The sequence below is a fragment of the Nocardia brasiliensis genome, assembly GCF_011801125.1.
GTDB classification, from domain to species: Bacteria; Actinomycetota; Actinomycetes; order Mycobacteriales; family Mycobacteriaceae; genus Nocardia; species Nocardia brasiliensis_C.
On the sequence record NZ_CP046171.1, the window covers coordinates 1601283 to 1716625 of the forward strand.

Below are 115343 nucleotides of genomic sequence, written 5' to 3' on the forward strand. Positions count from 1 at the left end.
CGAGGGTGGTCGACAGCAACTCATCGATCGGCACGTCGGCCAGTGTGCGCCCGCCGGTTTCGGCGGTCACCACGCGCCCGAACGGTGCCAGGTCGGTGCCGGCGAGCAGGGTCTGCTGAAGTTGATCGCTCACAACGTTCCTCCGGAGATAAGCAGTGCTGATGCGGTGCGGTCATCGACCGGCTCGTCGATGACGAAGTGACTCGGCCTGCTGTTGCGCCACACCAGGCGCCCGCCCAATTCCTCTGCGCGCGCTCGCTTCACGAGCACGTGGCGAATACCGTCGTCGAGCACGACGCCGTGCCACGGGGTCAGCCAGCCGTCGACGGTGCGCAGCAGGTGGAAGCCGATCTTGCTGCCGTGGTGGTCCTGCGGATGAATGGACAGGCGCACGGCGGCGGGAAAGACCTCGCCGACCAGCCTGCTCCAGGCCTGGCTGCGCTGCACCACCTCGTAGGCGGTCTGCTTGGCCTGATTGCGCCTGCGGGTGGCGCTGAGCTCGGCGTGGAGCACCGCGTCGTCCTCGGTGACGAACCGGTGGATGCCGTTGAACATGCGCCGCGCGGCGGGGTCGGTGCGGACCGTCTCCCTGATCTCGGCGACGGACTCGGCGTACTCCGCGAGCAGCCGGGCCCTGCGCTCGTCCCACGACAGGTCGGGCATCGCGTCGCGCAGCCCGTACAGGCCGATCGCGCCGCCGCCGATGGACCGGATCATCCGCATCAGCTCATGCCCGTAGTCGTCGATGTGCTCGTCCGGGATGCCGAGGACATCGCTGAACACGTGCCCGTCCGAACAGATCGTCACTACCGCACCGGGCTCGTACACCGCCGAGACCTGTTCGCAGAATCCCTGCACCGATTCGAGGGCGATCTGCTCGCCCAGGTCGGGCAGCCGCCCGATAGTCTTGCGGCGGTTGCGCGATTTCGCCGGGAACGCCGGAATGACGAAGTGAATGGGCTTGTTCGCCGTGATGAACTGCCCGACCGTTTCCAGGTGCGGGGCAAAACAATCGGGGCACGGGTTCGTCGCGCAGGGATCGGCGGGCTCGGCGGTGCGGCGCCGGCGAAAGACAATACGCAGAATCCGTTCGGCGACAGCGTGGTCGGCGGGGGAGAGTGCGGTCTCGTGCAGCGCACCGGCGGCGGTAGTGGTGGTCATTTACCCTTCCTTTCCGGAAGTGGTCGCGGCGGCAGCGGGCACGCCGAGCGGCTCGCGCCATCGCCGCGGCAGTAAGTCGGCGGTCAGGATCGGCCACTGGGCCGGCTCAGCGGACAGGGTGGCCAGCTCGGCCAGTTGCAGACGGCTCCACGGCGAGATCCGCAGGGCCTCGGTGCGCACCAGCGCGCCGAACCCGGACCAGTCGATCCAGGCGAAGTCGTCCACCTCGGCCGGGTTCGGGATCGGGTCGCTGTCCACGAAAGCCACGAAGACTGGGCAGATTTCGTTCTCGACGATGCCGTCGTCCATGACCGCGCGGTAGCGGAAGTCCGGCAGTGCCATCCCCCAGCGTCGTGGGGTCAGGCCGAGCTCGTCGGAGAGCCTGCGCAGCATGGCGTCGGCCATCTTCTCGCCGGGCTGCGGGTGCCCGCAGCAGGAGTTCGTCCAGACGCCGGGCCAGGTGCGTTTGGTGGTGGCGCGTCGCGTGAGCAGGAAATGGCCCTGCGGTCCGAATACATAACAGGAGAATGCCAGGTGCAACGGCGTTCGGTGGTCGTGAATCGAGGCTTTATCCGCCGACCCGAGCGGAATACCGGATTCATCGACCAGTATTACAGATTCCATGAAAAACTCTCATATCATGATATCGACGGCATAATCTGCACGTCTGTGACCTCCCGGCACCGAAGATACCGCACCCCCTGAGTGCGCGCAATCACATACAACTAAAGCGGTACGGCGGGACGTGACAAATTATCGATGTGACATATTCTCGAGTCCGGAAAATGAAAGCTGACAAATTATTCGGCCCGCTCACGTGACGGATGTAACAAACCATCAGACCTGACAAACTATGTCGCGAATAATGGGGATTCGACGACTTCCTCGGGTGGTGAAACGGCCGATGAAGCATCGATGATGATGTCAAATGTCTAGTGCGCCAACGTCTTCCGGCGTATTCGGACATAATTCTCTGGGGCGACCGAGTGGCAGGTTACTGCTACGGAAGGAGCATTGCGATCGGTGTCGGTGTCTGTAGCATTCTGTCTGTTCACGACGAGGTTGCGTTGCGTTCGGCAAGTTGATCAGGTGGGCACGAAAGTCAGCGTGGCGTCGTCGGTCGCATCATTCGAGCGAAATCAGGAGAGTCGTGGCACAGGACCTCGAGTACGCGCATGTCGACCAGTCGACGCCACCCGACGGCGACTCCGTCGCCGTCGATCCGCGTCGTTGGATCACCTTCGCGATCGTGCTGGCGGCGGGCTTCATGGATTTGCTGGACGTCACGATCGTCAATGTCGCGGTGCCGAGTATCCAGTCCGATCTGAGTGCGCAGTATTCGCAGATCGAATGGATTGTCGCGGCGTATGTGCTCGCCTTCGCCGCGACGCTCATCACCGGTGGGCGGCTCGGTGACCTGTATGGGCGCAAGCGGATCTTCCTGCTCGGGATGGCGTGCTTCACCCTCGCCTCGGCGGCCTGCGGCCTGAGCTCCGGGCCGACCGCGCTGATCGTCGCGCGCTTCCTGCAGGGTGCGGCGGCCGGCCTCATGGTGCCGCAGATCCTTGCCATCCTGCGGATCACCTTTCCGGCCAAGGAGCGGGCGAAGGCGATCGCGGTGTACAGCGGCGTCTGCGGCTCGGCGACCGCGGTCGGACTCGCGCTCGGCGCGCTGCTGGTGGAATGGAATCTGTTCGACCTGAGCTGGCGGCCGATCTTCCTGGTGAACATCCCCTTCGGTGTCGCGACGGTGATCGCGGGCGTGCTGGTGATGAAGGAATCCCGCTCCGCGGCCGCGTCCAGGCTGGACCTGGTGGGCGTCGCACTGGTCGTCGCCGCGATCCTGCTGCTCACCTACCCGCTCACCGAGGGGCGCCGACTGGGTTGGCCCGCTTGGACTTTCGCCATGATCGCGGCATCGGTCGCGGTGTTGCTGGTGTTCATCGGGCACCAGCGCAGGCGCCGTGCCACCGTCGGATCACCGTTGATCGACCTCAGCCTGTTCCGGCTGCGGCCGTTCGCGCTCGGCCTGACCAGCTGGCTGCTGTTCTGGATCTGCTTCGGCGGATTCTTCCTGGTATGGACGCTGGTCATGCAGGTGGGCCTGGGTTGGTCGCCGATGCGGGCCGGACTCACCTCGCTGTTCTTCGCGGTGGCCACCGGAGTCGGCGCGGCCGCCTCCGCCGGTGTGCTCGCGCCGCGCTTCGGTCGCAAGGTGCTGATCGCCGGCGGCCTGGTCACCGGCATCGGACTCGGCCTCTACGGCTGGTTCGTCGCGCACTACGGCCCGGACACCACGCCGTGGCACATGATGACGCCGCTGCTGGTGATCGGTCTCGGCTTCGGCCTGGTGGTGGCGCCGACCATCGATCTCGTGCTGAGCCAGGTGCAGACCAAGGACGCGGGCGCGGCCTCCGGACTGCTCAACACCGGACAGCAACTCGGCATCGCGCTCGGTGTCGCGCTGGTCGGCATCGTGTTCTTCAACCAGCTGGACCACGATTCCGCGCGCGGCGTCGATCAGACGACGACCGCCCTGCGCGGCGAGCTCGCCGAGGCCGGTCTGCCCGCGCCCGCGCAGGAGCAGATTCTCGCGAATTTCCGTGCCTGCGTGCAGGATCGGTCCGCACAGGTGGACCCGTCCGAGGTGCCGCACAGCTGCCTGCCGGGTGAGCCGAGCAACGAGGCGGTATCGCGGGTGCTTGCCGACGCGGGGGCACAGGCCAACGCGGTCAACTTCGCGCACACCTTCCGCTACACCCTCGCCTACGGCATCGGCATCATGATCCTGATATCCCTGGGGTTCTTCGCCCTGCCACGCAGCGCCAAGCTCTGAGGGCACGGCGGCGAAATGCCGCCGCGATGCGAGCAAGGGGGCTCGAGATGTCGTTCGCGGGGCGCGGGACGCCGGTGTTGGCGCATCGCACCGACGAGCTCGCCGAACTGGCCGGGCTACTGGCCAATCGGCGGATCCGGCTGCTCGCGCTGACCGGCATGGCGGGTGTCGGGAAGAGCGTGCTGGCCAGGGCGGCGTTGCGGGCCAGTGTGTTTCACGAATACCCCGTGGTGGCAGTGGATCTCGCGGCGGCGGCCGACCGTGCCACCGCCCTCGCCGCGGTGCTCGAGCAGGTGCGCGACCCCGTGCCGCCCCGCGCGGGGGAGCCTGCCGGGCTGCTCAGGAGCATCGCGACCGCACTCGCCGCCGGTCCGACCATCGTGCTGCTGGATAATTGCGACCTGGTGGCGGAGTCGATATCGCGAGATATCGCGCAGCTGCTCGACCGGTGCCCGCGCCTGCGCATCGTGCTGACCTCCCGCTTGCCGCTCGGCCTGCGCAGCGAGTGCGTGCTGTGTGTGTCCGCCCTGCCGACCGGGGAACCGGCCGTGCACGGCGCGCTGGCGCCCGCGGCGCGGCTCTTGCTCGACAGCATCGGCGGCCACTACGGAGATACCAGGGTGTTCGTGGAAAAGGCCGTGCTGGATCAGATTTCGCGAGCCGTAGGGGGCGTGCCGCTGGCGCTCGAGCTGGCCGGGGCCACCATCGCGCGGGTCGGCGCGGCCGAGACGCTGCGCCGGATCGAGGCGGGCGAGGATCTGGTGTCGGGTCGGTGCGCGGGCGCCGCCGCGCGGCACCGATCGCTGTGCGCCGCCATCGACTGGGGTCTGACCGACGCGGACGCGCCGTCGCTCGAGCTGCTGCTGCGGCTGGCGCAGTGCGCGGCCGGTGTGGATCGCGGCGCGGTGCTCGTGCTCGGTGGCCTGGACGACGAGGCGACCACCGCCGCACTGGCCGAGCTGGTGAGCCGCAGCCTGCTGCACGGCAGGCTCGACCCGCAGGGCGGTGTCAGCTACGAACTCACTGCGACGGTGCGGATCTGGTGTCGCCACCGACTGGCCGCCGACCCCGAGCGCGCCGCCGGGCTGCGCGCCGAGCATCTGGATCGACTGTGCCGGCTGGCCGAATCCCTCGGGCGCGGTACCGATCCCGGCAGGCCCGTGCCCGCCGGCGCCGAAGTGCATGTCGAGGACTTCCTGCTGGCGATCAGCGAGCTGTGCGCCGCCGGTCGCGCCGACGATGCTCTGCGCATTGCGGCCGAGCTGCAAGACGTTTGGATTCGCTGCGGGCGTCTCGGCGCGGTGGAGCGACGCCTCGCGGCTGGTCTGGCAGGCGATCAACCGCGTGCGATCCGGTGGCGCGGTTCGCTGCTGCTGGGCCGATGGGCGTTGTCCGCGGGGCGGTTTCAGCGCGCGATCGCGTTGCTGAGCGAGGCGGCGGCGCTGCTGCGGCTCGACGGGCAGGCCGCCGACCCGGCCGCGACCGACGCGATCGAACTCGCCTTGACCGCACTCGCCCCGCTCGCGCCGGTAACGGCCGAGTGGACCGCGCTGCGGCACCGGATTCGGCGGATCGCGGCCCGCGACGGCGGGCTGGCCCTGCGTAATGCGTTGGCGAGCAACAGGCTCTGTACCGCCGACCACGCGCTGCTGATCTATCAGGAGGTGCTCGAGCATCCCCAGGTGCACGGTTATCCGCTCGAAGCGATCTGTGCCATCGAGGGTTCCGGCGCGGCCTACGCCCTGGCCGGTGCCGAGTACGCGACCGCGGCGGCGACCATGGTGCTGGCCGGTGCCGGTCTGCGTGCCGGCCTCGGCATACCGCCGCCGGACGCCGACGGCGCGCGCGTCGATTGGCCGGATCTGCTGGGGGAGCGGTTGTTCGAGGACACCGTGCGCCGGGCCGCCACGATGAGCCTGACGGCGGCGATCGACTACGCGCGATCGGTGCGCTCGGCGGCGGGCCCGCGTGGCGCCGGAGTGCTGAGCCTGTGTGGCGCCGGGGTGCTGGGCACGCTCACCCCGCGCCAGCGGGAGATCGCCGAACTGGTGGCGACCGGCAAGACCAACCGGATGATCGCGGCCGAGCTCGGGTTGTCGGAGTGGACGATCGTCAACCACCTGCGGCGGGTGATGGCCAAGCTCGGCTGTCCCTCGCGATTGCATATCGCGCTGCTGGTCCAGCGCGGCGGGAAGACCGCGCCGATCGTCGGTTCGGGCAGGCGGATTGGCGAGAATCCGTAATTAATTGGCGATCCATCCGGTTCCGCGATGCCCGGTTGTCGGCTAGCGTTCGCGGGTGATCAACGTCCAGCCCGTCAGAACCGTACTGACCTGGGCGTTTTCGTGTGTCCGGGCGCGGTGTCGGTGCCAGGTCCCAGCCTCGCGGGCGCCGATGTCAGATCTTTGTCAGGCCGGGAACCCGGAACCTCTAATGGTGCGGGGTGGCTATGTCAAATCTTTGTCAAATGCGAGAAGGGGAGCTTCGCAGATTATGTCACCTGTGTAGAGTAATGAGCGTCGGACGCCGCACTCGCAAGTTGGTCTAACAATTTCCGGGCTGTCTGGAATCTCCGCGGGTTCAAAGCAATATTGGGGAGCATTCGTATGTTCGAAGATTTCGAAGAGGCCGCTGAGCTGTGCAATGTTCTATTCTCTTCGTTTCCGCGTAAAGATCAACGTAGCCGAGCGGCGCAATATTTGAAAGGGCTGTTGGAGTCGCCCGGTCGTAAATCGGTGCGCAATATCGCGCGTTCGCTCGACGGTGCCGTCACCGATCAAAGTCTGCACCATTTCATCAGCGCGTCGAACTGGAATTGGGCACCGGTTCGCCTCGCGCTTGCCGAGTACCTGTTCGGCAGGCAGGAGATCGAGTCGCTGGTGGTGCACTCGATGGCGATCAAGAAGTCGGGCCAGCATTCGGTCGGGGTCGAGCGGCGCTTCCTGCCCACCGCGGGCCGGGTGGTGAATGTGCAACAGGCGACCGCGATCTGGGCGGTGTCGCCCGAACTCACCGCCCCGGTCGACTGGCGCCTGCATCTGCCCCGCGGCTGGCTCGACGACCAGCATCGGCGCTCGTCCGCGGCGATTCCGCCGGATCTGCTGCCCCAGCTGCGCGAGGATCTGATCGTCGAGCTGTGCCTGCGGCTGCGCCAGGACTGGCACCTGCCGGCGCGGCCGGTGGTGCTCGACGCCAGGGACCTCGATATCCGCGCGGTGGTGCCCCGGTTGCACGCGCACGGCATTCCGACGCTGTCGCGCATCGACCATGCCGCAAAATTGCACGTTGCCGATGAGATGCTGACCGGTCACCGCGGTGACTGCCTCATTCCGGCGGGCGACATCATGAAAGCCGCGAAGGGCAGCCGTCGCCGGATGCTGTTGCCCGCCAACGGTGAACTGCCCGGCAAAACGCGATCGCCGCGGGCTGCCGCGGTGACAGTCGGTTTCGCTCCCCGTGCGCGCAATTCCATCGGCGGGTCCGCGGCGGAACTGGCGCTGCTGGAAATCCCCGCGCAGCACGGCTCGTCCACCCGCACGCTGTGGCTGACGGATCTGCCGACGGACCGCGTCGGCGAGCTGATCCGGCTGGCCGCGGCGCTGCCCAGGGTAGAACGCGACAGCATCGAGGTCGCCGACAAGGCCGGTGTCCGAGACTATTCCGGGCGCAGCTACGGCGGCTGGCACCGGCACGTGACACTGGCCTCGGTGGCACACACGTTGCTGATGCGGCTGGCCGCCGATCAGGAGAAGCTGGTGCCGATGGAGGCGGCGGGGTGATCAGGGCAGCGGCGGGCACGCCGCGGTGAGGGCGGCGAAGGCCGCGGCCGCGGCCTGCCACTGCGCGCCGCCCGCGCGGGCGGGCGAGACGGACACGACCGTGCCGCGGCCCGCGCGCATGGTGGGATGCCTGCGCGCGACGGTCGACAGGCCTTGTCCTGGACCGGCTTCGACGCAGACGAGCCGCTCGTGCGCGCCGACCAGGGCATCGAGGGTGGGCCAGAACCGCACCGTCGCCACGGGATGGTGCGCCCAGTACGCCGGATCGGCGATCGTCGCCTGATCCAGCGGCCGGGTCGTGTAGCACGAGTAGACCGGGACGCGCGGTGTGCGCGGGGTGAGCGTGGCCAGATACGCGAGGCTGCCGGTGGCCGCGGGCTGCAGCATCGGGCTGTGGAACGCACTGAGCGACGGCACCGTTCGACAGGTCCGGCCCGCGGCGCGCAGGTCCGCCGATACCGCGGCCAGCGCGGTGTCGGGACCGGCCAGGATGGTCTGACGTGGCGCGTTGATCGCCGCGAGGGCCACATCGGCGGACAGGTATGGTTCCACCTCCTCGACGGTCGCGGCCACCGCGAGCATGCCGCCCGCGGGCGCGGCGGCGATCCGGCGTACCCGATCGAGCACCACACCCGTGGCCTCGGGCAGCGAGAGGATCTCCGCGAAGGTCGCCGCGGCCAGTTCGCCGATGCTGTGCCCGATGACGACGTCAGGGTCGAAGCCCCAATTGCGCACCATCCGCGCCATGGCGTAGTCGACGGCGAACAGTAGTGGCTGCGCCCGCGTCACGTGGTCGATCGGTACGGTGGGCGTTTCGGCGAGCCAATCCTCGCGCAGCGCAGCGCCTTCCGTGCCGAAGGCGGTGAAGACCTCGTCCATCGCCCTGGTGAACGTCGGTTCCTGTCGATAGAGCCCGGCGGCCATGCCCGGGTACTGCGAACCCTGGCCCGGAAACATCATCACCAGAGACGGGTTACCCATGGGAGTTCTCCTCGGCATCGGCCGACCACGGTGGGCGGCTGAGGATTTCGACGACCGCGCAGGACCAGCTGAATCCGGCACCGACACTGGCCAGCAGGCACAGCTCACCCGGGCCGACCGCGCCGGTGCCGACCAGGTGGTCGAGACCCGCGACGGGATCACCGGCGCCGAGGTGACCGATGGTCCGGCTCCACGACCAGGTGGTGCGGTCCGCGTCGATGCCGAACTGCGTCAGGAAGCCGGCCTTGATCCGGCGCCAGCCCATGTGCGGCAACGATATTCGCGCGATATCCGCGAGCTCGACGCCCGCCGCGTCGAGCGCGCCGTGCAGTGCGGCCTTTTGGCCCGCTGCCACCCGCGCGGCGCTGTACTGGCGGCCACGCGCTCCGACATACTCCCGCTTGTGCGCGTCCAGATCGACCGTGGGCGGCGCGGTGAGCGACGGTGCGCCGTACGAGTCGCCGCCGCGGTGCATCCCCTCCAGCTCGGGGTCCGAAACCGTGTGCAGTGCACGCAGGACGGCGAATCCGGAGCGCCGCGACACCAGCAGCGCCGTGCCGCCGTCGGCGTAGACGGTGCCGGGATCGCTGCGCCAGCGGTCGAACTCGGGTGGGTTCATCCGGTCGCCGCTGGTGATGAGCACGCAATCGCGGTCCGCCGATGCCGTCAGGTAGGCGCCCGCCAGCTCCAGCGCGGCCATGCCGCCGTTCGACACCTGCCGAATTTCCATTGCCGGACAGGTGTTTCCGACCGCGACCCGCTGAATGTAGGAGGCGGGCGACCAGAGGTGATGGCCCTGGAAATATAGGCTGGCGTGCAGGATGAGGTCGATTCGGTCGGGCCCGATGCCGGTCCGGTCGAGCACCGCGGTCGTGGCGTTGGCGGCCATCTCCGGACCGGATTCCTTCTCCGCCACCGTGACCGACGCCATGCCGGTCATGGCCGCCAGCTTCTCGTCGCAGTCGCCCGCCGCCACCGCCTGGTCGGTCGACACGGTCGGCGGTAGCCAGGTGGCGCAGCCCGCGATGTAGAGTTCGCCGGTCATGCGGGTCTCCGAGCGCTCATCGGGCGGTGCCTGCCACATCGAGTTCCCTGGCCAGCAGCGGCGGCAGGTGCTCGCTCACCAACTCGATATTGCGAGCCACCAGATCGTCGGGCATGCCGGCGATGTCGGCCCAGAAGATCAAGTGCCGCACCGGCAATCCCGCGATGCGCGCCTTGATCCGGGTCGCGGCTTGCTCGGGGGTCAGGATCTCCAGGTGTCCCCACGAGCCGTCCAGCGGGCGCACGCGTAGGTCGTCCGGACCGAGCAGCGGCGGGGCGGGGCGGTCGGTGCCCTCGACCGAGGAGCTGCGATAGGTGTTCTTCTGGTGTGCCAGATACGGCGTGACGCGGGCCCAGGCCGCCTCCGGGTCATCGGCCAGCAGAATCGGCACCAGGTCCGCGACACGGGCCGATTCCGGATCGTGGCCGCCCTCGACCAGGCCCACCTGATAGTGCGCGAACATCTCGTGCGAGATGTGCATCAGCCCGATGCCGAGCCGACCGGCCAGCCGCGCACCGCGCGGGCGGTAGAACCCGCCCCACAGCGGCACCGGCTGCTGCACCGGGCCCGGGGTGACCCCGCCGGTCTCCCACAGGTGGCGCACCTGTTCGATCGTCGCGCCGGTGCGGGCGAACCGCTTGCTGAAATCGGCGTCGAACAGCTGATATTCGGGGACGCGGTAGCCGGCGCCGAGGCCGAGCTCTAGTCGGCCGCCGCTGATCAGATCGACGACGGCGGCCTCCTCGGCCAGCTGTGCCGGCTTGCGCAGCGCGGGCAGCACGACGGCGGTGCCGATCCGGACGTTGCGGGTGCGCGCCGCCGCGGCGGCCGCGAAGGTCAGCGGCTGCGGCAGATAGCCGTCCTCGAACAGGTGGTGCTCGGTGAACCAGATGCCACCGGCACCGCGCCGATCGGCCTCTTCGCAGAACTCCAGTGTGCGCGCGTAGTGGTCGGCCCACGGCCGCTGCCACTGGCTGGGGTTGCGGAGATCGAAGACGAGTCCGACGTCCATGTGTGCTCCATTCTTCAGCTGTGCCACCGCATTTCACGCGAGCCGCGATGGCATCGTTGCTCCGGCTCAGCCGGTCGCTGTTTCGGTGCCGACCTGCTCGGCCGCGCAGACCTCGATGGTCCGGCGCAGTGCGGTCTGCAGTGACACGGTCGGCTGCCAGCCGGTGACCGCGCGGAAGGCCGTGGAGTCGATGGTGATGTGCACCAGATCGCCCGCCTCGGCATGGGTGGGCGGCGGCACCGAGACGACGGGCACCCGCTCCCCGGTGCGCTCGGCGACCAGGTCCGCGATCGTGGCGAACAGCTGCCCCAGCGGGATGCCGTGACCGGACCCGAGTACCCAGGCGCGCCCGGCCAATTCGGTGGTGTGCTCGGTCGCGGCCACCAGCGCCCTCGCGATGTCCTCGACATAGACGACGTCGCGCTTGACGGTGCCGTCGTGCCACATGGTCAGCGGGTCGCCGGCCAGCGCGCGCCGGATCATCATCGAGACGACGCCTTTGTCCCGCGCGGTCGCGCGCGGGCCACTGCCGAAGACCGTCGGCAGCCGGACCGAGACCGCCCGATGCGGTCCGGTCGCAAGCGAGTCGAGCAACAGTCGTTCCGCTCGGAGCTTCTGCCGGTCGTATTCGCCTGAGGGAGCGTCGATCTCGGTGCCGTCGATGATCGCGCCCGCGCCCTTGCCGACCTGTGAGACGGCGCCTGCGAAGACCACGCCGACCGGGTCGGTGCGCGGCTCGAGCGCCGCGACCAAGTCGGCGACGATGCCGACGTTGACCCGCTCGGCGGCGTCGTCGCCCTCGGCGATCCGCCAGGTCGACGGGCCGTCGTTGATGTAGGCGACGCAGTGCACGACGATGTCGGCGTCGGCGACCACGCGGGCCACCACGCCTGGCGCGGTGAGGTCGGCGGTGCACACCTCGACCGTGGCCCGCGCGTCCTGCGGAATCGGGGCCGGATGCCGGGCGACCACGCGCAGCCGGATCGGGCGCGCGGCGAGTTCACGCAGCACCGCCGAGCCGACGAAGCCGGTCGCGCCGAGCAGGGTGACCAGGGGAGGTGTCAGTGCCACAGCTTGGCCTCCAGCTCGAGGCAGGTCGCGTAGTCGGGCAGCAGGCCGCGTTCGCCCGCCTCCGCGAGAGTCAGGGCAGCTTGGTCTCTTTCGGATTGTTCGGGGCGCGGTATGCGGGGGATCGGCAGCCCGATCTCCGGGTCGAGTGGGGAGACGGCCAGCTCGTTGGCGGCCTCGTATCCCTCCGACATCACGTAGACCACGATCGAATCGTCTTCCTGCGCGAGGAAGGCGTGACCGACCCCCATCGGAATGAACAGCGCCTTTGCCGTAGCGCCCGCGCTGCCCAATTCCGTTTGCTCCCAACGCCCGAAGGTCGGTGAGCCGACGCGCAGGTCGACCAGGTAGTCGGTGACGCGACCGTACGGGACGTAGACGTACTTCGAGCGCCCCGGCGGGGTGGTCGTGTAGTGGATGCCGCGCAGCACCCCGCGGGCCGAGACGTTGTGGCTGATGTCGCGGACCGGGAACAGGCCGTGGCCGAGCGCCGAGTCGAACGCGTCGATCTGGAACGGACTGGTGAAAAGCCCACGGCTGTCCCGATATACCGGCACGGAGAACTCCACCGCGCCCGCGATGCCGAGCTTTCTGACCTCGACCGGGCTCATCGCGCACCCGCCTGCGCCGCGGTGATCGCGGCCGCGATCCGTTCGATGACTGTGCTGGGGGAAGGCATGTCGTGCATCTCCTGAGCTACCTCGGTGCAGGCGTCGTGCTGGGATTCGGAGTCGAGCAGCTTGCCGAGCGACTGTTCGATGCTGCTCGCGCCGATCTCACCGGCGTCGAGCCGCAGCGCAACGCCGCGGGTCGTGGCGATCTGGGCGTTGGTATCGCTGTCGGTGCCGCGATCCGGGAGGACCAGCTGGGGGACACCGGCATCCAGCGCCGCGTACATGCTGCCCGCCCCGCCGTGATGGACAACGGCCGCACAGGATTCCAGCACGGCGCGCAAGGGCAGCCACGGCACCGGGCGCACATACTCGGGCAACGGGCCGGGCAGGGTGGCATCGCCGGTCATCAGGATGATCTCGACGTCCAGGTCCGCGGCGCCCTTGATGATGTGGCGCAGCAGCGTGCCGTCCCCATAGGTCGCGGTCAGCGAGCCGAGGGTGACCGCGACCCGGCGGCGCCCGGTGCGCGGCGCACGCACCCAGGCAGGCAGTTCCCCGCCGCCGTTGTAGGGCAGGTAGCGCATGGCCTCGATGCGGTCCGCGTAGGTTTCCGTCGGCGCGGGTGTGCTGCGCTGGTGGATGGCCTCGAGCGAGGGTGGGCTGACGTCGATCTCGATATCGGCCTCGACGCATTCGGCGACGCCGAGATCGGTTGCGGCGCTGTGCAGATGGGCCAGCGCGGGGCCATAGGTGGGCCAGCGCGTGCCGAGGCCGTGCATGACGGCCGTCGTGCCCGTCGCGCGCGCCGCGACCAGACCGGCGACCGCCATGGGCGTGTACACCACGGCGTCGGCGGCCCATTCCCGGACGGCCTCGACCAGCCCGCCGAGCATGAGATTGCCGGTCTCGCCGAACGCCGCCGCGAACTGGGCGTGCAGCTGCGCCGGCGACAAGGTCTCGGTCATGTCGGTCTCGCCGATCCGGCGCACGATCTCCTCGTACGGCCGCGCCGATGCGCCGTCGTCCACGGCGACCGCGTGCAATCCGGCCGCCACCGCGGCGGGCAGCGCCGGACCGGTACAGGCCACCCGCACCTCGTGTCCGGCGGCGAGTGCCGCCCGCGCGAAGGGCACCAGCGGCAACAGATGTGATGTGCCGGGCAATGTCGTGAGCAGGAATCGCATCGCGATCGGTACCTTTCGGATATGTCGTGGGTCTGGCCTGCGGCTGTCGCGGCGGGTCCGACGAATGAGACCGCGGGCCGCATATTCGCCGGTGCGCGGAAAAACCTCGCGACGGCGCAGCGCGCGGCGGCGAGTCGGCGGTATCGAACTCAGCACCATAATCTCCAGCGCGCCACTGAAAGGGCAATACCGAGTTCTGCATATTTGTGTCAATTCTTGGTCAAATCCGAGCATGTGCCCGCCGGCCGGCGGGCGGAGCGAATTGACAGTTCGCTGACACTCCCTGTGCTCTACCGGATTTCGGCTATACGGAGTGGCGTCGAAAGTTTGACAATGTCCTGACCGATTCGAATCTTGATTATTGTCGGCGCCTTCAAGATCATGGAAGCCGGGGTCGAAATCGCTACCCGCCGCGTGGAGTAACGAATCCTCGCCAGTGCAGTCCGCAGTCCGCTCGCCGCGATCGGCGATTTTCTGGGATTGCGAGCGTCGAATCTAGTAGAAGGAGACAACTCCGATGCACAGCACATTGATTGTGGCGCGGATGGATCCCGGATCACATCGGCAGGTCGCGGACCTGTTCGCCGAATTCGATGGCACGGAGATGCCGCACCGCATGGGTACCCGTCGCAGGCAGCTGTTCTATTACCGCGGACTCTATTTCCACCTGCAGGATTTCGACGCCGCGGACGGCGGCGAGCGGATCGAGGAGGCCAAGACCGATCCGCGCTTCGTCGGCATCAGCGCCGACCTGAAGCCGTTCATCGAGGCCTACGACCCGCAGTGGCGCACCCCCTCCGACGCCATGGCCACCCGGTTCTACAGCTGGGCAGCCGAATCGTGAACGAGCGAAGAGTCGTCGTCACCGGCATGGAGGTGCTCGCACCCGGCGGCGTCGGTCGCGACGCGTTCTGGGATCTGCTGAGCGCGGGCCGCACGGCGACCCGGGGCATCACCTTCTTCGATCCGGCGCCGTTCCGGTCCAAGATCGCCGCGGAGGTCGACTTCGATCCCGAGGCCAACGGCCTCAGCCCGCAGCAGGTCCGGCGGATGGACCGGGCCGCGCAGTTCGTCGCCGTCGCGGCACGTGATGCGGTGTGCGACAGTGGGATCGACCTCAACCGCTATGACCCGTACCGGGTCGGTGTCACGATCGGCACCGCGGTCGGCGCGGCCACCAGCCTGGACTGGGAATACCGCGTGGTCAGCGATGCCGGCCGGCTGCATCTGGTCGACCACGAATACGCCGTGCCGCACCTGTACAACTGCCTGGTGCCGAGCTCGTTCGCCGCGGAGGTGGCCGAGCTGGTCGGGGCGCGCGGAGCTACCACGGTGATCTCGACCGGCTGCACCTCCGGCCTCGACTCGGTCGGCTACGCGGTGGATCTGATCCGCGAGGGCACCGCCGATGTCATGGTGGCGGGCGCCACCGACGCGCCGATCTCCCCGATCACCGTCGCCAGCTTCGACGCGATCAAGGCGACCTCGCCGCGCAACGACGAGCCTGGCACCGCTTCGCGTCCGTTCGACGGCACCCGCAACGGCTTCGTGCTCGGCGAGGGCGCCGCGGTGTTCGTGCTCGAGGAGCTCGAGTCGGCCAAGCGGCGCGGCGCGCGCATCTATGCCGAGATCGCGGGCTACGCGACCCGCAGCAACGCCTACCACATGACCGGACTGCGGCCCGACGGCGTCGAGATGGCCGAGGCCATCCGGGTCGCCATGCACGAGGCCGAGATGAACCCGGACGAGATCGACTACATCAACGCGCACGGCTCGGGCACCAAGCAGAACGACCGGCACGAGACCGCGGCCTTCAAGCGCAGCCTCGGGCAGCGGGCCTACGAGGTGCCGGTGAGCTCGATCAAATCGATGGTCGGGCATTCGCTCGGCGCGATCGGCTCGATCGAGATCGCCGCCTCGATTCTGGCGATGACGCACAACACCGTGCCGCCGACGGCGAACCTGCACACCCCGGACCCGGAGTGCGATCTGGACTATGTGCCGCTGACAGCGCGCGAGCACGTGACCGACGCGGTGCTGACCGTGGGTAGCGGGTTCGGCGGTTTCCAGAGCGCGATGGTGCTGGCCCGCGCCGAACGGAGCGCGGCATGACGCGGGCGGTGGTCACCGGATTCGGCGTCGCGGCACCGAACGGCCTTGGTGCGGAGCAGTATTGGGCCGCGACCGTGGCGGGTAAGTCGGGCATCGCCAGGGTGTCCCGGTTCGACCCGAGCGGATATCCGTCCCAGCTCGCCGGTGAGGTCCCCGGCTTCGAGGCCGCCGAGCATCTGCCGGGCAGGCTGCTGCCGCAGACGGATCGGATGACCCAGCTGGCCTTGGCCGCGACGGACTGGGCGTTCGCCGATGCCGGACTGACGCCGGACCGGTTGCCGGAATTCGACATGGGCGTGATCACCGCCAGCTCGGCCGGTGGGTTCGAGTTCGGTCAGCGCGAGCTGCGCAACCTCTGGCAGCGCGGCGGCCAGTACGTCAGCGCGTACCAGTCCTTCGCCTGGTTCTACGCCGTGAACAGCGGCCAGATCGCGATTCGCAACGGCATGAAGGGACCGGCCAGCGTGCTGGTCAGCGATCAGGCGGGCGGACTGGACGCCGTCGCCGCGGCCCGGCGCGCGATTCGCAAGGGCACCAGCACCATCGTGACGGGCGCGATCGACTCGTCGCTGTGCCCGTGGGGCTGGATCGGGCAGCAGGCGAGCGGGCGATTGAGCACCAGCGACGACCCGGCCGACGCCTACCTGCCCTTCGATGCCCGCGCGAACGGGCACGTGCCCGGCGAGGGCGGCGCGATCCTGCTCGTCGAGTCCGATGCGCACGCGCGGGCCCGCGGTGCCCGCGCCTACGGCGAGATCGCCGGCTACGCGGCGACTTTCGATCCGGCGGGGCCGGGCTTGCGCAAGGCGATCGAGGCGGCGCTGGCCGATGCCGGGCGGACACCGGCGGACATCGACGTGGTGTTCGCCGACGCGGCCGGCTTGCCGGAACTCGATCGCGATGAGGCGCGGGCGATTTCGGAAGTATTCGGGGCCGGCGCCGTGCCGGTCACCGCGCCGAAGACGATGACCGGCCGGTTGTACTCCGGTGCCGGGCCGCTCGATCTCGTCGCCGCGCTGCTGACCATGCGCCACGGCCTGATCCCACCGACGGTCAACATCGAGGCCGATCCCGAGGCGCGGATGGACCTGGTGCTCGGCCAGGCCCGCCCGGCCGAGGTGCGCACCGCGCTGGTCCTGGCGCGGGGCTACGGCGGATTCAACTCCGCGCTCGTGCTGAGCAACGAAAACTCATGAAGGAGAACAACAATGGCTGACGGATTCACACTCACCGACCTGGGCCGGATCATGCTCGAGGCCGCGGGCGACGACGGGGTCGACTTCACCGAGCCCGTGCTCGACGTGCTCTTCGACGACCTCGGTTACGACTCGCTCGCGCTGCTCGAGGCCAGCGGCCGGATCGAGCGCGAGTTCGACATCTCGCTGGACGAGGACACCCTGCTCGCCGCCACCACGCCGCGGGCACTGATCGGTGCCGTCAACGCGCGGCTCGCGAACGCGGCCTGAGGAGGAGCACAGATGTCGAAGATCGAAGCGCCCGTCGCCCTGGTGACCGGGGCGACCAGCGGTATCGGACTGGCCGTCGCCCGCCTGCTCGGCGGCTCGGGACACCGGGTGTTCATCGGCGCGCGCACCGAGGAGAACGTGATCGCCACGGTGAAACAGATGCGCTCGGAAGGACTTACGGTGGACGGCGCCGCGGTGGATGTGCGCTCCGACGCCGAGGTGCAGCAGTTCGTCCAGGCCGCTGTCGACGCGTTCGGGTCGATCGATGTGCTGGTGAACAACGCGGGCCGCAGCGGCGGCGGCGTCACCGCCGATCTCACCGCCGAACTCTGGAACGACGTCATCGAGACCAATCTGACCAGCGTATTCCGGCTGACCCGCGAGGTGCTCAACACCGGCGGCATGCGCACGAAGAACCGCGGCCGGATCGTCAACATCGCCTCCACCGCGGGCAAGCAGGGCGTGGTGCTCGGCGCGCCGTACTCGGCGTCGAAGCACGGCGTCGTCGGCTTCACCAAGGCGCTCGGTAATGAGCTGGCCCCCACCGGCATCACGGTCAACGCCGTGTGCCCCGGTTACGTGGAGACGCCTATGGCGGCGCGGGTCCGGCAGGGATACGCCGACGCCTACGGCAAGAGCGAGGCCGAGATCCTGGAGAAGTTCCAGGCCAAGATCCCACTCGGGCGCTACTCCACCCCGGAGGAGGTGGCCGGATTGGTCGGCTACCTGACCACCGACACGGCCGCATCCATCACGGCGCAAGCGTTGAACGTCTGCGGCGGACTTGGCAATTTCTGAGCTCGAGGAGTAGGTAATTCGATGACCACCAGCAGCACCATGCGCGAGGTCGAGCACGAGATCGAGATCGCCGCACCCGCCGACACGGTGTACGCGCTGATCGCCGATGTCGGCAGCTGGCCGCGCATCTTCGGTCCGACGATCTACGTCGAGCACCTGGAGCAGACCGAGGGCAGCGAGCGGATCCGGGTCTGGGCCACCGCCAACGGCACCGCGAAGAACTGGACCTCACGCCGCACGCTCGATCCGACGGCCCGGAAAATCACCTTCCAGCAAGAGGTTTCGGCGCCGCCGGTGGCCTTCATGAGCGGCGCGTGGCTGATCGAGGCGCGTTCGGCGAACTCCGCCCTGGTCCGGCTGCAACACACCTACCGCGCCGTGGACGATGATCCGGACGGTCTCGCCTGGATCGACGAGGCGGTCGACCGCAATTCGCGCAGTGAACTGGAGGGGCTGCGGGTCGAGCTCGAATTCGCTTATGCCGCGACGGAGGCCACCTTCTCCTTCGAGGACTCGGTGCAGATCGCCGGGTCGGCCACACGGGCATACGAATTCATCGATCAGGCACAGCTGTGGACCGAGCGGCTGCCGCACGTCGCCGCGGCGCGGCTGGAAGAACCCGCACCCGGCTTGCAGACACTCGAGATGGACACCAAGACGCGCGACGGCTCGGTGCACACCACGAAGTCCTATCGGGTCACCTGCCCGCACCACTCGATCGTCTACAAGCAGGTGACCCTGCCGGCGCTGATGTCGTTGCACACGGGGCGGTGGACCTTCGCCGAGAACGCCGACGGCGTGCTGGCGACCTCGCAGCACACCGTCACGATCAACACCGAGCGGATCGCCTCGATCCTCGGCGCGGACAAGACGCTAGAGGATGCCAAGGATTTCGTGCGGAACGCGTTGAGCACCAACAGCATGACCACTTTGCGGCACGCGAAGTCCTTCGCCGAGCGACGCGACTGACAGATGATCGAACAGACGCAGGTAGTCGTCGTCGGCGCGGGCCCGGTCGGGCTCATGCTGGCGGGTGAGTTGCGCCTCGGCGGCGTCGAGGTGGTGGTGCTGGAGGCGCGTGCGACGCCGTCGACGGAGTCGCGGGCCTCGACCCTGCACGCGCGGACGATGGAGATCTTCGACGCCCGCGGCCTGGTCGACGCGCTCGGCACCGTGCCGAACGAACCGCGCGGCCACTTCGGGGGCATCGCGCTCGATCTCACCATGCCGAGCCGGTTTCCCGGACAGTGGAAGGTACCGCAGACCAGAACCGTTGAGTTGTTGCATGATTGGGCCGTCGCGCTGGGGGCCGAGGTCCGGCGCGGCTGGTCGGTGTCGGCGGTGCGCGACGACGGTGCCTTCGTCGAGGTTCACGCGCGGACCACGGCCGGTACCCGAGTGCTGCGTGCGGACTTCGTCGTCGGCTGCGACGGCGCGGACAGCACGGTGCGCGCGTGTACCGGCATGGCGTTCGAGGGCAGGGCGGCGACCCGCGAACTGCTGCGCGCGGACGTGGCGGGACTGGCCGTCGAGGACCGGCGATTCCAGCGCTACGAGCACGGATTCGCCACGGCGGTCACGAATCCCGCCGGCATCACCCGGGTGATGGTGCATCGCTTCGGTACCGGTGGCGCCGAGCGGGTGGGCGAGCCGTCCTTCGATGCGGTCGTCGCGGCGTGGCAGCAGGTCACCGGTGAGGCGATCGGGCATGGAAAGCCGCTGTGGGTGAACGCCTTCGACGATGCGAGCAAACAGGTGCGGGCCTACCGCGCCGGGCGCGTGCTGTTCGCGGGCGATGCCGCGCATCAGCAGATGCCCAGCGGCGGTCAAGCGCTGAACCTAGGCCTGCAGGATGCCGTGAACCTGGGTTGGAAGCTGGCCCGCGCCATCGACGCGCGGGCCGAGCACCTGCTCGATACCTATCACGCCGAACGCAGTGCGGTCGGCGCGCGAATCTTGTCGAACATCCGGGTGCAAACCGAATTGTTGCTCGGCGGGCCGGAAGTCGAGTCGCTGCGGACCATGCTGCGGGACCTGATCGCGGCGGAGCCGGTGCGTGCGCACCTAGCCGGGATGGTCAGCGGATTGGACGTGCGCTATCCCGCGGAACCGGGGGAGCACCCCTGGCTCGGCCTCCGGCTGCCCGAAGTGCGGCTGCGCGAGCCCGCCGGGACGAGCGGCGCGGCACTGCGCACCGGGGCCGGCCTCGTGCTCGGCTTCGGCCCCGCACAGGTCGAGGCGCTGGCGAAGGTGGTGGCGCCCTGGTCCAAGCGGGTCGTCGTGGCCGAGGTCGCCGCCGGTGCCGAGATCGGCACCGAGGCGGTGCTGGTACGGCCGGACGGCTATGTGAGCTGGGCGGGTTCCGCGGACGCGGACCTCGACGGCCGGCTGCGCCACTGGTTCGGGCCGCCCGGTGCCGAGCACTGACCGCGCCGTGCAGACAAGGAGAGCGAACGTGGACACCGATGTGATCGTGGTCGGCGCGGGTCCGACCGGCCTGCTGCTAGCCGGCGAATTACGGCTGGCCGGTGCCGATGTCGTGGTGCTGGAACAACTGCCGGAACCGACAGGCCAGTCCCGCGGCCTCGGCTTCACCGCCCGCGCGATGGAGACCTTCGACCAGCGCGGCCTGCTCGCGGCCGTCGGCGGGCTGGAGCAGAGCCCGATGGGCCACTTCGGCGGCCTGCTGTTCGACTACACGGTGCTGGAGGACTGTCATTTCGGGGCGCGCGGGGTGCCGCAATCGCAGACCGAGGCGGCGCTGGAGCGGTGGGCGGGCGGGCTCGGCGCGGACATCCGGCGGGGCTGGACAGTGACCGGTCTGGATGACGACGGGACCGGCGTCGCGGTAACCGCGCGACTCTGCGGCGGTGAAAAGGTCTTGCGCGCAAGGTATCTCGTCGGCTGCGACGGCGGGCACAGCATCGTGCGCAAACTCGCCGGCTTCGAGTTTCCCGGCACGGCAGGCACTCTCGGCATGTATCTGGCCGACGTGGTCGGTTGCGACATCGCCCCGCGCCCGTTCGGCGAGCGCCTGCCCGGCGGGATGATCATGGCCATGCCGCTGGCGCCCGGCGTGGATCGGGTCGTGGTCTGCGAGCACGAGACACCGGTGGTGCAGCGCGGCACCGAGATCGGCTTCGCCGAGCTCGCCGCGGCGTGGGAACGCATCACGGGGCAGTCGATCGCCCACGGCCGCGCGGCGTGGGCCAGTTCGTTCTCCGACGCCACCCGGCAGGCGGCGGAATACCGCAGGGGCCGCGTGTTCTTGGCGGGCGACGCGGCACATATCCACCTCCCGGCGGGCGGTCAGGGGTTGAGCACCGGTGTTCAGGACGCGGCCAATCTCGGGTGGAAACTCGGCGCCGTGGTGCGCGGATCGGCCGGGCCGGAGCTGCTCGACACCTACCACGACGAACGTCATCCGGTCGGCGCCCGGCTGCTGGACAACACCCGGGTGCAAGGGATGCTCTATATCACCGGGGCCGAGGCGGATCCGCTGCGCGAGCTGTTCACGGAGCTGATCGCCTACGACGACACCAAGCGCTACCTCGCGGGCGCGGTGAGCGGGCTCGACATCCGATACGAGTCGAATCCTTCCGCACATCCGTTGCAGGGCAGGCGGATTCCGCCACGGCCGGTGCGCACGTCGAATGGCCCGACCACGACCACCGAACTGCTGCATCCGGCGCGCGGTGTGCTGCTGGACCTTGTCGGCGACAGCGCGTTGCAGGACGCCGCGGCACCGTGGCGGGACCGGGTCACCGCCGTCGGCGCCGAGCTGTCCGAGCGGCGCGGTCTCGAGGACGTGACCGCCGTGCTGATCCGCCCGGACGGCTACGTGGCGTGGGCGGCGGCCGAACAGCGGGATCGCACGGCGTTGACGGCGGCCCTGCGCCGCTGGTTCGGTCCGGCGGACGGGGTGGCCCGTGCCGGGGCCGCCACGGTCGGCGAGGCGCTGCGGTGACGACCACGGAACTAGCCCGTTCCAGCGGCGTGCGGCCGGTGCTGCTGGATGGCGGCGGGATCACGTTGTCCGCGCTACTCGCTCAGCCCTACGAAGCGCCGCGCGCGACGATCGTGGCGCTGCACGGGGCCGGGATGAGTGCGGGCTACTTCGACGGGCAGGCGACGGCCGAGGTATCGCTGCTCAGTCTCGGTGCGCGCCTCGGCTATACGGTGCTGGCGGTGGACCGGCCGGGCTACGGCCATTCGAGTGCGCAACTGCGCGAAGGACAATCGCAGGCGGCGCAGGCGCGCACCGTGCGGCATGCGCTCGCCGGATTCGCCGCCGAGAACGACCTCGGTGCCGGGATACTGCTGCTGGGACATTCTTTCGGCGGCATGCTCGCGCTGCGGCTGGCCGCCGTGGCATTCGGTACGGCCCGCCTGCTCGGCGTGGACATCTCCGGGTGCGGGCATCGATACGCGCGGCAGCTGTTTCAGCTCGGCGACGCGCGCAGGCGGTCGCTGCGTGGGTGGGGACCGCCGCGGTTGTACCCGCTTGCCACCTTTCGCGCCAGCGCGGCCATCGTCGCGCCGACGCCGGTCCTCGAGCTGGCCGAGGCGCCGCGTTGGCCCATGGTGTTCCCGCGCGTCGCGGCCAAGGTGGCGGTGCCGGTCCGGTGCACCTTCGCCGAACACGAGGGACTGTGGCGCCAGGACCCGAACACGGTGCGGGACATGGCCGCGCGCTTCACCGGTGCGCCGTGCGTGGCGGTGGAGCGGCAGGCGGGCGCCGGGCACAACATCAGCCTGAGTTGGGCCGCACGCGCCTATCACCTGCGGGTGCTCGGATTCCTCGAGGACTGTCTGCACGCCGACGACCGGCAGGCATCCGATCGTCCGATACCGCGCGTCGGGACCGAAGTATGAGGCCGCACAAGCAATCCCGGAGGAGTTGGCGGTGAAGGGGATAATTCTCGCAGGCGGCAGCGGCACCCGCTTGCAACCGGTCACCCGGGCGGTGTCGAAGCAGCTGCTGCCGGTCTACGACAAGCCGATGATCTACTACCCGCTCTCGGTGCTGATGCTGGCCGGTATCACCGATATCGAGATCATCGCAACGCCGGACGATCTGCCGCGGTTCCAGCGGTTGCTCGGTGACGGATCGGCGCTCGGGTTGTGCCTGACCTACGCCGAGCAGGACAAGCCGCGCGGGCTGGCCGACGCGTTCCTGGTCTCCGAGCGGCACATCGGCAACGAGCCGGTGGCCCTGGTGCTGGGAGACAACATCTTTCACGGGCCGGGCTTCGTCGAGGTCCTGCAGCAGAGCAGCCATGAGGTCGACGGATGCGTCCTGTTCGGCTATCCGGTGCTCGACCCGCAACGCTACGGGGTCGCTGAGGTGGATACCGCGGGCAACCTGCTCGATCTGGTGGAGAAGCCCGCCAGGCCGCAGTCGAACCTCGCCGTCACCGGGCTGTACTTCTATCACAACGACGTCGTCGCGATCGCCAAGGAGCTACAGCCCTCCGCGCGTGGCGAATTGGAGATCACCGATGTGAACCGGACCTTCCTGGCACAGGACCGGGCGCGGCTGGTGCGGCTCGGCCGCGGCTTCGTCTGGCTCGACGCGGGCACCCACGAGGCCCTGCTGGAGGCGGGGCAGTACGTGGAGATCATGGAGCGCCGCCAAGGCGTACGGATCGCCTGCATCGAGGAGATCGCCTTGCGCATGGGCTTCATCGACCAGGAGTCGTGCCACCGGCTCGGCCGCAAACTCGCGAAATCACCCTACGGCCGATACGTCATGGACATCGCGGCAGCCGTGTGAGCTGCCCCGGACCGACGACGTTCGTTCCGATCATTCGAATCACCAAGGGAGCATTCATGACCACCCGTGTATGGGACTACCTGCCCGAGTACGAGAAGGAACGGACCGACATCCTCGACGCGGTGCAGACCGTGTTCGGGTCGGGGCAGCTTATTCTCGGCGAGAGCGTGCGCGGCTTCGAGCGCGAATTCGCGGCCTACCACGGGCTCGCGCACTGCACCGGCGTCGACAACGGCACCAACGCACTGAAACTCGGCCTCGAGGCGCTCGGCGTCGGTCCCGGTGACGAGGTGATCACCGTCGCGAACACCGCGGCGCCCACCGTGGTGGCGATCGTCGGCGCGGGCGCGACACCGGTTTTCGTCGATGTGCGCGCCGATGACTTCCTCATGGACACCGATCAGGTGGCAGCGGCGATCACACCGCGTACCAAAGCGATTGTGCCCGTGCATCTTTACGGTCAGTGCGTCGACATGGCGCCGCTGCGGCGGCTGGCCGCCGAACACGGTCTGCAGATCCTGGAGGACTGTGCTCAGGCACACGGCGCACGCCACGGGGACCGCCTGGCGGGCACCATGTCGAACGCCGCGGCATTCTCCTTCTATCCGACCAAGGTGCTCGGCGCCTACGGGGACGGCGGCGCGGTGATCACCGCCGACGAGGTCGTGCAGCGAAATATGCGGCAGCTGCGCTACTACGGCATGGACAAGGTCTACTACGTGATGCGCACGCCGGGCCACAATTCCCGGCTCGACGAGGTGCAGGCGGAGATCCTGCGCCGCAAGCTCGGTCGGCTCGACGAATACATCGCGGGCCGCAATACCGTGGCGCGGCGCTACGAGCAAGGCCTCGGCGACCTGGCCGATTCGCACGGGTTGCTGCTGCCCGCGACGAATCCCGGCAATACCCATGTCTATTACGTGTACGTGGTGCGGCACCCGAAGCGCGACGCGATCATCGAGGCGATGCGCGAGCACGACATTCTGCTCAACATCAGCTACCCGTGGCCGGTGCACACGATGACCGGGTTCGAGCATCTCGGTTGGCGTGCAGGGTCGTTGCCGGTCACCGAGCGGCTGGCGGAGGAGATCTTCTCGCTGCCGATGTATCCGGCGTTGGGCGAGGCCGAGCAGGACCGTGTCATCGAGGTGTTGCGCACCGTCGTGGCGGGGCTGTGAGCGTGCGCTCCGTTCGGACCCGCTCCGACGAGGATCTGTCGGAGCGGCTCGCGCTCTCGGCCGCGGCCACCGAAGCCGGTGCGTGGCTGCGCACCGCGGACTTCCCGGGGTGGCTCGCGCAGCGGGCGGCGGCTAACCGATTCGAGGTGCGGCGCATCCCGTTTCTCGAGATGGATGCCTGGTCCTTCGCGCCGGACACCGGGAACATGCGCCACCGCACCGGAAAGTTCTTCAGCGTCGAGGGGCTCTCGGTGCAGGTGGACGAGGGGGCGGTGCGCGCGTGGCAGCAGCCGATCATCCTGCAACCCGAGGTCGGGATACTCGGCATCCTCGCCAAGGAATTCGACGGTGTGCTGCACTTTCTCATGCAGGCCAAGATGGAGCCGGGCAACCGCAATCTGCTCCAGCTCTCGCCGACGGTGCAGGCCACCCGCAGCAACTACACCGGCGTGCATCGGGGGAGCACCGTCCGATACCTGTCCTACTTCGCCGATCTCGGCGCGGGCCGGGTGCTCGCCGACGTACTGCAGTCCGAACACGGTGCCTGGTTCTATCGCAAGTCGAACCGGAACATGCTGGTGGAGACCACCGATGAGGTCGCGGTGCATCCGGACTTCTGCTGGCTGACCCTCGGCCAGATCGGTGCGCTGCTGCGGGCGGACAACGTGGTGAACATGGACTCGCGCACCGTCATCGCGACCTTTCCGATGCACGGAACCAGCGCTGTCGCACTGCGTTCGGATGCCGAGCTGCAATCGTGGTTCACCGTCGAGCGCGCCAGGCACGACGTGGAGATCTCGCTGATGCCGCTGGCCGAGGTCGCGGGATGGCACCGCGGTGAGTCCCACCTCGGTCGTGCCGACGACAGGTTCTTCCGGCTCATCGCGGTCGAGGTGGCGGCGGGCAGCAGGGAGGTCACCTCGTGGACCCAGCCGCTGTTCGAGCCGCACGGCCAGGGCATCGCCGCCTTCGTCTTCCGTCGGATCGACGGTCTGCCACATCTTTTGGTGCAGGCGAAAGTGGAGGCCGGGTTCCTCGACACCGTCGAGCTGGCGCCGACCGTGCAGTGCGTGCCAGCGAACTGGGACCAGCACCCGCCGTTCCTGGACGTGATCCGTGCCGCCAGTCCGGAGCAGATCCGTTATGACGTAGTGCATTCGGAGGAGGGCGGGCGGTTTCTCAACGCGGAGAGCCGCTACATGTTCGTCGAGGCCGATCTGCCGCTGGCGGTGCCGCGCAACTACTGCTGGGCCACCCCCGCGCAATTGAACTGGCTGGCCGGCCACGGTCACTATCTCAACGTGCAGGCCAGGACGTTGCTGTCGTGCCTCAATGCCGGGGCCGTTTCGCTGAATCAGGATTTCGCACACTATGGTTGACGTTTCAGAGCGCCTGCGGGCAGTCCTCGACCGCGCCGAGCTGGTCGAGCTCTTCGATCGCTACGTGCACCATCTCGACTTCGACCGGGACAACGACGCCTGGCTCGGCGACGTGTTCACAGAAGACGCCGAGCTCGTGTTCCCGCACGGCACCTTTCGCGGCATGGCCGAGCTGCGCGAGTTCCAGCGCATGGCCTACGCGAAGTACCCGCGCTCGCACCATCTCGGCGGCAATCATCGGGTGCTGCGCGACGGCGACACCGCGACCGTGACAGCACATCTCACCGCGGTGCACATCGGCGCGGCGGTGGGCCCGACCGGGCAGATGTCCTTCGGCGGGTTCGGCACGGCCGCCGCGGTGCGTACCGCGGCGGGCTGGCGGATGCGCCGCTTCACCTTCACCTCGGCGTGGACGCGCCCATAACGGTGCTACGCGTGCTGTGCGTCGTATCGGTGACCGATGAAGCGGAAGCCGATACCGCGCACGGTGACGATCCACTCGCTCGCACCGAGCTTCTTGCGGAGGCTGTTGATGTGGGTGTCCACCGTCCGGCTCGACAACGTGCCGTCCCAGATCTCCTCGGTGATCGTGCTGCGCTCGATCACCTTGCCCGGATTGGAGGCGAGCAGGTAGAGCAGGTCGAATTCCTTTCTCGTCGTCTTGACGAGATCTCCGGCCAATTCGACCCTTCTGGCGTCGGCGTCGACCGAGAGTGGACCGTGCCGGATCGAGGTCGCGGGCACCGGGGTGGGCGCCAGACATTCCTCGGGCACGAAGCGGCGCAATACGGCTTGGATCCGCGCGATCAATTCGCGGGCGCCGTATGGCTTCGTGATGTAGTCGTCGGCGCCGGAACGTAATCCGAGCACCCGATCCAGCACCGAGTCCCGCGCGGTCACAATGATGATCGGGACCGCGCTGGTGTCGCGGATGGCGCGGCAGACCTCGATGCCGTCCAGGTCGGACAGATCGACGTCGAGCAACACCAGATCGGCATTGTGGTAACACTCCAGCGCACTGCCCGCGGTGTCGACCGCGGTCACCGAGTAGCCGTGTCGGACGAGGCGCTCGGTCAGCGACCGACGTTCTGCCTCATTGCTTTCCACCAATAGGATGTGGTGGCTCGCCGACCGGTCGGCGTCGAAATTTTGTAGCTCCATATTCCCCCGATAGATCACAGCTCGTACTGCGGATTGCGGTGGGTGAGCGCATTACTCCGACGGGTGCGCCGTCGGGGCTGGGCTGCCCGGTCTTTCTGGAATTACTTCGGCGCGCGGACTTTTCCTTGCCGGGTGGCACACGTGGTGCCCCGTGACCGGAAAGTGATACGCGACAGCCGGGCTGCTCGACGCTGGGCAGCTGGGCTGAGGTAGACTGAAGACGGTCGAATTATGTTGTCGCAGTGCTGATTTGGATGTGCCCTCCATTCCACTCGATGCTGCCCGGAGATCCTATCAGATGGGATGATCCCAGGCCTCTTTATTGTCATGTGACACAACATATGTCGATTGCATCGCCCGATTCCCGCGGGCCGCGGATAGTAGATGACAAGCTAATGATCCAATCTTCGAACAATACGAACTAAACTTGTCGATTCGCGTATCACATAGTGGTGCCCACACTTTCGTGGTCACGATCTGATGAAGCCGCTGTGGTACTGTCGGGTTTGCCGTCGGAGGGCGACCTCCGGTCCGACGGACGCCCAGCTCAGGGCGTGTTTTAACGGTCGCCGTGCTCCAATGCGGGAAAGTTTGGGGGGTATTTCGACGTGCAGTCCGGTCAGCGGAAGTCGACACATGGCCCGATTACTCACCAGGGTGAACGAAGTGCCGCCGCGATGACGAGATGGTCTGTTGGACAACGAATCCTGATTGTCGATGGTAACCCGGCGGCGCGGGCCGAACTCGCGAAATACATGATCAGGCATGGCTATGCGGTTGCCGAGGCGGATTCCGGCCTCGCCGCCGTGGACGCGTGCACCGCGTACGACCTGGTTATCGTGAGTCTCGAACTGCCCGATATGGATGGGCTTTATGTATGCCGGAGTGTCGCTGAGTGCGGCGTACCGATAATCGTCACCGCGGAACGGAAGTCCGAGCTGGACTGCGTGCTCGCGCTGCAGGCCGGGGCGGACGACTATATCGCCAAGCCCTATCACTTCCGTGAACTCGCGGCCAGGGTCGAAGCGCTGATGTGGCGCAGGTCGGCCCGGGTCCGCCGGGCCGAGCCCGCGCTGGAGCACGGGCCGCTGCGCATCGACGCGCTGGCTCGCGAGGTCACCGTGTTCGGCCGCCGGATCGCGCTCACCCGCAAGGAGTTCGACCTGCTGGTACTGCTGGCGGAGAACAGCGGACGGGTGGTGCCCCGGGCCGAGATCATGCGCGCGGTGTGGGGCCACAACTGGTCGCGGCGCACCGCCGATACCCACGTCAGCAGCCTGCGCGCCAAGCTCGGCGCCAGTGAGTGGATCATCTCGGTCCGCGGTGTCGGCTTCAAACTCGTCAGTGACGCCTACCCCGCCACGCACCACCCGATGGTCGATACGGGCTGACGGTGCGCCGGCTCCCCTTGCCATCGGCGCGTGCTATTTCTGTCCGCGCTTGAAGACGTCGGTCAATCGTGGGACACCCTCGGTGGTCACCACGTCGACCGACGCGTTGACGTTGCGGTTCTCGATGACCTCGCGCAGCAGTGCGTCCGCGAGGTCGGCGCGTGCGGTGTAGCGGCCGGGGATGCCCGAGGGACCGATGGTGTAGTCGCTGATCCGGTCGGTGTCGAACAGTCCGGAGGCACGCACGATCGTCCAGTCCAGGCCGCTGTTCTTGACGATGTCCTCCATGCGGCCCATGTCGAAGTACGCCGTGCGGCCCAGGGTGAGCAGGATCGGCAGCAGGACCGTGCGGAAGAGGAAGGTCTCGCCCGGCGCTGCCTTGCCCGCGACGCAGACCGAGCTGACGCACACCAGCCGCCGGACGCCGTGTGTCGCCATGGCGGGCAAGATATTTCCCAGGCCTTCGGAGAAGATCGTCACCGGCTTCATCGTGTATTTCCCGCCGAGGATGGAGATCACCGCATCCTGGCCCGCTATCGCCTGCTTCACCGATTCGGCATCGAGCGCATCCACCTGGACCACCCGCAAATTCGGTGCGGTGAGCGGGAATTCGCCGGGGCGGCGCACCGCGGCGGTGACGGCATAACCTTTGTCGATTGCCTGCTGGATGACCTGTAATCCGGTCGGCCCGCTGGCCCCGAATACAACAAACCTCACCTTGCTTCTCCCACCAGCCGATACAGCTAATTGTCGGTTTTCTCGGTCGCGCCGTGCGGTCGTGTGTCCGCATATCCCGTGAGCAGCGGAATGACCAAAGCGTCGATCACCCGCTCGAAATACGCGCCCTCCATGGGTTCTTCCTTGTCGAGCAGGCGATAGAAGATCATCGCGGGCACGACGTCGGCGATGAGTTCGGTGTCGGCGCCCGGCGCGATTTCGCCGCGTTCGCGCGCCCGGTCCACAATGGCGGCATAGGCCGCGCGGCGGGGCTGCGAGATGACCCGCTCGACGGTTTCGCGCAATTGCTGATCGCGTTTGATCGCCGAGGCGATCGCGGACAGGATCGAATCCCGTTGGCTGCTCGGGTCCAGATACATGGCGCCGACGGCGATCAGGTCCGAACGCAGGCTGCCGGTATCCGGTAGCGGCTCGTCCCAGCTCAGCGCCTGGATCGCGTCGCGCACCAGTTCCGACTTGTCCTTCCAGCGTCGATACACCGTGGCTCGGCCCGCGCCCGCCCTGGCCGCGACGGCGTCCATGGTCAGCCGGTCGTAGCCGACCTCGGGCAGAATCTCGCTGACGGCGGCCAGCAGTGCGCGGTCGCGGTCCGGATCCCGTGGCCTGCCACCGGGTTTCGTCTTTGCCCCGCCGCTCTGTGGTGTCGACACACGGACAGCGTAGCGGTCGAGGAGATACGAAACAAGCGTGTTCTGTATCGCATCTCCATTTATGAAACGAGTGCGTATCGTTTCGTAATGAACCTCTCGGAAGGAATGGAATGAGCGCAGGTCAGGACGGTAAGGGCGGGTCGTTCGAGCTGAGCCGCCGCCGTTTGCTGGTGGTCGGCAGCGGGCTCGCGGTGGCGGCGTGCACGACCGACGGGTCTGGAACGCAGGCGGCCGCGGCCGACGATTCGAAGCTGCGCTCCGCGGTGCGCGGGCGGGTGCTGCTGCCCGGTGACGATGGTTTCGACCTGGCCCGCAAGCCGTGGAACCTGACGGTGGACCAGTCGGTGCGCGCCGTCGTCGAACTCGCCGATGCCGAGGACGCCACGGCGCTGGTGCGCTACGCCAAGGATGCGGGCGCCACGTTGGCGGTTCAGCCGAACGGGCACAATCCCTCGCCCGCGGTGAACGGAACGATCCTCGTACGTACCAAGCGCTTCGACGAGATCCTGGTCGATCCCGTCGCCCGCACCGCGCGGGTGGGGTCCGGCGTTTCCTGGGGGCAGGTGCAGGAGATCGCGAGCGCGCACGGGCTGACCGGCGTTGCGGGCAGCGCACCGGGCGTCGGCATCACCGGATACACCCTCGGCGGCGGATTGAGCTGGTTCGCACGCAAATTCGGCTGGGCCGCCGACAGCGTCACGGCGTTGGAGATCATCGATGCCGACGGTCGCGGCCGCCGGGTCACGGCCGCGTCGGAGCCGGATCTGTTCTGGGCCTTGCGCGGTGGTGGCGGCGACTACGCGCTGGTCACCACCATCGAGTTCACGCTGCACTCGATTCCCGGCCTGTACGGCGGCAAAGTGGTCTGGCCTGCCGAGCGGGCACCGCAGGTGATGGCCGCCTTCCGCGAGGTGACCGCGACGGCGCCGGAGGAACTGACGATCTGGTGGAGTCTGCTGCAATTCGACGGCGCCCCACCGATGGTCGGCATTGATGTCACCTATCTCGGCGACGAGGCGGCCGGTCAGGCACTGCTGCGCCCGTTCGACGGCATCGAGGGCAAGATGCGCGACACCCGCCGCGTGTTGCCGATCGCCGAATTGGGCACCATCACCGGCGAACCTGCCGAGCCGAGCCCGATCCGCTCGCGGATCGAACTGCTCGATGGGCTCACCGATGCCGACGTGGCAGGTCTGCTGGACAAGCCGATGGCGCCGGTGGCCGCGGTGCAGGTCCGCCATCTCGGTGGCCGCCTCGCCGGGCCGTCGGACACCCCGGCGGGCGCGGTCGCCAGTCCCTACTACATCGGCCTGATCGCACCCGAGGTCACGCCGGACATGGCCGCCGCCAACACGACTCGGATGGAGGAGTATCTCACCGCCCTGGGCGCCTCGCGCAGCCGCCGGACACCGCTGACCCTGCTGGGCCCCGGTCAGTCCGCTGCCGACGCCTTCACACCCGACACCCTGGCCCGGCTGCGCGGTATCAAGCGCAGCGTGGACCCACACGGCTTGTTCCGCAGCAACTTCCCGGTCCTCGACCCGAAGTCCGGCCGCTGAGCAACCGGCCGCACGTGGCCGCGGCCCCTCGGTCGCGGCCACGCCGGTACTGGAGAGAAGTGCCGAATTACCGTTCGAACAGGGGGATTACGCCATGTTGCGTGCTCTCGACAGCAATGATCGTGCCACGGCAGGGGTGGTGAGCTGGCCGGACGAGATCGATGACATCCTGGCCGGCGATCTGACCTGCGGTCTCGTCTACTCCACCCCGGCCGGTGGTGCGGTGGTGACCGCGGTCTCGCCCATCGGTCTGCGCGATCGGGCAACGGGGACAATCGGATTCACCACCTCGCTCGGCATGGGCCGGAAGCTGGATCGGATCGCGCGCGAGCCGAAGGTGGCCCTGGCCTACCACAGCCGCGCGCACGGTCTCGGCGATCCCGCGAACCGTCGTTACGTGCTGGTGCAGGGGACGGCCCGTTTCGATCCCGAGCCGGACCGCGGCGTGCTCGACGAGATCGGCGCCAAGTCCGCGCCGTTCATGGGTGAGCGACGGCGGGGCGTCTTCTGGGATCGCTGGCTCAGCGCCTATTACGACGATCGCGTGCTCGTGCAGGTCACCGTGACCCGCATCGTGTGCTGGCCCGATCTGCACGCCGCCGAGTCGCCGGTGGTCTACGGCGCGCCACTGCCGGTCCACCATGTGCCCCCGCAGGTCCGTCCGGCGAAGGGCATCGTGCCCAGGGGGGACGTGACGAAGTCCGCGAATCAGATTGCGCGACTGCCTTATCGGCTCCTCGGCTATCGCGACGACGACGGCTATCCGATGGTGCTTCCGGTGCAGGTGATCGGATCGAGCGATGCCGGTATCCGGTTGTTCACCCCGCGCGGCCTGCCGCCGGGCGGTCGGCGGGCAGGCCTGCTCGCCCACTCCTACCACCCGAAGCTGGTCGGCGTCGAGGTCGGGCAATACACCGGCTGGCTGGAGTCCGATGGCACCGAGGCGGGCTACGCGCCGCACACCCGCTCGGTCATCAAGACCCCGGCGAGCGACACGGTGATGATGCTGGTGTTCGGCTTCCTGGCCCGGCACCGGTTGAAAGCGCGCAGGCGAAGGCAGGCGTAACGGCTCGGCCGGTCCGCCGAACCGCCGTTTCCCGGGAATCCACGGCAGGTACGGCACCGTCACGGAGAATGGGGCAGATCGATGATCAGCGCCTGATCCGATGGGAGCCACCGCCATGCACGACGACCGTCGATTGATCGAAGATCGCCTCGGGCGAGTTCTCGGCGAACGGATCGTACCCGCGATCTACGGCGCGTCGGTGCCGATGCAGGTGTCGATCTGGGGCGCACCGGATGAACCGGTGCCGGTCGCCGATGGCCTTGCCGCGCCGCGCACCCCCACCGCCGCGGGCGCGGCCTGGGGCGCCCCGTGGGGCACCAGCTGGCTCACGGTCGAGGGCACGGTACCCGCCGCGTGGGCGGGCAAGACCGTGGAGGCGATCATCGACCTCGGCTTTGATCGGAACATGCCCGGCTTCCAGTGTGAAGGGCTGGTGTATCTGCCGGACGGATCACCGGTGAAGGGACTGCACCCGCGCAATCAATGGGTGCGGGTGGGGTCTCCGGCGGTGGGCGGCGAGCACGTGCTGCTGCATGTCGAGGCGGCGTCGAACCCGATCATTCCGTTCTTCGGGCCGACGCCGCTCGGCGACAAGTCGACCGCGGGCACCGAGCCGCAATACCGGCTCGGCCGAATGGATCTCGCGGTCTTTCACGACGAGGTCTGGCACCTGGTGCAGGACCTCGAGGTGCTCGGCGAACTGATGCACGAGATGCCGGAGGATCCCGCCCGCCGCTACGACATCGTGCGGGCGATCGAGCGCGCGCTCGACGCCATTGATCTGCAGGACGTGCCCGCCACCGCCGCCGCGGCGCGCGCGTGCCTGGCCGACGCGCTGGCCGCGCCCGCGGTACCGTCGGCACACCGGATTTCGGCGGTCGGGCACGCGCACATCGACTCGGCCTGGCTCTGGCCGCTGCGCGAGACCGTCCGCAAGGTGGCCCGCACCACCGCGAACATGACCGCGCTGCTGGCCGATGATCCCGAGTTCGTCTACGCGATGTCGCAAGCGGCACAGTACGACTTCGTCAAACAGCATCGCCCCGAGGTCTACGCGAAGGTGAAAGCGGCGGTGGCGCAGGGGCGTTTCGTGCCGACGGGCGGGATGTGGGTCGAGGCGGACACGAACATGCCGGGCTCCGAGGCGATGGCACGGCAATTCGTGCACGGCAAGCGGTTCTTCCTCGAGGAGTTCGGGATCGAGAACGAAGAAGCGTGGTTGCCGGACACGTTCGGCTTCGCCGCGGGGCTGCCCCAGATCATCAAGGCGGCGGGCTCCAAATGGCTGCTCACGCAGAAGATCTCCTGGAGCCAGATCAACAAGTTCCCGCATCACACCTTCCTGTGGGAGGGCATCGACGGCACCCGCGTCTTCACCCACTTCCCGCCGGTCGACACCTACAACTGCTCCATGCAGGGCCGTGAGATCGCCCATGCCGCAAGAAATTTCAAAGACAAGGGGCGTGCGTCGATGTCGCTCGCGCCGACCGGCTGGGGTGACGGCGGCGGCGGGACCACGCGGGAGATGATCGCCAAGGCCGCCCGGATGAAGGATCTCGAAGGCTCGCCGAAGGTGGTGTGGGACAAGCCCGTCGACTTCTTCGCGCGGGCGCAGGCGGAGTACGCGAACCCGCCGGTGTGGGTGGGGGAGCTGTACCTCGAACTGCACCGCGCCACCCTGACCAGCCAGGCCAAGACCAAACAGGGTAATCGGCGCAACGAGCACCTGCTGCGCGAAGCCGAGCTGTGGGCCGCGACGGCCGCGGTGCGCAAGGGCGCGCGGTACCCGTACGACGCGCTCGACCGGCTCTGGAAAACGGTGCTGCTGCACCAATTCCACGACATTCTGCCGGGCTCCTCGATCGCCTGGGTGCATCGGGAAGCCGAGCGTACGCACGCGGCGGTGACCGAGGAGCTGACCGCGCTCATCGAAAAGGCGCACCGGCTGCTCGGCGGCGAACAGCCGGGGCCGAATGTGTTCAACCCGGCGCCGCATGCCTGGCGCGGGGTGGCCGCGGGCGGTGCCGGACCCGAACAGTCGGGCCCGCCGTGCGCGGTGGACGAGCGCGCCGACGGCGGATTCGTGCTCGACAACGGTCTGCTGCGGGTGGAGATCGACGCACGCGGTCTCGTGGTGTCCGTGGTCGACCTCGCCAACCAACGCGAGACAGTGCCGCCCGGAGCGGCCGCGAATCTGCTGCAGCTGCACCCCGATCTGCCCAACTCATGGGACGCCTGGGATGTCGATCTGTTCTACCGTAACCGGGTCACTGACCTCACCGAGGCGGACTTCGTTGTGGCGGAAACTGATGCGCCGACCGGTGCCGTGGTGCGAGTCGGCCGGTCGTTCGGTTCGTCCAAGATCGAGCAGACGCTCACGCTGTGTGCGGGCGCGCGCAGCCTCGACATCGATACCAGGGTCGACTGGTACGAGACCGAGAAGTTCCTCAAACTCGCCTTCCCCCTGGACATCCACGCCGATCGCTACGCATCGGAGACCCAGTTCGGGCATCTGTACCGGCCGACGCACACGAATACCAGTTGGGAGTACGCGAAGTTCGAGGCCTGCAATCATCGCTTCGTCCACTTCGCCGAGCCTGGTTGGGGTGTCGGGCTGGTCAACGATGCCACCTACGGCCACGACGTGACCCGCACCGTCCGGCCGGACGGTGGCACGACGACAACGGTGCGGGCTTCGCTGCTGCGCGCCCCGCGCTTCCCCGATCCCGAGACCGATCACGGCACCCACGACTTCCGGCACGCGTTGCTGCCGGGCGCCTCGATCGGGGACGCGGTCGCTGCGGGCTATCGGATCAACCTCGCCCGTCCGACCGCGGGCGTCGCCGATCCGGTCGCACCCCTGTTCACCGTGGACAACGACGCGGTGGTGACCAGCGCGGTGAAACTCGCCGACGACGGCAGTGGCGATGTCGTGCTGCGCGTCTACGAGGCGCACGGCGGCCGGGCGACGGCCTTGGTGACTCCGGATTTCGAGACCGTGCGGCATCAGGTGTGCGATCTGCTGGAGCGGCCGCTGTCCGGTGAGGTTCCGGTGGTCGCGGAGTCCGGCGGAGTTCGGGTGCGGCTGCGCCCTTTTCAGCTCGTCACGCTCCGTTTCGCCCGTGCCGCCGGGTAGTGCGAGCCCGTTGCGGGTGGCCCCGCGCCGGGGTGTAGCGGCGCGGGGCCATCGTGGCTGCCGGTACACGCTCCGGCGCGTCCACGGTAACCCTAAATAAATTATTAGGGAAGCCGAACTCGCCGGGTGTCGACGAAACCCGAGGTGAAGCGACGGTTCCGCGCTCGGGGCCTTGTACTGTTCTCGTCGGCGTAGGGAACACCGGTGCGAATCCGGGGCTGTCCCGCAACTGTCACCGAGGAGCAAACCGCCAGTTCATGGCCACGACCTGCCCAGGTTGGAAGGCCGGCGGTGCGCGTCGAATCGGGAGCCAGGATACCTGCGCCGCGGCAAGGGACGAACACCACGAGGATGGCGATGCACAACTCCACATCGACCGCGCCCGCATTCGGGCGGCGGCGGTTATTGGCCGGCGCGACCGCGCTGGTCGCGTTCGGCGGCGCGTGGGCGCTGACCGGCTGCGGCACCGACGCGAACCCCGGCAACGCACCCGACGGGCCACCCCGGCCCGGCGGACGGTTGCGCACCGCGATCGCGGGCCGCTCGGCGACCGCGGACGTGCTCGACCCGCACCAGGCGGGCAGCTCGGCCGGTGGCGCGGTCTCGAAGAACGTGTGGGACAAGCTGGTCGCCTACAACAACGACCTCACCCTGCGCTATCGCTTGGCGGAGTCGTTGCAGCCCAACGCCGACGGCAGCGAGTGGCGGATCGTCCTGCGGCCCGGTGTGCTCTTCAGCGACGGAACCCCGCTCACCGCGCGGGACGTGCTGTGGAGCTTCGCGCGCATGCTGGACCCGGCGCGGAAGTCCTCCGGTGACCTCGCCATGGTCGACATGGCACGGACCCGCGCCGACGGCGATCTCGGCGTGGTGGTGGCGATGAAAACGCCGCTCGCGGACTTCGGTTCGGTGCTTGCCGGTTGGTACTGCTACATCGTCAAGGACGGCACGACCACCTTCGACGAGCACACCCTGCCGGTGGGCACCGGGCCCTTCGTGCTGGAGCGCTGGTCGCCGGGCGATCGAACGCTGTTGCGGCGCAACGAGCGGCACTGGGACGGTCCGGCGCTGCTGGACGAGGTGGAGATCATCCAGATCGCCGAGACCGAGGCCAGGGTGAACGCCTTCCTTTCCGATCAGGCCGATGTGGTGCACGAGATCTCGTACCTGCAGGCCAGCAATCTGTCCGGCGATCCGGATGTCTCGGTGATCGTGCCGCCCGCCGGGTTGATGGGCGCGTTCCAGATGCGCGTGGATCTCCCACCGTTCGACGACGTGCGAGTGCGGCAGGCGATGCGGTTGGCGGTGGACCGCCAGGCCATGGTCGACTCGGTGTACTACGGCTACGGCGAGGTCGGCAACGACGTGTACGGCAAGGGCGCGCCGTTCTATGCCGATTCGCTGCCGCAACGCACCTACGACCCGCAGCGGGCGCGCGAGCTGCTGCGTGCGGCAGGCCAGGAAAACCTCACGGTCGCACTGCAAACCGCCGACGGCATGCCGGGCATGCTCGAATCCGCGACCCTCTTCGCCGAGCAGGCCAAGGCGGCGGGTATCACGATCCGGCTCGAGTCCGTGCCGGCCGATACCTACTTCTCTCAGGTCAGCGGCAAGTTCCCGCTGACCCACATCGGTTGGTGGAACTACAGTCTCGACTATTTCTACGGCCAGACCATGACCAGCACCTCGCCGAGCAACGGCACCGGGTGGCAGCGGCCGGAATGGGACGCCAAGTTCGCGGCGGCGCGCGCGGCGATGGACCCGCGGCGCCGCCGTCAGCTCTACCTGGAACTGCAGCAATCCCTGTGGGACGAGGGCGGTTACATCCTGCACAGCTTCGCGAAACGACCCGACGCGGCGCGGACGTTCGTGGGCGGGGTGCGCAATGGTGTACCCGGCACGGACGATTGGGCGAACTACGCCACCACCTGGCTGGCTCGCTGACCATCGTGGTCCGCTATGTCGCACTCCGGGTCTGCGCGGGCATCGCCGTACTGCTCGGCGTGGCTCTGCTGGTGTTCGGGTTGTTCGAGACGCTGGATTCCGATGCCGCCACCGTCATCCTGTCCAGGGAGGGCGGCGGCGATCCGGCGCCTGCCCAAGTGGCCGCGCTGCGTGCGCAATTGGGCCTGGACCGGCCCGCGCCCCTTCGATTCGCGGAATGGGCGGGCGATTTCGCGCGCGGCGAGTTCGGCGATTCGCTGATCTCCGGACGTCCGGTGCGCGACGTGCTGTTCGGCAGGTTCGCCAACAGCGCGACGCTGGCGCTGATCACCGCGGCGCTGCTGGTGCCGCTGTCCATCGGGCTCGGCCTTGCGGCGGGCGCGCGGGCCGGTTCGCGGACCGACCGGGTGATCAGCGTCGCCGCGCTCACCGCGGAGTCGGTGCCCTCGTTCGTCTCCGGTGTGCTGCTGGTCGCGACCGTCTCGTTGACATTGCGTCTGCTGCCCGCGGTCTCGCTCCTGCCGACCGGAACCAGCGTGTGGGACCGGCCGGAGATCCTCGTGCTGCCGGTGACCTGTCTGCTGATCGGCTTGTCACCGCACCCGGTGCGGATGGTGCGCGCGCAGACCGCCGAGGTGATGGCGGGTGAGTACATTCTGACCGCGCGGCTCAACGGCGTCGGCGGCGCGCGGCTGTTCCTGCGCCACGTCGCGCCCAACGCGGTGTCGGCGTCGATCCATCCGCTGGCCGGGTCGGTGGTCGGATTGATCGGTGGCGTGGCGGTGGTCGAGACGCTGTTCGGCTATCCGGGCCTGTCCCAGGAACTGTTGCGCGCCATCTCCGCTCGTGACTTTCCGTTCGTCCAATCGACGGCCGTTCTGCTCGCGGCCTTCGGCATCGGGGTCTACCTGCTCGCCGATCTGCTCGCTTTGCTGGTGAGTCCGCTTGCGCGGCAACAGATCGTGGCGGACCGATGAGGCGGCGGCTGCGGACCCCGTGGACGGTGGCCGCCCTGCTCGTGCTGCTTGTGGCCCTGGCCGGACCGTTCTTCGCACCGTACGCGCCGACCACCGCGCACGGGCGCCCGTTCCAACCGCCGAGCGCGCGTCATCTGCTCGGCACCGATGTGGTCGGCCGGGACGTGCTCGCGCGCGTGCTGCACGGGGGACTGTCGCTGGTCGCGATCGCGGGGCTGGCCCTGTTCGTCGCCTACGTCATGGGCCTCGGGCTCGGCTTGCTCGCGGGGCTGCGCCGCGGTGCCGACCGGTGGATCATGCGGCCGGTCGACGCGATCGTCGTCGTGCCGTGGTTCCTGCTGCTCGCGGTGATCGCGACGGCGATCGGCGCGGGGCCCGCCGCGATCGTCGCCGCGACCACTCTGGCGTCGGTACCGTGGATCATCCGCATCGTGCGCACCGCCGTGCTCGAACTCGCGGGCACCGGCTATGTCGAGTCGGCGCGGGCCAGAGGCGAACCGCTGTGGCGGCTCGCGCTGGTCGAGGTGCTGCCGAATCTGCGTGCGGTGCTCCTGGCCGACGCGGGCGTGCGCCTGTCGGCGACCATCTCGATGGTCGCGGTGAGCGGCTTCCTCGGGCTCGGACTGCGTCCGCCCGCGCCGGACTGGGCGCTGATGATCACCGAGAACCGGCCGGGCTTCGGCCGCCAGCCGTTGGCGGTGCTCGCACCCGCGTTGCTGATCATGGTGCTCGTGGTGTCGATCAACCTGGTGGTCGATCGCGTGCTGGGCGCGCACCGGGCGGTGCGGGGCAAGTCGGTGTCGCCTGCGCGGACCGGTGCTTCCGGCGTGCTGGTGCAGCGGCTCACGGTCGTGGATCGGGCGGGTGCTCGAGTGCTGCACGATGTCTCGGTTCACCTGCGGGCCGGTCGCGGCGTCGCGGTCGTCGGCCCGTCCGGCGCGGGCAAGACGACGTTCGTCCGCGCGGTGCTCGGGGCGCTGCCCGCCGGTCTGTGCGCCGAGGGAACGATCGAAGTCGGTGCGGTACCGGGGGATCGGCGTACGGTCGGCTACGTACCGCAGGATCCGGCGGCCGGGCTCAATCCCTCGATGCGGATCGGCACCGCGATCGGTGAGATCGCGCGGCTGCATGAGGACGGCGGCGACAGTGTCGGGCGGGCGCTACGCCGGGTCGGATTACCGGAGGACCGCGGCTTCCGTCGCCGGTTCCCGCACCAGCTCTCGGGCGGCCAGCAGCAACGGGTGCTGCTGGCGATGGCGCTGCTCGGCGAGCCCGCACTGCTCGTGCTGGACGAGCCGACCACCGGGCTCGACGTGCGCACCCGCGACGAACTGGTGGCGACGCTGCGCCGGATCAAGCAGGACGGCACGACCACCCTGCTCGTGATCACCCATGAGATCTCGACCCTGGCCGAGCTGATCGACGACGTGCTCGAATTCGATCAGGGTCGAGTGCGTTCGTTCGCGCCGCTGCAAGACGAAATGCTCTCTTCCGCAACGAGTTCCAGGGCGACGAGAGTGAGCGGTGCGGTGCCGGCGGTGCTGCGGGTCGAGCGGCTGACGACCGGACACGGTCGGCGGCGACGCTTCCGCGCCGCCGCCACCGACCTGTCTTTCACGCTGCACCCTGGCGAATGTCTTGCCCTGACCGGCCGTTCGGGCGCGGGGAAGACCACGGTGGCCCGGGTGCTTGCGGGTCTGCATCCGCCGGTGCGCGGACTTCTCGAACTCGACGGCATGCCCCTGGCGCCCGACGTGGATCGGCGCACCGCCGAGCAGCGTCGCGCGATCCAGTTGATCTATCAGAATCCGGCGACGTCGCTGAATCCGAACTACCGTATCGGGTTCCAGATCGGCAGGCCGCTGCGGCTGCTGCGCGGGCTGTCGGCCGATGCCGCCGAGCGCGAGACGACCCGACTGCTGGAATCCGTTCGGCTCGAACCGAAGCTGGCCGCACGTCGTCCCGGCGAACTCTCCGGCGGGCAACAGCAACGGGTCGCCATCGCGCGCGCCCTCGCCGCCCACCCCAGAATCCTGATCTGCGACGAGATCACCTCGGCGCTGGACGCGGGCGCGCGCGCAACCGTGCTGGAGCTGCTCGACGAACTGCGCCGAGATGGCCTGTCCCTCCTCGTGATCAGTCACCAGTCCGAGGTGCTCGACCGTTTGGCCGACACCACCCTCGCACTGGCCGCCGCGGACCGGCCGCACGACGATCAGGCGAGCTGGTCCTTGTCCCTCGGGAGCCAGACCTGAAGATTCGCCGGATCGAACGGAATCGAGATGTGCTCGTGGGTGACCAGCCGCCTGCTCGACTCGCGGCGCAGGCAGTGATGGGGACGGACGGCCCGCAGTTCTTGCCTCGATCAGCGCGGTGAGCCGGGCCGAGACCGGGGCCGCGCGACAGTTGTCGATCACGGCTGGCGTCGCAGGTGGCAGGTACCACGGGGTGAGCTGGGGGCCGGGATTCGATACCGGAGAGGGATCTCGTCTTGTGGACCGCGCGGATAGATTGTCGCGGATTCGAGAGGGGACGCGATGCGGTCAACGATGGTGGCGGTGCTGGCACTGGCTCTGGTGGTCGGTGGGTGTGGAGGTAGCGCGGAAAGTACTGTGCTGCAACAGGATGTCGATGCGATCGTCGCCGTGGGCACCACCGGCGTGCAGGCCAGGGTGGTCGACACCGAGGCAAGCACCGATCGGTTCGCGGTGGGTGGTCGCGCGGATATCGATGTCACGGAACCGGTTTCGCCGGAGGGATATTTCCGGATCGGGAGCCTGACGAAGACGATGGTCGCGACCGTGGTGCTGATGCTGGTCGGCGAAGGACGTCTCGGGCTCGACGACCCGGTGCAGCGATGGCTGCCGGATATGTTGTACGGCAACGGTTACGACGGGAACCGGATCACCATCCGGCATCTGCTCCAGCACACCAGCGGCCTGCACGATGCCCCGCTGGACATGCGCACCGCCGAGGACTATCAACGCCTCCGCTATCAGGCGCGCACTCCGCAGCAGGCGGTGGCCGCCGCCCTGCGGCACGCACCCGATTTCGCCCCGGGCGATGGCTGGTCGTACTCCAACACCGGCTACGTCGTGCTGGGTCTGATCATCGAACAGGTGGCGCACCGCCCTTGGCATGCGGAGGTCGGCGCGCGGATTCTCGAACCCCTCGGGCTGCGTGCCACTCGGTGGCCGGGCGACGAGCCGACGCTGCCCGACCCACATGCCAAGGGCTACCAGCAATTCGAGGTGGACGGCCCGATGGTGGAGGTCACCGAACTGGTGGACGCCGACGCCTCCGGCGGTTACCTGTCGACCACTGCGGATGTCGGTACCTTCTATCGAAGCCTGTTGGGCGGCAAACTGTTACGACCTGAGCAGCTCGCGCAGATGCGCACCACGGTGCCGGTCGGGGGCGTCATAGCCGAAGCGTGGCCTGGCGTGCGTTACGGACTCGGTCTGTTCTCGGTTCCGCTGTCCTGCGGTGGTGTCTACTGGATGCACAACGGCGGCCAGACAGGCTATCTCACCAATGCCGGCGTCACCGAGATGGGTGCCCGCAGTGTCGTCGTCTCCCTCACCGGCCTCCTGGCCGCCGGTGACGAAGACATCACGCGCAGTGCGGGTTTCGCGCAGTTGCAGGCCGCCAACACGCTGACCGATCACGCACTCTGTGCGGGATGAGCCGGGAGTCGGCGGCCGCAACTGTCTGGACACTCAGCGGAAGTTCAAGATGAAGTCGAAGGTGCCCTCCTTGCCCGTCGGCACCGTGCGCACCGTCATCAGCAGGCGCCGGTCGAAGATGGAGTCGGTGTTGTTGCGCGGCTCACCGGGGAAGTAGAGCTGGGTGGTCAAGATGCGCTGGTTGGGCGCCTGTACCTTCACGTGGATGTGGCGGGTGCGGCCGGGGTAGAGGCCGGGCACGATGGTCGACAGGCTGAAATGGCCGTTCGCGTCGGTGAATTGGTGTCCGCGCCAGTTGAATCCAGAATTGTCGTAGGCGCCCGCGTTGTCGGCCTGCCAGAAGTCCAGCAGGGTCTGGGCCACCGGACGGCAGGAACGGGTGAACACGTAACCGCTGACCGTCAAGCGAGTGCCCGGTGCGCCGGGGAGCACCAGGTCGCTGCGCCTCGGCGAATTCGGTTTGAAGTAGGGGCCTTCGGTCTGCGCGATGGTGGCGGCATCCCCGTCGTGGCAGGCGGGGGTCGGCGCCAGGTCGTCCGGGACGGCCTGGACATTCGGGGCGGCGTTACCGCTGGTCGCCGTGGTCGCGGCGGTTACGGCCGCCGCGGCGGGTACCGCGAGCAGGCCCAGTTGCAGTAGGCGTTTGCGGGTGATCGCCTGGGGGATCTCGGCGTCGTCGTTCGAGTCGGGTCGAGTGGTCATGATCTGTCATCTCCTCGCGGGAACGGAGGGGCCGACGGGTGCGGCGGTCCTCCGGCGTCGCCGACGGCCTCGATCATGGCGCGCTTCGCCGACCCGGGCCGGGGGTGCGGGCGCATCGGCTGATGAGCGAAGACTTTGTCGGTGAATGTATTTCAAATTTGAACGCAAGAAAACGATAGGTCGGCGCCTGGGGAGCGAACAAGAAGTGCCGGGCGGGGGAGTCGCGACGGCCGTGATATAGATGCGGAAATGCTCTGTGCTGCAAGCATTTTCATCGGACGAGGGAGCCTGCGTTCGGTGCGTCCCCAGTGACCCCCAGTTGTCCTGGGGTCAGACGAGAAGCACCCGGCGTCCGCGGGTGTGTCCGGACTGGCTGTCCGCGTGTGCCGCCGCGGCGTCCGCGAGCGAATATGACTGGGCTACCGGGATATACAGCTTCTTGCGTGCGATCAGATCGACGGCAACCGCCAGCGCATCCGGCATGCTGCCGCCGACGCCGGCGAACCGGATGCCGAGCATCGGCGCCTCCAGGTCGGCTATGGTGACCACCTTGTCCGGGCTACCGGTCAGGTCCAGGAGCCCGCGCAGCACGCCCGTGCCGTTCAGGTCGAGCGCGGCGTCGACGCGGCCGAGTCGGCGTACCCGTTCGACCCAGCCGTCGCCGTAGGTGGTGGCAAGGGCGCCCAGGCCGCGCACGTAGTCCAGATTCGCCGCCCCGGCGGTGCCGATCACGGTGATGCCGCGCTCGCGGGCGATCTGCAGCACCGCGGAACCGACGCCGCCCGCCGCGCCGCTGACCAGTAGCGTCTGCCCGGCACGGACATCGACCATGCGCAGGGTGCGCAGCGCGGTCTCGACCACGGACGGATATCCGGCCGCCTCGGCGAAGCCGACGCCGTCCGGGATGCGCGCCCACGACGACAGCACCGCGAACTCGGCGTAGGTATTCGTGCCACGGCCGAGTACCTGCGTGCCGATCTCGACGTCGGTCACGCCGTCGCCGACCTCGTCCACCACGCCCGCGGCATCCTGCCCGACGCCCGAGGGCAGGTCGATCGGCCGGATGCGCCGGAACTGACCCGCGCGGGTCCGCCAATCGTGCGGATTCACCCCTGCCGCTCGCACGGCGATGCGGACCTGGCCCGGACCCGGGTGTGGTTCGGCTATTTCGGTCAGGTCCAGAACTTCCGGGCCGCCGTACTCGGCGAAGCGCACTGCTTTCATGATCCGAATATAGGGCTAACTGTTAGTGTTTTGCAATCGGTATTGTTTAGTACCGAATGCGATTTGTAACTGGTGGATCGGGAACAGCGCCGAGTCCGCTAGCGGCCGATCGGCCAGGACCAGCTGTAGCGCAGCGGTCCGACGTGCCCGAAACCCAGTGTGGCCCGGCAGATCTGCTCCTTCACTGTGGCGGCGACACGGCCGATGACCACCGGGGCCGCGGTCGGTCGGCCAGGTTCGAGGACTGGATCAGGGCGTTGTCCCGGCGTAGATCAGGTAGTCGTATTCGAACTCCGCCCGCGGATTGACCAGCGTGACCTCCGTATTCCCGCGAGCCGGCCGGGTAGCGGCCGCGACCCCCGCCCCATCCTTCCCCGGGGACAAGGTCCAGCGTGTGGGTGGTCGGTGCCGAAGACATCGGTCGTGGTCCTGCACGGCGCGGCGAACCGCGCCGGATATGAACCATCTAGTTGTTGATCATGGCGTTTTCCTGCATCTTTCCCGCATGGTGGTAGCAGTCCAGGAAAGGAATCCATAACCATGTCCAGCCTCCTTGTGCCCGTCGCCAGCAGCCTCGAGTATTGGAATGATCCGGCTCGGATGTTCGGTGCGCTGGTCCAGAGCATCGGGCAGCTCCTGTCGGTGCTGCCGTCTGCCTTCGGCAGCTCCGCCCGCTGACGGGCCGGGTAGTGGTGCGCACCGTGTTGGCGTGGCGGTCCGTGCGGGCGGCGCTCGCCGGTTTGACCCTCGCCGCGCTGCTCCTGCCCGCGGCCGCGCCGGTGTCGGCCACACCGGTGTCGCCCGCGCCCGCGGTCGCACCGGCGGTGTGCGGGACCGCGCTGTCGGCCGCCGAGCTGGATACTGTTGCGCGGCTGTCGGATACGTCGCGGCTGACCGGTGACTCGCTGACCCGGCTGGAGTCGGCGACCGCGGGACTGCGCGAGATCACCGCCATCCTGGTGGCGCACCGGGACCGGCGTGGACTGTTCGGTGTCGGCCTGGACGGGGTGGAGCAGGTCGTCGTCATGCCGTTGCAGCGCGACCCGGCGGCGTTCGAGGACCGCGAGTACGCGCATCGGATCAGCCTCGACCTGTTGACCCGCTATCTGGACAACCTGCACGCCGAATTCACCGGCGGCGTCGTCGCACCGCACTGGGCGCGTTACTTCGCGCTGGCGCGTCAGTGCGAGGTTTCCGGTGCGCGCGCGGCGATGGAGGGATACTCCGCGCATCTGGCGGTCGATCTGGCGTATTCCGTTGCCGCGGTGGGTAGTACGTGGGGCAACGCACGCGACTACTTCAAGATCGTCGCCGCCATCGCCGACGCGGGCGCGGTCATCATCGACCGTACCAACCAGGTGTACGGAGCGGACCTGGGTCCGCTGTGGCGGTTCTACTTCGTCGGTGCGGGGCTGGACCTGCTGGTCGGCCGAGGTGTGGCGACCCGGCCGTTGCTGGTGCTGGCCGACCTCGGCGCCAATGTGGTCGTATTCGGCAACGGTCTCGCGCTGCAGGATCCGGCACTGCACGACGCCGCCGCGGCCGAGATCACCGCGCTGTCCGACGCGGCGAGCGTCGCGTTCGAGGTACTGGCCGCGGCCAACGCGCTGTAGTCGGCGCCGTCACTTCCGGCGCGAGTCCTGGCCCGGGCACAGCTCCATGGTGGGGTCGAATTCCGGTACGTCATAGGTTGGTTCGCTGTCGAAACCGGATCTGGCGGCCTCGCACAGTGTGTCGGCCACCTTGGCCGGGTCGGTGGTCCAGCGTTCGGAGGCCACGTTCGAGATGCCGAAGACCCGGTCGTCGCCGGTGCGGTCGAACCGGACGAACCAGCGCGCGCCGAGGTCGAGGGAGATCGACCGGCCCAGCGGTCGCGGTTGCGTCGGATCGTCGACGTCCCAGATCCGCACCGACTGATCCACGCCGGAGGACACCAGCCTGCGGCCGGTCCGGTCGAGCGAGAGGCCGACAACCGTGGCGGTGCGCACGGAGGTCGTCTCGACTCGACCGTTCGAGTCGAGCGTCGCGAGATCCCAGGTGCGGATGGTTTCGTCCTCGGCGCTGCTGAACAGATGCCGTCCGTCGGCCGCGAACGCGAGGGCCGATAACGGCCCCCCGTGCCCGGTGAGCCGGGCGCGCAATACCGGGTTGCGTCGGTCGCTGATGTCCCACAGATAGATCACGCTGTCGCGGGAGCCGACCGCGACCAGCGACGAGTCCGGTGACAGTGCCAGGACTCGGAAGGCGCGGGCGGAGTCGATCGACGCACCGCCGAGCGCGTGCGGCGCGGCCGGGTCGGTGACGTCCCACAACCGGATCGACGCGTCGTCGTCGCCGGTGACGAGCAGCCGGTTGTCCGCACTGAACGCGGTGGCCGTGAAATACCTGGTGCGGGTGGGCAGCGGCGGGCCGAGCGGTACCGGCCGGTCGGGGTCGCGCAGATCCCACAGCTCCACGCTGCCGCCGCCGTCGTCGGCGGCCGCGAGCACGGTGCCGTCGGGGCGAACCTGCACGACCACACCGTGATACGGCTGCACCGTCGCCCGTGTGTCCGACGCGGGCGTGACACTATCCGCGCTGACCCGCCACACCTGGAAACGGCCGTCGTCACTACCGGTGACCATTCGGCTTCCCGCGTCATCGACCTCCACGGAGGTGAACGGCGCGGTCGAGGAGACCGGGATGTCGGCGGACGGACGGGTCCATACGCGTACCCTGCCGTCATTGCCCGCGGTGAGTACGCGCGCGTCGCTGGTCACCGCGAGACGCGATACCGGCCCGCGGTTGCCGCCGAAGGGCCTGCCGAAGGGCTGGAACCCGGAAACCGTTTGCTGCCAGAGACAAACCTTGCCGTCCCCGCTACCCGAGATCATCTGCCCTTGCGGCCCGAAGGCGAGGGCGTTGATCGGACCGCTGTGCACTGCCTGGGGCGTGCCGAACTGCTGCGGCGCGGCCCGGTCGGTGAGTGTCCACATGTGCAGTGCGCCGCTCGCGGTGCCGGCCATCAGACGATCGTTCGGACCGAGCGCCACCGACCGGACTGCGGTGTCGGTGCGCAGCGGTGCGCCGATCGGGGTGAATTCGGCGGGATCCCAGATCCGGACGGTGCGATCGTCGCTCGCACTCACCAGCGTGGCGCCGTCGGCGCTGATCGCCAGGGCGTTGATCGTGTCCTCGTGCGCGCGCACCTGGTGGCGCACCCGCGGTGCCGCGGGATCGGCGACATCCACCGAGGTCAGCTGCCCGTCATCGGTGGCGGCCACGATCGAACGGCCGTCCGGTGCGTAGGCCAGAGCTCGCACCGGGGCCGAGAGTTCCACTGCGCCAAGGGCGCGCGGCTGTTTCGGGTCCCGAACATCCCACAGCTGGGCCCTGCGGTCATAGCCCGCGCTGGCCAGTATCCGCCCGTCGGGTGCGAACGCGGCCGAGGTGACCGAGCGCTGATGGCCGCGCAGGCTGTCGCCGATGGCGACGGCGCGCGCACTACCCGCCAGCTCCCACAGCCGGATCAGTCCGTCCTCACCTGTGCTGGCCAACAGGTTGCCCGGCGCGTAATAGGACAGCCCGAGGATCCGGCCCGCGTGCCGTGCGTCGGAGGCGTTGATCACCGGATAGACCTGGGTGGACACCAGGTGCGCCCTGGTCTCCGCGTCGTCGGGCCGCATCCGGTAGGCCTGCAACGCCATTCGCTCGGACAGCTGCGGATCGAAGTCGACGGTCCGCCTGGCGTTGTGGATCAGCGCGTCGACCTGGGCGGCGATCCGCTCCCGCTCGATCGCTCGATGTTGCTGGGTCGCCAAGGCGCCCGCGAACAGTGCGACCACACCGAGCAGCGCAGCCGCCGAGCGCAGCACCCGCCGCCGTGCGGACACGCGGAGCTGATGGCGCACCGACTCCGCGACGAACTCCTTGGCGATGCGATTGACCGAGCCACCGTTGCCGGTCACCACATCGACGGTCTCGAGTCGTTTGGCTTCGTACAGCAGGCTTTTCGGCCGGCCTGCCGCCGACCAGGCCCTGGCGTCCTCCTCGATTCGATGCCGGGCAGGCCCGAATTCCTTTTCCTCCGCGACCCATTCGGCCATGCGCGGCCACACGCGGGGTACGGCGTCGTGCAGCAACTGGACCGTGTCGCTGTCGACGACGATCAGGCGTGCGTCGACGAGCCGGGCGACCACGTCGGCGGCCAGTTCGGGATCGGTCGACTCGTCGACGAGCGCGGTGTAGGCGATGTGGTTGCGGGTGACCGAACGCGGTCCGATCACCGTGAGCGTCATAAGGATCGAGCGTGCGAAGCTCTGCTGTCGTGGGGTGAGCGCGTGCCAGGCCTGTTCAGCCGTGGTCGAGACCGAGCCCGCCATCCCACCGGCCGCCCGGTATGCCTCCAGGGTGAGCGTGCGGCCGCGGCGGCGGGCCCACGTGGCGTGCAACACGTGGGAGAGCAGCGGCAGCAGCGCCGCCCGGCCGTCGTCGGAGGCCGCGGCGTCCAGGTCGCGCAGCACGATATCGACGAGCGCGGGCTCGACGTTCAACCCGCAGGCGCGGGCCGGGCCGACGATGGCCTCGCGCAGCTCGGGCTCGGTCATCGCGCCGATGATCACCGAGGCGTCCCGCATCGCGCCGGCCAGCACCGGATACTGGATCAGGTCGTTGAAGAAATCGGACCGAATCGCCAGCACCGCGGTGACTTTGCGGGCGGCGTCCGGCGCGGTGAGTTCGGCAAGCTCGTCGACGAAGACCCGGCGCTCGGCGGTGTCGGAACAGAGGGTGAACAGTTCCTCGCCCTGATCGATGAGCAGCAGCAACTCGGCGTCGGCGGGTGCGTCGTCGATACCGGCCCGCAGTGTCTTACCGGGGTGGGCGCCGGGACAGATGAGTATCGGGGTTCGGTGCCCGGCGTGGGCTTGCAGGCCCGCGGCCAGCAGGGAGGACTTGCCCACGCCCGAGACGCCGACGACGAGCACGAGCCGGGCAACGTTCGGGTCGGCTTCGACGGCCGCGATCGCCTGGACGACGCTCTCGCGGGCGCTGTCGCGGCCGAAGTACAGATCGTGATCCTCGGCGCGATAGGGCGAGAGCCCGCGGTACGGAGGATGACCTGGATCGCGTACCCGCAGGCCGGAGAGCCCGGGGTCGTTCTTTGCCTGCCGCCAGTAGACCCGCCAGCGCGGCAGGTCGAGCAGGCTGTGGTCGACGGTCTCCGGTAGCGGCTGCGCCTTGGCGTCACCGATGAGCACCGCGAGAACGGGCAGCACGGCGTCGAAACTGGCGGGCACCGTCTTGCCGCGGCGCCAATCACTGAATCGCTGTCCGGTCACGTTGACCGCACCGGGCACACCGCGCGCGTTCGCGCGTCGCAGCAGCGACTTCACCACGGGTGAACCCGCGAGTTCGTACAGCGCGGTCAGCCGTTCGGCGAAGCGCTCACGGGCACCTACTACCACCGGGCTGACTCCTGGAGATTCGACGAACAGCACAAGGGTTTCTTGTGCACAGTGACAGATTGAAGGTAGCAGTGCCGCGCGGGTCAGCGAATCGCCAGCAACAAAAAGTGACGGTTGTCATGTTTGAGAGCTGCCTGTCATTGCGGCGTAGATGTTTTTGCATCCGTCAAGAGGTAATCCTGTTACGTTTGAGTTAAATATCTCCGTGCCGGAATATCCGTTCACCGCATCTGCCTGCATAGATTCCGGATCATGTGCTGACGAGATTGGTTGTGAATCAGCTTCAGGAAATGATTGATCCGTTCGGAAGACACGTGAGGAGCAATCTGAATGGATAGTCTCGATCCCGAGTTCACGACCGCCAGCATTCCACCAGCTATCTTGGTGCGACTGCTGGCCGTCGCGGCCGACCGCGGCGTCGATGCCGGGCCGTGGTTCACCGGAACCGGAATCTCGCCTGCCCAGCTCGACGCACCGGACGCCAGGGTGTCCTATCGACAGGCGACCATGATCCTGCGGCGCGCACTGCGGGCGATGCCCGCCGGGCCGACCGGGCTCGCCGTCGGGACCCGCAACGCGGTGGTCGGCTACGGGCTCGTCGGCTTCGCCATGCGGTCGTCGAGAACGGTCGGCGACGCGGTCACGCTCGGTCTGGAACTGCATCGGCTGGCGGGCAGCCTGGTCGACCCCGAGTTCGTCCGCCGCGGCGACCACGCGGTGCTGCGGGTCTTCGAGCGGCTGCCAGATCAGGAGCTGAGCCGGTTCCTGGCCGAGGAGGCGATGGCCGCGATGCTGGCGTTCGCCCGCTCGCTGGTCAACGCGGAGATAGACCCGATCGCGCTGCGACTGAGCTTCCCCGCGCCCGAGCACGCCGCGGAGTATCGCCGCTACTTCCGCTGTCCCGTCGAATTCGGCTGTGCGGAAACCGAGATGGTCTTCTGCAGCAAGATCCTCGACTGGCCGTTGCCGACCTACAGCGAAGCCAACCTGACGCTCGCGCGCGAGGCCTGCGAGCGGATGCGGGCGGGCCGCGACGCCAGGCCGGACAGTGTGGCCTCGGTCGAATCGATCCTGGGCGAGAACCTGCGCAGGTCGATGACCATGGCCGAGGTCGCCGAGCAGCTGTTCGTCACCGAGCGCACGCTGCGCAGGCATCTGCAGGCGGCGGGGGAGAAGTTCAGCGAAATCCGTGACCGGGTGCGCAGGCGACGCGCGCTGTTCCTGGTGCGCGAGACCGGGATGACGATCGCGCAGATCGCGGTCGAGACCGGATTCAGTGACGCCAGGGAGTTTCGGCGCGCTTACGTCCGGTGGAACGGTGAGCCGCCGAGTCGCACGCGCAGCGCCGCCGCGGTGCACTGGGGTGGGCCGCCGCGCGACCTGGAGAGCGAACTCATCGCTTCCTGACCGCATCGCGGGTGCGCACCGATCACAATGGTTGGAGCGCACCCGCGCGCTGTGTCCGCACCGTCACCTCGCGCGAGGCGAGCAGTAGCGTGCGGGAACCGTCGCGCAGGGTGCGGCCGGCTTCGGTGAGTGCCACCCGGCGGGTCGTTCGTTCGAAAAGCGTGACACCGAGTTCTTTTTCGAGCCGGCGCACCGAGGTGCTCAGTGCCTGCTGGGTGATGTGCAGGCGCCGGGCGGCTCGGGTGAAACTGAGCTGCTCGGCCACCTCTAGAAACTGCGCGAGCCGATAGAGATTGAGCGGTTCGCTGGTGTTCGACAGTGGATCGGGTCGCATGGTCCCGCCTGTCTCAGACCCCGGCGCGCCGGTTCCCGCGCCGCCGACGCGCGCACCGATACCGCGCTCCGGGTGGCCGATACGATCACTGATCCCCATGCGTACCAGCGTATTTCGACTATTCGCCGGTCGGGTAGGGGATAGCTGGCCGAAAAGGTGCACTAGCCGGACGTTCGCGGCGAAACCGGCCTCAGATCGGTTGGAAACCCGCGCCCGCACCGCCGCGCGCGTCGAGGTCGCCGACAATGGCCGTCATGTTCGTGCCGAGCTCAGGGCCGAGGCAGCCCACGCCGAGATAGGCGTTCACCATGCCGACGAGGGTGGTTCCCGCGACGACCGGAGCGCCCGAATCGCCCTCGATGACACACATCTGGGTCCAGGTCTCGGTACCGCTGCCCGCCAGGTCACCCCAGACGATGCCGCAGGTGGTGCCGGTGGTGCGGCCCTCCTTGCAGGTCACCGCGGGGAAGTCCGGTGGCGCGCCGATACCGGTGATGGTGAGGTTGCCGATCCTGGACACCGGGACGATCGTCGCGGGATCGAACTCGATGAGCGCGTAGTCGAGATCGGTGTTGCGGAACGCGATGCGCCCGATCGGGCCTGCTCCCGGTGCGGCCTCAGCGGATATCGTCGCGCCCGGCTCGCCGCAGTGTCCGGCGGTCAGTCCGACCAGCCGCCCCTGCCGGTCGTGCCCCACCGTGGTCACGGTGCATTGCGCCGCGTCGTCGATGACGATTCCGGAGCCCCCGCCGATGACCGCGGGCCCGGGCTGGGCGTGGGCGGTGCTGCCGAGCGGGAAGCTCGCGAGCACGCCGAGCACGAGCGCGGCGATGGCTTTGCGTGAGGTACCGATCATCTGCGTTCCGATCTCTAGGTGTGATGGGCTATTCGGAGGTGGCCGTGCGGACGGCCGCGTCGAGGCCTTCCGGCGTCAGGTTGGTCACCGTGGTGGCGCCGACGCGCACGGTCGGTGCGTGGGTGAGCCCGGCCGCGACGGCGCGCTCAGTCCGATGCGCGGTGTAAGCGCCGAAGCGACGCGTCGTGACGCACTCGCGGAACTGTGGTGTCGGGTCGATGCCCGCGCGGGACGCGAGTTCGATCAGCTCGTCGTCGGTGCGGCCGGGGGTGCCCGGTGCCGGAACCTCGTCGTACAGTTCGCGCTGCCACTGCGGCCACCGGCTGATATCGGCCTCGGCCACGCAGGCGCTCGCGTTCACGGCCCGGCTGGAGTAGCCGGTGGTCGAGTCGCGATCTCGGATGGCGACGAGGTCGTAGTCCACGGCAACGCGCCGCTGCGCGATCAGCGCGTCGAGCGCCGGGCCGGTCACTGTGACGAAAGAACGGCACAGTGCGCACTGGGGATCTTCGGTGACGGTGACAACGACCGGCGCCGCCGGGTCGCCGACGCGGATCATGCCGTCCTCGGTCAGCGTGGCCGGGCCTGCGACGGCCGCGGCGGCCGCCGCGGCTGCCCGATCGCGATCTCGAACCTGGTTGGTCAGGCCGACGGTGATCGCGGCGGTGAGCAGGATCAGTACCGCCGCGGTGAACAGGCGACCGGCCAGGCCGATCCGATTCCATTGATCGGCGCGCGGCAGGTAGCCCTTCCGGGTCTTGCGCATCAGTGATTTCTCCCCAACGGATCTGGGCCAGAAGCCTCGGGCCGTGATCGACCCCGGCGAATGTGAGCCAAGCTAGCAAATCGGTAGCAACCATGCAATGGATGACGTCCGTCAAGGGGTTGGCGTGTTAATTCTGGGTAAGAAATTTCCGGACCGGAAAGGCGGCCCAGCCCGTTTCACCTGCCTTGATGTCGCCGAACGGAAGTGGTTGGCATTGACCAAAACGTCGAGTGCCTTGAAATATGTCGGTTGGCAATCTGGCAGTTATCGGAAGAAGAGGATCGTCATGAGTGATGCGGCAACGCTGCACCTGGAGTACCTGTACGGCCCGCAGTGGCGCGAGGTCGTGGCGATCGTTGAGCGGGCGGGCCAGCTGAGCGCGGAGGAACGAGAGCGGCTGAACGCGGTCGCGGGCAAGAGTGCCGAGGCGCAGCTGAAGAACCTGCAGGGCGCCGCGCTGAACGGTGGCGGCGGGTTGTCGGCGCTGCTGTCGGGTCTCGGACAGTCGGGCACACCGCAGCCATTGCAGATCGCGACCCAGGCGGCCAAGGAATTCGGTCGATCCCGCAACGTGCAGATCGCCACCGCGGTCGCGGGTCAGGCGCTCTCGCCCGGCGCCGGGACCGGGGACCTGGCCGGCATTCTGCAGTCGCTGGGTTCGATCGGTGCCGTGACGGTGGTGTCGCAGGCGGTGAGCGCCGCGGTGCTCGGTGATCTGGTCGGGCGTGGCGAGTTCACCCAGGGGGTGTACGACGAGTTGGTCCGGTCGTGGCGTGAGGTCGTCGGACCCGAGCGTGCTGAACCCGCCGAACGATGAACATCACCTCGGGTCAGTTTCCGGCCAACGGGTCCGCGCCGTCGTTCACCGATATCGCGGAGTTGCGTTCGGCAGCGGTCAGTTTCGGCTACGAGCAGCACGACGTCGCCGAGGCGCGGGAGGCGTTCGAGCACAATCGGGCCGAGCGCCGCGGCCCGATCGGCTGGTGGAATCGGCACAAACTGCTGACCACCGGTGTCAGCGCCGCCGTCGCGGCGAACCTCATGTTCGTGCCCATGGTCCAGAACGCGGCACTGACGGTGCTCGGGCATGTGCTCTGAGCGGCGTCGTGTCGCGCCCCGGTTGATCAGGCTAGGTGGTGCGGCACTGCTGGCGGGCGCCGTCGGGCTGGTCGCGGCGTGCGGCCCGCCAGGCGGCGCCGGCGCGGCAGCGCCGACGGCAGGTCCCGACAGCGCGGACTGCTCAGGCGGGGCCAGCACGACCAGCGGGCTGCAACCGGCCATGCGGCAGCTCACCGACAACCTCACCGCGCTCGGTCCCGCGGCAGAGCGCAACGACCTGTCCGAGGTGCGTTCCCGCCTGGACAGCGCGCGTGGCTCCGCGGCGCAGATCAGCGGCGGATTGGCCGGCGCGGCGACGACGATGTCGCAGGGCTCGCTGATTCGCACCCAGTTCCAGGCGGCCGCCGACGCGGGCGGCGTCCTGCGCGACACCCTCGACGACCTGAACGGCAAGCTCGGCGGCGCGCAGCCACCGGACGAGGAAGCGGGCGCTCGGCTGCAGCAGTCGGTGACCGAGTTCAACGCCGCGGTGGAGCGGGTGTCGCTGGCGTGCTCAAACCATTTCTCCGCCGCGGTGGTGGAACCGACGACATCGGTCCCGCCGACGCGGACCACGCGATAGACGACATCAGTCGGAGGGCAATGATGTTGGCACCCAAGGCCTCGCGACAATCGGATTCGCCACCGGTATTCCGATCAACGCGCTATCCGCCCCCGGAATCGAAGCGTTCGATTCCGGTGGTGGTCGTACTCGCCCTGCTGCTGGTCTATGTCGTGCTGTGGATCGGCTGTGCGGCCATTGTCGTCGGGTGGTGGTGGAATTACCTCACCCCGTGAGAAATTTTCGGGATCGACTATTCGTATCGGCGTGTTTTTCGGTGCCCGCGAAATAACTGCGACGATGGTGTCCTGGTTATCTGGGCGCGATCGTGCGGTGCGGTAGTTCCCGGATCAGCGTGCAGACCGTCAGCAGCACGATGACGACCAGTATCAGTGCGAAGTCCGGATAGCGGGCCGCGAACACGACGCTGTCGACCCCGCTGACGGCGACCGCGGCGACGCCGACCGGATAGGCGCTCGGCCTGCGGCTGAGCAGGTAGCCGCCGCAGCAGATGATCAGTATCGCAACGACGAACAGGTACCAGCCGGGCCGGGTCGAGGTCGATGGCTGGGTCACCGTCTGCCGCATGAAGCAGATCTTCCGGTCGGTGAGTGCGGCAGTGGCGGCGAGCAGTTGCACGAACCCGGCGGAGATGGCGAGCGCGCCCGAGTAGCGGGGTGCGTTCGCGCTGTGCCGAATTCTTCGCATCGGATCACTCCTCGCCGAAACGGTGGTGATATCCCTCGTCGGGCATATCCGACGATTTACCGCATTCCCGTGGTACGGGCGGGCGGGCTTTCATCACTACTATTTGTATGGAAACCGAGATCACACCGCATATTTCATCCAAACCTTTTTTCAAAGCGACCGATTCTCGATAGCGCTTGTGGTCGATTATTGCCATATTCTCCCGATGCGAAGTATTCGAAATCCTCAGTGAAAGGCATAGCGAGCCGTGGAAACGTCGAACAGCTATATGCCCGATGTCAGATCGCGAGTCACCAAAGCCTCGAACCGGCATCGGAAGAAGATCGCCAGAAACCGCCGCGGGCTGTACGCGGCCGCCGCCTTCGCCTCGGTCGCGACCGCGTCCCTCGGCGCGGGTGGCCTCGCCCACGCCGATACCGCCCCGCCCATCGACAACGGGCTGATCACCCAGTTCGGGACCAGCGTGGGGTCGGTGCTCGATCCCGGCACCCGGACCCAGGTGGAGTCGGCGCTGACCGGGGTCGCGTCGCTGACCCAGGGAACTCCGCTGGCCGACTCCGTCGACAGCTTCGCCACCGCGGTGCGCGGACCCGCGCCGGCGTCCGCACCGACACCCGAGGCCGTATCGGCCCCGGATTCGCCTGCGCCGCTGCTTCATTCGGCGGTGCGCAGCACCGACGCCGGTAACGCCGGGATCGCGGTCAACGGCGGCACCGGCCGAGCACCCGCCGCGGTCGAGGAGATCGCGGGCGCGGTCGGTCAGATCGCCGGCTCGGGCCTGGACCTGCGGCAGATCGGGGCATGGGCGGAGCAGCTGCCCGCCGGGCCGTTGCAGCAGCCGGTGCAGGATCTGCTGGCCTTCGTCCGCGATGCCACCGAGCAGGCGGGTGCGCGCCGGACCGACCCGGCCGCCAACGCGCTGGACACCCTGATCACGCAGGCTCGCGCGGTCTTCGACTTCCCGGAGGCGGGCGAGGATCCGACCAAGGCACTGCGCGAGCTGGTCGAACCGGTCATCGCCACGGCCTCCGGTGCGGACTGGTCGCCGGTGCTCGCCGCGATCGCTCCCGCGGTGCAGCAGGTGGCATCGGGTGCCGACATCACGACGGTGCTCACCGAGCACCTGACGCCGCTGTTGCAGTCGGGGCCGCTCGCCGACGTGGTCCGCCCGATCATCGTGCACTTCGCGCCCGTGCTGCAGGAGATGGCGCCCACCCTCACCGCCGTTTCCCAGGGCTCGTTGCCGACGACCGCACTGCTCGGCGCCCTCGAACAGGTGCTGCGCTCCGGGACGCTGACCACCGTGCTGGCCCCGTTCACCGGGTTCCTGACACCGGTGCTCGCGGCGTTCGCCGATCCCGGCTCGGCGTTCGCGCCCATCCGCGACACGCTGCTGCAGGTGGTGCGCGGGCTGCTCCCCGGCCAGCTGCACCAATCCGCGCTGGCGCTGCCGATCGTGCTGCCGCTGGTCGCCATTCCGATCTTCCTGGCGATCCTCGCCATGCCGGTGGTCGGCGTGGTCGTGCTCGGTCTCGCGGCGGCGGCGCTGGTGGCCGCCGTGGTCGGGGTCGTGGTCGTCGGCGGCCTGATCGCCGCGGCGGTGGTCGGCGCGCTCGTGGTCGGGGCGATCGTGCTGGCACCGGTGCTGGTGGTCGTCGGCATCATCGCGCTGCCGGTCGTCATCGCCGGACTGATCGCCTTCCAGTTCGTCGCGCCGTTCGTGCTCGCCGGCCTGCTCGCGGCGATCGTGGTGGTCGGCGTCGGCGCGGTGCTGGCCGCCGCGGCGGCGCTGGTCATCGGCATCGTGCTGACCGCGATCGCCTTCGTGGTGGCAGGCCTCTTCGCCGTCGTGGTGACGGCGTTGCTGCCGCCGCTGGCCCTGATCGTCGGTCCGCTGCTGTTCACGGGTGCGCTCGCGGTGCTGGTGGGTGGCCTGCTGCTCACCGCCGCGGCGGTTCTCGGCGTGCTGTTGCTCGGCGCGATCGGGATCGCGGTTCTGGCGGCGATCACCGGTCTGGCTTCGCTGCTGACCCCGTTCGGGCTGATCGCCCTGCCGATCCTGGTGGTGCTGCTCGTGCTCGCCGTCGCAGTGCTCGGCGCCGCCGCCGTGCTCGCGCTCGGTGTGCTGGTGGTGGCGGGCATCGCCGGTCTGGTGCTGCTCGGTATCGCGGCGGGCATCACCGTCACCTGGCTGCTCGCGCTGGCGCTGGTCGCGCTCGGCCTGGGCTGGGTCGCCGGTGTGATCCTCGGCTTCTTGGTCGGCACTGCCGCCAAGCTGCTTGCCCTCGGTGGTGTGCTGGCCGCGGCCGTGGCCGTGGTCTTCGGCACCATCGCCGCGGGACTGCTGATCCTGGCATTGCCGATCATCGGGCCGATCCTCGCGCCGCTGCTGTTCCTCGGACTGGTTGCGCTGCCCGTGGCACTGGCGCTGGCGTTCGCGCTCGGCGGGTTGGCGCTGGGTGTGGTGCTCACCGTGCTCTGCGTCTCCTCCGGTCTCGCGCTGCTGGCCGGGCTGTCGGCCGCGGTCCTCGTCGGTGCGGTGATCCTGATGGCGCTCATGCCGTACGCGATTCCGATCATCCTGCCCGCGGCGATCATCTTCGCGGCGATCATGGCCGGATTGCTCACCCTGGTGACCGCCAGTGCCACCGTGCTGATCCTGATCGAGGGTGGCCTGTACACGCTGCTGGCGTTCGCCGCGGCGATCATCGGCGCCGGCCTGCTGTTCGTCAGCGGGTTCCTGTTGACGGTGGTCGCGTTCGTCGGCTTCGTGATCGCCGCCGCCCTGCTGATTCTGTTCTGCCCGCCGCTGGCGCTGCTGGCCTCGCCGCTGATCTTCGGCGGCATCCTGGCGGTGCTGCTGGGCACGATCGGGGTCACCATGGCGGTCGGTAGTGCGGTCGCGATCGGGATCGCGGCGGCCGCGCTCGGCTTCTTCGCCCTCTGGGCGACGGCGATCGTCGCGCTGGCCGCGACCTTCGTGCTGGTGTCGTCGCTGTTCCCGCCGCTGTGGCTGGTGACGATTCCGATCGCGCTCGCGGCCATCGCGGTCGTGCTCGTCCTGTCCGCCATCGGTTTCGGTGCGGCGGTGCTGTTGGCGGCCGCGGTGTTCCTGATCGGCAACGCTATCGGTGTCGCTCTGGGTGTGCTCGCGATCGTCGCGGTGGCGGCGCTGGCGATCATCGGTGTGGCGCTCGCGGCCGTGCTCTCGGTGCCGTACCTGCTGTTCTTCCCGGTCGCGGTCTTCGCGTTCCCGCTGGTGGCGCTCGCGCTGCTGGTGATCGCGTCGCCGTTCCTGCTGGTCGGGCTGGCGGTGGCGGCACTCGCGGCGCTCATCACCGCCGTGGGCGCCATCGGCATTCCGGTGCTCGCGGTGATCGGCGCGGTGGCGATGGCGGTCGGTGGCTGCGTGCTGTTCTTCGGTGCGATCGCGCTCGGCGTGCCGCTCAGCCTCTCGGCACCGCTGATCCTGGTCTCCAAGCCGATGGGCGCGACGGCCCGCTCCGGTCGCCGGGACGAGGCGGGTGACATCACCACGGCGGAGGTGGTGTCCGGGTTGCAGCACCTGCTGCGCCCCGAACCCGCTGCGGCGCAGCCGGTCTCGGCCACTTCGGCGGTTCCGACCGTCGGCACCGGTGTGACCGAGGGCCCGGTGCGGGCCAGCGAGAACCGTCTGGTGTCGGTCTCGTTGTGACGCTGTGAAACACGTGCCGGGGTCGGGCCGCGACAGTGCGGCCCGGCCCCGGCCCGATCCGAAAACCTCCAGGAAGTAGCGATGTTCGGTATCAAGACCCGCGCGACGGCGCGACTGCTCTTTCCCGTTGTGCTCGTGGCCGCGGTGTCGGTCTGCGGTATCGGCCCGGCGGTGGCGTTGCCCCCGCTGCCCGGTGCGCCTGCCGCGCCCGCGCAGGACGAGTTCTACACCCAGCCGGACGATCTGACGGGCCGCGGGATGGGCGAGGTGCTCGACAGCCGACCGGTCACGCTGCGCGATGTGCCCGCGCGCGTGCCGTTGACGGCCTGGCAGGTGAAATACGTGAGCCAGGATACGAAGGGGGTGCCCTGGACCACGGTGGCGACGATCATCCAGCCCGTCGGCGGCGCCCGGCTGGACCGGCTGGTCGCCTACGACCCGTGGATCGACGCTCTTGATCCACGCTGCAATCCCTCCTACCAGCTGCGCGCAGGCGCGCCCTTCATGGCGGGCTCGGGCATGCTCACCGAGGTGATCAATCTCGCGGTGCTGCTCGACCGCGGTTACACCGTCGTCGTGCCCGACTATCTCGGTCCGCGAAACCATTTCACGGCCGCCTACGTCGAGGGCCGCAACACCCTCGACGGTATCCGCGCCGCGCTCGGCTTCGCGCCCGCGGGACTGGCGCGCTCGGCCCCGGTGGGCATGTTCGGATACTCCGGCGGAGCGCGCGGCACCGAGTTCGCGGCTGAGCTGGCCGCGGAATACGCGCCCGAACTCAATCTTGTCGGTACCGTCGCCATCGGCCTGCCCGTCGACCTGCGGGCGTCCGGGTGGCGGATGAACAAGACCCTGTTCGCCGGCCTGGACGTGGCATCGGCATTGGGTCTCGCCCGCGCCTACCCGGAGCTCGGCTTGGCCGCGATGTTCACCGATCCACAGCTGGAACAACGGATTTCGGATCTGTGCAACGTCGAGATCCAGGCACGCTATGCCTTCGCCGACGGCCACGACATGACATTCGGCCGACGGTGGCCCCTCGACGAACCCGCGGTGGTGGCGGCGGTGGATTCCATCCGAGCCGGACAGCTGGGCACACCCGCGGCGCCGCTGTATCTGGCGGTCGCGGAGAACGACCAGGTGGCGCTGCCGGCGGACAACGATCGATTGGCTGCGGATTACCGTGCGCGCGGCGTCGCGCTGACCTACGTCAAAGTGCCGTTGGCCGACCATGTCTCGTCCATCTCGGTGGCGGGCCCGCCCGCCATGACGTGGTTGTCCGAGCGCTTGGACGGTGCCGCGTAGGCGATCGCGCGTCTTGGTGGTGCCCCGCTGTCGAACCGGGGTCTGCGCGGACATTGAGGTCTTTGACCTGGTGTATTAACTGGAAAGTTGCTCTAATTTCCTCGTGGTCACTCGGCGTGTCGCATTGCTGCCGGGTGCCGATGATGGGAACGGTCTAGCTCGCAAGGGGTTTCGATGACGGTCCACACGACAGCCGCGCTCTTCCCGGGGCAGGGCGCCTATTTCGCCGGTGCGCTGGCCGGGGTGCGTGACGTTCCCGAGGTTCGGGAGCTGGTGCGCGAGATCGACGAGGTGGCTGTCCGGCACGCGGGCGGCTCGGTGTCGGAACCCCTCTTCGCAACGGACGGTCCCGCCATCGATGAGCTGCTCGGTTCGGCGCCGGATCTGTTGCAGCTGGCGATATACACCGCCTCGGTGGCCGCCCATCGACTCCTGTTGAACCGAGGAGTACGACCGGATGTGCTGGTGGGGCACAGTTTTGGTGAGATAGCGGCACTGGTCGGCGCGGGCGCGTTCACCCCCGCCGACGGTGCGCGGATCGTATGTCACCGCGATGCCGCACTCCGGGAATCGGCTGAGCCGGACGGATATCTGCTCGCGGTGCGCGCCGATGCGGCGCGGGCCGAACGGATACTCGGCTTGATCGGCGACGCGCGGGCCGTCGTGGCCGCCGAAAACCATGACCAGCAAACGATTCTCGCCGGACCGCAGTCGGCGATGGATACCGCGGTCGCGGTCGCGGCCGCACTCGGTCTCGGCGCACTGGCGCTACGTGCGCCGTACCCGTTCCACAGCCCGCTGGTGCACGAGGCCGCCTTCGACTTCGCCGATCGGATCCGGGATATCCCGCAGGCGCCGCTGGGTGCGCGGGTCTATTCGCCGATCCTCGGTCGGGTCTATCGGGATGTCGACCGATTGACCGCGCTGTTGGCCGGGCACCTGATCCGGCCGGTGCGATTCGCCCCCGCGCTGCGGGAGCTACGGGCCGCCGGGGTCGGCGTCTTCGTCGAGTGCGGTCCGCTCGACGGCTTGACCAAGATCGCCCGCGCGGTGCTCGGCTCCGACGCGGAGTACGTCGCGCCCCTGACACCGGCGGCCGCCACTGTCGAAGTCATCGCCGAACTGGCCGGGGTGCCGCATAATTCGTCCGGCGCGGACGAACAGGACGCGGTCCACCAGGCCCTGGCCCCAGGACTGTCCGCGGCGGAGTTCAAGCGACGGTGGCGCGAGCACGTCGAGCGCATCATGCACCGCACGATCGCCGAGTTCGATGCCGAGGTCGATCCGAGAGCAAGTGTCGCGAAGAGTGCCTCGACCGACGCACTGGACACCGAGGACTACGACTGGATCGCCCCGGCGCCCGTTCCGCGGGCGTCCGCGCCCACCGCACTACCCGCGGCACCCGCTGCGCCCGCACCGGCATTCGCGCTGTCTTCGCCGGAACGCGCGGAATTGCTGCCCGGCGGGCCCGACATCGACGCGGTACCACCGCGTGCGGAACTCCTGCGGGAACTGGTGGTTCTGTACGCCGACGCGTTGGAGTACCCGCCCGAGGTGTTCGACGAGGACACCGATCTGGAATCCGAACTCGGTGTCGATTCGGTCAAGCAGACCGAACTGCTGCGCCGCGTCGGGGACAACTACCGGCTCGGGCCGCTGCCAACGGATTTCAAGCTCGGCGAGCACAATACGCTCGGGCGCATCGCCGACCTGATCAACTCTGGGTAGGCAGCCGCGATGACCGGACCTCTCGACGGCAAGATCGCGTTGGTCACCGGTGGCGCCCGCGCGGTAGGCCGGGCGATCGCGCTGCGGCTGGCGGCCGATGGCGCGCTGGTGATCATCAACCATTTCCGCTCGCCCGCCGACGCGCGCGCGACCAAAGCCGAGATCGAGGCCGCGGGTGGCCGGGCGCACATCATCCGCGCCTCGGTGGCCGACGCCGGCCAGCGCGATCGCATGTTCGACGAGATCGCCGCGACATTCGGTGCGCTCGACATCCTGGTCAACAGCGCGGCCAACGGCAGGCTCGCCGCGGGCCCCGCAGTGGACGAGGCCATGATCGATCTCGCGATCGACACGAATCTCAAAGGCGGACTGGGCTGTTCGCGCCGGGCCCGGGAGCTGATGCGGGGCAGGGCAGGCGCGAGCATCGTCAACATCTCCACCCTCGGCGGTGGCCAGTTCGTGCTCTCGGACTACCTGGCCTGCGGGCCGGCCAAGGCCGCGGTCGAGGCGATGACCCGTTATCTCGCCGTCGAATTCGCCCCGGACGGCATCCGAGTGAACACCGCCGCCGCCGGACTGCTGGAAAGTCCGGTAGCACACCAGTTCCCGCAGGCCGAGGCGCTGCGGCAGGCGACGGTGGCCGCGACGCCGCTCGGCAGGCTCGGTACACCGGAGGAACTGGCCGCGATCGTGGCGTTTCTCGTGTCAGCGGATGCGAGCTGGGTGACCGGGCAGGTCTTGCTCGCCGACGGCGGGCTGTCCACCGGCGCGGCCATGTTGTCGCCGCCACTGCAACCGGCCGCGCCGAGGGACGATCGGACGGAGTCGATCGGCACACTGGCGGCGCACGATACCGACGATCTCGACGCCGAGGAAACGGTGGTGGTCGTCGGTATGGGGATCACCGTGTCGGGGGCCAACGACCCGGCGGAGTTCTGGCGTGAACTGCATACCGGCGCCGAGCGTTTCATGCCCGTGCCACCGGATCGGTGGGACAACACCAACTTTCACGATCCGGACCCGACCGCCGCGGACAAGTCGTACTCCGAGCATTCGGCCTTCATCACCGATTTCGTGCCGCACCCCCGGCTGGCTGCCGAACTCGCCGCCGCCGGGCAGACCCAGGACCAATGCGAATCCACCACACTGTGGTTGCGCAATTCGGTGCTGCAGGCCATGGACTCGGTGACAACGCGTCCCACAGATCGCTGTGGATTCCTGGTCGGCTATACCGCTGATGGCAACCAGCACGCCGAGGAGGCGACGGTCGTGGCCGGGGCGCTGCGGCTGGCGCGAAATGCCGTGCGAAAACGCGGTATCGAGCACCAGGATGAGGGGCTCGCGGCCATCGAGGCGGCGCTGCGCGCCCGCTACCCGCGCAGCGTCACCGACCCGCAGCGGGTGTTTCCGCATCAGGTCGGTGCAGGCGCGATGGCGGGCATTCTGCCCGCGGACACCGAACTGCTGATGCTCGATACCGCGTGCTCGTCCTCGCTCTACGCCGTCGATCTCGGCCTGCGTGGGTTGCTGGACGGGCACTACGACGTGGCGGTCTGCGGTGGCGCGTTCGCGGTCGGGCCGCGCGGCTCGGTGCTGTTCGCCAAACTCAACGGCCTGTCCGCGCGCGGCGAGGTGCGCAGTTTCGACCGCACCAGCGACGGTGTGCTGTTCTCCGACGGTGCGGCCACGGTGGTGCTCAAGACCCTGCGCCGGGCGCGCGCGGACGGTGACCGAATCCTCGGTGTGCTGCGCGGGTTCGGCGCCTCCTCCGACGGCCGGGGCAAGGCGATCTACGCACCGAACGCGGATGGCCAGGAGCTGGCCATCCGGCGCGCACAGGCGCGTCCCACTATGCGCGGGGTGCGTCCCGGCTGGGTGCTCGCCCATGCGACCGGCACCCAGGCCGGGGACAGCGCCGAGTTCGGCACTCTGCGCAAGACTCTGGCCGGTAGTGAGCCGGTACGGGTGACGTCCAACAAATCGGTGATCGGGCACACCGGTTGGGCGGCGGGCACCGTGTCACTGGTGCAGGCGCTGCTCGGTTTCAGCAATGAGCTGATCCCACCGCAGCACCGATTCGACCAGCCCCCAGCGGAATTCATGATCGACGGGAGCAACCTGGAGATCCCGAAGGCGGCCGTGCGCTGGCCCGCTGGCGGTGACAAGCCGCGCGTCGCCGCGGTGTCGAGCTTCGGATTCGGCGGGACGAACGCACATCTCGTCGTCGAGGAGCCGCCGACTGTCGACTGGCGCGGACGCGGTGTGCCGACACCGCGATCGCAGCTCCAGGCCGCGCCTGCCCGATTGGCGGTGGTGGCGGTGGCCGCGCAGCTGCCCGGCACGACGCGGCCGCACGAGTGGCTCGCCGCCGAGCATCCGGTGACCACCTTCGGCGCGCGGTATCCGCTGCCGAGTGTCGCGGAGGTCAAGCTGCCGCCGGGGCTGCTGCGTGCGATCGATCGGTGCCAGCTGATGATCTTGGCCTGCGCCCGCGCGATCCATGCTGACCTCGGTGCCTTCTGGACCGCGAACAGCGCCGAAACCGGCGTCATAGTCGGTCATTTCGGTGAGACGCACAATGCCATGCATTACGCGACCCGTTCCTACCTCGACGACGTCGCGGCGACGTTGCGCGCCGATCCCGCACTGGCACGGGCGCCCTGGTTGCACGACTTGATCGCCGACTTGACGGCCGAGGTCGATGCGCTGGTTCCGCCCGCGACGGAGAACACCTTTCCGGGCATGATGCCCAACGTCATTCCCGCCAGGGTCGCGAACTACTTCGGGCTCAACGGCTTGAACATGACGGTGGACACCGGGTTCACCGCCGCGCTTAGCGCCGTCGACGTGGCCGCCCGCTATCTGCGTTCCGGCGAACTGCGCATGGCACTGGTCGGCGGCATCAACGGCAACAGCACCGAGGAACAGCGCACGCTGCTCGGTGCGCTGCTGCCCGACGCGGCGCGGCTGGCCGAGGGCGCGTTCCTGCTGGCCCTCACCACGGAGCAGACGGCGCGCGAGTCGAGCTTGCGGGTGCTCGGCTACCTGGATCCGCTCACGGCGGCGGCCGCGCGCGGCAGCGCGGAAGAAATAGAATGTGGTGCCCCGCAGTCGGATTCGCGGCCGAACCTGCTCGGTGCGGAGGGCGCGCTCGGCATCTTGACGGCGCTGGACACCGTCGGTGCCGACCGCTCGGTGATGGTGCGGTGCCGTGGCGGGAACGGCGGCGCGGACGCCGCGATCCGGGTGACCGGACCGGAATTCCGGGAAGAGGCGGGCACCGCGGCAGCGCCCGCGGTGTCGGTGGGTGAGCGCGACGCGACGGTACCCGTGGGCGAAACTGTGACGCTCCCCGTCGAATCGGCTACTGACATGCCGGAAAACCGTGGTGGGGACACGATCTCGGACAGCCGCGTCGACGTGCACACGTGGGCGTTGACCGCGGACCCCGGCGTGGCGGTCCGCCCGCCGATCGAATTCCTGCCCGAGGCCGCGACATTGCTGCTGATCGATGATCCCCGGGCGCTGCGCGGCCACGTCATACCGCGCCGTACGACGGTGCTCTCATTGCAGCAGGGTGACGGCGTCGTGTGGGTGCCGCGGGTGACCCCCGAGGCCGTCGGCGAGCTGCTGGAGCGGCTGGATCCACGGGGCGAGGTCCGGCATCTGCGCCTGGTCGTCGATCTGTCGGCTGACGTCGGCACCGAACGCACGGAAACGCTACGCGCGCTGCATGATCTGTGGTTCCTCGCGGCACGACAGCGCGCGGCCGCCCTAGCGAAGCCCGAGTCATCCACCGTGGCACTGCTGCTGCGCGCGATGGACGGTACCGCGCCGCGTCCGTACACGGGCCTGTTCACCGGCGCGATCAAGGTCGCGGCCCTCGAATGGCCGCGAAGTGCGGTGTTCGCCCTGGCGAGCGACGGTGACCTGCCTGCGGCCATCGACCTCGTCGCGTCGGAATCGATGCTGTCGCGGTCCCTGCCGGTCGCCTACTACCGTGATGCGGTCCGGTATCGGGCGACCTTGACGGTGTCGGCCGACTCGAATCCGGACGGCTATCGGCTCACGCGGGATTCGGTGGTGGTCGCGGCCGGTGGTGGCCGGGGTATCACCGCCGAAGTGCTGCTCGGCTTGGCCCGCGGCTCCGGTGGCCGGTTCTATATCCTCGGCAGCAGTGACCTCGATGCGCTGCCCGCACGCTACCGGGACTGCGACGACGCCGAATTCGCCGGCGCCAGGAAGGAATATCTGCGCCGGCGGCGGGCCGAGGACCCGACCGTCGCGCCGCGCGTGCTGAACGCGGAATTCGAGCGGTTCGCCAACGCGCGTCGAACGGCGCGCACGCTGCGCAGGCTCGAGGAGGCCGGGGCCACCAGCGTGGCGTATCTGTCGTGTGACGTCGAGGACCCTGCGGCGGTCGAGCGGGCCATGGCGTGCGTGCACGCCGCCGAGGACCGGATCGATCTGCTGATCAATGCCGCGGGCCGCAATCGGTCCGCGCCGATCGCGACGAAGGACTTCGACGAGTTCCGGCGGGTGCGCGATCTCAAACTGCTCGCCTACACCAATCTCGTTGCCGCGCTTGCCGGCAGGCCGCCGCGCCGGTGGTGCAACTTCGGCTCGCTACTCGGCGTCACCGGTCAGGTCGGCGAGGTGGACTACGCCTCGGCCAACGACTTTCTCGGCACCGCCGCGGTGGCGGGCGCGGCCGCGGGCCGCGACGAGCTCACCATCGGCTGGACGCTGTGGGGTGAGGTCGGCCTCGGTGCGAACCCCTTGACCAAGGCCTATTTCGACAAGACGGGGCAGTACTCGAACATGTCCACCGCGGAAGGCATCCAGCACTTCCTCGGCCAGGTGCGCGCCGCGCATCCGCATCCCTACACCGCGCATCTCGGCGTCGCGGAGTACGGGGCGGTCGACGCGTTGCTGCCCGGCTTCCTCGGGCCGAGCCCGCGACCGTTCTATCTCGATCGGCAGGTGGCCGCGGGCCAGGTGGACGGCCGTCCGTGGGCGGTGTACGAGCGCGACTTCGACCTGGATCGGGACGCCTATCTCGCCGACCACCTGGTCAACGGGGTGGCCACCCTGCCGGGCGCGTTCGCCGCGGAGCTGGCGTTGCAGGCGGCCACCGCGTTGCTGCCCGGCTGGCGTGGATATGCCATGGAGGAGTTGACCTTTCACCACTTCCTCAAGGTGCACCGTCCGGATCGTCCCGTGCGCAAGCGCATTCGTGCCGAGTTGCTCGACGAGCGAACCGATCCCGCGCACGCGCGGGTCCGTGTCGAGGTGACCGAGGACGTGATCGCGCCGAACGGAACGGTGCTCGTCCGCGACCGGCCGCACGTCAGCGTGATCGTATTGCTGGCGCCGACGTTGTCGCCCGCGCCGCGCTGGACGCCCTGGTATCCGGCCACCGAACAGCCTGTTGTCGATCCGTACCATCGCGCGGACGCGCCGATCCGGTTGACCGGTGTCTTCGAAACGACGTCGAACCCCAGGCTGCACCCACTCGGCAAGCGGTCGACCTACTGCCTGGAGCTGGCGCCGAGCCACCCGGTGTTCTCCCGGTTCCGCGTGCCGGTGCTGCTCATCGACGGCCTGCTCCGGACTGGTGTGCTCGCGGCGGGCGACGAGCTGGACCGGGCGCCCGTCGCCGCACCGCTGCGCATCGCGCGCCTCGACCTGTACGAGTACACCAACGACGCCCGCCTGGGCGACGGCGGCCCGATCGAGCTGTACGCGATGGTGCCGGACACGGCGACGGCGGGGGATGGCGCGGGCAATCTGTTCGTCGCGGTCCGCCCGGATGGGCGAATCATCCTGGCACTCAAGGGACTCGAAGCGATAACCACCGGCCTCGCACGGGTCGCGGTAGAAGGAGACGATTGACATGGCGATCCTGGACGCGGATCTCGCACACCGACTGCCGCCGGGGCCGGTCGGGGCACATCGGCTGCTGCGCCATATTCGGGCGTTGCGCACCGACGCACCGACCCTGTTCGAGGCGCTGCGCCGCGGCTACGGCGATACCGTGCGGCTGCCACTCGGCCTGCTGACCGCGACACTGGTCTTCCACCCCGACGGCATCAAGCATGTGCTGCAAGACAACAACGCCAACTACGTGCGAGGTATCGGCTACGAGCGCTTCAAGATCTTCATGGGCGACGGGCTGCTGACCACCGACGGTCCGCTCTGGCGGGAGCGCAGGCGCACGATCAACCCGATGTTCCATCGGATGGCCATCGGGGAGATGGTCGACACGATGGCGTCGGCGACCGCGGAGGCGATCGGGCGCTGGGAAACCCTCGGACCCGATGGCTACGCCGGTGACGTCGTGCCCGAGATGATGGGCGTCACGCTGAGCGCGATGGGCCGCATCATGTTCGACACCGACCTGGCCGCTGATCGGGAGCGGATCGGCGATGCCATGGACACGGCGGTGCGGGCGATGGTGTTTCGCGGCACCATGCCGGAACTGCTGCCCGCCTGGATGCCTTTCCCGTCGAATCGGCGGACCGTGGCGGCCCGCGACGTGCTGCACGAGGTGATCGACCGGATCATCGCCGCGCACCGCGACGGTAGCCACGGCAACCGGCCGGACCTGGTGAATTTGCTGCTCGCTGAGGCGGATTCCGGCGGACTGGACGACGTGGCGGTGCGCGACGAGCTGATGACGATCTTCATGGCCGGACACGAGACCACCGCCACGGCGCTGGCCTGGACCCTGTTCGAGGTCGCGCGCGACCCCGAGGTCCAGCAGCGCCTGTTCGAGGAGGCCCAGCGGGTCTTCGGTGGCAGCGGCGAACCGCACCTCGCGGACCTGGCAGAGCTGACCTACACCAGGATGGTGCTCGACGAGGCACTACGGCTGCATCCGCCCATCTGGGTGTTTCCGCGCGCGACGGTCGACGACGACGACATCGCGGGCAGCCACGTGCCCGCGGGGGAGTGCGTGTTCCTGAGCCCCTATGTGACGCACCGACATCCGGACCTGTGGGACGATCCGACCCGATTCGATCCGGAGCGGTTCACCGAGGCGGCCAAGCGCGAGCGCCCGCGCTACACCTACTTCCCGTTCGGCGGCGGCCAGCGCAAGTGCGTCGGCGAGTCGATGGCGCTCACCCAGATGACGCTGACCTTGGCGATGATGGTGTCGCGGTTCACCTTTCATGCCCTGCCTGGACTCGGCGAGGAACTGTCGACCGCTGTTTCCCTGCGGCCCGCCCGCGGCATCGGGCTGCGGATCGTGCCGAGGGACGCATGATCGACGTGCGCGAGGATCGCGCGACGCCGCTCGGACCGCCCGGCGCCGGATCGGCCGCGCGCGAAACATCCGCTGGATCGGTGCAGCCGGTGCGCCGGTTCGTTTGGCGCCCAAGGGAGGTCGAGGCAGTACCGAACGAGCCGAGCCCACGATTGCTCGGCCGCCGGATCGCGGTGCTCGGCGGTAGCGGCGAGTCGGCCAGCCAGGTGATGTCGGCGCTGCGCGCGGCCGGTGCGGCGCCCGCACGGCTCGAGCCGCCGCACGAGGGCGGCCAGGTAGCCGCCTTCCTGTGGGACATGGGCCGGCTCGACGGCATCGTCGACCTGAATCATGAACAGCCCTTCGACCTTTCCGACTCCGAGCGGTGGGGTGAGCAGCTGTGGCAGACGATCGAACTGCTGCGCGGCTGCTATGAGCGCTGGCGCGCCGAATCCGGCACCGAGCGCCTGTTCTACGTGGCGGTGACGCGGATGGACGGCACGCACGGCTACGGCTGCGGGCCGCTGGCCCAGCCCCTCGGTGGACTGTGGGCCGGTCTGGCGAAAAGCCTGCCGCGCGAATTCGACAACGTTAACGTCCGGGTGCTCGACTTTCCCGCGGCCGCGACGCGGGTCGAACCGCTGGACGCGGCGATGGCCGCGCAACTGTGCCGGGAACTGTACCGCTGGGGGCCATTCGAGATCGGCCATGCCGACGGCAGGCGCTACACCTTGGTCGCCGAGCGTGCCGAGGTACCCGATCCCGTGCTCACGCTGGGGCCAGGCGATGTGGTGGTGCTGTCCGGTGGCGGCCGTGGCATCGGCTTCGCCCTGGCCCGGCAGCTGGCCGGGAAGTACGGCTGCCGGGTGCTCGTCAGCGGGCGCAGCCCACTGCCGGACCCCGGCGACGCGGTGAACACATTGTCGGAGGACGAGTTTCGGGCTTACCGTGAGAGAACCCTGGTCGCTGCGGCGAGGCAGCGCACCTTGGCCGCGGCCCGGGCCGCGCTCGAGCGGGCCACGCTGGCACGGGAGCTGCTCGCGCGGCTGGCCGCGGCCAAGGCCGAAGGGCTCGATATCGACTACTACCAGTGCGACGTGACCGAGCCGGACCAGGTGCGGGCGCTGCTGGCGGCGGCGGGACCCGGCCTTGCCGGTGTCGTGCACGACGCCGGTGTCGACGCGCCGGTCCGGCTGCCCGGAAAATCGGCCGAGGTCGTGCGCCGGACGACGGCCGTCAAAGTGACGGGGTTGCTGAATCTGATTGCCGCCCTGCAGGATCGGCCCCCGGTCCGGTTCTTCAGCACGGCGGGCTCGCTCGCGGGCCGCTGGGGCGGAATGGTCGGCCAGTTGGAGTACGCCGCGGCGAACGAGGCGGCGAGCCGGATCGGGCGGTGGGCCGCGGGCACCGGATCCGGCCTGGCTCGCCCGGTACCGGTGGCGACCATGTGCTGGCCGACCTGGGAACGGCTCGGCATCATCACGAATTACGAAGCGACGCTGGCGTATATGTCGGCGATGTCGGTGCCGGAAGGGTTGCGGCATTGGGAGCGCGAGATTCTGGCCGGTAGCGCGGGCGAGTTCACCTTCGTCGGTGCGTTCGGTCAGGCGATCACGCCGGTCCTGCTGCGCGCCTACCCGCCCGCCGCGGGCCTGATCGGACTCGACCACTTGGCCGGGCGCCTGCTCTTCCTAGGGGCTCCGACTCGTTTCGTAGCCGGTTCGACGCTGGAGACCGAACTCGTCCTCGGCGACGAACTGGCACCGGCGTTCGCCGACTTCCGCGTCGACGGCAGCCCCGCGATGCCACTCGGCCTGCTGCTGGAATACCTACGGTCCCTGGCGGATTGGGTGCAGCCCGACGGTCCCGTACCGCCGCTGTCGGCCATAGGCGACATTCGCGTCAATCTGTCCGCGCTCCGGGAGGCAGGGATCGGCGCCCGGCTGCGGGCGGGCGTACTCCGGCAGCCGTCCGATCACCGCGCGTGGCAGGTGTCAGTCGAGATATGGTTCAGGGCAACGCAATTGGCGAGTGCGACACTGCACTACGGCGACACCGGCGACGGGCCGGACGATGCGGGCCGCACCGAGGAGATACCGGTCGGGGGCGGCTCGGTGCGGCGGTTGCAGTGGAACGGGCAGGCCTTGCGGCTCGGGCGCTGGTCGGTGCGGGACGACGCGGCGACAGCCGGCTCGGCCGAGGTGGTCGCGGACCGCGGGCAAGATCTGGTGCTCGCGGTACCGGCCCCACGATCGGTGCTGCCGTTGAACCAGCTGGAAACGCTGTTGTGGCATGCGTATCGGCGGCAGGCGCCGACTGCGCTCGCGCACCTACGGATCGAGGCGATCGAGTTTCCCGGCCCGCTCAGCGGCTCTGCGGGCCGGGTGACGGCCGCGGGCGCGACCTCGACCGCCTACACGCCTGCCGGACAAGTACGACTGACCATGCGAGGGATTCGTTATGCGTAAGGGTGATTCGGGTACGTCTACGCCGGTGGCGGCCGAGATCGAGGATCGCGGCGATCGATACTGCGTGATCGGTGCGGGCGCCGCGGGGCTGACCGCGGCCAAGAACCTGCTGGAGTACCGCATCCCGGTGGATGTGGTCGAGCGGGCGAGCGACGTAGGCGGCACCTGGAATCCGGACTGCCCGACCAGTGGCGCCTATCCGTCGATCCATCTGATCACCTCGAAGCCCTACATCCGATACACGGACTTCCCGATTCCGGCGGAGTACCCCACCTACCTCGGGCAGCGGCACATCATGTCCTATCTGCGCGCATATGCCGACCACTTCGGCGTGCGGGAGCACATCGAGTTCGACAGCTCGGTCGAATCGGTATGGCGGGCCGCCGATGGCACCGAGTGGCTGATCCGGGTTCGCACGGCCGCGGGCGTCGCTGTGCGCCGCTACCGCGGTGTGGTGATCGCGAACGGACACAACTGGGCCCCACGCCGCCCCGAATTGCCCGGCACCTTCGACGGGTTGTCCATGCACGCGGCCGACTACCGCGGCCCGGACGTGTTGCGCGGCAAGCGGGTACTCGTGATCGGCGCCGGTACCTCGGGCTGCGATATCGCGGTGGAGAGCAGCCAGGCGGCGGCGCGCACGCTGCTGAGTGTGCGGCGCGGCAATTACATCTGGCCGAAGTACATGTTCGGTATGCCGACTGACGCGTACTACGAGTTCGTGCTGAAGTTCCGGATGCCGCGAGCGTTGGTGCGCGCCATGGGCAAACCGCTGCTTCGGCTGAACAGCGCGGGCAACCCCGTGCGCTACGGCATGCCACGGCCGGAACACAAACTGCTGGAAGAGCATTTCGTGATGAACTCGACCCTGCTCTACCAGCTCGGTCACGGCGAGATCGACGTCAAGCCGGAGGCCGTCGAATTGTGCGGTGACCATGTGCGTTTCGCGGACGGTTCGGTTGAGCACATCGATGCCATCGTCTATGCCACCGGCTACCACCAGGCCGAGTTCCCGTTCATCGACCGCGCGTATCTGAACTGGTCCACCGGGCCCATCCCGGCGCTGCACCTGCACGCCTTCCACCCCGAGTTCGACAACCTCTTCGTTATCGGCTACTTCCAAATATCCACCGGCACTTGGCCGATCATGGACTACCAGGCGCAGATCATGGCGCGGTATCTGCACCTGCTCGACACCGACCCGCAGCGTGCCGCGGGGTTCCGGAAGGAAAAGGCGAATCCCGTCTACGGTCCGAAGCTCAACGGCGGCATCAACTACTACGGTTCCGAGCGCCATTGGCTCCAGGTCGAACACGTCTCGTATCGCAGGCGATTGCGCAAGCTGGCACGACGCCTGGCCGCGTAACCCGCACTCCCGCACCCGTTCCGTGCTCGCATACCCAGGCTCACCGGGGGATACGCTCGGACGGGTGCGGGATGGGTGGTGAACTACTCGGGGTAGACACCGGCGACGAATGCGCCCTTGGTGGTGTAGGAGCGCAGCCGTTGCAGCGTAGCGGTGTCGTAGGCGACGAGCGAGGCATCCAGGTTCGCCAGATTCATCATGAACGGGTCCCAGGCCTGTTGTTTGGCGTGGTACCAGCCGGCGAGCGGGTTGAAGTAGGGCAGCGGGATACCGTCGGAAACGGTGGTCAGATACGCGGTCTTGCCGCCGTCGGAGAAGCCGACGTACACGGCGGCGCCGTCGGTCGGAAAGCGGTTGACCTCGGCCCCGGTCTGCGCGTCCAGGATGACGACCTGGTTGTCGTTGTAGAGGCACACCCACAGATGCTTGCCGTCCGGCGTCAGGGTCCCGGAGATCGGTTCGGACCAGAGCGGGAGGAACGTGGTGGCGCGCACGGTCCAGCTCGGTACGTCGACGAAGGCGACCCCGGCCCAGAAATTGACCGCGAAGAGCGTCCTTCCGTCCTCGGACATCCCGCCCCAGCCCGGCGTGACGCCGTTGAGGAACAGCGGCGGCGCCTTGACCGCGGCGGTGACCGCGTCGTACTCGGTCAGGGTGCCCGCCGCCGAGAAGACATAGAGCGACGAGGCGTCGAGCGAGACCTCGATGTGCGCGGCGCCCGGCGGCAGCAGCATCGGCAGGGTCCGCACGATCTCCAGGGTCTTGGTGTCGAGCACCTGCGTCACCGACAGCGAGGTGGGGATGAACAGGTAGCGTCCGTCGCTGGAGAGGATGATGGTCGCGTAGGGGGCGCCGAGGGTGGGGATCCGGTCGAGCACCTTCCCGGTCGGCACGTCGATCACGGAGACGTTCCAGGTGAACGGGTTCCCCGGGCCGAAGTTGCCGACGAACAGGCGTGAGCCGTCCGGCAGCGCCTTGATCACCATGGGGTGGTCGCCGACGTTGGGTATCTCCTGCAGCACCGTCAGGGTGGCCGGGTCGAATTTCAGCACCGATCCGCTGCTGTAACTCGGGATCCAGATGGCGCCGTCGGGGCCGGTACTCGACCCCGCGACCGTCGGATTCGCTTGTGCGACACCGGGGATACCGAGGGCGGCGGTGCCGAAGAGCGCGAGCCGCAGCGCGTCGCGCCGGTTCAGCCCGCCGGTGGTGGGACGTTGGAGCCTGGTCACTACGGAACTCATTCGTTCGTCGGGGGCAGAGCGTGCACGATACCGGCGGCGTTGACGCCGTCGTCGGTGCGAAACCACAGGTGCAGCCCGCTCGGGCGGTTTTCGGTCCGGACCAGCACCGGGGTGTCGGGTGCGATGGGCCGGTTGTACTCGAGGACCGCCCGATGGGGGCGGTCCAGCAGGTCGGAGTGCGCGGGCAGGAACTGCTCGACCGCCTGCCAGTAGACGGCGTTGTTCACGTGGCCGAACAGGTCGATGTCGGTCTCGCGCAGCGAGAACGGCTTGTCGCGCTGGTCGATCGCGCCGGGCGCGCCGACGAGCTCCGGCCGCCAGCGCAGCCGGTGCTCGTCGGTCGTCTTGGCCAGGTGCGCGAAGCCTGCCTCGCTGATTCGCGCTGTCGTGCCGGTCTTTTCGTCGACGTTGATCCAGAATGCCTCGGTCTCGACCAGACCGCCCGCCGCGCTGGTGATCCGGACCCGCATGTTCGCCCAGCGGGTCGAGACGCCGGAACACCAGCGTTGCAACCGGACTCGGTCGGGCCACCGGATCGGGTGGAGCACCTCCAGCGTGCTGCGCCGCACGATCCAGGAGGGATCGGACTCGGCGAAACCGTTGCTGTGCAGGTCATCCCAGGCGATGTCCTGTAGGTATCTGGCGATACCGTCCAGGCGTAACCGGCCGTGCCGGTCGACATCGCCACCGCGCACCGTCCAGGACGTCGTGTATCCGGCGTCGTCCGATGGCGGATCGGTCAGCGTGTAGCGGGGGATCGTCATCCTGCGCTACCCCACGTGCGGCAGCCAGGCGGGCACGCCGAGGCCGATCTTCAACGGAATGGGGTCGCCGACAAGTTGATCGGTGCGCGGATCGAAGACGATCACCTGGCCCGGCGTGAGCCCGATGCCCGCGGTGACGAGGTTCGCGAACAACACCATCTCCGGTATCGGGCCCACATACGGGTTGGTCGAGGGGCCGACATCGGTGATGTAACCGCGGGTGCCGTCCGCGCTGAACTCGATGGCGGTCGCCGATCCCGAGGTCGGAATGCGCCCGATCACTTCATCTTTGGTGGTGTCGACGATCAGGATGTCCTTCCCGCCGAAGAGGGTCACGTAGAGCTTGCTGCCGTCCGGCGACAGGGTGGAGACGAACGCGCCCGGGTTACCCGGCGTCCAGTTGCCGTCGGGACTGGTGTGGATCAGCTTGGTGACCCGCCATTCCTTCATGTCGACGACGCTGAGGCTGTTGATCGAATCGACGTACATCTTCGATCCGTCTTTGCTGAAGGTGTACCAGAAACTGGCCACGCCACCGACGATGAGCGGCGGCCGCACGGTATTTCCGGTGACAGGATCGATCGCCTGAATGATGCCGCTCTGGGTGTATCCGACGTACAGCAGCCCGTCGGGCCCCTGGATCGCGCCCGCGGGGATATCTGGGAGCCGGCCGCCACCCAGATCGGGGAAGCGGATCTTGCGAACGACGGTGTCGGTCGCGACGTCGATCACCTCGATCACGTAACCGAGTTCGGGGACAAAGATTTCTTTACCGTCTCTGGAGGTGAAGATGCCGAGCGCGGGTCCCTCGATGGGGATGTGTTTGGTCGTGTTCGACGGCCGTTCGATCACCGTGACGCTCGGCGGTGTGAAGCCGAAATTGCCGGAGTAGACCTTCTTCGCGTCCGGTGTGACCGCGAGCACGCCCGGCTTGGTGATGGGGCCGGTCGGAATGCGGTCGGTGACGGTGTTGGTCGCGGTGTCGATCACCGCGATCGTGTCGTTCTGCACCTCGGGCACGTACAGCTGACCGGCTGGGCCGCTCGGTGCGTCCGGGGGCGCGGCGTACGCGCTGCCCGCCACGACGCAGAGCGCCAGGACGGACGAGATGCCGATACGGCTGAGAATTCGCATGGGTATGCGCTCCTAGGCTGGAAAGCGAGCACCTGCTCGATGGCAAACTTTTGGCAACCTTATGAATTGGGTATATTTCGGGCAAGGGTGCGGGCGGACATGCTTTGTCCGCATACCCCTGTAACGGCGCCGTCGACAAACTCGACTTGTTTATCCATCGGCTGTGATGTCTCCGACAATGGGGTGATTCGAGCAGGGGTTCCCCTGCTGGCCTGCGGGTGTGATTACTTCGCTGCGAGGTGGTGAAAGTGGTCCGGTGGCGGCGCGGCGGTCGCTTTCTGGCGGGGGATTGCTGCAGGACGCTTGTCCGGTAAAGCCCTTTCGCCCCGTGCGAATTATTGCTGAGTATTTGCTGGTGCGACTGTTCTGGGCAACCCGTCGGTACCGGCAACGGGTCGCACCTCGACGCCATCGGTGTCGGGGAACCGGCGAACCCGATTAGGATCGTGATGGAACGTAGAAGTTTTCTGAGAAGCACTGTGGTTGCGAGCGCCTCGGGCATCGGAGCCCTCGCTGCGGCGTCGGCCGATGCGGCGCCCTTTGATCTGCCCTTGCCGTTCGGCGATCCGCAGCGCCCCGGCCCCGTCAATCCGCTGCTGCCGCAACAGGATCCGAACCCCGCCGCGCGGGCGGCCGAACTCGCCCGGCTGCAGGGCAAGTACGTGTGGTCCGAAACCGCGAATCACGTGCGGGGCGTGCCCATGGCCGCGTCGCTGTCCATCGAGGACAACCCGACGCTGGAATGGCTCGTCATCTCCCTCGATCAGCAGTATCAGGTCATCTCCAACATCCTGCTGGCGCTGACCCAGCACTTCAGCCATCTGGCCGGAGATCTGTTGCAGCCCTTGGTGGACCAACTGGTCGGCGCGAAGAACGCACTGGACGGGGTAGTCCGGACGGTGGCCCCGGTGCTGGGCGGCCCGGTAGGCGAGCCGCTGGACCCCGTGGCGCGTGGCGCCGCACACCTCGCGATGCAGACCGCCGAGATCGCGCTGCGCACGCTCGACCAGATCCGTGGGGGTCTGTTCGCGGCGTTGCGCAAGATGTTCGACAGTCCTGGTGTCGGCAACTTCGGCACCGCCGACGGAGTCGAGCGTTACCGAAAGCTCTATCTGACCCTGCCGGTGCCACCGGTGGCCGAACGGATCCACGACGACATGCTGTTCGCCCGCATGCGTGTCGCGGGTGGCAACCCGATGGTGCTGCGGCGGGTGCGCGGTGCGCTGCCCGCCAACTTCCCGCTCGACAACGCGGGTTACGCGTCGGTCATGGGCGCGCAGGACAGCCTGAGCGCGGCCATCGCGCAGGGGCGGCTGTATTTGGCCGACTATGTCGAATTGGGGTCGTCGGCTTCGGAATCGGTGACCTACAAGTTGCTGACCGGGCCGGGCTACAACACCGCTCCGATCGCCGCCTTCGCGGTTCCCGCCGGTGGCGGCGAACTCGAGCCGGTGGCGATCCAGTGCGGCCAGGACCCCGGCAAGCACGTCATGATCCTGCGGCCGGGGCCGAACGACGGCGATCGCTACTGGGGTTGGCAGATGGCGAAGACGGTGGTGCACACCGCCGATTTCAACCATCATGAACTCTTCTCCCACCTCGCCCGCACCCACCTGGTCAGCGAGGCGTTCTGCGTGGCCACGCGACGGCACCTGGCCGCAAACCATCCGTTGAACATCCTGTTGACGCCGCATTTCGAGGGCTCGCTGTTCATCAACGAGCTGGCCACCTACCTCATCTTGGCACCGGAGGCCAGCGGTGATCTGATCTTCGCGGCCGAGCTGAGCAACCAGATCTCCGCTGCGGGCAAGGCCCGACTGGAGTGGGACTTCTACGAGCACATGCCCGCGCGGGAGTTCGCCGCGCGCGGCGTCGACGGCCCACAGCTGCGCTACCCGTATCGCGATGACGCCTTGCTGATCTGGGACACGATCCAGAGCTGGGTCGAGGAGTACGTGCGCGTCTACTACAGCGACGACGCCGACGTGCGGGCCGATACCGAACTGGTCGCCTGGGCCGACGAACTCGCCACGGTGGGAAAGGTCAAGGGCTTCACCAGAATCGACAGCATCGATCAACTGATCGAGGTGGTCACGATGATCGTGTTCACCGCAAGCGCGCAGCACGCCGCAGTCAACTTCCCGCAGAAGGACTTCATGGAGTTCGCGGCCTACTACAGCGGCATGACCGCGGCCCCCGCGCCCACCACCGCGACCGGCCACGCCGAAACCGACTGGGTGCGCATGCTGCCGTGTCTGCTGAGCTCCATCGCCCAGCTGTATGTGCTCGACAGCCTCGGCAGCGTGCACTATCGCCCACTGGGCGACTACCGAACCAACAGCTTTCCGTTCGGCAACGCCATTAACGACCCGCGCATCGTGGGCCCAGGCGGCCCGCTGGACCGCTTCCGCTCCGCCCTGCGCGCCGCCGAGGACACGATCAACGCGCGCAACACCCAGCGCGAGCCCTACGGCTTCCTGCTGCCCAGCTCCATCCCGACGAGCACGAACATCTGATCTCGTCGCGCCTACGCCAATTCCTTTTCCGCACAAGCTAGTACCACATCAGCACAAGGGAGGCTATCGCAAGAGGTGGATGCGCGGATCTAGTTGCATTGCCGCCGTGGTGCTACCGGCGTCGTGCGGCCCACGCTCTGGTCGTGTAAGTCGTCTCGACTTCGCTCTGGCTTTGTAACCGGGTTTGCGCGAAGTCGAGAAAGCGATCGAAGAGTTCAGCACCCAGTTGGGCTTGGACGTCGTTGGCTGATCGCCATGCTCCGAGATAGTGGTCCACGCTTTGCCGCACTACGAGTTTCGGACTCGAGATAGATAGGCATGGTGAAGGCTGGCAGCACGGCCAGACGGGCAGTCAGCGGCGAAGGCAGCAGTGTGGCCTGATTCGACCAGCCCCGACAGCCGGGTCAGCGTTTCGGTCTTGGTGCCGAATTCGAATGTGGCTGTAGTGCATCCATCGATCTCTCCCCGTTGTGTCGGATGAAACGCCCACTAGGGGCGACATGGCCGGATGAATAGCTGCTAAACACAACGGTCTCGCGAGCGTTCTAGAGATTTCATGCTCCATGTCGAAGGCGATACCCGAACCTGGCGGCCGCACGAACGATGTCCGGCCGCGAAAATGCTGCCCAGACAGACATGCCTTCGTCGAGCGTCGAAGGTGTAACGGATTTGTAGCTGCTGAGGAGCGGTTCCATGACGGGTGAGCAGGTGCCCGGGTGGTGGGCGTCCATCGGTCTCGGAGTCGTCGGCTTTGATCGCTGAGAGTTGTCTGATGTCGCCGATCTGGCCGATCGTGGTGCCCGTGAACGACCAGATACTGCAGCGGGCGAGGTGAGCCTTTGCGTATCGGCGCTGTCGGCGTCTCGATCGTCACCGTGCCGCTACGCTGCGATATATGGAGATAACGATAGTGGACATCGCACCTGGCCAGCCCGAGATGGCGGCGGTTGTCGCGCCGCTGATACAGGCGCTGCGACCTGATCTCGGGGTCGGTTTCTCGGAATTTGCTGAGGAGGGCCATCGGCAGGGTCTGGTGTTCACCGGTGCCTTCGATCCGCAGGGGCACTGCCTCGGGGTGGCGACGCATCGTGTGCTCGCGACCAGCCGTGGCCGGTTGCTGTTCATCGATGACTTGATCACCGCTCCTGAGGCCCGGTCCCGAGGCGTCGGCGCACGGTTGCTGACGGAGATGGAGCACCGTGCCCGTGCCGCCGGATGTGTGCGCATCGAACTCGACTCAGGGGTGACAAATGTTGGGGCGCACCGCTTTTACCACGGGCAGGGTATGTCGATCATGGCATTCCATTTCGCCCGATCAGTGGATGGCTGAACAGTCGGAACATCGGCTCGGCGTCGCTGGGCGGGCTGACCGCCGATAGTGCGCACACTATTGACCTCGATGTGACAGGCGCGCACAGACCTCGATGGCAGCCTGGCGCTGGTTCGCGGCGGGTCGATTGGCGCGGAACGAGGCGGCCCGCCGCGACCGCCCTGAGTCTCATGTGGCGAGTGGTGACCGGATCACGTCGACAGTTGGAGCGCGTCGGGGATGGCGTCGAAGGCTTCGCGGAGTCGGTTGACGAGTTCGGCTCGGCCACCGGTGCCGTTGGCGGCGACCCAGCCGCGGCCGGCGTGGCTCCAGGCGGTGATGGCCAGTTCGGCGAGGATGCGTGGCCGCAGATCATCCTCGGGGAGTGCGAGTTCGGCGGCAAGATGCGCGGCGATTCGAGTTTTCACGCCGGAGCGGGTGTAGTCGATATGGCCGAGCACGCTGGGTGCGGTGAGGGCCAGTCGACGGGTGGCGATATAGCGCTCGTTCCAGTCCTCCGGGAGCGCGACGGCGGCGTCGATGAGGACGTCGCGTAGTGCGGTGAGGACCGGCCCGGTGAGTTCGCGTTCGGCCAGGGCGTCGAGATAGCCCGTCCAGACCTCGGTTTCGGCCTCGATGGCGACGGCCTCCTTGGTGGGGAAGGCGCGAAAGAAGGTGCTGCGGGAGACCTCTGCCGCATCGACCAGTTCCTCGACGGTGGTGGCGGCGAAGCCTTTCTCCGCGAACAACCGCAGGGCGGTGTCGGCGAGAGTCCGGCGGGTGCGGAGCCGCTTGCGTTCACGCAGTGGGAGGGCACGGTCGTCGATCGGCATGCCGAGATCCTAGCGCAAAGAAGAACCTCAAGCGCTAAAGAAACTGAGTATCACTTGGGACTTGCGCACTGATGGGACTTAGTATCAGTATTGTCCACATCACCGAGCACCACCTCGAACAAGGAGATCGCAATGAGCACCACCGCCCCCGTCACCCTGAACCCGGCGATCATCGGCCAGGCGGAGAAGCACCACACGGCCACCCTGACCCGTGCCCTGTCCGGCACCACGCTCAACGAGCAGCGCTGGATCACTCTGAACCAGGCCTTGGCCGCCGGCCCGGTCGAGCGCTCGGTCCACGTCGCCAAGGTCGCGGGGATGACCCAGTGGGAACCCGCCACGGTCGCCGACGCCGTCACGGCCCTGATCGCGGATGGGCTGCTGGCCGAATCCGCCGGTGGCCGGGTGGAGATCACCGAGCGCGGCCGGGACATGGTCGCTCAGGTGTGCGGCGCGTCCGGCAAAATTCTGGGCCCCGCCTACGGCGCGGTCTCCGCTGAGGAGTTGGCCATCGCGGCCCGCGTGCTGGTGACCATCACCGCCCGCATGGCCGAGGAACTGGCCAACGCCTGAACCCGATCGATATCCGAAGCGCCTGAACAGGAATGGGTTTCACAAGTGTTCAATAGAACTGCCGCCTTCGTCGGCGCGGTTTCGGTCGTCGGCGCGGCGCTGCTGCTCGCCGGCTGCACCGGAGCGACCGGGCCGCACTCGAACACCACGGTCGCGGCCACGGGCACGACCGAATCGGTTCCCGCCGCCCCGGCTACGCTCAGCCCGGCGATCATCGGCCAGGCGGAGAAGCATCACGCCGCCGTCCTGACCCGAGTACTCGCCGGCACCACCCTGGACGAGAGGCAGTGGATCGTACTGAACCAGACACTGGCAGCGACCGAGCCGGTCGAGCGGGCCGCCCACATCACCCGGGTAGCGGGCCTTACCCGGTGGGCGCCCGCCGACGTCGAGGCCAGTCTGCAAGCACTGCTCGATAGCGGTCTGCTGCAAGTCATTTCGGACGGCACAATCGAGCCGAGCGCCGCGGGCAAGAACCTCGCGGACAAGGTTCGCGCCGAGTCCGGTGCGATAGTGGCAGCTGCCTACGGTGCGGTCACACCCGAGGATCTGGCTGCGGCGGCCCGCGTGCTGACCACCATCACCGCCCGCATGGCCGAGGAGTTGGCCCACGGCTGAACCGAAGAGCTGGGGCGGACGCCGCCTGCCGAGTCTGTGTTGTAGCCGAACTGGACAGCCACGAGGCTCGCCAAGTAGCAATTCGTCGATCTCGTGGCTGGAAGCGTCGTCGATGCCGAGCGGCGGGAGAGGTGATTCGCACGGGCGAATTGCGGTCAGCTCTGCAAGGAGCAGGTCTTGAGCGTATCGGCGCGCCTAGGTCATGTCTCCCAATCGGCCTTTTCGGATCGCGCCCGGTGGGCCGGTTGGTCGGGCATCATGGTCGCCGTGGCGACGGTGGTTGGTGATCGGTATCGGGTTCTGACGGATAAGCAGTGGGAACTGCTGGAGCTGTTGTTGCCGAAATCCGATGGCCAGGTAGGCCGTAACTTCGCCAACAATCGGCTGGTGGTGGAGGGGATGTTGTTCCGGTTGCGGACGGGGGGCAGTGGAGGGACTTGCCGGAGGCGTTCGGTCTGTGGCAGACGGTGTGGAAGCGGCATCGCCGCTATGTCGGTGACAGGACCTGGGATCGAGTGCTGGTCGCGTTGACCGCGCTCGCGGACGCGACCGGGAATCTGGATTGGCTTGTGTCGGTGGATTCTTCGATGAATGCGAGTTCATCAACACGGCGCGAACACGGGACTGCCCCGAGTTCGGTTGACTCGCGGGTGTGGTGGTTCAGGCCGCGAGCGCGGGCTGGTTTATTGTCTCAAACTCGATCGGGGTCAGTCGGCGTTGCCGGCGAGTGCGATGGTAGGTCTTCTCGATCCAGACCACGATCGCCAACCGCAGCTCCGCGCGGGTTGCCCAGCGTCGCCGGTCCAGGACATTCTTCTGCAGCAGTGCGAAAACGACTCCATCGCCGCATTGTCACCACACGCCCCGACCCTGCCCATCGAACCCCGTAAACCATTGACCGACAATGCATTCACGAACTTTCGGAACCGGAATTGGGCGGATTCAACTGGTCGACGCAACACTGTGCTGTTGAAGCGATTGTAGGTGATATTCCATCGCTTCGGCCGGGGTGCGTCATCCGAGAACCTTCCGTGGCCGCGTATTGTGTGCGTGGGCGACCGTGGCGAGATATCTTGCAGTCCACCGCGATAGATCGGTGCCTTTCGGAAAGTATTGCCGCAAAAGCCCGTTCGTGCTCTCGTTCGTTCCCCGCTGCCAGGGGGTTGGGGGGCCGGCGATCCGCCCGGCCAGGCGTTGTTGGACGTACTGCCGAAGTTGGTGATTCTCAAGCAGTTTCGCCTTCTTCGGCCGACGGGCGAACAACTCAGCCTTCCACTGGGCGACCAAGGCCCGGTAGTCGAGCTTGCCGCCGCGGGTGGCAGCGTTGCGCCGCAGCTCCCGCGAGATGGTGGACGGACTACGACCCAGCGCCGTCGCGATCTGCCGCACGCCCTTGCCCTGCACCCGCAGCAGCGCGATCTCCTCACGCTCGGCGAACGACAGATAACGCCCACTGGGCGGGCTCCGCGAATACGGCGACATCCCGCCAGCATCGCGGAACCATCGAGTTCCCTTGACAGGCGATACCCTTACTGCGACAGCGGCTTCCGTCGGCAGCAGCCCCTCGGCGACCTTGTCCCGGAAACGGCGCTCCACTATTCGCTGGTGGCCCGGATGCCCCGGCGACCGCATCGGCGCTCGCCCGGTCACCTCCCGCATCCAGTCCGATGGCCTTCCCATACACCCTCCGTGACCTCGTACCTGTTCTCGTTGGCACCTGTTCTCGTTGGCCCGCGGCCCTGCCGGGCAGGGACACATTCACGTGAGGATTCTCGATGACAAGCACGACCCCTACACCCCGCACGACCGGCTATCCGGCCTCGCCCGAGCCTGGTTTGCGGTCTGCCGCTATGCGCACTGAGAGCTCCGATCGCACCACGACCAAGTCCGAGGGTGACACCGGATTGCTCGCGGTGCCCGCGGTGCTCGGACTGGGCATGCTGATCGCGGCGTTCGCTACCCTCGACCGAATCCCGGGCTGGTCCGAGGAGTACGGCGCGATCCTCGTTTACCTCGCGTGCTTCCTCTACATGTCTATCGCTGGACGGCTCACGTGGTGGGGTGTCGATACCCTGTTCGCGCGAGCCAGGAACAGTCGGCGAGGGAGCCGTCGGTGACCTCGCCGAGGCGAAGGGTGCGCCTAAGTGCGGCGGTGCTGGCGGTCACGGCCGCGGGTATCGGGGTCGGGTTCGCGGTGCTGGCCGAGGTACCGCATTCGGATGCCGCACCCTATATCCCGTGTGAGCAGTGGCAGCAGATGCATCCGGGCTGGCCGTGTGTCGATGTTCCCGAACCCTCACAACCACCCACGCCCTCGCAACCGCCGCTACCTACCTGGGCCCCGAACCAGCCCGGCACCGGCGGCGGGTCCCGCGCGGGGGCGCTCACGCCTCCACCGGTCGGACCCGGCGACGGAACCCCGATCGTGCCCGTGCCCGGCTACACTCAGCCAGCCCTGCCCGGCAACACCCCTGTGGCGCCACCCGCGCAAACCCCCGGACCTGCGCCGGGTAGTGCACCACCGGCACCTCTGGAACCTTCGGAGCCATCTACGCTATCGGGACCGCCATCCGCGCCTCTGGAGACGCTGGCGCCCAGTCCCGTGCCCACTGCGCCGATACCTGTCCCCGCACGCGAGACGGTCGTGGACGCGACCACCGACAGCGGTGCCTCACGCAATGGACTCATGGCATTACTGGCGCTGACCGGCGCTGCTGCCTTTGTCGCTGGTGCCCCCTTGGGTCGATCCCGGCCCAGCACCCCGTCCAGTGCCCTCGGCGGTATGGTCAAACAAGCCAACAGCAAGCCGCAGGCCGACTTCGAAGGTGGTGGCGGCAAGGGGACCACCGGCCAGTCGTCGTCGATGGGCACGCTCGGACTGTTGACCGGCGTCGATCCGATGCCGCAACAGCAGCCCGGTGTCGGCGGTCTGCCGGACGTGATCGACATCGTCAACGAGGGCACACCGGCCCCTGGGCAGAGCAGGACCTTGCCCAGCGGTACCGGCTTGCAGACCAACCCGGGCGGCACCAGCACGGAATGGTCTCCTACGGGAGGGCAATCGTTCACGACCGAGCGCACGTCACCACGACCGTCCCAGCCCTCGCAACAATCCTCGATCACACCCCAGCAGTTGACCGGCGTCGAGCCGATGCCGCAACAGCAGCAGGGCCCGATGGACCTGCTCGATGTGCTCGCCTTGACCAAACACGGTCCCATCGAACCGAACACGACAACCGAGCTGCCAAGCGGCTACACCATCGAGAACACGACCTCCTCCACCGAAAACGGCGTCACGGTCAGCACCAACACCTACCGCTACCCAGGGACCGACCCGACCACCCGCACCGAATACACCCGCACCTTCAACGAACCGTTCAACGGCGAAGGCACCTCCTACGACGCCACAGTCGACGAACAAGGCAACCTCATCTCCGTCACGGTGCACGGTTCCAAGACCATTCAAGAGATCACCTTCAACCCCGACCACTCCTACACCGTCACCGGAACAGACGGCAGCACACAAAGGTTCGACCCCACCGGCAAACCCCTCGACAGCCCGCCGACCGGACTCGAAGATCCGAAATCCCAAGCAACCAAAGACTGGCTTCGCGAAGGCTGGCACACCGCCACCAGCCTCAACCGCTTCATCCAAAACCTGCAAGGCGTCCACGGCGTCGAAGGCCTCCAAGACGACGCCGAAATCCTCGGCAACGCCGCCACCTCCTACGCCGAATGGACCCTCGAAAACCAGAACAGCCCTAACGCCAACGCCGAACTCCTGACCACCTTCGGCCGCCACCTGCTCCGCTACGACGACCTCGTCCGCTACGGTCCCCAATACTGGCAACAAAAAATGGGCCTCGACATCGGCACCGCCATCATCGGCGGCGAAGCCGCGATCCCAGCCCGGCCCTTCCTCCGCGGCGGCGAAGAGCTGGCCGAAGGCGTCGGCAGAGGAGCGGTCCCACCGAAAGGAGGTTCCGCGAGACCTGGAAGCGGCGCAATCGGGAACAATCCGCCCCCGATAACCATTCGCAATCTACCCGAAACCGACGCCCTACCGCCCTATGCGCAGCCCCGACCCGACCTGATCGACCCCAATGTGCCGACCGGAATCATCCCGCCTGACTACATGCCATACGGCGATACTCTCACTCCGGAGGAGTTCGCGCAGAAGTACTGGGATCCCAGTGTCCCGGCTCCGGACTATGCGCCTGACAAGCCGGGTGCGTGGAAGTATCCGGACGAGAACGGATTCAGGCTGGACCCCTCTGGTAATCCGATAATTTTCGACCGAAATTACGTGCCGCCGCCAGGAACTGAGTTCGACCGCTTCGGTAGTGAGTTCGGAAGGTATCTGGCCCCGAAGGGCTCGGGCTTCGGGGAGCGTTCACTTCCCCCCAACTCACTGCAGGAGCCGTACTATACATACGTAGTGACAGACGTTCCGCTGCCGGACGGTTGGCGGCTTGAACTCGGACCTGTGGCACCAGGCTTCGAGCAGCAGGGCAACGGAATACAAATATTTATCGTGCCGCCTGTGGATTACAACGAGGGGCCGGTATTGGCATACCTGAGGAAGGAAGGGTACCTGAGGTGACATCGAGTAGCCTGGGGAATGTCGAGTTGCGTATCACCGATGAGCAGATTACGGCCTTTTACGATGCTGTCGAGTTTTGGCGTGAGCAGTACATCGCGAAAGGATGGAAATTTCCATGGTTCATGCCGATGCGACGCAGTGAAAACAGAGTCATAGCGGGGATATACGACGAAATGGCGTTTCGGATCGAATCGGTGCCCAATGGGTACAACCTCGTGCAATCTCTACCTCGTGAGGGAGAGCAGGAGCCGTCATTTTTCAGTCGCTATGAAGATGCGGTGAAGAAGGTAGCTTACGCAATATCATTCATGTACAGGTCGGATGCGGACTTGAATCCGCTGTTCAATTGGCGTCACAATTTAGCTGCGGGTGTGGTTCGCCAGGATATCGGTGACGGTTGGGCCAAGTACTATCTGATCGAAGATCCCGAGGTCTACCACATAGGCGGATACATTACAGGAGTAGCGTTCAGTCGGGCATTGACGATGAGTATTGATGAATTCAACGAGGCAATGTTAGATGACCCGGGTGAGCCTGCGACGTAAGCACAATTCCATGTGAATACGGTGGAACAAACGACTTCTGGAACTTGGTTCCCCTACCTCACGATATACCTACGATGTTCTCGAGATGGTGAAGACTGCCAATCGAGATCACGCCGATGTTCTTCGAGCTCGACGGCACCTTCCCCAACCACGAAGCCAGCCTCTCGTTACCCGTGAATCTTGTGGACCTGCAAGGCGAAGTCCGGAAGGTCGGCGCTGACATCGGGTTGGTGTTCGACGGCGACACCGGCCGATGCTTCGACGTGGATGAAACCGGACAACCTGTCCCGCCCTCGGCCACCCGCTGCGACTCGACGCCGAAGCACCCACGCCACGACCATAAGCAGGACACGCATCCGCGACAAGGCAAACCAGTGGTCCCATCATCTCCGGGCAAAACCGGCTCTGAAGTGGCCCCTTCTCTCTGGCAGCCGACAGCTCAGCATGGCCCGATTACCTGTGCCTTCGGCCCGCGGAGCCGGGCGACATCGGGTGACGGAGTCGCCGATGTGAGGGTGCGGAGCAGGGTGATCTCCTCGTGCTGGGCAGCAAGTCTTGCCAGAGCCGTGGTTCGGAAAGGCGGTAAGGTCCGTGATCTCTGAGTTGGCTTCCATCAGGCGGCTTTTGAGCTTCGCGTTCCCGGTCTTGAGTCGGCTGATCTGGTTCTCTGCGGGGCCGAGGGGGTCGCCGGCTTCGCGGATTCGAGCGAGCCGGGTTTCGATTCTTCGCGCAGGTGGGTGTAGGGCCGGGTGCCGTAGAAGGCGGTGCGGTCGACGCCTGCTTCCTTGGCCAGAGTGCTGGTGTCGCAGCTGCCGCCAGCGGGGATGTCACCACGCAGCAGCCGGTCCATCGAGGCGCGGATGCGTGCTTCGTTCTGTTGGCACTGCTGGTTACTGATGCGCATGGTTACTCCTGTGCCGTTGCGGCGTTGTCGATTTCGGCGACAACGCGCTGGGCTCGGTCGTATTCGGTTTGCAGACGGGTCTTTTCGGCTTTTCGGGGCGACCCCAGGTTGCCGAGGAACGTCGCGGTGCGGGCGGCGTGTTCGGCCCAGACGGGTCGGTGGTGCTGGTGGTGGGTGGCCTGCGGGCAGCGGGCGGAGTCACACATTCCGATCATCGGCCGGTCCGCGTTCAGGGTGCCAGCGAGCTTCAGACACAACGCTCGGCTCGGATCACCAAACCAACAGAAGTTCGCCGGGCCGAGGTGCAGGGTCCTGGCGCGTTTGGACAGCAGGTTGAGCACGTCACGGTCGGCGGACTGTTGTGCTCGCTGGGTTCTCGCCTCGTGGTGGTCGTCGGAGGTCGTCGTCGGCACGGCCACCGGAACGATTCGCGGTGTGGGCCAGTGCCAGCAGCGCGATGGTGGACTGCGCCATGGACCCCTCGACGATCAGCGGCCACAGCCATGCCTCGCCCGCGGGAATACCGGCCAGCAATGCAAGGGAGCGCAATGCGGTGAAGGACAGCCAGAACGCTCCTGCCGCGATCAGCGCGGTCATTGCCGCGGCCATGAAATGGATGCCCCGGGCGTGCGCATGCGTGCTCAACAGTATGGAGACGCCATGCACGGCGGCCAGCAGTGCCAGTGGTGGGACGACGGCGACGGTTGCGGCGATCGCGGGCGCTGCGGTCGTGTGCAGGACGGCTTGGGTGGCGTTGCCGGTGATGCTGATCGTGGCTGCCGGGGTGAGCACGCTCCAGAAGAAGGTGTGCGCACGCGAACCTGGCGGCGTGTGCACGTCCGGGCGTGGGTCTTCGGTCGAGGTGAGTTCCAGGGGGTGCCGGCCATGAGGAACCTTCCGGTGCGTTCAGCGTGCGGACGCGGTCATCGCGGCCGGGGTGGGCAGTTGCGCGGACAGGATCGGGTGGGGCTCGCCGGAGAGCACCGACTGCGCGGCGGCCACTTCGGCCAGGTACGACTTGACGTAGGTGGCCGTGGCGCCGGGGCCTTTGCCCCGGTGTCCGGCATAGGCGCAGGCGACGGCGTAGCTGAAGGTGCGTTCGACCCAGGTCACCGTGGTGTGGCGCAGCCAGTGCGTGGTGATGCCCTGGGCGGCGACCCACGGCAGGATCTCCCCGATGCGATGCCAGAGGTGGTCGTAGCGGCGCGAGCTGTTCGCGCGCCCGTTGCGGTAGCGCAGCAGCTGACCCATGAGCGGACTATGGCGCTGCTCGGCGTGCTCGACGAGGTGCCGCATCAGGGTCGGTGAGACCGGCTGCCAGCGGTCGACGCCGTCCTTTTCCCGCAGATAGATCAGGCACTGCTCGCGGTCGAGGTCGTGCGGGCGCAGGGCGAGCGCGCCGCTGCGGCGGCAGGCGGTCTCGATGTGCAGGCGCAGGATCAACGAATCGAGTTCGGGGTCGTCGCCGCTGGTGGCGGTGGCATGGCAGATCTCGGCGAGGCGGGCCGAGGGGATCGCGTAGCGGTGTGAGGGGCGTCGTGTCGGCATGGTCAGGCGGCGGGCGGGGTTGTCGGCGGGGCGGATCCAGCCCTTGTCCTCGGCGTAGCGGTAGACACAGCGTGCCGCGCTGATGAAGTGCTCGACCGCGCTGATGCCCCCACGTGAGGCGCGATTGACCCGCGCGCCGGCCTGGACCTCACGGGCCATCTCCTCGAAATCGGCCTTGGTCGGCTCGTCGAGGCGGCGCTCGGACCAGGTGTGTTCCAGGCGTGTGAGCCCGGCGTTGTAGGTGCGCGGGGTGCCCGGCGCCAAGGTGGCGCGGACCTGGGGGATAACCTCGGCGAAGGTCGGCGCCACCGTGGTGCCGACGACCAGGTCGGCTGGGGAGATCCCCATTTGGGCGAGTAGCAGTTTCGCCGCGGCGAGGGTCTCCGCGCCGACCGCGGGCTCGGGGGCGTTCACGCGGTCACCGCCACCGCGAGCATCGGCAGCGCAGCCGTAACCAGTTCGCCGATCGCGGCTGGAGGATAGACGAGCAGGCGTGCGGTGCTACGCCGCCCGATCAGCAGTGCCCGGTCCCCGAGGAACAGGCTCACCCGGCGGCGCTGGCGATACGGCAGCCGGATATGCCCGTTACCGGTGACGATGACCGTGCCGCGCACGCCCGGGCACAGCAGCAGCGCACCGGTTTCGGTGACCGCTACTTCCAGGCGAACGGAGGGGCGGCACCCTAGCGCGGACAGTAGATGCTTGTCAGCGATTCGGCCACCATCGCCCACCGACGACACGCCGACGACGAGATCGCCGTCAGCTACCCGGACAATCCGGTCGGTAGGTACTGGACCATTGATCAACTCCTGGAGCTGACCTTGCGGCGGCACCAGCGGGGGAATCATGCGCACCCCCGCCCAGCAAACCTGCCGCACGACACCGATGACCTTGATCGGGGCAAAGGCGCTGGGTATCTGCGCAGGTCAGAGTGGATAATCACCGGTCGTCCTCCGTGTGTTCGAGAGCTCTCAAACACACGGGGCGAACATCCGACACAGATGTCGGAGAAACGTGCGCGAGAGGGGACTTGAACCCCTACGTCCGTGGACACCAGAACCTAAATCTGGCGCGTCTGCCAATTTCGCCACTCGCGCGTGATGGTACGACCGTGCAAACTCTACCGGGCTTGACCGCGTTCGCGAAGCTTCAGGCGGGCGTGGCGTACTGGTCGGTAACCCTACCAGGTATTATAACGATTTGATAAATCTCAACATGAGGAGCACTCATGTTTCGTACGGGTTAGTAACCGGGTAGACCAGCGGGTTCAAACATGAGGAGGGGTCATGTTTGGCTCGATTCTGGTACGGACGTACACGAATACTCGACGGTAACGCCGAAGTGGGCGGGCAAACGTGAGGATTTCCTCATGATTCTGTGCAATCCTCGCCGTAATCAGGCCCCAACGCTGAGGATCACCTGCGCCCGGAGGAAGCGGCGTGTCTCGGAGGGCATGTCGCCAGGAGAAGGAAGTCGAGCTGCCTTGACGATCAACGAAAGCACCGAGGCCGGACAGAGCGCGAAGGTCGGTAAAGCGACCCGCGCGGGCGCCACGCGGTCGCCGCTGCTGGACCGCCTGTTGACCGGGACGCCGTATGCGCTCGCGTTCGGCGGGCAGGGCGCGCAGTGGCTCGACGAGCTGGCCGATCTCAGCCGGGACAGCGCGCTGGAGCCCGAACTGACCGCCCTGGTGAACGAGGCGGAGACGATGCTGGAGCCGGTGTCGGCACAGCTGCTCGTGGTGCGCCCGGTCGGCTTCGATCCGGTCGGCTGGATGCTGGAAGACGATCTGGTCGATACCGAGCTGGGCGAGGTCTCGGCCGCGCCGCCCGCGCAGGTGCTGCGTTCGGCCGCGGTCTCGATGCCGGGCGTGCTGCTCTCGCAGGTGGCCGCGATGCGCGCGCTGCGGATGCAGGGTCTCGATCCGGACGAGCACGCGCCGGTGGCGATCGTGGGGCACTCGCAGGGCAGGCTCGCGGCGACGGCGGTGGAGGCCGGCGGTCAGCGTGACGCCGAGATCCTCGCGCTGGCCCAATTGATCGGTGCCGCAGCGGGACTGGTGGCGCGTCGGCGCGGGCTGATGCCGGTGGGCGAGCGCTCGCCGATGGTCGCGGTGTCGAACGTGGACCCCGAGCAGCTGCGTGCCGTGGTGGCCGAGGTGTCCGAGGGCGTCGACCCGGCGGCGGCCGCGGTGGTGTCGATCCGCAACGGGCGCAGGCGTGCGGTGCTGTCCGGCGCGCCCGCGCAGCTGGAACGGGTGCGGCAGCGCTGTGCCCAGATCCACGACAAGCAGGCCGCCGAGCGCGAGGGCAAGGTGCGCGGCGGCGCGATCTTCGCGCCGGTGTTCGAGGACGTGGCCGTCGATGTCGCGTTCCACCATCCCGCGCTGGCGGACACGGTGGACCTGGTGCGCTCGTGGGCGACCCAGTGTGGGCTGGACGCGGAGCTGGCCGCGGCGCTCGCGCAGGAGATCCTGGTCGACCCGATCGACTGGGTGGAGATCGTGGACGGTGTGGTCGACGCGGGGGCGCAGTGGATTCTGGATCTCGGCCCCGGTGACCTGCTGTCCCGGCTGACCGGTGGTTCGCTGAAGGGCACGGGCGTCGGCATCGTCGCGGCCGCCACCAGGGCCGGGCAGCGCAGCCTGCTCACCCCGGGTGCCGCGCCGGAGACGGCGGCGCCGTGGTCGGCGTTCGCGCCGCGCCCGGTGCGCCTGCCGAACGGCCGCATCGTGGTGGAGACCGCGTTCACGAAACTGACGGGTCGCTCGCCGATCCTGCTCGCGGGCATGACCCCGACCACGGTTGACGCGAAAATCGTCGCGGCGGCGGCGAACGCGGGCCACTGGGCCGAGCTCGCCGGTGGCGGACAGGTGACCGAGCAGATCTTCGCCGATCGGGTGGCCGAACTGAAGACGCTGTTGCAGCCGGGCCGCGCGGTCCAGTTCAACTCGCTGTTCCTCGACCCGTACCTGTGGAAGTTGCAGCTCGGCGGTAAGCGCCTGGTGCAGAAGGCCCGCACCGCGGGCGCGCCGTTCGACGGGGTGATTGTCACCGCGGGCATTCCGGAGCTCGAGGAAGCCGTCGCGCTGATCAACGAACTCACCGAGGTCGGCATCTCGCACGTCGCGTTCAAGCCGGGCACGGTCGCCCAGATCCGGGCCGTGCTGCGGATCGCCGACGAGGTGCCGGACTACCCGGTGATCATGCACATCGAGGGCGGCAAGGCCGGCGGGCACCACTCCTGGGAAGACCTCGACGACCTGCTGCTGGAGACCTACGCCGAGCTGCGCAGCCGCGACAACGTCGTGGTCTGCGTCGGCGGCGGCATCGGAACCCCCGAGCGCGCAACGGAATACCTGACCGGTGCCTGGGCGCGCGCGCACGGCTACCCGGTGATGCCGCTGGACGGTGTGCTGGTCGGCACGGCCGCGATGGCGACGCTGGAGGCGACCACCGCCCCCGAGGTCAAGCAGCTGCTTGTGGACACTCCCGGCACCCCCGACTGGGTCGGTGCGGGCACCGCGTCCGGCGGAATGGCTTCGGGCCGTAGCCAATTGGGCGCCGACATCCATGAGATCGACAACGCGGCCTCGCGCACGGGCCGGCTGCTCGACGAGGTCGCCGGTGACGCCGAGGCGGTCGCCGCGCGCCGGGACGAGATCATCGCCGCGCTCAACGGCACGGCCAAGCCGTATTTCGGCGACGTGGCCACCATGACCTACCAGGACTGGTTGCAGCGCTACGTCGAACTCGCCGTCGGCCTCGACCGCCGCAAGGACTTCGACTGCGGCACCGACCTCGGCGAGGCGATCGCCGACGCCACCCGCTCGGTGTGGCTCGACATCACCTGGCGCGATCGGTTCGCGGACATGATGCGCCGCACCGAATCTCGGCTGCACCCGGCCGACCGCGGCGAGATCCCGACGCTGTTCCCGACCGACGACGCCTTCGAGAACCCGGTCGCGGCGCTGTGCGCGCTGCAGGAGCGCTACCCGGCCGCCGCGCACACCCAGCTGCACCCGGCCGACGTGCCGTTCTTCGTCGCGCTGTGCAAGACCCCCGGCAAGCCGGTGAACTTCGTGCCCGTCGTCGACGGCGACGTGCGCCGCTGGTGGCGCTCGGATTCGCTGTGGCAGGCCCACGATCCGCGCTACTCGGCCGACCAGGTGTGCATCATCCCCGGCACCGTCGCGGTCGCCGGGATCACCCGGGTCGACGAGCCGGTCGGCGAGCTGCTCGACCGCTTCGAGCAGGACACCGCCTACTCGCTGGTGCGGGCCGGCGTGGTGCCTGTCGCGGTGGACGCGCGCCGGGTCGCGGGCGTGACCGCCGGAGCGATCGACACCGTGCTCGCGGCGCCGGACATCGAATGGTCCGGGCGCACCACGGTCAACCCGGTGCACCGGCTCGGCGAGCTGGCCGAGTGGACCGTCGACGGCAAGGGCGCGGTGCACCCGCCCAGCGGTGCCACGCTGACCGAGACCACCGGTCCGGTCGCCGAGCACGCCTACGTCGAGCTGACCGTTCCGCTGTTGGGCAGCAACGTGGTTCGCATCCGGATCACCGTGCCGACCACCGTCTACAACGGTGGCGCGCCGGTGGTCACCGAGGCCGACGCCACCACGGCGATGTCGGCTCTGCTGGCGGTCGCCGCCGGGCAGGACCTGCCCGAGGTGAAGGGCAAGGTGGCCCATCTCAACATCGCCTGGACCCCGGACCTCATCGCCGATCACGCGGGCGTGACCGGTTCGGGTCTGCCCTCGACGCTGAGCACGCTCGGCCGCACCGTGCCCGACGTGCTGGTCGGCGCCTGCTGGCCCGCCGTATTCGCGGTGCTGGGCGCGGCTCGTGCTGCCGATGGCAGCCGGGGGACGGCAGGAGGCGAAGCCGACGGGGTGGGTGGACACAGCGTCATCGAGGGCATGCTCGACCTGGTGCATCTCGATCACCAGATCGATCTGGCGGGCGAACTGCCCACCAGCCCAAGCGTTCTCGCGGTGCGTGCGGAGGCGGGGGAGACCCTCGACACCGATCTCGGCCGCGTGGTCGAGGTGCGGGTGCGCATCGCGGGCCTGCTGGACCGGCCCGAGACCGGGCTGTCCATGCCGACCGTCGCCACGCTGACCGAGCGGTTCGCCATCCGCGGCCGCAACGGCGCGGGCGAGCTGACCGATCCGCCGCGCGCGGCGGGCACGGTCGCCGACACCGCCACCGAGACCCCGCGCCGGCGTCGCCGCGACGTGACCATCGTCGCGCCGCGCACGATGAAGGCCTTCGCCGCGGTCTCCGGGGACCACAACCCGATCCACACCAGTGACGCCGCGGCCAAGCTGGCCGGCCTCGGCAGCCCGATCGTGCACGGCATGTGGCTCTCGGCCGCGGCCCAGCACGCCGTCTCGGCGGTCGACCCGGACAGCACCGTTCCGGCGCGCACCCTGACCGCGTGGACCACCCGCTTCCTCGGCATGGTCCGTCCCGGCGCCGAAATCGACGTGCGCGTCGAGCGGATCGCGGTGGACGCGGGCAGCGAGATCGTCGAGGTGTCCTGCCGTGCCGCAGGCGATCTGGTGATGACCGCGACCGGTCGCACCGCGACGCCGCGCACCGTCTACGCGTTCCCGGGCCAGGGCATCCAGCGCAAGGGCATGGGCCTGGACGCGCGCACCCGGTCCAAGGCCGCCAAGGCCATCTGGGACCGCGCCGACAAGCACACCCGCGAGGCGCTCGGCTTCTCGATTCTCGCTGTGGTGCGCGACAATCCGACCTACCTGAAGGCGCGGGGCGTCGAACACCGGCACCCGGACGGCGTGCTGCACCTGACCCAGTTCACCCAGGTCGCGATGGCCGTGCTCGGCGTCGCCCAGGTGGCGGAGTTGCGCGAGGCCGGTGCCTACATCGAGGGCGCGATGCTGGCCGGGCACTCGGTCGGTGAGTACAACGCGCTCGCCGCGGTGGCCGGTGTGCTGCCGCTGGAGGCGGTGCTCGAGGTGGTGTTCCAGCGCGGTTCGGCGATGCACGAGCTGGTGCCGCGAGATGACCAGGGCCGCAGCGACTATCGGATGGCCGCCATCCGACCCTCGCAGATCGGGCTGCCCGACGACGAGGTGATCGACTTCGTCTCCGGCATCGGCGCCCAGGTCGGTGAGTTCCTCGAGGTGGTCAACCTGAACCTGCGCGGTTCGCAGTACGCGATCGCGGGCACGGTGGCCGGGCTCGAGGCCCTTGAGGCCGAGATCGAACGTCGCCGTGCCGAATTCGGTGGCAAGCGGGCGTTCATCCTGGTGCCCGGCATCGATGTGCCGTTCCACTCCACGGTACTGCGCAAGGGCGTGCCGGAGTTCCGGCACAAGCTCGAGCAGCTGTTGCCCGCCGACCTGCACCCGGAGGTGCTGGTCGGGCGCTACATCCCGAACCTGGTGCCGCGTCCGTTCTCGCTGGAGCGCGAATTCGTCCAGGAGATCGCGGATCTGGTGCCGTCCGAGCCGCTGGCCGCGGTGCTCGCGGACTTCGAGAGCTGGGCGGCGCGGCCGACCGAGCTGTGCCGCGTGGTGCTCGTCGAGCTGCTCGCCTGGCAGTTCGCCAGCCCGGTGCGCTGGATCGAGACCCAGGACCTGCTGTTCACCGACATCGCCTCGGGCGGACTCGGCGTGGAGCGGTTCGTCGAAATCGGTTTGGGCGCAACCCCGACCGTGGCGAACCTGGCCAGCCAGACGCTGAAGCTGCCCGCGTTCCGCGGCGCCACGGTCGAGGTGCTCAACATCGAGCGTGAGGCCGGGATCGTCTACTCGACCGATACCGACCCCGCGCCGGTCGACGAGCCCGCCGACGAGGTGGTCGAAACCCCCACGGCCGCAACGCCTGCCGCCGCCCCCGCCGCGCCTGCCCCGGCGCCGAGCACCGGCGGCCCGCGCCCGGACGACATCGCCTTCACCGCCGCCGACGCCACCCGCGTGCTCATCGCGCTGTGGACCAAGCTGCGGCTCGACCAGATCGGTCCGGTCGACACCATCGAGGGCCTCTGCGACGGTGTGTCCTCGCGGCGTAACCAGCTGCTCGTCGACCTCGGCTCGGAGCTCTCGCTCGGCGCCATCGACGGTGCCGCGGACGCCGACATGGGTGCGCTCGCCGCGACGGTGGAGCGGCTCGCCCGCACTTACAAGCCGTTCGGTTCGGTGCTGACCGACTCGATCGGCGACCACCTGCGCAAGGTGTTCGGCCCGTCCGGCAAGCGTCCGGCCGCCATCGCCGAACGCGTGAAGAAAGTGTGGGAACTCGGCGACGGCTGGGCCAGCCACGTCACCGCCGAGGTCTCCCTCGGCACCCGTGAGGGCGCGAGCGTGCGCGGTGGTGAGCTCGGCGGCCTGGTCAGCGGCTCGCTGGCCGACGCGGCCTCGGTCGATGCCGCCATCGACGCCGCCGTGCAGGCGGTCGCCGCGCGCCGCGGTATCGCGGTGTCGCTGCCCTCGGCCGGTGGTGGCGGCGGTGCCACCGTCGACGCGGCCGCGCTCGGCGAGTTCACCGAGCAGATCACCGGACGCGACGGCGTGCTCGCCACGGCCGCCCGGGTGGTGCTCGATCAGCTCGGCCTGACCGAGCAGGTGTCCGCGCCGGAGGCGAGCGACACCTCGCTCGTCGACCTGGTCTCGGCCGAATTGGGTTCGGACTGGCCGCGTTTGGTCGCCCCCGCGTTCGACGCGCGCAAGGCCGTGCTGCTCGACGACCGGTGGGCCACCGCCCGCGAAGACCTGGCCCGGCTGTGGCTCGGCGACGATGCCGAGACCGCGGCACTGCCGGTGACCGGCTACCTCGGCGCGGGTGAAGCCGTTGCCGCGCAGGCGAACTGGTGGCGCGAGCGGGCCAAGCACGAGGCCCGTTCGGTGCTGGCCGGGGTCTACGCGCAGATCGCCGAGGCCGCGCTGAGCACCGACGACCGCGGCGTCTGGTCCGCCGATATCGCGGTGGTCACCGGCGCGAGCAAGGGTTCCATCGCGGCCGCGGTGACCGGACGCCTGCTCGGTGGCGGCGCCACCGTCGTGGTGACCACCTCCGGCCTCGACGACGCGCGCCTGGCGTTCTACCGCAAGCTCTACCGCGACAACGCTCGGCACGGTGCCGCGCTGTGGGTGGTGCCCGCGAACATGGCGTCCTACCAGGACATCGACGCGCTCATCGAGTGGATCGGCACCGAGCAGGTCGACAACGCCGGCGGCGCGAAGGTCAAGACCAAGGACGCGATGACCCCGACCATGCTGCTGCCGTTCGCGGCGCCGCGGGTGGCCGGTGACCTTTCCGATGCGGGTGCCCGCGCGGAGCTGGAGATGCGCGTGCTGCTCTGGTCGGTGGAGCGCCTGATCGGCGGGCTGTCGGTGCTCGGCGCCGACCACGATGTCGACGCGAAACTGCATGTGGTGCTGCCGGGTTCGCCCAACCGCGGCATGTTCGGCGGCGACGGCGCGTACGGCGAGTCGAAGGCCGCGCTGGACGCGGTGGTCGCCAAGTGGCGGGCCGAGAAGTCGTGGTCAACGCGGGTCACCCTGGTGCACGCGCTGATCGGCTGGGTGCGCGGCACCGGGCTGATGGGCCACAACGATCCGATGGTCGCCGCCGTGGAAGAGGCGGGCGTGCAGACCTGGTCGACCGCCGAGATGGCCGACGAGCTGCTCAAGTGGTGCACCTCGCGGGCACGCCAGGTCACCCTGGCCGGCCCGCAGCAGATCGACCTGACCGGCGGGTTGGCCAAGGCCAAGCTCGATCTGCCCGCGCTGGCCAAGCAGGCCGCGGAGCAGGCGGCCGAGCAGGATGCGCAAGCCGATGCGGCCGCGACCATTTCGGCGCTGCCCGCACCGCCCGCGCTGTCCTCGGCGCTGCCGGTACCCGAATGGGGCACGGTCACCGCCGATCTCGCCGACATGGTGGTGATCGTCGGTGCAGGCGAGCTCGGCCCGTACGGTTCCGCGCGCACCCGGTTCGAGATGGAGGTCGAAGACCAGCTCTCCGCCGCGGGCGTGCTCGAGCTCGCCTGGACCACCGGCCTGGTCACCTGGGAGAACGACCCCAAGCCGGGCTGGTACGACGCCGAAACCGGTGACTACGTACCGGAATCGGAGCTGGCCGAGAAGTACCACGACGTGGTGGTCGCCCGCTGCGGCGTGCGCCGCTACGGCGACGACGGCGCCATGATCGACAACAGCGCGCCGCTGATGACCTCGGTGTTCCTCGACCAGGACCTGACCTTCACGGTCGGCAGCGAGGCCGAGGCCCGTGCCTTCCACGAGGCCGACCCCGAGCACACGGTCATCGTGCCGGTGCCGGATTCGGCGGACTGGACGGTGATCCGCAAGGCGGGCACCGAGATTCGGGTGCCGCGCCGGGCCAAGCTGTCGCGCACCGTCGGCGGCCAGATCCCCACCGGCTGGGATCCGACCGTCTGGGGCATCTCCGCGGAGATGGTGAACTCCATCGACCGGGTCGCCCTGTGGAACGTCGTCTGCACCGTTGACGCGTTCATCAGCTCCGGTTTCAGTCCGGCCGAGTTGATGAGCTGGGTGCACCCGAGCCAGGTGGCCAACACCCAGGGCACCGGCATGGGCGGCATGTCCTCGATGCGCTCGCTGTACATCGACAACCTGCTCGGCGAGTCGCGGGCCAACGACATCCTGCAGGAGGCACTGCCGAACGTGGCTCTCGCGCACGTGGTGCAGGCCTACGTGGGCAGCTACGGCGCGATGGTGCACCCGGTGGCGGCCTGTGCCACGGCCGCGGTCTCGGTCGAGGAGGGCGTCGACAAGATCCGCCTCGGCAAGGCCGACGTGGTGGTCGCGGGCGGCTTCGACGATCTCGGTATCGAGGGCATCGTCGGCTTCGGTGACATGTCCGCCACCGCGGACTCGGCGGCCATGAGCGCCAAGGGAATCAGCGATCGGTACTTCTCCCGCGCCAACGACCGCCGTCGCGGTGGCTTCGTGGAATCGCAGGGTGGCGGCACCGTGCTGCTCGCCCGCGGTGACGTGGCGGTGGAGATGGGCCTGCCGGTGCTCGGCGTGGTCGCTTTCGCGCAGTCCTTCGCAGACGGCGTGCACACCTCCATCCCGGCGCCCGGACTCGGCGCGCTCGGCGCGGGGCGTGGCGGCCGCGAGTCCAGGATCGCCGCCGAACTGCGCAAGCTCGGCGTCGCCCCGGACGACATCGCGGTGCTGTCCAAGCACGACACCTCGACCGCGGCGAACGATCCGAACGAGTCCGAGCTGCACACCCGCCTGGCCACGGCCATCGGGCGGTCCGCGGGCGCACCGCTGTTCGTGGTCTCGCAGAAGAGCCTGACCGGACACGCCAAGGGCGGCGCGGCCGCGTTCCAGCTGATCGGCCTGTGCCAGGTGCTGGAAAACGGTGTGGTGCCGCCGAATCGGAGCCTGGACTGTGTCGACGAGAAGATGCAGGCCTACCCGCACCTGGTGTGGGCACGGGAACCGCTGCGCTTCGGCGAGCGCTTCCCGCTGAAGGCGGGCCTGCTGACCTCGCTCGGCTTCGGGCACGTCAACGGTCTGGTCGCGGTGGTGCATCCGGAGGCGTTCATCCAGGCGATCGAGCCGTCCCGGCGTGAGGCCTACCAGCGCCGGGCGCAGCAGCGTCAGCTCGCGGGCAGGCAGCGCTTCGCCGAGGCCATGTGCGGCGGCGCCCCGCTGTACGAGCGCCCGGCCGATCGTCGCCTCGGTGGTGACGGCACGCCCGCCAAGCAGTCGCGTCAGCTCGAAGCCGACGTGCTGCTGTCGACCCAGGCACGCCTGAGCACCGACGGCGCGTACCGTGCCGACGGCTTCGCCTGCGGTGCGGCGGTCTCGGATGCGCAACTCGCGGCGGATGGTTCGCGCGCGGGCGGCCAGGGCACGTCGTAGGCTCCCGCCCTATGACGATCCTCGGTATCGGCTTGGACTTGGTGACTGTCTCCGAGTTCGCCGAACAGCTCGAACGTGCCGGAACCACCATGCTCCGGGAAAGTTTCACCGCGGGCGAGCGGCGTTACTGTCAGAGCAAGGGGACCGATCCGGCCCGCAGCTATGCGGCCCGGTGGGCGGCGAAGGAGGCGGTGCTCAAGGCGTGGGCATCGTCTCGGTTCGCGCGTCGCCCGCAGATCGGTGACAACCCTTACCCGCTGATCGAAGTGGTCAACGACGCGTGGGGCAGGCCGAGCATCAAGCTGCACGGCCTGGCCGCCGAATTCCTGCCGCGCGCACGGGTTCACCTGTCGCTCACGCACGACGGCGACATGGCGGCCGCGATGGTGGTGCTGGAAGACCCCGGTGAGTTAGCGGATTTGATCGCGGGCCGCGAAGGCCAGAGCTGAGACTAATCCCGGTGGGTGCGGCGCAGCCGTCTGCGCTGCATCGCCCACCACGCTTCGAGGGCACGGTCGGGATCGGCGAGATCGATCCCGACCAGGTCCTGGAAGCGACGTAGTCGGTAGCGCACCGTATTGGTGTGCAGGCCCAGCTCTTTCGCGGTGTGGTCGACCCGCATGCCATTGCTCAGGTAGTGCTGTGCGGTGTCGAGCAGGGTTGCGGCGCTTTCGCTCTCGCCGAGCGGCACCAGGTAGCGCCGATCGAGTTCCTCACCCACCTCGCTGTCGGCCAGCACCGCGGGCAACAACCCGAGGTCGGCCAGGGTGTGCATGCCGGTGAGCTCGAAGGCGACCGCGGTCGCCATCGCACGGGTGGCGCGCAGGAACGACGGCTCCATCCGATCCAGCCGCGCGGCCGGGCCGATCCCGACCGCGGTCGGGAGCTCGACGGTCGGTGCCGCGTCGACGATTCCGGCGATATCACCGTCGATCACCGCGAACAGGGCGTGCGGCCGATCGCCCTCGGGCTCGAGCGCCCTGGCCAACGCGTCCGCGGGCATGGTGGCGTTGGGCCGGGCCCGCACCGCGTGGTAGACGCGGAACGAGTCGAGGCCGTAACGCTCTGCCTGCACCCGGATCTCGGAGGCCGGGAGCGTGCCGAACAGGATCCCGCGCACCAGGTCGGACCGGTGCTGCTGGGCATGCAGGCTCTGCTGGAACTCCACCTCCAGGTGCCCGCGCGCGACCGCGAGAATCGCCGAATCGGTCACGGCGAGAATGTCATTGGCCAGGTCGAGCAGCTGCCGGTCGGTGAGGCCGAACTTGCGGCCCATGGTGATGGTCTCGTCGGTGGCGACCCGAACCGCGAAACGCCAGCCGTTGAACATCTCGTGCACCGGAATCCCTTGCCGAGCACGCGTTTTGCCATGCTCGGTGAACACGGCCAGCTCGGCGTCGGTCAGCTCGCTGTTCGTGGCGAGGGTGCGCAGCACCTGTTCGACGGTGCTGAGCGCGGTCGGCAGGATCATCTCGGTGTCCAGCCGCCCGTAAGAGGGCACCTCGACGCGCATGCGCTCTATCGCCGTCGTGGTCAGATCGGTGGCATGCGTGAGCAGCCGAGCCAGCAGGGCGCGGCGGTCCGCGGGTGCCGGACTAGTCGCCATTAACTGGAGGGTAACTCTCTTTCGGCTCTACGACAAAGGGTGCGCCGGCGCACGGCTCGATCAATCACGCCCGCCGACGGGTCAGCGCTGGCTGGCCGATCGCGATTCTTTCTCCGCGACCAGCAGATACGCGACCATCAGCCGCTTGAGCTCGGACACCGCCTCCGCGTTGCTCTGCTCGTCCTGGACCGAGAAGTTCAGCATCGAGTAGACGACGTGCACCAGGACCTCGGCCATCATGGTGCGCCTCGCACGCGGGGTGCGCGGCGTGAGCGGGCGCAGCATCTGCGCGACGACCTCGGCGAATTCCTTCTCGTGGATCGCGCCGGTGGCCCGGGTCGACGGGGTGGACTGCATCGCGAGCCACACCTCGCGCCGGGACGGGTCGGTCATCCACAGGTTCGCCATGTGATCGACGAACTGGTTCATGTGCCGCAGCCAGTCCAGCGACGGGATCTCGCCGTGGAAGTCGGCGAGCTCGCGCGAAACCGCAACGAGATCCTGCCGATTCAGCTCGCAGACGATCACGTACTTGTTGGCGAAGAACTGGTACAGCGTGCCGATGGGCACCTCGGCCCGTGCCGCGACCTCTTCACAGGTGAACGATTCGAATCCCACCTCTACCAGCAGTTCTCTGGACGCCTGCAAGAGCGCGTCGAACTTCCGCTTGCTGCGTTCCTGCGTCGGCCGGCGCCGCGGCATGAGCTCCTGTGGGTCGTCCTGCAGCTCCAACGCAGGGTCCAGCCGTTGTTTCGACCTGGCCTCCGCGCGTACTTCCACGTAACCAGGCTAACGGTAGGGACACTCGCACGACACGCGCCGGGCATCTGCGTGTTCCTCTTCTGTCTGAATTCACCACCCATCCGGATCGAATTCGGCGCCGAACACATACCGAGCGCGCGTGGCTGCGGACGCGCGAAAGGATCAGGAAGGCGCGATCAGTGGTAGCTCGATCAGTGGTAACTCTCGGCGTCTCCACCGAACGTGGCGCCGTGCACGCGGTAGCCTTCGCCGATACCGGCGCCCGGCTACCCGAGCGCGTGCTGCTGCACCGGGTGCGGCGCACGCACGGCGACAGCAAGGCCGAACTGGCCGCGGCGGTCGAGACGGCGATGGACGAACTCGCCGCCGAGCTCGGACCCGACCACGAGATCGCCGGTGCCGCGGTCACCTACCGGGACGCGGCCGAGCGGCGCGCGATCGTCACGAGGCTGGCGAGCGGGCAGTGGCACACGGCCTCGCTGGTGTCGTCGAAATCGGCCCATCTCAGCGTGGCCGCCGTGATGACCTGGCTCGATGAGTTCGACGACCTGCTGATCTGCGAGGTTGTCCCGGGGTACCAGGCCTTCACCCTGGTCAATCGTGAGCGGACCCGGGTCCTCGCGGCGAGCAGCCAGTCCGGTGGTGCGAGCGCCGAGGCGATGGGCGTCGCGGTCACGGCCGCCTGGGATCAGTTCGAGGCGGCCGCGGTGCGGCCCGACGCGGTGGTGCTGATCGGTTCGGCCGCGGACCAGCCCGCGGTCGTCGCGGCCGTGGACGGTTTCGGTGCGCCGGTCATTCCGTGCAAGACGGCCGCGGCGGCCTCGGCCGCGGGCGCGGCGCTGTACGCGATGGCCGACCTGGACGGTTTCGACCTCGAGCCGGAGCAGGGGCGGCGGGTGCGCGGCGGCACGGCGGTATTCGCGGCGGCCAGCGTGCTCGCGGGCGGTCTCGTGGTAGGCGGGGTTTACGTCGCGGGCGGTTCCGCGCGCACGCTGCCGGGTTCGGTCGTCAAGGACGCGCACGTCACCGCCGAGTCCAAACTGGTCTCCGGCGGGCCGGGCGATACGAGCGGCGAGGGTCGCGGTGGCGACGGTCCGGTGCTCGATCGCCGCATGCCGGTCGCCGCCCATGTCCCGGATCTGACGGTGGTCACCATCGATCCCGCGGACATCCGGCCGGACTACACCACACAGCGCTGGGGCAGCCGGCTCGAGCATCCGGAACCGCTGGTCGCCGACGAATCGGCGCACGAGGCCGAAGCCAACCCGAGCACCCCGCTCACCTCCGGCTCGGGCACGCTCGCAGGCACCAACAAGGTCGGCGCCCCGAACGGCGCCCTGCTCTTCCCCGGCGAGACGCCACCCCCGCCCGCCTTCACCCCGGAGTCCTACACCTGGTGGGACAACCACTTCCGCATGATGCTGCAGTGGGCGGCCCAACAAATCTCCTCCGTCTAACCAGCCGATCACCCCCAAGACGAAAAGGTCCGGTGCCTCCTCCAGCTCCGGACCTTTTCGTTTGCACGTGGGTGACAGCCGGGGCAGCCGATCTGTGGGTACGTTGGCTGCGCAAACCGGGGTGTCGTTGTCCGAGGGCGCTGTCGCGGACGCGGTGACCGGCTAACCGCAGCTGAGCTGTACCGAGTGACGGCACTGCCCATGTGATGCAGTGGGTGGCCGATATCGCTCGCCGGCCGGCCGAGATCCCAAGGCGCGACCGCGCATGCCCTCCGGCCTGCGGCCGATATCGAAACCACAGCACCGAACGATCGGATAGCTGCAAAGTTGCTATAGGGTGAAACCGCTGTTTGCCGGCGACAATTGACCGTGGATGTTCGAGAGCTGTGCGTGCAGCTGATACCCCATTGCGGCGGTTGAGCCCGTGGTCGAGTACCCGGGTGTGCTGGGCCGGGTACTCGACCGGTGACGCTTTGCCGCGCTGATGCGGGGTTGACTCGTGCCGGGGGCGGTGGAGGTCGACGTGTGTTGGGGCGTCGGCGATTTCGCGGTCGGCTCGGGCGGGCGCTCGGCGGGGCGAGCGGGGTCCTAGACCGACAGGTCGCGGCGCAGTTTGGCGACGTGGCCGGTCGCGCGCACGTTGTACTGCGCGACCTCGATCTTGCCGTTCTCGTCGACCAGGAAGGTCGAGCGGATGACGCCGGTGACGGTCTTGCCGTACATGGTCTTCTCGCCGAACGCGCCCCACGCGGTGAGCACGGACTTGTCCGGATCCGAGAGCAGCGGGAAGGTCAGCTGCTCGGCGTCACGGAACTTGGCCAGCTTCGCGGGCTTGTCCGGCGAGATGCCGAGCACGGCGATGCCCGCGCCGTCGAGTTCGGCGAGGCTGTCGCGGAAGTCGCAGGCCTGCTTGGTGCAGCCGGGGGTGCTCGCGGCGGGGTAGAAGTACACGATCACCTTGCGGCCGCGGTAGTCGGCGAGCGACACGTCCTTGCCGTCGGCGTCGGGCAGCGTGAAATCGGGGGCGGCATCGCCGGGGGAGAGTCGTTGGTTGTCGGTCACGTCCTGCACGGTAATCGAAGGCTCGGACAGTCCGCGGACAGACAGAACCAGTCTGTCGATACCGACAGGGCGAGCGGGTCCGGACCACCGCGACACTTGTCGGGACCGACAGGAGCACCGCGCGCTCGAGTGCGCCGCGGCCGGACCGATAGACTCGTCCGGGAGCTGAGGACGACCCGCGACGGCCGAATACGCACCGCGATTCGAGCCTTGGCGCAGACCGAATACAGGAGGCCGGAACGTGGCAAAGGACACCGAGCGGATCGAGCGGGAGATCGAGGCGGCGCGCACACGGTTGGCGAGCACGCTCGACGAGCTCGCGGTGCGCGCCGATCCGCAGCGGATCGCCAGCGACAGCAAGCAGATCGTGGTGCGAAAGCTGAACGAGCCCAAGGTGAAGTACAGCCTGATCGGCGCCGCGGCGCTGGTGGTCGGGCTGGTGCTGCTCAAGATTTTCCGCTGATCGGCCGAAAGGTCCCGAACAGCAGAACACCCGGTGTGTAGGTCACACCGGGTGTTCGCTTTTCGCAGGTCTCAGACCGTGGGGCAGGCGAACCCGTCACCGTCCGGATCCAGATGCGGGCCATAGCCGGGCTCGCCGCGAAAGAGCGGCGCCCGGCCGGCGGCCTTGGCGTCTTCGCAGTTGGCGAAAGCGCCACCCGCAGAACCGGTCTGCGTCAGACCGGCCGAACCGGTCGCGGCCGAGCCGGTGTCGACGGCGGACGAACCGGTTCCGGAGGAACCAGAGGGCGGCTGCGCCCCTGCGGTCGGCGCCGCAAGTAGGGTCAGTCCCGCGACGGCAGCGCTGAAGGTAAGCCGACGAACGTTCATGTATTCCTCTAAATAGTTGCTGCGATGGATAGGCGCCCGACCGGACGCCGCATCCACTGTTGTGACGGCTCGCCCTCTTGTCAACCGCGCCGCTGGAGAACTAGGGCATTAGGGGATCGGTGCGCTGTCGCTCTCATTCGCCGAGCCGACGCCCCGCCAGATGCTCCGCCGGGATGTTTCCCATGCGTCCGGCCTGGTAGTCCTCGATCGCCTGGATGATTTCGGCGCGGCTGTTCATCACGAATGGCCCGTATTGCACGACGGGTTCGCCGATCGGCTGGCCACCGAGCAGCAACATTTCCAGTTCGCCGCTCCGATTATGTTGCGCCGCATCGGCACTCACGGTGATGGCGTCACCTTGTCCGAATACCGCCAATTGGCCCTCGTGTACGGGCCTGCGTTCCGTGCCGACGGTGCCGCTGCCGGACAGCACGTAGGCCATCGCCGTGAAGTGCTGCGGCCAAGCCGTTTCCAGTTGTCCGCCGGGGCTGAGCGAGGCATGTGCGTAGGCGATGGGCGTATAGGTGGAGCCGGGGCCGTCGAAGCCGCCGATCGAGCCCGCGATGAGCCGGACCAGCGCGCCGCCGTCGTGCGAGGTGACCAGGGTCAGCTCGCTGCCGCGCAGATCCTGATAGCGCGGCGCGGCGAATTTGAGCGCGCGTGGCAGATTCACCCACAGCTGGATTCCGTGGAACCAGCCGCCGGCGACGACCAGTTCCTCGGCGGGCAGCTCGTCGTGCAGGATGCCCGAGCCCGCGGTCATCCACTGGGTGTCGCCCTCGCCGATCACGCCACCGCCGCCGTTGGAGTCGTGGTGCACCATGGTGCCGTCCATGACGTAGGTGACGGTCTCGAAGCCGCGGTGCGGATGCCAAGGCGCACCCTTGGCCTCGTGCGGTTCGTAGGCGACCGGACCCATCTGGTCGAGCAGGATGAACGGATCCGCGGTGCGCAGGTCGATGCTCGGGAACGGCCTGCGCACCTCGAAGCCGGCGCCTTCGCGCTGCTTGGGGGCGCTGACCACGTTGCGCACGGCCCGGTTGCGCATGGTCTCGGTTGGCCGGGGCAGGCGCGGCAGCACCATGATGTCGGGGACGGTGATGGCTGGCATCGGGACCTCCTGAGCGGTTGGTGTCCATGTCAACCAAATGGGTCTAGACTTCATTCCCATGGAGTGGCTCAGTGATGAGGAGCAGGCGACCTGGACGGCCTACGTCCGCATGCGGCAGCGGCTGGATGCGGCATTGGCCGCGGGTCTGGCCAACGACGGGGTGTCCGCCGCGGACTATGAGCTGATGGTCGCGCTCTCGGCCGCGCCGGGGGACTGCTTGCGAGCCAAGGACCTCGCGGCCGAGGTCTGCTGGGAGAAGAGTCGACTGTCCAAGCATCTGGCGCGCATGGCCGCGCGTGGGCTCGTCGATCGGCAGCCGGTCGCCGAGGATGCGCGCGGCGTGCGCGTCCAGCTCACCGCGGCCGGTCGGAGTCTGCTCGAGCGGGCTGCCCCGAACCATGTCCAGCTGGTCCGTGAGATCTTCATCGATTGCATCGATCCCACTGAGGCAGACGCGATTCAGGCACTCTCGGACAAGGTTGTCACCGCGGCGGAGGAGTCCTCGCTCGGGGCGCGTCAGCTGTCTTAGCGGCCGAAGAGCCGGCGCCACCATCCGGCGCGGGGCCGCTCGGATCGCGGCGCGGGAGCCGGCGTCGGCTGCTGTGGCTTGCGGCGTTCGGCCCGCCATTGCTCGACGATCTTGTCCGCATCGACCGGCGCGACCTGCACGTGCGGGCCGTGCGGCATGCGCAGCCAGTCGACGACGCGGCGGTTGAGTTCTCGCACGGTCTCCCGGACGGCCTGCTCGGACCGCAGCTCCCGCACGGTCTGCGGCAGTCGTTCGACATCGCGGCGCAGCAGGATCGACGGCGGCAGCAGCGCCTCGCCGCTGATCCCCTCTTTGCGGAGATAGCCCTTCATCCACCAGTTTTCGTCGTCACTACCGTGCGGGATCGGTTTGCCCGCACCGGGCAGGTTCTGGAATTCGCCGCGCTCGCTCGCCTCGCGGATCTGCTTGTCGATCCACGATTCGAAATCGAGGCTCGCCGGCTTGCGCTCGGTCATGGCGGTCTCCCTCACGTCAGCTTCGACGGCCGGGTACGCCACCAGCGTACCCAATCACGCGGAGCGGATGCTGAAACCGCTGTAGGGCAAGTGTTTCCGCTACGACCACGGCGTAATGGGCGGCTTTACCCACAGCAGCTTCTCGTCGGTCTTCGTGCGTCGCGCGGCGGGATGGTCCGGGTGGCGCGCGGCCCATTCGTCCTTGTCGGTGAGCAGCGCCGCGACGGTGCCCCAGGTCTCCTCGGTGCTCGGCGGGTTGGTCTCGGCGGCTCTGGCGAGCTTGCGGCGCGTCGACGCGGGCATCGCGAGCAACTCCGCTCCGGTGATGCCCCGCTGCCAGATATAGCCTGCGAGGCGTTTGGCTTTTTCGGCGCGGCTCTTGGCCGCCGCGTCGCTGTGCGCGTAATCGGTCATCGCGGAAGTCCATAGGGTCGGGTGTGCACGACCCTAGTCGCAGGTTGGGGCGGACCCGACGACGCCTCCCCGCCGGGTGTGCGAGGAGGCGTCGGTGCGGATGGCTCAGTAGGCGCCGTGGACGTTGTCCATCGAGCCGTAGGTGCGCGCCGCGTAGTTGCAGGCGGCGGCGATGTTGGCGACCGGGTCGTAGATGTCCCAGGAGGTGCCTTCGACGTGGTAGGCGCGGAAGGTCGGATCGATCACCTGGAGCAGGCCCTTGGACGGGATGCCCGCGGCGGCGTTGGAGTCCCACAGATTGATCGCCTGCGGGTTACCGGTCGACTCACGCATGATGTTGCGGAAGATGCCGTCGTAGCTGCCCGGGATGCCGTTGGCCGCCATGATGTCGAGCGCCTGGCGGATCCAGCCGTCCAGGTTGTCCGGGTAGGTGGGCTCGGGCATCGGGGCCGGGATCGGCTCCGGTTCGGGCGCGGGCAGCGGCGCGGGCATGGGTGCCGGGATGGCCGCGGCGACGGGCTCGGCGGCCTGGTGCCGATCGGCGACCAGTGCGATGCGAGACGGAACGCTGTCGTCGGCCACCGAGACGGCGGAGGAGGCGGCTACGGCGACGATGCCGGCCGCGGCGATCGCGACCGTGAAGCCCTCGCGCAGCGACGAGCGGCGGAGCGTGGAAAAGCGTCTGTCAGGCATTGCGAAATCGGTTCCTTTGTCGGGGACAGGTTTCGATCCGGGCATGCGTGGGCAGCACGGATCCGAGGCGGGACGCGCAGGGGTGGCGCTCGCCGGTACGGGCTGATGTGCTTTTGTGGGTTTTGGTTGTGCGGGACGTCTTGGTCCCGAAAACGCGACGCGCTCAGTGCGGCGATGCCGGGGCGCTCACTGCGAGCCCGGCCGCGATGTCGCGGGGGACTCCGCATCCTCGATGCGGAGAAAGTGGCGGAAGGTTGGGTTCGCGGGTCCGTTGCCGGATCCCGATCCGCCGACCGCGGCAGGCATAGGGCTTGCCGTTGCGGTCGTTTTCCGAATGTGGGTGAACAACTCCTCGGTGTAACCAAACTCCAGGTCGCTTATTGACCTGATCGCAGAATGGTCACAGATGGTTAACGCGCAGTGAACGAAAACCAAACGGAAGGTGCGATAGATCTTGAAAGGCCCCCTCGGTAGTTGCCGAACCGTTACCTACGCAGGGAGTTTGCTGGTAAACCGATTGTGCGGCACGTCACAGAAGTTTTCGGCTAACGAATCCGTGTTCTGTTGCCGCATAGGGGTAATGGTCCGGATCGAGGCCCGTGATAGACCGAAGTGATCGGTCGGTTCACGTGGTTTCGTCCCGGAGAAGTCCGATCCAGGGTGTGCGTGAGGCCGAATACAGGGGAGTAGCTAACCGTCGACACCTCGTTATCGGGGTAGATAGGACTGCCGTGAAGATCCGAACCGCCCCCGTGTGCCGCGCGAGCCTGCTGGTCGCCGCGACCGCGACCGCGGCGCTGCCGTCCCTGGGTGTCGCGATGTTCACCCTGACGACCATGGCCGCGGTTGATCTGCCCGATGCGGCGGGCCGGGAGGCGGTGATCAGGCAGTACGCGGTCGTTCCGCTCGAGTCCGGCGTCGACTTCTGCCAGGATGCGAACAAGGACGAGGGGTATTACGCCGACCCGCACGACGATGCCGTGTTCTACCACTGCCTGGATTCCGCGAACCGCCGTATGGCGACCCTGCACTTCCGCTGCCTCGATCAGGCGCGTTACGACGCCCGGCAATCGGTCTGCGTGGTGCGCCGCCCGGAATGAGCGGCGCCTGCTCGGTCGTGCTGGTGCTTGGGCCGGCGGTACGCATGGAAATCCTTGCCGCCAAAGGCCTTCGGCGTGGTTTGTGTTGCGGCAAGCGCTCCTGCCGGGCTCGATCGGTCGGGCCCGGCAGCGGTTCTCGTTCAAACCAGCGCGTGGCGCGGCTGCGGGGTGTGGTGTCTCGACTGCCCGGACAGTGCCGGTCGTCAGCTGGAAACCCTCACGGCCTTAACGGTTTTGATCCGGCGGTATCAGCGGGCGTGCAGCGCCAACTCGACCATGGGCAAGGTGTCGACCGGGGCGCCGGTGGCTTGTTCGATGGTGGCGCGCAGGTTTTTCCAGGCGCGGGGGTGGTGGGTGATGTAGCGGTCGAGTGCGGCGGCCGATTCCGTGTCCGACAGCGGCGTGGCGGTGGCGGGAACCGCGCGTTTGGTGCCCGCGGAGACGTGCACCTGCGGGTTGGCCTGAATATTGCGATACCACTGGGCTTTCGTGCCGAAGCCGGAGACCACGATGTAGCGGTCGGGCGCGGGCCGGTCGACGACCTCGAGCACCACGAATCGTGCCGCGCCACTTCGCCGCCCGACGTGCTGAATCATCAACAACCGTGCGCCGAACAGAAAACCGAGGCCCGCTCGGTACAACCAGATCGGCGCGCGCACAGCCCAGCGGGTCCGCAGTATCCGGGCGCCTAGATCGGCAATGGTCATCTCTACTCCTAAGGCACAGCGATCAATTCGTGTTCGGGTTCGTCCGGGGTGCGGTGTTCCGGTAGCGGTGCGCCGGTGTCGAGCCGCCGTCGCCGCAGATACGCCCAATGCAGCCAGCACATTCCGGCGAGGCCGGCCAGCGCGGCGGCGAGGCAGCTCTGCCAGGCCGAGGGGCGCCAGGTGAGGACCAGTTCGGCGTTCTGGGTGCCCGCCGGAATATTCACGGTGACAAAGGTTCCCGCGAGCTTGTCCACCGGTAGGTCGCGACCGCCCATGCTCGCCTGGTACCCCGGCCAGGCCAGGCGCGCGAATACGACTCGGCCGCCGTGCTCCGAGGAGACGCGAATCCTGCTGGTGACGCTGGTGCGTTCGGTGGAGACCGCGGTGACGCCCTGCGCGTCGGCGATCAAGCCGTTGCGGGTGGACAGCAGCCCGTCGGCGTGTTCGAGCACCCAGATGTAGCGTTCGTGCCCCGGATAGTCGACCCACTGCCAGCCGGGCGGCGGGGGAGTGCGGCCGATGTCCGGATACTGGGCGCGTTGCAGGACCACACGATCGACCTTCATCAAGTCGACAATCGTTTTGCCAGTGGTCGGTTCGATCGCGAAGGCGCGACGATACGCATCAGGGCAGGTGCTTCCGTCCCAGCCCATGCACAGCAGTGCGCTGAACGCCGCGTGCCCGATCGGGGTGTAGGCGTTCACGTAGTCGAGGTTCATGTTCTTCGCATAGTTGCCGAACGCGAGCGAGCTGTAGGCGCCCGACAGCGACTTGTCCTCCGGCCGCAGCAAGCCACGGTCGGCGAGTTGCAATGTGACACCGTCGAATCGGGGGAACGCCGCCTTCATCGCCGAGCGCCGTTCGGGGAATCCGTACGACAGTGGCGTCGGCGGCGCGCCGCTCACCTGCCAATAGGCGATCGGGAACATGGCGACGATGGCAAGCACGCAGCCCATCGCCACGCCCCTGGCCCGGATCAGCCAGACCGTCGCCGCCCCCAGCGCGGCGACGGCCGTGGCCGCGACGAGATGCCACACCACCTGGTGCGGCCCTGCGGCGAAGGAGCGCACGAACAGCAGCCCGATGAGCACCGCGGCAGCGACCCCTCGACGCCGCCACTGCTCGAAAGTTCCATGGCGGCTGAGCAATACGCACACCAATACCAGCAGCGCGATCGCCACCATCGGCAGCACCCGCGCCGGCCAGCGCAGCGGACCGATCTGGCCGGGCCCCGCGCACCACATCAGCACGGCGGTCGCGAACAGCGTCACCCCGCTGAGTTCGCGTGCCGAGCGCCGCGCCGCCCCCCAGTCGATGAAGGCCAGGGCCGGGATGAGGAACCAGGCGATGTAGACCATCGGTAGCGGCTGGACGTAGCCCCACCACCCCGTGAACGCCGGAACCGTGCTCGGCAGACTGGCATTGAGCGATTCCGACCACGGCACGGTGAGGAACGGATCGTTGAGGATGCGTTCGTCGCCGCGCCAGGTGATCGGCGAGGCGAGCAGGCTCGGCAGGTAGGTCGCAAGGCCCGCCAGCCCCGCGCAGCCCGCGGCGAGCAGCAGCCGCATCGACGGTGCCCAACGTCGTTGATAGAGCACCTCACCCGCCGCCACCGCGACGATCATCAATGCCGCTTCCACCGCGGGGAAGACGTACTGCACCGAAATCGCCAGGTACAGAAAGACAACGGTCGGAATCGGCCCGCTGCGTCCCCGGGTGTAGCGCACCGCCGACGCCCAGGCGTGCACCATCCACGCGGTGCCGGTCAACGAAGTGGCCCAACTGGATTCGTCGAAGAACAGGAACCAGCCGCTCAGCGGAAAGGCCACACCCGCCACGGCCGCCCACTGCGGCCGGGAGCCGTAGGCCAGGCAGATCCGGAACACCCCGAGCGCGGCGATGATCGAGAACACCAGTTTCACCGCGGTGGCGTAGGCGGCGAGGTTGTCGAACGAGGGGGCGAGCACGTCGACGAGCAACTGTGGCGGGTTGTAGATACCCGCTTCCTCCAGTGAATAGTTGCCCGACATCCACTCCCAAGGCACCAGCGCGGGGAAGCGACCCTCCCGCAGGTAGCGGCCCATCATCACCCACATGGGTCCGTACTGGGCCTCGGTGTCGTCGGTGTAGAAGTGCCGCGGATTGCCGAGCAGCACCGCCACATAGCCAACGACCACGCCGACCATGGTCACCGCTGTCCAGGTGCGAACTTTCGCTCGGGAGTCGTGCGCCGTCTCTGACATCACGAGTGCAAAACCTACCGGAAAGAGGCACTGTGCAACAGTTGCCATGTGCAATATTTATGGCGCGCCGATCCGGGTTGTACCTGTCATTCGTCACGGGCGGGTCGCGGGATGGGAGAATTGGCGCTCACCGCGAGCAAAGGGAATGGATGAGCCGCCGAAGCGAGGAATCGGTCGACGAGATCACCGAGGCGCTGCTGACGGCGTCGCGACTGCTCGTCGCGCTGTCGGCCCGGTCGATCGCCTCCGTCGACGACACGCTCACCATCCCGCAGTTCCGCACGCTGGTCATCCTTTCGGCGCGCGGCCGCTCCAATGTCGCTGCGCTCGCGGGCATTCTCGGCGTGCGTCCGTCCACGGCGACCCGCATGGTGGACCGTCTCGTCGCCGCCGACCTGATCGATCGCAAGCCCAACCCGAATTCCCGCCGCGAACTGATCGTCGAGTTGACCGCTCGCGGCCGCGAGATCGTCGCCGCCGTCACGCAACGCCGCCGCGAGGAGATCGCCGCTGTGGTCGCGCAGATGCGCGAAGCCGACCGGCACGGTCTGGTCAACGCCCTCACCGCGTTCACCGCCGCCGGTGGTGCCGCGCACGGCATCGCCGACATCGACAGCTACCAACTCTGAATCGATAGCTTCTGCCGCGCACGGATTCACCGTAGCGGCCGCGTTGCGCGGAATTGTCCGCCTCCTCGCCCGCCGGGCGTACGTTTCACCCGCGGCAGCGCGGGAAGTCGCGTAGCGGAAGGAGGCCACAATGACCGAATCGGACAACACCTACGATCCTCCGCAGGACACCGGCGACCCGGACGCGGTGGAGACCGACCCGGCGGCCCTCAGCAGTGCCGAGGACCTCGACGAAGATCGATTGCGGCTCGATCCGCAGGAGGCGGGGATGGACCCGCCCGAACAGTGGTCCGGCGCGACCGAATACGGCATGACCCAGTGGGAAGAAGCTCACCCACGTCCACTGGCCGAACGGCTGGCGGAGGAACAGCCCGACGTCACGCCGGGCCCGCCCCAACCCCACGACGACCACGAATCCGCCTCGGACAGCGTGGATCTCGAAGTCCCCGAGTACGAGGAAACCCTCGGCATCGCCGCGGACGTCGCGGGCGGTTCACTATCGGCAGGCATCCGTCAACCACCACCACCGGAGTAGAGCGGCCGCGAACACGGAGTGCGACTCGGCAATCCGACGATTCAGGGAAGTTCCAGCGGCCCGTCCGGAATGCCGAGGCCCGCGACGCCACC

At 68.3% G+C, this 115343-nt stretch carries 90 protein-coding genes, 1 tRNA gene, 5 pseudogenes and 1 riboswitch (1 of these 97 only partly in view); of the genes and pseudogenes, 54 read left to right on the top strand and 42 right to left on the bottom strand.

The annotated features are described in order from the left end of the window. The 3 genes in view from F5X71_RS07230 to idi are tightly spaced (each overlapping or abutting the next) and all read right to left on the bottom strand, a layout consistent with a single transcriptional unit that may run on beyond the window. A protein-coding gene (locus F5X71_RS07230; protein WP_167461234.1) for a TauD/TfdA dioxygenase family protein crosses the window boundary here: on the bottom strand, positions 1–133 show its beginning. 677 nt of this gene lie to the left of the window's left edge; only the first 133 of its 810 coding nucleotides appear in the window; its start codon is at positions 131–133; the stop codon falls past the left edge of the window. Next, positions 130–1161, bottom strand: a complete 1032-nt coding sequence (locus tag F5X71_RS07235) for an L-tyrosine/L-tryptophan isonitrile synthase family protein (protein WP_167461235.1) — start codon at positions 1159–1161, stop codon at positions 130–132. Before F5X71_RS07235 ends, F5X71_RS07230 begins: the two co-directional genes overlap by 4 nt. Next, positions 1162–1785, bottom strand: coding sequence for an isopentenyl-diphosphate Delta-isomerase (idi, locus tag F5X71_RS07240; protein ID WP_167461236.1), 624 nt, complete (start codon positions 1783–1785; stop codon positions 1162–1164). Positions 1786–2311: 526 nt separating this feature from the next. On the opposite strand from idi, the gene F5X71_RS07245 reads away from it, so the two are divergent. The 3 genes from F5X71_RS07245 (at position 2312) to F5X71_RS07255 (ending at position 7776) form a co-directional block, all read left to right on the top strand. Beyond that, complete coding sequence (locus tag F5X71_RS07245) at positions 2312–3997, top strand: MFS transporter (protein ID WP_167461237.1); 1686 nt, start codon at positions 2312–2314, stop codon at positions 3995–3997. Between the two features lie 47 nt (positions 3998–4044). After that, positions 4045–6240, top strand: coding sequence for a LuxR C-terminal-related transcriptional regulator (locus F5X71_RS07250; RefSeq protein ID WP_167461238.1), 2196 nt, complete (start codon positions 4045–4047; stop codon positions 6238–6240). A 363-nt stretch (positions 6241–6603) separates the two neighbouring features. Beyond that, the gene (locus F5X71_RS07255) at positions 6604–7776 is read left to right on the top strand and encodes an IS701 family transposase (RefSeq protein WP_167461239.1); all 1173 of its coding nucleotides are present in this window, start codon (positions 6604–6606) and stop codon (positions 7774–7776) included. On the opposite strand, the gene F5X71_RS07260 is transcribed toward F5X71_RS07255, so the two are convergent. The 6 genes from F5X71_RS07260 to F5X71_RS07285 form a co-directional block, all read right to left on the bottom strand. Next, the gene (locus F5X71_RS07260) at positions 7777–8757 is read right to left on the bottom strand and encodes an acyltransferase domain-containing protein (protein ID WP_167461240.1); all 981 of its coding nucleotides are present in this window, start codon (positions 8755–8757) and stop codon (positions 7777–7779) included. Continuing rightward, positions 8750–9802: a ketoacyl-ACP synthase III family protein gene (locus tag F5X71_RS07265; protein ID WP_167461241.1), complete on the bottom strand. Its 1053-nt coding sequence runs from the start codon at positions 9800–9802 to the stop codon at positions 8750–8752. The genes F5X71_RS07260 and F5X71_RS07265 overlap by 8 nt, the downstream gene beginning before the upstream one ends. A 16-nt stretch (positions 9803–9818) precedes the next feature. After that, complete coding sequence (locus F5X71_RS07270; protein ID WP_167461242.1) at positions 9819–10814, bottom strand: LLM class flavin-dependent oxidoreductase; 996 nt, start codon at positions 10812–10814, stop codon at positions 9819–9821. A gap of 66 nt (positions 10815–10880) precedes the next feature. Further along, complete coding sequence (locus F5X71_RS07275; protein WP_167461243.1) at positions 10881–11885, bottom strand: NAD-dependent epimerase/dehydratase family protein; 1005 nt, start codon at positions 11883–11885, stop codon at positions 10881–10883. After that, positions 11876–12493: a dTDP-4-dehydrorhamnose 3,5-epimerase family protein gene (locus tag F5X71_RS07280; protein WP_167461244.1), complete on the bottom strand. Its 618-nt coding sequence runs from the start codon at positions 12491–12493 to the stop codon at positions 11876–11878. The genes F5X71_RS07275 and F5X71_RS07280 overlap by 10 nt, the downstream gene beginning before the upstream one ends. Further along, positions 12490–13680, bottom strand: coding sequence for a nucleotide disphospho-sugar-binding domain-containing protein (locus tag F5X71_RS07285; RefSeq protein WP_167461245.1), 1191 nt, complete (start codon positions 13678–13680; stop codon positions 12490–12492). The genes F5X71_RS07280 and F5X71_RS07285 overlap by 4 nt, the downstream gene beginning before the upstream one ends. A gap of 517 nt (positions 13681–14197) precedes the next feature. Here F5X71_RS07285 and F5X71_RS07290 point away from each other — a divergent pair. Genes F5X71_RS07290 through F5X71_RS07350 form a run of 13 tightly spaced genes read left to right on the top strand, consistent with a single transcriptional unit; the run spans position 14198 to position 26813 of the window. Beyond that, complete coding sequence (locus tag F5X71_RS07290) at positions 14198–14524, top strand: TcmI family type II polyketide cyclase (protein WP_167461246.1); 327 nt, start codon at positions 14198–14200, stop codon at positions 14522–14524. Beyond that, positions 14521–15792: a beta-ketoacyl-[acyl-carrier-protein] synthase family protein gene (locus F5X71_RS07295; protein ID WP_275106773.1), complete on the top strand. Its 1272-nt coding sequence runs from the start codon at positions 14521–14523 to the stop codon at positions 15790–15792. The genes F5X71_RS07290 and F5X71_RS07295 overlap by 4 nt, the downstream gene beginning before the upstream one ends. Next, positions 15789–16988: a ketosynthase chain-length factor gene (locus tag F5X71_RS07300; protein WP_167461247.1), complete on the top strand. Its 1200-nt coding sequence runs from the start codon at positions 15789–15791 to the stop codon at positions 16986–16988. The genes F5X71_RS07295 and F5X71_RS07300 overlap by 4 nt, the downstream gene beginning before the upstream one ends. A gap of 12 nt (positions 16989–17000) precedes the next feature. Beyond that, positions 17001–17258 (top strand): acyl carrier protein, encoded by a 258-nt coding sequence (locus tag F5X71_RS07305; protein WP_167461248.1) that lies wholly within the window; start codon positions 17001–17003, stop codon positions 17256–17258. 12 nt (positions 17259–17270) lie between these two features. Beyond that, positions 17271–18056, top strand: coding sequence for a 3-oxoacyl-ACP reductase FabG (gene fabG / locus F5X71_RS07310; RefSeq protein ID WP_167461249.1), 786 nt, complete (start codon positions 17271–17273; stop codon positions 18054–18056). A gap of 21 nt (positions 18057–18077) precedes the next feature. Continuing rightward, a complete protein-coding gene (locus tag F5X71_RS07315; protein WP_238815766.1) occupies positions 18078–19025 on the top strand; it encodes an aromatase/cyclase in 948 nt (315 codons plus the stop codon). A 3-nt stretch (positions 19026–19028) separates the two neighbouring features. Continuing rightward, positions 19029–20483: an FAD-dependent monooxygenase gene (locus tag F5X71_RS07320; protein WP_167461250.1), complete on the top strand. Its 1455-nt coding sequence runs from the start codon at positions 19029–19031 to the stop codon at positions 20481–20483. 28 nt (positions 20484–20511) lie between these two features. After that, on the top strand, positions 20512–22023 hold the full coding sequence (locus F5X71_RS07325) for an FAD-dependent monooxygenase (RefSeq protein WP_238815767.1): 1512 nt from the start codon (positions 20512–20514) through the stop codon (positions 22021–22023). Beyond that, a complete protein-coding gene (locus F5X71_RS07330; RefSeq protein ID WP_167461252.1) occupies positions 22020–22931 on the top strand; it encodes an alpha/beta hydrolase in 912 nt (303 codons plus the stop codon). The genes F5X71_RS07325 and F5X71_RS07330 overlap by 4 nt, the downstream gene beginning before the upstream one ends. 31 nt (positions 22932–22962) lie before the next feature. Then, on the top strand, positions 22963–23832 hold the full coding sequence (gene rfbA / locus F5X71_RS07335) for a glucose-1-phosphate thymidylyltransferase RfbA (protein WP_167461253.1): 870 nt from the start codon (positions 22963–22965) through the stop codon (positions 23830–23832). A 56-nt stretch (positions 23833–23888) separates the two neighbouring features. Then, a complete protein-coding gene (locus F5X71_RS07340) occupies positions 23889–25010 on the top strand; it encodes a DegT/DnrJ/EryC1/StrS family aminotransferase (RefSeq protein WP_167461254.1) in 1122 nt (373 codons plus the stop codon). A gap of 2 nt (positions 25011–25012) precedes the next feature. Next, on the top strand, positions 25013–26389 hold the full coding sequence (locus tag F5X71_RS07345; protein WP_238815768.1) for an NDP-hexose 2,3-dehydratase family protein: 1377 nt from the start codon (positions 25013–25015) through the stop codon (positions 26387–26389). After that, a complete protein-coding gene (locus F5X71_RS07350) occupies positions 26382–26813 on the top strand; it encodes a nuclear transport factor 2 family protein (protein ID WP_167461256.1) in 432 nt (143 codons plus the stop codon). Before F5X71_RS07345 ends, F5X71_RS07350 begins: the two co-directional genes overlap by 8 nt. A 5-nt stretch (positions 26814–26818) precedes the next feature. On the opposite strand, the gene F5X71_RS07355 is transcribed toward F5X71_RS07350, so the two are convergent. Next, positions 26819–27550, bottom strand: a complete 732-nt coding sequence (locus F5X71_RS07355) for a response regulator transcription factor (protein ID WP_167461257.1) — start codon at positions 27548–27550, stop codon at positions 26819–26821. Positions 27551–28227: 677 nt separating this feature from the next. Between F5X71_RS07355 and F5X71_RS07360 the strand changes: the two genes are divergently transcribed. Then, positions 28228–28941, top strand: a complete 714-nt coding sequence (locus F5X71_RS07360; protein WP_167461258.1) for a response regulator transcription factor — start codon at positions 28228–28230, stop codon at positions 28939–28941. 33 nt (positions 28942–28974) lie between these two features. Here the strand turns inward: F5X71_RS07360 and F5X71_RS07365 are convergent, their stop codons facing one another. Continuing rightward, the gene (locus F5X71_RS07365; protein ID WP_167461259.1) at positions 28975–29658 is read right to left on the bottom strand and encodes an NAD(P)-dependent oxidoreductase; all 684 of its coding nucleotides are present in this window, start codon (positions 29656–29658) and stop codon (positions 28975–28977) included. Positions 29659–29684: 26 nt separating this feature from the next. Next, positions 29685–30329, bottom strand: coding sequence for a TetR-like C-terminal domain-containing protein (locus F5X71_RS07370; protein WP_167461260.1), 645 nt, complete (start codon positions 30327–30329; stop codon positions 29685–29687). A 110-nt stretch (positions 30330–30439) separates the two neighbouring features. On the opposite strand from F5X71_RS07370, the gene F5X71_RS07375 reads away from it, so the two are divergent. The 7 genes from F5X71_RS07375 to F5X71_RS07405 all read left to right on the top strand — a co-directional run bounded on the left by F5X71_RS07375 (position 30440) and on the right by F5X71_RS07405 (position 42697). Further along, positions 30440–31888 carry an FAD-binding oxidoreductase gene (locus F5X71_RS07375; protein WP_203218270.1) on the top strand — a complete coding sequence of 483 codons (1449 nt, stop codon included), beginning with the start codon at positions 30440–30442 and terminating at the stop codon, positions 31886–31888. A gap of 94 nt (positions 31889–31982) precedes the next feature. Next, positions 31983–32954, top strand: coding sequence for a pyridoxamine 5'-phosphate oxidase family protein (locus tag F5X71_RS07380; protein WP_167461261.1), 972 nt, complete (start codon positions 31983–31985; stop codon positions 32952–32954). A 115-nt stretch (positions 32955–33069) separates the two neighbouring features. After that, positions 33070–36090 carry an alpha-mannosidase gene (locus F5X71_RS07385; protein WP_167461262.1) on the top strand — a complete coding sequence of 1007 codons (3021 nt, stop codon included), beginning with the start codon at positions 33070–33072 and terminating at the stop codon, positions 36088–36090. Between the two features lie 155 nt (positions 36091–36245). Then, a riboswitch (cobalamin riboswitch) is annotated at positions 36246–36431 on the top strand. A gap of 16 nt (positions 36432–36447) precedes the next feature. Beyond that, positions 36448–38034 carry an ABC transporter substrate-binding protein gene (locus tag F5X71_RS07390; RefSeq protein ID WP_167461263.1) on the top strand — a complete coding sequence of 529 codons (1587 nt, stop codon included), beginning with the start codon at positions 36448–36450 and terminating at the stop codon, positions 38032–38034. Further along, the gene (locus F5X71_RS07395) at positions 37998–39011 is read left to right on the top strand and encodes an ABC transporter permease (RefSeq protein ID WP_238815769.1); all 1014 of its coding nucleotides are present in this window, start codon (positions 37998–38000) and stop codon (positions 39009–39011) included. Before F5X71_RS07390 ends, F5X71_RS07395 begins: the two co-directional genes overlap by 37 nt. Beyond that, the gene (locus F5X71_RS07400; RefSeq protein WP_167461264.1) at positions 39008–41266 is read left to right on the top strand and encodes an ATP-binding cassette domain-containing protein; all 2259 of its coding nucleotides are present in this window, start codon (positions 39008–39010) and stop codon (positions 41264–41266) included. The genes F5X71_RS07395 and F5X71_RS07400 overlap by 4 nt, the downstream gene beginning before the upstream one ends. Before the next feature lie 282 nt (positions 41267–41548). Beyond that, positions 41549–42697: a serine hydrolase domain-containing protein gene (locus F5X71_RS07405; RefSeq protein WP_167461265.1), complete on the top strand. Its 1149-nt coding sequence runs from the start codon at positions 41549–41551 to the stop codon at positions 42695–42697. Positions 42698–42730: 33 nt separating this feature from the next. On the opposite strand, the gene F5X71_RS07410 is transcribed toward F5X71_RS07405, so the two are convergent. Beyond that, positions 42731–43399 (bottom strand): dioxygenase, encoded by a 669-nt coding sequence (locus F5X71_RS07410; protein WP_167461266.1) that lies wholly within the window; start codon positions 43397–43399, stop codon positions 42731–42733. Positions 43400–43729: 330 nt separating this feature from the next. After that, positions 43730–44623, bottom strand: coding sequence for an NADP-dependent oxidoreductase (locus tag F5X71_RS07415; RefSeq protein WP_167461267.1), 894 nt, complete (start codon positions 44621–44623; stop codon positions 43730–43732). Positions 44624–45163: 540 nt separating this feature from the next. Between F5X71_RS07415 and F5X71_RS07420 the strand changes: the two genes are divergently transcribed. Both F5X71_RS07420 and F5X71_RS07425 read left to right on the top strand, forming a co-directional pair. Next, positions 45164–45301 carry a hypothetical protein gene (locus F5X71_RS07420; protein WP_167461268.1) on the top strand — a complete coding sequence of 46 codons (138 nt, stop codon included), beginning with the start codon at positions 45164–45166 and terminating at the stop codon, positions 45299–45301. Positions 45302–45324: 23 nt separating this feature from the next. After that, positions 45325–46236, top strand: a complete 912-nt coding sequence (locus tag F5X71_RS07425) for a DUF5995 family protein (RefSeq protein WP_167461269.1) — start codon at positions 45325–45327, stop codon at positions 46234–46236. 9 nt (positions 46237–46245) lie between these two features. On the opposite strand, the gene F5X71_RS07430 is transcribed toward F5X71_RS07425, so the two are convergent. Next, positions 46246–50067: a WD40 repeat domain-containing protein gene (locus tag F5X71_RS07430; RefSeq protein ID WP_167461270.1), complete on the bottom strand. Its 3822-nt coding sequence runs from the start codon at positions 50065–50067 to the stop codon at positions 46246–46248. 330 nt (positions 50068–50397) lie between these two features. On the opposite strand from F5X71_RS07430, the gene F5X71_RS07435 reads away from it, so the two are divergent. Continuing rightward, a complete protein-coding gene (locus F5X71_RS07435) occupies positions 50398–51474 on the top strand; it encodes an AraC family transcriptional regulator (protein ID WP_167461271.1) in 1077 nt (358 codons plus the stop codon). A 22-nt stretch (positions 51475–51496) separates the two neighbouring features. On the opposite strand, the gene F5X71_RS37410 is transcribed toward F5X71_RS07435, so the two are convergent. From F5X71_RS37410 to F5X71_RS07450, 3 genes are all read right to left on the bottom strand, one after another. Next, the gene (locus F5X71_RS37410; protein ID WP_275106774.1) at positions 51497–51907 is read right to left on the bottom strand and encodes a LysR family transcriptional regulator; all 411 of its coding nucleotides are present in this window, start codon (positions 51905–51907) and stop codon (positions 51497–51499) included. Positions 51908–51998: 91 nt separating this feature from the next. Next, the gene (locus tag F5X71_RS07445) at positions 51999–52664 is read right to left on the bottom strand and encodes a S1 family peptidase (RefSeq protein WP_167461272.1); all 666 of its coding nucleotides are present in this window, start codon (positions 52662–52664) and stop codon (positions 51999–52001) included. Between the two features lie 28 nt (positions 52665–52692). After that, a complete protein-coding gene (locus F5X71_RS07450) occupies positions 52693–53430 on the bottom strand; it encodes a DsbA family protein (RefSeq protein WP_167461273.1) in 738 nt (245 codons plus the stop codon). Positions 53431–53716: 286 nt separating this feature from the next. Between F5X71_RS07450 and F5X71_RS07455 the strand changes: the two genes are divergently transcribed. The 3 genes from F5X71_RS07455 to F5X71_RS07465 are packed head-to-tail and all read left to right on the top strand — an operon-like array spanning position 53717 to position 55111. Beyond that, positions 53717–54247, top strand: a complete 531-nt coding sequence (locus F5X71_RS07455; protein ID WP_167461274.1) for a hypothetical protein — start codon at positions 53717–53719, stop codon at positions 54245–54247. After that, complete coding sequence (locus tag F5X71_RS07460) at positions 54244–54528, top strand: hypothetical protein (protein ID WP_167461275.1); 285 nt, start codon at positions 54244–54246, stop codon at positions 54526–54528. The genes F5X71_RS07455 and F5X71_RS07460 overlap by 4 nt, the downstream gene beginning before the upstream one ends. Continuing rightward, on the top strand, positions 54518–55111 hold the full coding sequence (locus F5X71_RS07465; RefSeq protein WP_167461276.1) for a hypothetical protein: 594 nt from the start codon (positions 54518–54520) through the stop codon (positions 55109–55111). Before F5X71_RS07460 ends, F5X71_RS07465 begins: the two co-directional genes overlap by 11 nt. A 291-nt stretch (positions 55112–55402) precedes the next feature. On the opposite strand, the gene F5X71_RS07470 is transcribed toward F5X71_RS07465, so the two are convergent. Continuing rightward, the gene (locus F5X71_RS07470) at positions 55403–55798 is read right to left on the bottom strand and encodes a DUF7144 family membrane protein (RefSeq protein ID WP_167461277.1); all 396 of its coding nucleotides are present in this window, start codon (positions 55796–55798) and stop codon (positions 55403–55405) included. A 268-nt stretch (positions 55799–56066) separates the two neighbouring features. On the opposite strand from F5X71_RS07470, the gene F5X71_RS07475 reads away from it, so the two are divergent. The 7 genes from F5X71_RS07475 (at position 56067) to F5X71_RS07505 (ending at position 73608) form a co-directional block, all read left to right on the top strand. Continuing rightward, the gene (locus F5X71_RS07475) at positions 56067–59492 is read left to right on the top strand and encodes a hypothetical protein (protein ID WP_167461278.1); all 3426 of its coding nucleotides are present in this window, start codon (positions 56067–56069) and stop codon (positions 59490–59492) included. Between the two features lie 81 nt (positions 59493–59573). Beyond that, positions 59574–60797 (top strand): lipase family protein, encoded by a 1224-nt coding sequence (locus tag F5X71_RS07480; RefSeq protein ID WP_167461279.1) that lies wholly within the window; start codon positions 59574–59576, stop codon positions 60795–60797. A 174-nt stretch (positions 60798–60971) separates the two neighbouring features. Continuing rightward, positions 60972–62525: an acyltransferase domain-containing protein gene (locus F5X71_RS07485; RefSeq protein WP_167461280.1), complete on the top strand. Its 1554-nt coding sequence runs from the start codon at positions 60972–60974 to the stop codon at positions 62523–62525. Between the two features lie 9 nt (positions 62526–62534). Next, positions 62535–68420 carry an SDR family oxidoreductase gene (locus F5X71_RS07490; RefSeq protein ID WP_167461281.1) on the top strand — a complete coding sequence of 1962 codons (5886 nt, stop codon included), beginning with the start codon at positions 62535–62537 and terminating at the stop codon, positions 68418–68420. Between the two features lies 1 nt (position 68421). Continuing rightward, positions 68422–69795, top strand: coding sequence for a cytochrome P450 (locus tag F5X71_RS07495; RefSeq protein ID WP_167461282.1), 1374 nt, complete (start codon positions 68422–68424; stop codon positions 69793–69795). After that, positions 69792–72242: a KR domain-containing protein gene (locus F5X71_RS07500; protein ID WP_167461283.1), complete on the top strand. Its 2451-nt coding sequence runs from the start codon at positions 69792–69794 to the stop codon at positions 72240–72242. Before F5X71_RS07495 ends, F5X71_RS07500 begins: the two co-directional genes overlap by 4 nt. Then, positions 72235–73608, top strand: a complete 1374-nt coding sequence (locus F5X71_RS07505; protein WP_167461284.1) for a flavin-containing monooxygenase — start codon at positions 72235–72237, stop codon at positions 73606–73608. Before F5X71_RS07500 ends, F5X71_RS07505 begins: the two co-directional genes overlap by 8 nt. Positions 73609–73691: 83 nt before the next feature. On the opposite strand, the gene F5X71_RS07510 is transcribed toward F5X71_RS07505, so the two are convergent. From F5X71_RS07510 to F5X71_RS07520, 3 genes are read right to left on the bottom strand one after another with little or no spacing between them, the layout of a single operon-like run. Then, positions 73692–74840, bottom strand: a complete 1149-nt coding sequence (locus F5X71_RS07510) for a YncE family protein (RefSeq protein WP_167461285.1) — start codon at positions 74838–74840, stop codon at positions 73692–73694. Between the two features lie 8 nt (positions 74841–74848). Continuing rightward, complete coding sequence (locus F5X71_RS07515; RefSeq protein ID WP_167461286.1) at positions 74849–75616, bottom strand: acyl-[acyl-carrier-protein] thioesterase; 768 nt, start codon at positions 75614–75616, stop codon at positions 74849–74851. A 6-nt stretch (positions 75617–75622) separates the two neighbouring features. Continuing rightward, a complete protein-coding gene (locus F5X71_RS07520; RefSeq protein ID WP_167461287.1) occupies positions 75623–76750 on the bottom strand; it encodes a YncE family protein in 1128 nt (375 codons plus the stop codon). A gap of 449 nt (positions 76751–77199) precedes the next feature. On the opposite strand from F5X71_RS07520, the gene F5X71_RS07525 reads away from it, so the two are divergent. Next, positions 77200–79266: a lipoxygenase family protein gene (locus F5X71_RS07525; protein WP_167461288.1), complete on the top strand. Its 2067-nt coding sequence runs from the start codon at positions 77200–77202 to the stop codon at positions 79264–79266. 895 nt (positions 79267–80161) lie between these two features. Next, entirely contained in the window at positions 80162–80596 is a 435-nt protein-coding gene (locus tag F5X71_RS07530; protein ID WP_167461289.1) for a GNAT family N-acetyltransferase, read from the top strand. Positions 80597–80787: 191 nt separating this feature from the next. On the opposite strand, the gene F5X71_RS07535 is transcribed toward F5X71_RS07530, so the two are convergent. Then, the gene (locus tag F5X71_RS07535; protein ID WP_167461290.1) at positions 80788–81408 is read right to left on the bottom strand and encodes a TetR/AcrR family transcriptional regulator; all 621 of its coding nucleotides are present in this window, start codon (positions 81406–81408) and stop codon (positions 80788–80790) included. A gap of 132 nt (positions 81409–81540) precedes the next feature. Here F5X71_RS07535 and F5X71_RS07540 point away from each other — a divergent pair, with 132 nt between their 5' ends. From F5X71_RS07540 to F5X71_RS37690, 3 genes and pseudogenes are all read left to right on the top strand, one after another. After that, positions 81541–81981 (top strand): winged helix DNA-binding protein, encoded by a 441-nt coding sequence (locus F5X71_RS07540; protein WP_167461291.1) that lies wholly within the window; start codon positions 81541–81543, stop codon positions 81979–81981. A gap of 45 nt (positions 81982–82026) precedes the next feature. Beyond that, positions 82027–82599, top strand: coding sequence for a hypothetical protein (locus tag F5X71_RS07545; RefSeq protein WP_167461292.1), 573 nt, complete (start codon positions 82027–82029; stop codon positions 82597–82599). 258 nt (positions 82600–82857) lie between these two features. Continuing rightward, a pseudogene (locus F5X71_RS37690) lies at positions 82858–83105 on the top strand (transposase); the annotation flags it as partial. Between the two features lie 154 nt (positions 83106–83259). Here the strand turns inward: F5X71_RS37690 and F5X71_RS36850 are convergent. From F5X71_RS36850 to F5X71_RS37580, 3 pseudogenes are all read right to left on the bottom strand, one after another. Then, a pseudogene (locus F5X71_RS36850) lies at positions 83260–83537 on the bottom strand (IS3 family transposase); the annotation flags it as partial. Between the two features lie 76 nt (positions 83538–83613). Further along, a pseudogene (locus F5X71_RS36855) lies at positions 83614–83769 on the bottom strand (IS30 family transposase); the annotation flags it as partial. Positions 83770–83934: 165 nt separating this feature from the next. Further along, positions 83935–84357: pseudogene (locus tag F5X71_RS37580) on the bottom strand (helix-turn-helix domain-containing protein); the annotation flags it as partial. A gap of 92 nt (positions 84358–84449) precedes the next feature. Here F5X71_RS37580 and F5X71_RS07560 point away from each other — a divergent pair. From F5X71_RS07560 to manB, 4 genes and pseudogenes are all read left to right on the top strand, one after another. Continuing rightward, complete coding sequence (locus tag F5X71_RS07560; protein ID WP_167461295.1) at positions 84450–84716, top strand: hypothetical protein; 267 nt, start codon at positions 84450–84452, stop codon at positions 84714–84716. Between the two features lie 527 nt (positions 84717–85243). Further along, positions 85244–87202: a TNT domain-containing protein gene (locus F5X71_RS07565; protein WP_167461296.1), complete on the top strand. Its 1959-nt coding sequence runs from the start codon at positions 85244–85246 to the stop codon at positions 87200–87202. After that, the gene (locus tag F5X71_RS07570; protein WP_167461297.1) at positions 87199–87747 is read left to right on the top strand and encodes a hypothetical protein; all 549 of its coding nucleotides are present in this window, start codon (positions 87199–87201) and stop codon (positions 87745–87747) included. Before F5X71_RS07565 ends, F5X71_RS07570 begins: the two co-directional genes overlap by 4 nt. A 95-nt stretch (positions 87748–87842) precedes the next feature. Continuing rightward, positions 87843–88046: pseudogene (gene manB, locus F5X71_RS07575) on the top strand (phosphomannomutase/phosphoglucomutase); the annotation flags it as partial. A gap of 314 nt (positions 88047–88360) precedes the next feature. Here the strand turns inward: manB and F5X71_RS36865 are convergent. The 6 genes from F5X71_RS36865 to F5X71_RS07605 form a co-directional block, all read right to left on the bottom strand. Next, complete coding sequence (locus F5X71_RS36865) at positions 88361–88651, bottom strand: hypothetical protein (protein WP_238815770.1); 291 nt, start codon at positions 88649–88651, stop codon at positions 88361–88363. Positions 88652–88653: 2 nt separating this feature from the next. Further along, on the bottom strand, positions 88654–88866 hold the full coding sequence (locus F5X71_RS36870) for a hypothetical protein (protein WP_238815771.1): 213 nt from the start codon (positions 88864–88866) through the stop codon (positions 88654–88656). Positions 88867–88993: 127 nt separating this feature from the next. Beyond that, complete coding sequence (locus tag F5X71_RS07590; protein WP_167461298.1) at positions 88994–89488, bottom strand: DUF2637 domain-containing protein; 495 nt, start codon at positions 89486–89488, stop codon at positions 88994–88996. 69 nt (positions 89489–89557) lie between these two features. Then, the gene (locus F5X71_RS07595; protein WP_238815772.1) at positions 89558–90613 is read right to left on the bottom strand and encodes a tyrosine-type recombinase/integrase; all 1056 of its coding nucleotides are present in this window, start codon (positions 90611–90613) and stop codon (positions 89558–89560) included. Next, positions 90610–91053: a hypothetical protein gene (locus F5X71_RS07600; protein ID WP_238815773.1), complete on the bottom strand. Its 444-nt coding sequence runs from the start codon at positions 91051–91053 to the stop codon at positions 90610–90612. The genes F5X71_RS07595 and F5X71_RS07600 overlap by 4 nt, the downstream gene beginning before the upstream one ends. 161 nt (positions 91054–91214) lie before the next feature. Next, positions 91215–91296, bottom strand: a tRNA-Leu gene (locus F5X71_RS07605). A gap of 386 nt (positions 91297–91682) precedes the next feature. Here F5X71_RS07605 and F5X71_RS07610 point away from each other — a divergent pair. Next, the gene (locus F5X71_RS07610) at positions 91683–101093 is read left to right on the top strand and encodes a type I polyketide synthase (RefSeq protein WP_167461300.1); all 9411 of its coding nucleotides are present in this window, start codon (positions 91683–91685) and stop codon (positions 101091–101093) included. Positions 101094–101104: 11 nt separating this feature from the next. After that, a complete protein-coding gene (gene acpS / locus F5X71_RS07615) occupies positions 101105–101542 on the top strand; it encodes a holo-ACP synthase AcpS (RefSeq protein WP_167461301.1) in 438 nt (145 codons plus the stop codon). Between the two features lie 2 nt (positions 101543–101544). Here the strand turns inward: acpS and F5X71_RS07620 are convergent, their stop codons facing one another. Beyond that, positions 101545–102699 carry a PucR family transcriptional regulator gene (locus F5X71_RS07620; RefSeq protein ID WP_167461302.1) on the bottom strand — a complete coding sequence of 385 codons (1155 nt, stop codon included), beginning with the start codon at positions 102697–102699 and terminating at the stop codon, positions 101545–101547. A gap of 81 nt (positions 102700–102780) precedes the next feature. Beyond that, on the bottom strand, positions 102781–103401 hold the full coding sequence (locus tag F5X71_RS07625; protein ID WP_226887505.1) for a TetR/AcrR family transcriptional regulator: 621 nt from the start codon (positions 103399–103401) through the stop codon (positions 102781–102783). 239 nt (positions 103402–103640) lie between these two features. On the opposite strand from F5X71_RS07625, the gene F5X71_RS07630 reads away from it, so the two are divergent. Continuing rightward, on the top strand, positions 103641–104918 hold the full coding sequence (locus F5X71_RS07630; RefSeq protein WP_167461303.1) for a hypothetical protein: 1278 nt from the start codon (positions 103641–103643) through the stop codon (positions 104916–104918). A gap of 588 nt (positions 104919–105506) precedes the next feature. On the opposite strand, the gene bcp is transcribed toward F5X71_RS07630, so the two are convergent. Next, on the bottom strand, positions 105507–105980 hold the full coding sequence (gene bcp / locus F5X71_RS07635; RefSeq protein WP_167461304.1) for a thioredoxin-dependent thiol peroxidase: 474 nt from the start codon (positions 105978–105980) through the stop codon (positions 105507–105509). A 241-nt stretch (positions 105981–106221) separates the two neighbouring features. On the opposite strand from bcp, the gene F5X71_RS07640 reads away from it, so the two are divergent. Further along, complete coding sequence (locus F5X71_RS07640; RefSeq protein ID WP_167461305.1) at positions 106222–106443, top strand: DUF3618 domain-containing protein; 222 nt, start codon at positions 106222–106224, stop codon at positions 106441–106443. Between the two features lie 71 nt (positions 106444–106514). On the opposite strand, the gene F5X71_RS07645 is transcribed toward F5X71_RS07640, so the two are convergent. Both F5X71_RS07645 and F5X71_RS07650 read right to left on the bottom strand, forming a co-directional pair. Beyond that, positions 106515–106811 (bottom strand): excalibur calcium-binding domain-containing protein, encoded by a 297-nt coding sequence (locus F5X71_RS07645; protein ID WP_014982373.1) that lies wholly within the window; start codon positions 106809–106811, stop codon positions 106515–106517. Positions 106812–106944: 133 nt separating this feature from the next. After that, the gene (locus F5X71_RS07650) at positions 106945–107922 is read right to left on the bottom strand and encodes a pirin family protein (protein WP_167461306.1); all 978 of its coding nucleotides are present in this window, start codon (positions 107920–107922) and stop codon (positions 106945–106947) included. Positions 107923–107980: 58 nt separating this feature from the next. Here F5X71_RS07650 and F5X71_RS07655 point away from each other — a divergent pair, with 58 nt between their 5' ends. After that, positions 107981–108451: a MarR family winged helix-turn-helix transcriptional regulator gene (locus tag F5X71_RS07655; RefSeq protein WP_167461307.1), complete on the top strand. Its 471-nt coding sequence runs from the start codon at positions 107981–107983 to the stop codon at positions 108449–108451. Here the strand turns inward: F5X71_RS07655 and F5X71_RS07660 are convergent. From F5X71_RS07660 to F5X71_RS07670, 3 genes are all read right to left on the bottom strand, one after another. Further along, entirely contained in the window at positions 108448–108927 is a 480-nt protein-coding gene (locus F5X71_RS07660) for a DUF1992 domain-containing protein (RefSeq protein ID WP_167466301.1), read from the bottom strand. The genes F5X71_RS07655 and F5X71_RS07660 overlap by 4 nt on opposite strands. 99 nt (positions 108928–109026) lie before the next feature. After that, on the bottom strand, positions 109027–109341 hold the full coding sequence (locus F5X71_RS07665) for a hypothetical protein (protein ID WP_167461308.1): 315 nt from the start codon (positions 109339–109341) through the stop codon (positions 109027–109029). A 105-nt stretch (positions 109342–109446) separates the two neighbouring features. Next, entirely contained in the window at positions 109447–110034 is a 588-nt protein-coding gene (locus F5X71_RS07670; protein WP_167461309.1) for a transglycosylase SLT domain-containing protein, read from the bottom strand. Positions 110035–110765: 731 nt separating this feature from the next. On the opposite strand from F5X71_RS07670, the gene F5X71_RS07675 reads away from it, so the two are divergent. Further along, a complete protein-coding gene (locus F5X71_RS07675) occupies positions 110766–111134 on the top strand; it encodes a hypothetical protein (protein ID WP_167461310.1) in 369 nt (122 codons plus the stop codon). A 248-nt stretch (positions 111135–111382) separates the two neighbouring features. Here F5X71_RS07675 and F5X71_RS07680 read toward each other — a convergent pair whose 3' ends face one another. Further along, positions 111383–111841 (bottom strand): nitroreductase family deazaflavin-dependent oxidoreductase, encoded by a 459-nt coding sequence (locus tag F5X71_RS07680; RefSeq protein WP_167461311.1) that lies wholly within the window; start codon positions 111839–111841, stop codon positions 111383–111385. A gap of 8 nt (positions 111842–111849) precedes the next feature. After that, complete coding sequence (locus F5X71_RS07685; RefSeq protein WP_167466302.1) at positions 111850–114087, bottom strand: hypothetical protein; 2238 nt, start codon at positions 114085–114087, stop codon at positions 111850–111852. Positions 114088–114236: 149 nt separating this feature from the next. Between F5X71_RS07685 and F5X71_RS07690 the strand changes: the two genes are divergently transcribed. Together F5X71_RS07690 and F5X71_RS07695 are read left to right on the top strand one after the other, a co-directional pair. Beyond that, positions 114237–114716, top strand: coding sequence for a MarR family winged helix-turn-helix transcriptional regulator (locus F5X71_RS07690; RefSeq protein WP_167461312.1), 480 nt, complete (start codon positions 114237–114239; stop codon positions 114714–114716). A gap of 130 nt (positions 114717–114846) precedes the next feature. Continuing rightward, positions 114847–115251: a hypothetical protein gene (locus F5X71_RS07695; protein ID WP_167461313.1), complete on the top strand. Its 405-nt coding sequence runs from the start codon at positions 114847–114849 to the stop codon at positions 115249–115251. The last annotated feature ends 92 nt before the right edge of the window (positions 115252–115343 follow it).

Excerpts from the sequence above, each read along its gene's own strand:
- F5X71_RS07235 (WP_167461235.1), bottom strand. The coding sequence starts at position 1,161 with ATGACCACCACTACCGCCGCCGGTGCGCTGCACGAGACCGCACTCTCC.
- idi (WP_167461236.1), bottom strand. The coding sequence starts at position 1,785 with ATGGAATCTGTAATACTGGTCGATGAATCCGGTATTCCGCTCGGGTCG.
- F5X71_RS07250 (WP_167461238.1), top strand. The coding sequence starts at position 4,045 with ATGTCGTTCGCGGGGCGCGGGACGCCGGTGTTGGCGCATCGCACCGAC.
- F5X71_RS07255 (WP_167461239.1), top strand. The coding sequence starts at position 6,604 with ATGTTCGAAGATTTCGAAGAGGCCGCTGAGCTGTGCAATGTTCTATTC.
- F5X71_RS07260 (WP_167461240.1), bottom strand. The coding sequence starts at position 8,757 with ATGGGTAACCCGTCTCTGGTGATGATGTTTCCGGGCCAGGGTTCGCAG.
- F5X71_RS07265 (WP_167461241.1), bottom strand. The coding sequence starts at position 9,802 with ATGACCGGCGAACTCTACATCGCGGGCTGCGCCACCTGGCTACCGCCG.
- F5X71_RS07270 (WP_167461242.1), bottom strand. The coding sequence starts at position 10,814 with ATGGACGTCGGACTCGTCTTCGATCTCCGCAACCCCAGCCAGTGGCAG.
- F5X71_RS07280 (WP_167461244.1), bottom strand. The coding sequence starts at position 12,493 with ATGAGCCCGGTCGAGGTCAGAAAGCTCGGCATCGCGGGCGCGGTGGAG.
- F5X71_RS07285 (WP_167461245.1), bottom strand. The coding sequence starts at position 13,680 with ATGCGATTCCTGCTCACGACATTGCCCGGCACATCACATCTGTTGCCG.
- F5X71_RS07290 (WP_167461246.1), top strand. The coding sequence starts at position 14,198 with ATGCACAGCACATTGATTGTGGCGCGGATGGATCCCGGATCACATCGG.
- F5X71_RS07300 (WP_167461247.1), top strand. The coding sequence starts at position 15,789 with ATGACGCGGGCGGTGGTCACCGGATTCGGCGTCGCGGCACCGAACGGC.
- F5X71_RS07305 (WP_167461248.1), top strand. The coding sequence starts at position 17,001 with ATGGCTGACGGATTCACACTCACCGACCTGGGCCGGATCATGCTCGAG.
- fabG (WP_167461249.1), top strand. The coding sequence starts at position 17,271 with ATGTCGAAGATCGAAGCGCCCGTCGCCCTGGTGACCGGGGCGACCAGC.
- F5X71_RS07315 (WP_238815766.1), top strand. The coding sequence starts at position 18,078 with ATGACCACCAGCAGCACCATGCGCGAGGTCGAGCACGAGATCGAGATC.
- F5X71_RS07320 (WP_167461250.1), top strand. The coding sequence starts at position 19,029 with ATGATCGAACAGACGCAGGTAGTCGTCGTCGGCGCGGGCCCGGTCGGG.
- F5X71_RS07340 (WP_167461254.1), top strand. The coding sequence starts at position 23,889 with ATGACCACCCGTGTATGGGACTACCTGCCCGAGTACGAGAAGGAACGG.
- F5X71_RS07350 (WP_167461256.1), top strand. The coding sequence starts at position 26,382 with ATGGTTGACGTTTCAGAGCGCCTGCGGGCAGTCCTCGACCGCGCCGAG.
- F5X71_RS07355 (WP_167461257.1), bottom strand. The coding sequence starts at position 27,550 with ATGGAGCTACAAAATTTCGACGCCGACCGGTCGGCGAGCCACCACATC.
- F5X71_RS07360 (WP_167461258.1), top strand. The coding sequence starts at position 28,228 with ATGACGAGATGGTCTGTTGGACAACGAATCCTGATTGTCGATGGTAAC.
- F5X71_RS07375 (WP_203218270.1), top strand. The coding sequence starts at position 30,440 with ATGAGCGCAGGTCAGGACGGTAAGGGCGGGTCGTTCGAGCTGAGCCGC.
- F5X71_RS07380 (WP_167461261.1), top strand. The coding sequence starts at position 31,983 with ATGTTGCGTGCTCTCGACAGCAATGATCGTGCCACGGCAGGGGTGGTG.
- F5X71_RS07385 (WP_167461262.1), top strand. The coding sequence starts at position 33,070 with ATGCACGACGACCGTCGATTGATCGAAGATCGCCTCGGGCGAGTTCTC.
- F5X71_RS07390 (WP_167461263.1), top strand. The coding sequence starts at position 36,448 with ATGCACAACTCCACATCGACCGCGCCCGCATTCGGGCGGCGGCGGTTA.
- F5X71_RS07400 (WP_167461264.1), top strand. The coding sequence starts at position 39,008 with ATGAGGCGGCGGCTGCGGACCCCGTGGACGGTGGCCGCCCTGCTCGTG.
- F5X71_RS07405 (WP_167461265.1), top strand. The coding sequence starts at position 41,549 with ATGCGGTCAACGATGGTGGCGGTGCTGGCACTGGCTCTGGTGGTCGGT.
- F5X71_RS07410 (WP_167461266.1), bottom strand. The coding sequence starts at position 43,399 with ATGACCACTCGACCCGACTCGAACGACGACGCCGAGATCCCCCAGGCG.
- F5X71_RS07415 (WP_167461267.1), bottom strand. The coding sequence starts at position 44,623 with ATGAAAGCAGTGCGCTTCGCCGAGTACGGCGGCCCGGAAGTTCTGGAC.
- F5X71_RS07420 (WP_167461268.1), top strand. The coding sequence starts at position 45,164 with ATGTCCAGCCTCCTTGTGCCCGTCGCCAGCAGCCTCGAGTATTGGAAT.
- F5X71_RS07435 (WP_167461271.1), top strand. The coding sequence starts at position 50,398 with ATGGATAGTCTCGATCCCGAGTTCACGACCGCCAGCATTCCACCAGCT.
- F5X71_RS37410 (WP_275106774.1), bottom strand. The coding sequence starts at position 51,907 with ATGGGGATCAGTGATCGTATCGGCCACCCGGAGCGCGGTATCGGTGCG.
- F5X71_RS07445 (WP_167461272.1), bottom strand. The coding sequence starts at position 52,664 with ATGATCGGTACCTCACGCAAAGCCATCGCCGCGCTCGTGCTCGGCGTG.
- F5X71_RS07450 (WP_167461273.1), bottom strand. The coding sequence starts at position 53,430 with ATGCGCAAGACCCGGAAGGGCTACCTGCCGCGCGCCGATCAATGGAAT.
- F5X71_RS07455 (WP_167461274.1), top strand. The coding sequence starts at position 53,717 with ATGAGTGATGCGGCAACGCTGCACCTGGAGTACCTGTACGGCCCGCAG.
- F5X71_RS07460 (WP_167461275.1), top strand. The coding sequence starts at position 54,244 with ATGAACATCACCTCGGGTCAGTTTCCGGCCAACGGGTCCGCGCCGTCG.
- F5X71_RS07465 (WP_167461276.1), top strand. The coding sequence starts at position 54,518 with ATGTGCTCTGAGCGGCGTCGTGTCGCGCCCCGGTTGATCAGGCTAGGT.
- F5X71_RS07470 (WP_167461277.1), bottom strand. The coding sequence starts at position 55,798 with ATGCGAAGAATTCGGCACAGCGCGAACGCACCCCGCTACTCGGGCGCG.
- F5X71_RS07475 (WP_167461278.1), top strand. The coding sequence starts at position 56,067 with ATGCCCGATGTCAGATCGCGAGTCACCAAAGCCTCGAACCGGCATCGG.
- F5X71_RS07480 (WP_167461279.1), top strand. The coding sequence starts at position 59,574 with ATGTTCGGTATCAAGACCCGCGCGACGGCGCGACTGCTCTTTCCCGTT.
- F5X71_RS07485 (WP_167461280.1), top strand. The coding sequence starts at position 60,972 with ATGACGGTCCACACGACAGCCGCGCTCTTCCCGGGGCAGGGCGCCTAT.
- F5X71_RS07490 (WP_167461281.1), top strand. The coding sequence starts at position 62,535 with ATGACCGGACCTCTCGACGGCAAGATCGCGTTGGTCACCGGTGGCGCC.
- F5X71_RS07495 (WP_167461282.1), top strand. The coding sequence starts at position 68,422 with ATGGCGATCCTGGACGCGGATCTCGCACACCGACTGCCGCCGGGGCCG.
- F5X71_RS07500 (WP_167461283.1), top strand. The coding sequence starts at position 69,792 with ATGATCGACGTGCGCGAGGATCGCGCGACGCCGCTCGGACCGCCCGGC.
- F5X71_RS07505 (WP_167461284.1), top strand. The coding sequence starts at position 72,235 with ATGCGTAAGGGTGATTCGGGTACGTCTACGCCGGTGGCGGCCGAGATC.
- F5X71_RS07515 (WP_167461286.1), bottom strand. The coding sequence starts at position 75,616 with ATGACGATCCCCCGCTACACGCTGACCGATCCGCCATCGGACGACGCC.
- F5X71_RS07520 (WP_167461287.1), bottom strand. The coding sequence starts at position 76,750 with ATGCGAATTCTCAGCCGTATCGGCATCTCGTCCGTCCTGGCGCTCTGC.
- F5X71_RS07525 (WP_167461288.1), top strand. The coding sequence starts at position 77,200 with ATGGAACGTAGAAGTTTTCTGAGAAGCACTGTGGTTGCGAGCGCCTCG.
- F5X71_RS07530 (WP_167461289.1), top strand. The coding sequence starts at position 80,162 with ATGGAGATAACGATAGTGGACATCGCACCTGGCCAGCCCGAGATGGCG.
- F5X71_RS07535 (WP_167461290.1), bottom strand. The coding sequence starts at position 81,408 with ATGCCGATCGACGACCGTGCCCTCCCACTGCGTGAACGCAAGCGGCTC.
- F5X71_RS07540 (WP_167461291.1), top strand. The coding sequence starts at position 81,541 with ATGAGCACCACCGCCCCCGTCACCCTGAACCCGGCGATCATCGGCCAG.
- F5X71_RS07560 (WP_167461295.1), top strand. The coding sequence starts at position 84,450 with ATGCGCACTGAGAGCTCCGATCGCACCACGACCAAGTCCGAGGGTGAC.
- F5X71_RS36865 (WP_238815770.1), bottom strand. The coding sequence starts at position 88,651 with ATGCGCATCAGTAACCAGCAGTGCCAACAGAACGAAGCACGCATCCGC.
- F5X71_RS36870 (WP_238815771.1), bottom strand. The coding sequence starts at position 88,866 with ATGATCGGAATGTGTGACTCCGCCCGCTGCCCGCAGGCCACCCACCAC.
- acpS (WP_167461301.1), top strand. The coding sequence starts at position 101,105 with ATGACGATCCTCGGTATCGGCTTGGACTTGGTGACTGTCTCCGAGTTC.
- F5X71_RS07620 (WP_167461302.1), bottom strand. The coding sequence starts at position 102,699 with ATGGCGACTAGTCCGGCACCCGCGGACCGCCGCGCCCTGCTGGCTCGG.
- F5X71_RS07625 (WP_226887505.1), bottom strand. The coding sequence starts at position 103,401 with ATGCCGCGGCGCCGGCCGACGCAGGAACGCAGCAAGCGGAAGTTCGAC.
- F5X71_RS07645 (WP_014982373.1), bottom strand. The coding sequence starts at position 106,811 with ATGAACGTTCGTCGGCTTACCTTCAGCGCTGCCGTCGCGGGACTGACC.
- F5X71_RS07650 (WP_167461306.1), bottom strand. The coding sequence starts at position 107,922 with ATGCCAGCCATCACCGTCCCCGACATCATGGTGCTGCCGCGCCTGCCC.
- F5X71_RS07655 (WP_167461307.1), top strand. The coding sequence starts at position 107,981 with ATGGAGTGGCTCAGTGATGAGGAGCAGGCGACCTGGACGGCCTACGTC.
- F5X71_RS07660 (WP_167466301.1), bottom strand. The coding sequence starts at position 108,927 with ATGACCGAGCGCAAGCCGGCGAGCCTCGATTTCGAATCGTGGATCGAC.
- F5X71_RS07665 (WP_167461308.1), bottom strand. The coding sequence starts at position 109,341 with ATGACCGATTACGCGCACAGCGACGCGGCGGCCAAGAGCCGCGCCGAA.
- F5X71_RS07670 (WP_167461309.1), bottom strand. The coding sequence starts at position 110,034 with ATGCCTGACAGACGCTTTTCCACGCTCCGCCGCTCGTCGCTGCGCGAG.
- F5X71_RS07680 (WP_167461311.1), bottom strand. The coding sequence starts at position 111,841 with ATGACCATTGCCGATCTAGGCGCCCGGATACTGCGGACCCGCTGGGCT.
- F5X71_RS07685 (WP_167466302.1), bottom strand. The coding sequence starts at position 114,087 with ATGTCAGAGACGGCGCACGACTCCCGAGCGAAAGTTCGCACCTGGACA.
- F5X71_RS07690 (WP_167461312.1), top strand. The coding sequence starts at position 114,237 with ATGAGCCGCCGAAGCGAGGAATCGGTCGACGAGATCACCGAGGCGCTG.
- F5X71_RS07695 (WP_167461313.1), top strand. The coding sequence starts at position 114,847 with ATGACCGAATCGGACAACACCTACGATCCTCCGCAGGACACCGGCGAC.